Genomic DNA, 83,082 nt, shown 5'->3' with positions numbered 1-83,082 from the left:
TTGATGTCGCGAGGATCGTGAACTTGGCGGAAAATCGAGATGAGAGCCTGCATGGGAGCCTCCCCGAATCGAGAAGCCTCATGAATGAATCCTTCTCTACCTCCCGCGCAATGCCCTTATACTCATCTGCGATTCCCCTGCCCCCCCCCCCCACCCCTCCCCGCCATTCACTGCGTTCATGGGGGGAGGGGAGAAGAAGGCCGAGCGTCTTTCCTTTCGCTCCCCATCCTCATTGAGATCCTGGGGGGAGGGGATGCGCGACGTGGAAGGGGCGGAGGAAGAGGACGTGCCGGACGCCCCCGCCCCCGGCTTTTCTTGCCGGCCCGGCGGGCCCATATAGTCGCGGCATGCCGCACGCCCCCGACCAGCCGCAGCCCCCCAAAAAGCCGCGCGCCTCTGAGAAGCCGCGCGCCCGCAGCCGGGCGGCGCGCCCGCCGGCGCCGGCGATGGACCCGTCGCTCGCCGCGCTGCTCAATCCCGGCATCAAGGACGGCACCGCCGGCCACGGCGCCATGACGGGTTATGGCGAACCCGCCGGCACCACGCACGACGACAGCCAGCCCGAAGGCTTCGCCGAGGCGCCGCAGGCGTCCCTCGACGGCGAGCCTTATGGCGTCGGCGCCAGCGCCGAGGCGCTGGAGCGGCTGATCCGCCAGGGCAACCCGATCCACGCCACCCAGCTGTGGACACCGCACCGGCCGCCGCGGCCGCCAAAGAGCGAGGGCGGCCGCAAGTTCGTTCTCAAGGCGCCGTTCGAGCCGCAGGGCGACCAGCCCACCGCCATCCGCGAGCTGGTGGCGGGCATCGCAGCCGGCGACCGCGACCAGGTGCTGCTCGGCGTCACCGGCTCCGGCAAGACCTTCACCATGGCCAAGGTGATCGAGGCCACCCAGCGCCCGGCGCTGATTCTGGCGCCCAACAAGACGCTGGCGGCGCAGCTCTACGGCGAGTTCCGCAGCTTCTTCCCCGACAACGCGGTGGAGTACTTCGTCTCCTACTACGACTACTACCAGCCCGAAGCCTACGTGCCGCGCACCGACACCTATATCGAGAAGGATTCCTCGATCAACGAGCAGATCGACCGCATGCGCCACGCCGCGACGCGGGCGCTCTTGGAGCGCGACGACGTGATCATCGTCGCCTCGGTGTCGTGCATCTACGGCATCGGCTCGGTCGAGACCTATACGGCGATGACCTTCTCGATCAATGTCGGCGACCGGCTCGACCAGCGCCAGATCATTGCCGATCTGGTGGCGCTGCAGTACAAGCGCAGCCAGCTCGATTTCGCCCGCGGCATGTTCCGCGTGCGCGGCGACACCATCGAGCTGTTCCCGGCCCACTATGAGGACCGGGCTTGGCGCATCTCGCTGTTCGGCGACGAGGTCGAGCGCATCGACGAGTTCGATCCCTTGACCGGCGAGACCAAGAGCGCGCTCGGCTTCGTCAAGGTCTACGCCAATTCGCACTATGTGACGCCCAAGCCGACGCTGCAGCAGGCGGTGGCCTCGATCAAGGCGGAGCTCAAGGTCCGGCTCGGCGAGCTCAACGCCACCGGCCGGCTGGTCGAGGCGCAGCGGCTGGAGCAGCGCACCGTCTTCGACCTCGAAATGCTGCAGGCCACCGGCGTCTGCCCGGGCATCGAGAACTATTCGCGCTACCTCACCGGGCGAAGGCCCGGCGAGCCGCCGCCGACGCTGTTCGAATACATCCCCGACGACGCGCTGGTGTTCATCGACGAAAGCCACGTCACCGTGCCGCAGATCGGCGGCATGTATCGCGGCGACTTCCGGCGCAAGGCGACGCTGGCCGAGTACGGCTTCCGCCTGCCCTCCTGCCTCGACAACCGGCCGCTGCGCTTCGAGGAGTGGGACGCCATGCGGCCGCAGACGGTGGCCGTGTCGGCGACGCCGGGCAATTGGGAGATGGAGCGCACCGCCGGCGTGTTCGTCGAGCAGGTGATCCGCCCCACCGGCCTGATCGATCCGCCGGTGGAGGTGCGCCCGGTGCGCACCCAGGTCGACGATCTTCTCGGCGAGGCGCGGGCGATGGCGCGCGCCGGCTATCGCACGCTGGTCACCGTGCTGACCAAGCGCATGGCCGAGGATCTCACCGAATACCTGCACGAGCAAAGCGTGCGCGTGCGCTACATGCACTCCGACATCGACACCATCGAGCGCATCGAGATCATCCGCGATTTGCGGCTCGGCGCCTTCGACGTGCTGGTCGGCATCAATCTGCTGCGCGAGGGGCTCGACATTCCCGAGTGCGCGCTGGTGGCCATTCTCGACGCCGACAAGGAAGGTTTTTTGCGCAGCGAAACATCCCTTGTTCAGACCATCGGCCGCGCCGCGCGCAATGTCGACGGCAAGGTGATCCTGTACGCCGACCGCATCACCGGCTCGATGCAGCGGGCGATGGCCGAGACCAGCCGCCGCCGCGACAAGCAGCTTAGCTGGAACGCCGCCAACGGCATCACGCCGGAGAGCGTGAAGAAGGGCATCGCCGACATCCTCGACTCGGTCTACGAGCGCGACCATGTGCGCGTCGATGCCGGCGCGGCGGCGGCCGCCGCCACCATCGGCCACAATTTCGAGGCGGTGATCGGCGACCTCGAGACCCGCATGCGGGCGGCGGCCGGCGACCTCGATTTCGAGACGGCGGCGATGCTGCGCGACGAGATCAAGCGGCTCAAGACCGCCGAACTGGCGGTGGTGGACGACCCGACCGCCAAGCGCCCGGCGCTCGCCGGCGCGGCGGCGTCCGGACGCGGTCCCCGCAAGCCGACGCTGGACGAGATGGGGCCGCACAATCGCGACCTGCCGCTTCCGCCGGACGACTTCCGGCCGGGCAAGAAGCCGGGGTTCAAGGGCAAGCCGGGCGGGCGGCGGATGCGGACGTAGGGCGGATCAGCCGAAGGCGTGATCCGCCGATGGCGCCGCCGGGAAATGGCGGCATACGCTTCGCTATGCCGCCCTACGGGCTACGCGGCATCCTCGGCGGGTTCGGGTGTCGCCGGCTCTCTGGCGCTCGGAATTGCCCTCAGCAAGTGACAAAGCTCGGCGATCTGGGAATGAAGATCGTCGAGCACGATGTCCCGGGTTGCATAGGACGTGATGCGAAGCGGGATCGCCGCATTGCCTTCCAGATCGAATGCCCTCACCGGATTCGATGACAGCCAAGGAGCAATCGCGTTGAGGACCGCTGCCGCGCGCCCATATTCCGTCGGTGCGAAAGTGATCCATAGAGGGCCGATGCCGTAGCGGGCCCAGAGCTGGTGATCGATGCCGACCCATGCGCCGGCCCCGCCGATCCGAAGGTAGCGGCCGGCACCGTACCACTTGTGAGCGGGCAGGAGCCCCTTCCTGTCCGCGATCCCGGCTGCGAGCGCACGCTCACAGGCCTGTTGCACCAGATCCGCCAGCCCGATCAGCCTTCGTGGCACTTCGGTGCTCGTCAGTTCTTCCAACGTCGCGGGCACGTAGCCTGTCGAGTCCATGTGCTCGCAAAGGCCGCGCAACTGCCCCACGTCCGAGACAGTGTCGGCTTCTCCGGATGCGCGCGCTTCTGCTTCGATGCGATCGAGGAGTGCTTGCCAGGATGTCACCGCAAGGGTCCGATTTCCGACCTGTCCGGACAGCGCATTCGCGTGACGGATACTTGGTGGCGGCAGATGTAGCCCCGCTCGTGCGGCCGAAACCACGAGATCCGGCCATATCGAATGCACGCGCCTCGGCGGGACCACGAAGAGCAGCAGGCTCGGCTCGTCGTTGGGGAGCCTCTCAAGGTAGGCGGCAGGCTGGTTCGGCGTCAGGCCTGCCCAGAATTTGTTCTCGATGAGCAGTATGGCCCTGCCGCAATGATCGAAGCCGGCAAGATCCGGTATCGCTTGGTCCTGCCCCACGCACTGAGTCCTGAAGGAGCGGATCTCTGATAACTTAGCATTCAGGATCGTCGAGATTTCGTTCAGTGCCCGCCGTGCTGCCGGCGATTGGACGAGCATGTAAGCTAGGGCTTCGGTCGCAAGGTTCTCGGCTCCTGACGAGAAACGCGCCGCCAAGTGGCCGAACATTGAACTCATGCCTTCGCTCCGATCTCGAATCATTTCTGGATTACGGGTTCCGGTGAGACAGTGCACCAAATTTCGCTCTCGCGGCGGGCGGTTCAGCCCACGTAGGGCGGATCAGCCGAAGGCGTGATCCGCCGATGGCGGCGCCAACGGGCGGCGGCATACGCTTCGCTATGCCGCCCTACGCGCTACCCGCCTGCCCCTTACGCCGCCTCTTCCCGCGTCGGGCGGATCAGCACCGCGGCGGAGATGCCGAGCCCGGCGTGCAGGCGGCGGATCATCTCGATCGACAGGCTGCGCTTGCGGTTCAGCACCTCGGCGACGCGGGCGCGCGAGCCGATCATCGGCTCCAGATCCTTGCGGCTGAGGCCCTGCTGCTCCAGCCGGAACAGGATCGCGTCGATCGGGTCCGGCGGGTCCATCGGGAAGCGCGCGGCCTCGTAGGCGTCGATCAGCGTCGCCAGCACGTCGAGCCGGTCGCCGGCCGGCGTGCCGCTCTCGGCGCCCCACAAGCGTTCGATCTCGGCGAGGGCCGCCGCGTGATCGGCGTCCGTGCGGATCGGCTTGACGTCACCCGTCATGGTCGACCTCCTTCACGTCGATCCTGTCATAGGCTGCGTGGCTGCCGATCCACTTGATCCAGACGATCCCTTTGGCGAAGTCCACCGCGCACACCAGACGATAGGCGTTGCCCTTGATATTGAAGACGATGCGGTCCGCACGCATGATGCTGGCGCTGGCATAGTGGGCCTTGATATCGGCAGAGCGGACCCAGCGGGCCTTGGAAGCTTCGTCGAACCAGGCATCGAGGGCCGCCTTCACCGCGGGCTGATCGGCATGGCCCGCCAGACTCTCGACGAATTCACGCAGCGTCCGGCGTGCAATGATCCGCATGCCGCAATCATGCATGATCCCATTTTGGGATCAAGGGCGATCGAGAACCGTCGCGAGAAGCGCGTAGGGCGGATCAGCCGAAGGCGTGATCCGCCCTCGCCACGCCAGCGGGCGGCGGCATACGCTTCGCTATGCCGCCCTACGGGCTACGCTGTTTCAATACTACCGCCAGGATCCCTTTGCCGAGAGGGTCTTGGCCACATCCTCGGCCCTGGCCGGGGCTTTCAGGGAACGGACGTTTCCGGCGGCATGGAGCTTGCCGCGCCAGGGATCGAAGACCGGCACCCCGGCTTCGACGAAATGCAGGGTATCGCGCGACACCACGACCAGGTCTTCAAGGGCGGCGATCGCCGCGATGAACAGGTCGGGCTGGCCGAAGGTGTGGCCGCGCTTCTGGCCGTCGACCACCATCGTCTTCCAGCGGACGATGACGTCTTCGGTCACCGGCAGGATGCGGCCGGCGAACAGCGGCCGGATGGTGCGGTCGAGCCAGAGATTGAGGTCGGTCCGCTTCGACGGGGCGTCGAGCTGCTCGATGCCGTAGCGGATCTCGCCGAAGGTGATTTCGGTCACATAGAGAAGCTCGCCGGGCTGGGCCGCGACAAACGCCAGCACGCCCGAATCGGCCCGCGCCTTTCGCAACTCGGAAATGACGTTGGTGTCGAGCAGCCAGCCTCTCACAGCTCGACGTCTCGGACGGGGGCGTCGAATGACCGCCGCTCGAACTCGACCTCGGCGAGGGGCGAGGCCTGCAGAGCCCGGACGATGTCATGGCCCGTGACGGGGCGCTGCATCCGGTCGAACTCGGCGGCGCTGACGACCACCACGGCGTCGCGGCCGTGCAGGGTCACCCGCTGGGGGCCATGTTCCTGGGCTTCGCGCACCACCTCGCTCAGCCGTGCCTTCGCGTCCTGAAGGCGCCAGCGGTTGCTGGGTGGCGGCGTCCGCCCGCCGGCCTTGGAGCCGGCCTTGGCGCGTGCCGACGTCTTGGAGCGCCTTGAAGGCTTGGCGCCTGCCGGCTGGGTCATGACCCCACTTTCTAGTCGTTACGACCAGATTTTGCCGCAAGGCTGCCGTTGGCGGCAAGGCAATTTTCGCTCCTTGCCAAGGGGCGGATCCGCCAGCGCGTAGGGCGGATCAGCCGAAGGCTCGGCGCAAAAAAGAGCGGAATAGGCTGCGCCTATTCCGCTCTTGCTGCATGTTAGAGCGTGATCCGATCTGACTGCATCAGATCGGACGCTCCAAGTTTATAGTTTGTCGCATATTCTTTCGTGCAACCGGTATCCACTTGTGCGGAAAATGCTCTAATTAACGGGAAACGAGGGGCGGTTCAGGGAACCTAACCATTGGGGATGACAATGAATTTGTTTTTGACTATCGCGGCCTACATCATTGCGGGTGGAGTAGCCTTCGCTGATGGCTTTTTGGTATTTCCTCAAGAAACCAAATCTCTTTCGGGCGCGGTGAAGTGTAATGGAAAGGTCACCCGTACCGATGGTATGCCGGACCTCTGGGGATGCATCGCGCCCGGAGCGGAAGTTGTTAAGCTCTTTGTCAACGAAGCCAAACCGGGGCGCGTTGATAATGTAAAGCTGATGTGGAACGACTGGACGAAAGATATTGGGTATGGTGTTCACACTGACAGAGCTATTGCGGAAACGTGGGCTGTGGTCGTTGCGAAAAGATATGCTCCTAGTCAGGTCACAGAAGTTCTGGACGCATTTCGGGGTGAACGAAACACGTTGATAGAGAGTTCCAGCTTCAGGATTTCATACAAATATTCCAAAGGCCCGGCCATTGATGAGCGGCTGCTCATTGTCACTGAGAAGCAGTAGCCCGCGTTGAGCGGATCAGCCGAAGGCATGATCGGCCGATGGCGGCGGCGCCCGCGTGCGGCGGCATACGCTGCGCCATGCCGCCCTACGGGCTTTTCCTGATGACGGTCCCGGATCGCGGGCCTGCGGCCCTTGCCCGGGACGACGGGGACCGGACCTCAGCCGCCGCTCACACCGCCGACTGCACCCACTGCACCAGCTTGGCCTTCGGCGCGGCGCCGACCTGACGCGAGGCCAGTTCGCCGTTCTTGAACAGCATCAAGGTCGGGATCGACATCACGCCGTACTTTGCCGCGGTGGCCGGGTTCTCGTCGACGTTCAGCTTCACGATCCGCAGCTTGCCGCCCATCTCGGCGGCGATCTCGTCGAGAACCGGGGCGATCATGCGGCACGGGCCGCACCATTCCGCCCAAAAGTCGACAAGCACGGCGTCGGTCGCCTGCAGCACATCCTGGTCGAAACTCGCGTCGGTCACCTTGGCGACGGCCATGATCGGTCCTTTCAATCGAAGGCGGGGCAGTGATTACGTGAAACTAGGGACCGGCCGGGAGAGCGTCAAGGCGAGCCCGGCGCGATGCCGAGGCGCGCCAGCGCCGCCTCCAGCAGCGCGTCGGGCACCGGCACGACGGCGGGTCCGCCGGTGAACACCAGCCAGCCGGTCACCGGCCGACCGGGAAACAGCTCGGCCAGCAGGGCGCGATAGAGCGCAAGCTGGCGCAGGTGGGCGGGCGCCACCGCCTCGGCGCTCTCCGGCACCGTCGCGCCGGTCTTGAAGTCGGCAAACAGAATTGCGTCCTCGCCGATCCACAGCCGGTCGATGCGGCCGCTGACCGTCTCCGCCATCCCGGCGACGTCGACCGTGCCGGCGATCGGCACCTCGGCGCGGCTGCCGGGGCCGAACAGGCGGGCGAGCCGGGGATCGGCGATCAGCGCCAGCGTGTCGGCGAGCGGCGCCGCCGCTTCATCGAGGCCGGCGCGGGATGCGATGGCGGCAGCCGCCGCCGGGCGGCCGGCTGGATCGATATCCGGCAAAACTTCGAGCAGGCGGTGGACGAGGAGGCCGCGGGCGACGGCGGCTTCGTCCTGCGGCGGGCCGCGGCGCGACGGGCTGAGCCGCCCCGGCCGGGCGAGCGGGCCGGGCGCCGGCCGGTCGAGCCAATCGGGGCGCGCGGGCGGCGCGGGCGCGGCTGCTTCCCCAGCGGCAGCCGCCTCCGGCTGCGGCCAGCGGCTCCAGCGCCACACCGTGCCGTCCCAGCCGTCGGCCGGCTCCCTGGTTGCGGCATCCTCCAGCGCAGCCTTCACCAGATCGTGCCAGCAGCCCTCCGGCTGCTTGGCCTTGCCGCGGGCGCCGGCCACCACCAGCACGTCGGCGGCGCGGGTCAGCGCCACATAAAGCAGGCGGCGGTATTCGTCCGCGGCCTCGGCGCGCATCGCCGCGCGCGCCGCTGCCGCCGCCGCGGGCTCGCCGGCCTTCACCGGCACCCACACCAGCGGGCGCGGCGCCCCCTCCGGCGCGCCCTCCAATCCTCCTGGACGGGCGAGCGGCAACAGGCGCGGATCCTTGGCGCCCTCCGGCCGGGCCACCGTGTCGGCGAGGATCACCACCGGCGCCTCCAGGCCCTTGGCGCCGTGCACCGTCATCACCCGCACGGCGGCGGACGCCACCTCCATGTCGCGCTTGATCTCGGCGCCGGCAGCGCGCACCCGCGCCAGAAAGCCGGCCAGCGCCGGCACGCCCACCGCCTCGTCGCCCAGCGCCAGCGCCAGGAACTCGTCGAGCGGGTCGGCGGCCTCGGGCCCGAGCCGCGCCAGCATCGCCCGCCGGCCGCCGTCGCGGCCGAGCACGCGGGCGTAGAAATCGAACGGCCGCAGCGCGCGGGCCTCAAGACGCCAGCGGGCGAGCCGGGCCGCCGCGGCGCGCGCTTTCAGGTCGGCGCTGTCATCCAGCGCCGCCGCCAGCGTGCCGGAGCGCGGGTTGGCCAGCGGCACCAGCTCGTCGTCGGTGAAGCCGAACAGCGGGCTTTTCAGCACGCAGGCCAGCGCGAGGTCGTCATGGGCGGTGAGCAGCGCGTCGCCCAGCGCCATCAGGTCCATCACCGCGATGTGCTCGATGAGCACCAGCCGGTCGGCGCCGGCCACCGGCAGGCCGCGGTCCTTCAGCGCCTTCAGCACCGCCTCGAACAGCACGCCGCGCCGGCGCACCAGGATCAGGACGTCGCCGGGCCGGATCGGCGTGCCGTCGGCCTTCCTGCGGGCGCCGCCGGTCCAGGCGGCGACGCTGGCGGCGATATTGCGGGCGAGCCGCACCTGCGGGCTCGCCTCGGTCGCGGCGTCGAGCGGCAGGTCCCACGCCTCGCCGGCCTCGGCCGCCGTGTCCGGCTCAAGCAGCGGCCACAGCTCGACCACCCCCGGCACCCCCGCCCGCACCGACTGGTGGACCAGCGCCGCATCGTCGGCGATCGACAGCCCGGCGCGGGCCGCGGCGTTGGCGAACACGGTGTCCACCGCGTCGAGCACCGGCTGGGCGGAGCGGAACGACACGTCGAGCCGCACGGCGGTGAGCCCGCCTTCGCCGGCCGCGCGGGTGAAGTGACGCTGCATGGCGCCGAACATCGCCGGCGCCGCCCCCTGGAAGCCGTAGATCGACTGCTTGGCGTCGCCGACCGCGAACACCGTGCGCGGCCGCTCGCTGGCTCCTTTGCCGGCAAAGAACTCCGCCGCCAGTGCCTCGATGATCGCCCACTGCGCCGCCGAGGTGTCCTGCGCCTCGTCGACCAGCACATGGTCGATGCCGCGGTCGAGCTTGTAGAGCACCCAGCTTGCGCCGACCGTGTGCAGCAGGTCGCGGGTGCGGGTGACCATGTCCTCGAAATCGAGCAAGGCCCGGCGCGCCTTGGCCGCCTCATAGCGGGCGATCACCGCGGCGGCGAGCACGAGCAGCGCGGCGCTGCGCTCGCTGGCCACGGCGGCACGGCGGCGGTCGAGCAGCGCCACCAGCCGGTCGCGCTCGGCCGTCAGCGCCTGGGCAAACGCCGGATGGCCGTCGCGGATGCGCTTCGACGGAAACACCTTGTCGCTGCGCGGCTCGTCCTTGTCGGTCAGGAACACCCGCAGATAGGAGGCGAGCGCCGCCTCGCCGTTCTCGGCCGCGGCGGCGGCATCCAGATAGCCGGCTAACTGTTGATCCTTGACACCGCCTGCCGTGAACAGCGCCGCCAGCGCCGGCCAGTCGCCGCGGGCGATCCGCGGGCTTGCCAGCATCGCGGCCTCGATCGCGGCCACGCTCTCGCCGGGCTGGAGGCCGAGGGCGGCGGCGATCTCGGCCACCGCGCCCTTGATGCCGCCGGCCGAGGCCAGCCATTCGGCGATGGCGTGGCGGCTCTTCACCGCCTCGTCGAGCGCCGCCTTCAGCCCGTCGTCGGAGGCGGCGGCGATCGCGCTCTCCAGCGCCCGGCCGAGCTCGCCGTCGATGTCGGCTGCGGCCTCGACCATCACCCGGGCGCGGGCCTCGGCCAGAAGCTCGTCGGCCTGGCGCTCGTCGAGCACCGAGAAGCCGGCCGGCACCCCGGCCTCGAACGGGAACTGGTGCAGCACCCGGTCGCAGAAGGCGTGGATGGTCTGCACCTTGAGCCCGCCCGGCGTCTCCAGCGCCTCGGCGAACAGCCGCCGCGCCCGCGCCCGGCGCCCGGCATCGGGTACGCCGCCGTCGGTCTCGACGATGAGCCGGTCGAGCTCGGCGTCGGGCGCCGTGGCGAACTTCGCCAGATCCTTCAGCACGCGGTTGGCCATGTTGGCGGCGGCGGCCTTGGTATAAGTGAGGCACAGAAGCCGGCCCGGCGGCACGCCGCGCAGCAGGAGCCGCACCACCCGGCGCGCCAGCACATGCGTCTTGCCCGAGCCGGCATTGGCATCGACCCAGGCCGAGCGGGCGGGATCGGAGGCCGCCGTCTGGTCGAGCCGGGTCTTGTCGGGGATGACGAAGCCGCTCACGCCTCGCCCTCCTCGGTGCCGCCACCGCCGGTCGCCGACCATTCGGCGACGCGGGCGAGGTGGTCGTAGTCGCCGTGGCGGCCGGCAAATTTCGGGCGCACGTGCGCGACATAGCCCTGGGCGGGATCAAGGAAGCGCGCCACCAGCCGGGCGAGCCCGGCCATCGCCTGCGGCGCGAGATCGGCGAGCGCCCCATCCTGCGGCTTGACCGGCAGCCACGCGCCCGGCGGCGTGCCGCCCGACACCCGCACATAGACCATCGCCTCGACCGGCGTGCCGGCGGCGATGTCGGCGAAGCCGCCGCCGGTGACCATCGCCGCCTCCAGCGGCAATTGCGGCGCGAGGCCGGAGGCGACCTGCGGGTTCGAGGGCGGCTGGCCGGTCTTGTAGTCGATCACCACCGCGCCGGTGGCGGTGAGGTCGACGCGATCGGCGCGGCCGGTCAGCGTGAAGGCCGTGCCGGGCACGCCATAGCGGCCGGAAATCTCGACGAGGCTCGTCACCGGCGCCTCGGCGCGGCGCGCGCTCTCCTCGGCCACCAGCCAGCGCGCCACCCGCTCGAAGCGCGGCCACCACACCGCCCGAAGCTCGGGGAAGCCGTCGATGCGGGCGAAGGCATCGCGCCCGAACGCGAGCAGCCGCGCCAGGGCGTCGGGCGGCAGGTCCGCGGGATAGGCCTTGAGAAAGGCGGCCAGCGCCTCGTGCACGATGGTGCCGCGGGCGGGGGCGGCGACGTCGGCCTCCAGCGGATCGAGCGGGCGCAGCTTCAGCACGTGGCGGGCGAAGATGGTGTAGGGGTCGCGCACCCAGTCCTCGATCTCGGTCACCGAGAGCTGGTTCGGCCGCAGCGCCAGCGGCGGCGCCGGCATCGGCCGGGCCACCGGCCGCGCGGGCGGCGCGGCATCGACCAGCCGGGCCAGCGCCAATAGCCGCTCGCCGCCCGCCTCGACGTCCTTCCAGGCCGCGCCCGAGACGGCGGCGAGGCGCTGCAGGAAGCGCGCCGGCACGGTGGGCGCGCCGCCGGCCTTGCGGGCCCGCGTCAGCACCACCTCCGGCGCGCCGAACGCCTGCACGAAATCGTGGGCGCCGAGGCCGATGCGCCGCTCAGGCAGGTCGAGCCCCAAGGCCCGCCGCATCGGCCGGCTGAGCCAGGGATCGTTGGAGGTGTCGGGCGGCCAGCGGCCCTCGTCGAGGCCGGCGATCACCACCCGGTCGAGCGGCACCATGCGGGCTTCGAGCGGCCCGAGGATGCGCACCCGCGCGGTCTCGTCGAACGGCGTGCGCACGGCGATGCCGCGCATCAGCGCCGGAACCGCTTCTGCATAGTCGGCTAAAGATATCGGCGCGGCGTCGTCGGCGGCCTCCAGCAGCGCCGCGAACAGATCCGCCAGCGCCTCGGCGTCGTCGCTCATGAGCCCCGCCGCGCCGTCCGGCCCCAAGGTCATGGCCTCGATCGCCGCGCGGTGGGCATCGATGAGCCCGCGAAGCGGCTGCACCGTTCCGCCGCCCAGTGCCAGGAACGCACCGAGGGCGGCCCCAAGCCGCGCCACCAGCGCCTCGGCCCGGTCGAACAGCCAGGGCGCGAGGTTGCGCCGCCGGGCCTCGGGCGAGGTGCGCATCTCGGCCAGCGCCAGCCGCAAACCACCCACCCCGGCGCCGGGGCGGGGGCCGCGCAGCACCGCGACCTCCAGCGCCTCGCGCTCCCTCGCGAAGGCCGGCGCCGGCAGGCCGAACGCCACCGCCGGCTGGTTGAGCAGCGCCATCAGCCGCACCGGCGCGAGGTCGGCCGCCACCGCCTCGGCGACGAGGCGGGCGAGCAGGCCGGCCGGGGTGTCGGCGAGCGGCACGCCGGCCGAGTCGTCCACCGCGATGCCCCAGCGGGTGAGGTCGGCGGCGACGCGGCGCGCCAGGGCGCGGTCGGGGGTGATCAGCGCGGCGTGGCGGCCCGGCGTCTCCAGCACCTCGCGCAGCGCCAGGGCAGCCGCCAGCGCCTCCTCCTGCGGCTCGGCGGCGACCGCCAGCGACACGTTCGCCAGTGCCGCCGCCGGGTCGAGCCCGGCCTCCGGCACCGCCCACTGCTCGGTGGTGGCGGCCGGGCGCAGCGCCCGCGACACCAGCCGCTCGCGGCCGGGTGCTGCGGGCGCGCAGAGGGATTCCACCGCATCGCGGCCGATGCCGATGGCGGCAAGCGTCTGGGCGAGGCCGAACTGCGGATGGGTCGGCAGCGGCTCGCCGTCGTCCGCCGGATCGAGCAGGCGCCAGGCGGCGTCGTCGAGAACCGTATCGAGGCCCGGCAGCACCACCGCGCCCAAAGGATGGCGGGCGACGGCGGCGATGAGATCGCGGGTCGCCGGGATCGAGCCGGTCGAGCCGGCGACGATCACCGGGCCGGGGGCGCCGGCGGCGATCCGCGCGGCTTCGCGCGCCGCCAAAAGGTCGCGGCGCGCCGCCGGGTCGATCCGGCCGCGCTCGGCCAGGATCGCCGGCCACAGATCCTGCGCCACCGCCTTGAGGAAGCGCACGGAAATCTGCCAGTAGCGGTCGAGCTCCTCGGGCACCAGCCCGTCGAGCCGCAACCACGGCACGCGGCCGGTGGCCATGCGGTCGATCAGGCGGGCAAGCTCGTCGGCCAGCGCCAGCGCCGCGGCCGGCGCGGTCGCCAGCCCTGCTGTGCCGTCGAGCCGCAGCTCCGGGCTGGCGGCGAGCGTGGCGACGAGGCGGGCCAGCAGCAGGCGGCGGGCGAGCGGCGCGATCGCCTCCGGCAGGTCGGGCGCACCCTCTTCGGCCGCGCCGAAATCGATCTCGTCCTCGCCGACCTCGCCGAGCGGCACCAGCCGCGGCAAGAGCGTGGCGCGGCCGCCGCGCGCCTCCAGCAGCGCCGATTCGGCCAGCCGGCAGGCACGCCGCGTGGGCAGATAGAGCGTGGCGCGGGCGAGCGACGCCGGATCGCCGGCATCGGGAAAGCCTCGCACCAGCCGGCCCTCCAGCAGGGCGGCGGCGAAGGTGGCGAGAAACGGCGCACCGGCGGGAATGGTGAAGACGCGCGGGCTCACGGCAGGGGTCGCCACGTCACGACGCGGCGCGGCGGCGGCCGGCGATCGCCGCCTCGGCCAGCGCGATGGCCGGCGGCGTGCCGACATGCAGCCACAGCCCGTCGAGCACGCGGCCGTGCAGGCGGCCCTGCGCCAGCGCTGCATCGAAGATGCGGTTGAGCGAGAACGGCCCGCTTGGGGCATCGGCGAACAGGCGCGCCTCCATCAGGCAGCAGCCGGCATAGACGAAGGGGGCTGTGGGCGCGCCGCCGCGCCGCGCCAGCCGGCCGTCCGGCTGCAGGAAGAAGTCGCCCGCGCCCTCGAAGCCGACCGCGGCCTCGCGCGGCACCACCAGCATCAGGATGTCGGTGGTTGAGGGATCGAACGCGTCCGCCAGCGCCCGCAGATTGGTGCCGGCCTCATCGACCCAGAAGGAATCGGCGTTGGTGACGAAGAAGCGCTGGCCGAGATGCGGCAGCGCCCTGGCGACGCCGCCGCCGGAGTCGAGCAGCTCGGCGCGCTCGTCCGACACGACGACGCGCGGCCGGCGGCGGCGCGTCAGGTGCGCCTCCATGCGGTCGGCGAGATGATGGACATTGACCACCGCACGCTCCACCGCGGCCTCCGCCAGGCGGTCGAGCACGTGGTCGATCAAAGTGCGACCCGCGACCTCGATCAGCGGCTTGGGCGTGGTGAGGGTGAGCGGGCGCATGCGCAGGCCAAGGCCCGCCGCCAGCACCATCGCCGATGTCGGCAGGGCCACGGTCATCGCGCCGCACCGCCGGGGAGATCGTCGAGCGGAACATGCGCGGCGTACCACGCCTTGAGCGGCGCCAGATGCGGATGGGCGAGGCAGCGCCCGAGATAGCGCGCCACCCGCGGCATGTGGGCGAGATAGAGCGGCTTGCCGTCGCGCTTGGCGAGGCGGGCGAAGATGCCGAGAATCTTGGTGGCGCGCTGGGCGCCCAGCACCGCATAGTCGCGGGCGAAGCGCTTGGCGTCGAAGGCGGGATCGACGCCACGGCGCTGCGCGACGTAATGGCCGAGCAGCGCAAGCTCGACATCCTCGGCCACGTCGACGCGGGCATCCTGGGCGAGCGAGGCGACGTCATAGGCGGCGGGGCCGATCACCGCATCCTGGAAATCGATGAGGCCGACCCGCGCCAAGCCCTCGCGGTCCTCAAGCCAGATCAGGTTGGGCGAGTGGACGTCGCGCAGCACCCAGGTTGCCTCGTCGTTCTTTGCGCCGTTGGTCGTCGCCGCGTTGGTCGTCGCCGCGTGGTCCGGTGCATCGCTGGTCGCTGCCCCGTTGTCCGCGCCGATGACCGCGCCGAGCGCCTCGCGCCACAGGGCCGCGAACGCCTCGCGCAGGCCGGGCTCCGCAACCACGCCGCGAAACGGCAGGTACCAGTCGACGAGCAGCTCGACCTCGATCAGGAAGGCGTCGAAATCGTAGCGCGGCAGGATGTGGTCGACGCGCACCGCCACCGGCACGCAGGGCGGCAGCGGCGTGGCGTGCAGCGCCGCCAGAAGCTCGATGGCGGCGCGGTAGCGCGCGACGATCGGCCGTGGCGGCGTGCCCTCCACGAGTCGCCCATCGCCCAGATCCTCGACGATGAGCAGGCCCCGCGCCAGATCGGCGGCCAGGATGTCGGGCGCCGACAGGCCGCGCTCGCGCAAGGCGTGCGCCATGGCGACGAACGGCGTCACGGTCTCGGCGAGGTGGGCGATGCGGCTGTAGGGCAGGCCGCCCCGCACCGGCGGCCCGTCCGGCCGGGCGGGCGCATCCATCAGCACGGCGTGGCGGCCGGGCTCGCTCAGCCGCTCAAAGCGCCGGCTCGACGCGTCGCCGGCCAGCGGCCGGCGCACCGCATCGCCCCAGCCCGCGGCATGGAGAAAGACGCGGATCTCGCGCACGCGCTTCAGCCGCGCCGCAAAGGCGCCGTGCCCGACGAGGCGGGCGTGGCGCGCGTCGGGGCCGCGGCTCGGCGCCAGCGCCATCACGATCTCCAGCCGGTCGGCGGGAAAGAGGGCAGCGGCGCGCTCGGGCCATTCGACGAGGACGGCGGCGCCTTCGCGCGCCTCGTCGAAGCCGATCTCCTCCAGCTCGTCGGCGCTGCGCACGCGGTAGAGATCGGCGTGCACCACCGGCACCGGCAGGTGGTCGTAGAGCTGCATCAGCGTGTAGGTCGGGCTTGGAACCTCCAGCGTCTCGTCGCCGGCCAGCGTGCGGATCACCGCGCGCGCCAGGGTCGACTTGCCGGCGCCGAGATCGCCGGCGAGCGTCACCAGATCGCCGGGACGCAGCATGGCCGCCAGGTCGCGCGCCAGCCTGAGCGTCGCGCGCTCGTCGGGCAGTTCCACATCCCAGGCGGACCCGGCGGGCGCATCCGTCATCTGCCGCCTACTCCGCGGCCATTGCGTGCTTGACCGGAAAGCGCACCGTCACCGCGGTGCCGCGGCCGGGCGCACTCTCGATGCGCACCTCGCCGCCATGCAGCGCCACCAGCGAGCGCACGATCGACAGGCCGAGTCCGGCGCCGCGATGCTGGCTGTCGCCATTGGCATAGGACTCGAACCGCTCGAACACCTTGTCCTTCAGCTCCTCGGGAATGCCCGGCCCCTCGTCGGCGACGCGGAACACCACGGCGTCGGCCTCGATGCGTACCGACAGCGCGACGGTGCCGCCTTGCGGCGAGAAGCCCACGGCGTTGGAGAGCAGATTGTAGAGCACCTGCCGCACCCGCCGTCCGTCGGCCTGCATGGTGCCGACGCCGTGCGGCAGGTCGAGCACCAGCTTGAGGCCCTTCTCGGCGATGCGGTCCTGCACGCCTTCGCTCGCCGCGCGCATGGTCTCGCGGATGTCGATCTCGGAAGGCTCGATGGTCATCGCCCCGGCGTCGATGGTGGCGAGATCGAGAATGTCGTCGATGATGGCGAGCAGCGCGGCGCTGGAACCGGTGATGTGGCCGACATAATCGTGCTGCTTGGCGTTGAGCGGCCCGATCGCCGGATCGCCCAGGAGCTGGGCGAAGCCGATGATGTTGGTGAGCGGCGTGCGCAGCTCGTAGGAGACGTGGTGGATGAAGCGCGTCTTCAGCGCGTCGGCCTGTTCGAGCGCCTCGTTCTTCTCGGTCAGCACGCGCTCGACCGACACCGAGTCGGTCACGTCGCGGAAGGTCACCAAGGTCGAGCCGTCCGGCAGCTTGGCGGCGGTGGCGTCGAGCACGCTGCCGTCGGCGCGCTCGATGCGGCGCGCCACCGGCTCGTGGCGGCCGCCGATGGCGGTGACGGTGGCGCGCAGCACCGACCAGACGTTCTCGTTGCACATCGCCTGGCACCAGGCGGCGATGACCTCGATGTGCGGGCGCGCCGCCAGCGAATCGGGCGACAGCCGCCACAGGCGGGTGAAGGACGGGTTGTGCAGCTTGAGCCGTCCGTCCGAGCCGAACACCGCCACCGCCTCGGCGAGATTGTCGAGCGTCTCGCGGTGCAGGCCGGAGAGCTGGTTGATGCGGCTCTGCAGGTCGATGCGCTCGGTGATGTCGTCGAACAGATAGGTCAGGCCGCCATCGGGGCTGGGGTTGGTGACGACGCGCAGCATGCGCCCGCCCGGCAGGTGCCAGCCCTGCTCCTGCGGCTCGATGGCGTGATAGGCGGTGAGGAAATTGTCGCGCCATTTGCGAAAGTCGGCCTGCTCGGGCAGCTTGCGCTCGGCGCGCAGACGATCGAGCACGTCGGCGTCGGCGGGGTGCTCGTCGAGGAAGGCGCGGTCGAGGCCGAACAGGCGCTGATAGGCGGGATTGTAGAACACCAGCCGCTTCGACGCGTCGAAGATGGCGACGCCGGTGGCGAGGCTGTCGAGAATGCGGCGGTGGGCGGTGATGGTCTGCTGCAGGCCGCTGCGCACCTGCTCGGCCTCGGTGGCATCGAGCGCGATGCCGGCGCCGACGCCGCTGCGGTTGACGATCTCCACCACGTCGAGCTGGCGCCGCTCGCCGGCGACGATGGCCGCGAGGCGCTTCTCGAACCGGCCGTGCTTGGCGCAGGCCTGGGCGGCGGCCTGCCGGTCGGCACGGTCGAGCAGCTCGATGTTGCGTCCGACCGCCGCCTCCGCCGTGCCGGCATCGACGGCGGCGGCATAGGCGGCGTTGGCCCAGGTCAGGCGGCCTGTGGCATCGCGCACCCACATCGGCACCTGCAGGCTCTCGACCAGGCTGCGCAGGATCGTCGCGTCGCGCTCGGCGCGGCGCAGCCGCTCGGCGAGATCCGCCGCCTCGCCGCGCGCGCCGGTGGCCTCGCGCAGGCGCAGCACCGCGCAGCCGCCGATGGCGCGGCCTTCCGCCTCGATGTGGCGGCCGGCGTGGGTGGCCAGCATCATGGTGAAGGCTTCGCCGCGCTCGCGCAGCCGCTCGACCGCGGTCTCCAGCGCGCCCGCCCGCTCCGCCCCGAGCCAGGCGCCGAACGCCAGCACGCGCAACGGCTGGGCGGCGCCGACAATCTCGATGTCGCCGGCGATCTCGGGATCGGCGCCGCCGCCCCACACCGCGATGACCTGGCGGTCGAGCTGCAGCAGCGTGCGGATGCGGTCGGTCTCGGCGCGCAGCGTGGCGAGCTGGGCGCGGGTGGCGGCGCGCTCCCGCAAGGTACGCCGGTGCAGACGCAGATACTGCATCGCCAGCAGGATGGCGAACAGCGACACGCCGCAGGTGAACGCCGCGGCGAGCATCTGGTGCGGGCCGAGCTGGGCGACCAACGCCGAGGCCTGCTCGCGCAGCGTGTCGGCACGCGCGGCCCCCGGCGCGCCGGCCGACAGCGAGACGGCCGCCACGGCTGCCGCTCCCGACAGCAGGCGACGGCATCCGCGCGCGGTCCGACCTCGTTCCGCCATCCGCATCACCTCGGGGAAATCGTGCTACGCCAGCGATCAAGCGGGATCGCGTGGACCGGAAGCTGATCCGGCCCGCGCCCTCCCGCAAGATGAACTGCCGGCAGGATGCCCGCTCCCGCCGCGGAGCGCGAGAATCCTGCCTGTCGAGGCCTCGCCTCGAATCGCAGTCACTGTAACCCCGAGGGGACTCCCCGCAGAAGGGGAAATTCAACCGCCGGCCGGCGTTCAGCGACCGGCGGCGCGGATGGGATCGATGAGATCAGAGCCCGTCGAACAGCGCCGTCGACAGATAGCGCTCGGCGAAGGAGGGGATGATCACGACGATGGTCTTGCCGGCAAGCTCCGGGTGGGCGCCGACCTCAAGCGCGGCGGCCACCGCCGCGCCCGACGAGATGCCGACCGGAATGCCCTCGTAGCGCGCCAGGGCGCGGGCGGTGTCGAACGCGGTCTGGTTGCCGACGGTGACCACCTCGTCGATCAGGCCGCGGTCGAGCACGTCGGGCACGAAGCCGGCGCCGATGCCCTGGATCTTGTGCGGCCCCGGCTGGCCGCCGGACAGCACCGGCGAATCCTCCGGCTCGACGGCGACGATGCGGATGCCGGGCTTGCGCGCCTTCAGCACCTGGCCGACGCCGGTAATTGTGCCGCCGGTGCCGACGCCGGCGACCACCACGTCGACCTTGCCGCCGGTGTCGTTCCAGATCTCCTCGGCGGTGGTGCGGCGGTGGATGTCCGGGTTCGCCGGGTTCTTGAACTGCTGGGGAATGATGGCGCGCGGCAGCTCCTTCACCAGCTCCTCGGCGCGGGCGAGCGCGCCCTTCATGCCCTTGGCGGCCTCGGTGAGCACCAGCTCGGCGCCGAGCAGCGCCAGCATCTTGCGGCGCTCGATCGACATCGATTCCGGCATCACCAGAATGAGGCGATAGCCGCGCGCGGCGGCGACGAACGCCAAAGCGATGCCGGTGTTGCCCGACGTCGGCTCGACCAGCACGGTGTCGGGGGTGAGGATGCCCTGCTCCTCCAGCGCGTCGATCATCGCCACGCCGATGCGGTCCTTCACGGAGGAGATCGGGTTGAAGAATTCGAGCTTGGCCAGGATGTCGGCCTTCACGCCCTTGATCTGGGGCAGGCGGTTGAGCCGAACCAGCGGCGTGTCGCCGATGGTGTCGGTGATGGAGTCATAGACGCGCCCCCGGCCGGGGGTGCGGCCGGGCTCGGAATGCCCGTGCGTGGCGTGCTGCCGTGCTGCCTGGACCATGATGTCCTCCCTGATGGCGCGCAATATACGTCTTGGTTCTGGTTTTAGATAAATAACCTTATTGTGACTGTATTATCTGCCGCCGTCCCCGTGCCGCCCGGCCGCCGCGCGGGGGCCCGGCCGAAACGAAACTCCGGGCTCCGGGCCGGAGTTTCGTATGATGCGCCGAAGTGATTCACGCGCGACGGAGGACGGGATGGCGGGGCGAAAGATGGCGGGACGAAATCTCGCGGGCGGCATCGGGCGCAAGGCGGCGCGGGTTGCGGCACTGGCCGGGCTCGCGGCCGGCCTCGCCTGCGGTCTTGCCGTGGCGCCGGCTGCGGCCGGCGCCGTGCCGTGCCGCACCTCGGGCAGCTTCGAGAGCTGGCTGGAGGGGGTGAAGGCCGAGGCGCGGGCCGCGGGCGTGCCCGGTTCCGCCATCGAGGCCGGGCTCGCCGGCGTCGCCTACGACCCGGCGATCATCCGCCGCGACCAGGGCCAGGGCGTGTTCCAGCAGACGCTCCTCACCTTCGCCGGCCGCATGGTGTCGAACGACCGCATGGTGCGCGGCAAGAAGTATCTGGCGCAGTATTCGGGCGTGCTGTCGCGCATCGAGGCGACCTATGGCGTGCCGGGCGAGGTGCTGGTGGCGTTCTGGGGGCTCGAGACCGATTTCGGTTCGGACATGGGCAAGTACCACGCCCCCACGGCGGTTGCGACGCTGGCTTATGACTGCCGGCGGGCCGACTATTTCCGCCCCGAGCTGATCGATCTCTTGCGCATCGTCGCGCGCGGCGACCTCAAGCCGTCCGAGATGTTCGGCGACTGGGCGGGCGAGCTCGGCCACCTGATGTTCACGCCGACCGACCTCTACCGCTACGCCGCCGATGGCGACGGCGACGGCCGCATCAACGTCATGCGCTCGGTGCCCGACGCCTTCGCCACCGGCGCCAACTTCCTGCGCGGGCTGGGCTGGCGGCGCGGCGAGCCGTGGCTGGAGGAGGTGTCGGTGCCGGCCGACATGGACTGGTCGCAGGCCGACCTCGACACCATGCTGCCGCGCGCGGCGTGGTCGCGCATGGGGGTGAGAACGCCCGCAGGCGGGGCGCTGGCGGCGGGCGGGCCGTCCGCGGCGCTGCTGCTGCCGATGGGGCGGAACGGCCCGGCCTTCCTCGCCTACCCCAACTTCAAGGCCTATCTCGGCTGGAACAAGGCGATGGTCTATTCCACCACCGCCGCCTATTACGCCACGCGTCTCGACGGCGCGCCGGCGATGTCGCGCGGCCGCGCCAAAGTGACCCCGCTCACCACCGAGCAGATGCGTCACCTGCAGGGCCTGCTGCGCAGCGCCGGCTTCACCCGCGACGCGCCGGACGGCCGCTTCGGCAAGAGCACCCGCGCCGCGGTGCGCGCGGCGCAGATGCAGCTCGGCCTGCCCGCCGACGGCTATCCCACGCCCGAGCTGCTGGCGGCGCTGGAGGGCCGGCGGTAGAGCATCCGCTGGGAGGGAACCCTCTTCTTTCCCTCTCCCCTTGCGGGAGAGGGTGGCGAGACCGAGCAAAGCGAGGTCGCGCCGGGTGAGGGGTATGTACCAGTGAACGCTGGAGGATTTACCCCTCACCCGCCTCGCGATCTATCGATCGCTCGCCACCCTCTCCCGCAAGGGGAGAGGGAAGAAGGCGCCGGGTGAGCGCAGATCGTTTCATACCAGCGGCCGCAACCCGGGCCGTTGGTTCCGGTCGCGGATTTTCGCTAAATCTCTGATTTCGGATAAGAAAATCCACGAGAGTCAACGGCCCCACGCGTCAGCGTTTGGGGCCGTTGGCATCACAGCGCGCGCGGGCGCGCGGACCCCTCGTCGCCGGCCGGCGGTGCCAGCACCGAGATCAGCGCCCGCTTGATCGCCGCCTGGCGCTGGGCGCTGGTGATCGGCGCGCCGGTGAGGTCGGTGACGTAGAACACGTCCACCACCTTCTCGCCGAAGGTGACGATGTGGGCCGAGCCGATGTTGAGGTTGAGCCGCGACAACGTGGTGGTGAGGTCGTGCAGCAGGCCCGGCCGATCGAGGCCGGTGACCTCGATCACCGTGAAGCGGTTGGACCACTGATTGTTGAGCGTCACCTCGGGGGGGACGTCGAACGCCTTCTGGCGCGTCTTGGGCGTGGCGCGGCGCACCATCGCCGCGGTGAGCGGCACGTCGCCGGTCAGCGCCTTCTCGATGGCGTCGCACACCCGCCCGACCCGGCGGGTCTCGTCGGTCTCGTCCGGGAACTCGCGCGAGATGGCGATGGTGTCGAGCGCCAGCCCGTCGGTGGTGGTGTAGATCTGGGCATCGACGATGTTGGCGCCACTGGCGGCGCAGGCACCGGCGATCACCGACAGAAGCCGCGGATGATCGACCGCCAGCACCGTCACCTCGACCACGCCGGGCCGGCCGGCGAGGTCGAACCTGGTGGCCGGCAGCCGGCCGGCGGCCTCCGACTCCCGCAGGAAGCGGGCGTGCGACAGCTTGTGAGGCAGATCGACCTTGAGCCAGTAGGGCGGATAGTGGCGGGCGATATAGGCCTCGATCTCCGCCGTGGTCCATTCGGGCAGCGCCTCGCGGAACAGATCCTGGGCGGCGGCGACGCGCTGGGTGCGGTTGACCTCGGAGAAGCCGCCGGTCAGCACCGGCTCGGTCTCGTAGTAGAGCGTGCGCAGCAGCTGGGCCTTCCAGGAATTCCACACGCCCGGCCCCACCGCATGGATGTCGGCGGTGGTGAGCACGGTGAGCATCTTCAGCCGCTCCAGGCTCTGCACCACCCCGGCGAAGGTCTCGACGGTCTTGCGGTCGGACAGATCGCGCGACTGGGCGATGGTGGACATCGTCAGATGGTGCTCGACCAGCCAGGCCACGGTGTCGGTCTCGGCCGGGGTGAGGCCGAGGCGCGGGCAGAAGCGCCGCGCCACCCGCGCGCCGAGGATCGAGTGGTCCTCGGTGCGGCCCTTGGCGATGTCGTGCAGGAACAGCGCGATATAGAGCAGGTCGCGGTTCTGGATGCCGCTGAACAATTCGTTTGCGAGGCCGAGCGCGGGATCGGTGCCGCGCTCGATGGTCGAGAGCACGCCGATGCAGCGGATCAGATGCTCGTCCACCGTATAGTGGTGGTACATCGAGAACTGCATCAGCGCGACGATGCGGCCGAATTCCGGCACGAACTTGCCGAGCAGCCCCACCTCGTCCATCCGCCGCAGCACGGTCTCGGGGTCGTTCTTCGACACCAGGATGTCGCGGAAGAGGCGATTGGCCTCATCGTTGGCGCGCAGCGCGTCATCGACCAGCCTGAGCTGGCGGGTGATCAGCCGCATCGGATCGGGGTGGAAGGCGAGGTCGTGATGGTCGGCGAGCCAGAACAGCCGGATCAGATTGACCGGGTCGCGCTCGAACACCGCATCGTCGACGATGCTGATGCGATTGTGGTCGACGACGAAATCGCCGTTCTCGCCGAGGCTCTTGCGGCGCCGGGGGATCAGCCGCTGGACGAAGCGGTTGAGCACCGGCAGCGACTTCGCCTCGTTCTCCTCAAGCTGCGAGCAGACGATGCGGGTGAGGTCGCCGACGTCCTTGGCGATCAGGAAGTAGTGCTTCATGAAGCGCTCGACGTCGCGCTGGCCGGGATGCTCGGTGTAGCCGAGCCTGAGCGCCATCTCGCGCTGGACGTCGAAGGACAGCCGCTCCTCCGCCCGGCCGGTGAGGAAGTGCAGGTGGCAGCGCACCGACCACAGGAAATCCTCGGCGCGGCGGAAGGTGGCGTACTCGGCCTTGGAGAACACGCCCTGCTGCAGCAGCCCGGCCGGCTCGCGCACGCGATAGACGTATTTGGCGATCCAGAACAGCGTGTGCAGATCGCGCAGGCCGCCCTTGCCGTCCTTGACGTTGGGCTCGACCAGATAGCGCGAGGCGCCCACCCGGCGGTGGCGCTCGTCGCGCTCGGCGAGCTTGGCGGCGACGTAGTCGGAGGCGGTGCCGGACACCACCTCGCGGTCGAAGCGGGCGATCAGATCGTCATAGAGCGCGCGGTCGCCGCAGATGAAGCGGGCCTCCAGCACCGCCGTGCGGATGGTGAGGTCGGCCTTGGCCTGGCGGATGCACTCGTCGATCGAGCGGGTGGCGTGGCCGACCTTCTGGCCGATGTCCCACAGCGTGTAGAGGATGGATTCGGCGATGCTCTCGCCCCAGGCGGTCTGCTTGTAGGGCAGGAGGAACAGCAGGTCGATATCGGAGCCCGGCGCCAGGAGGCCGCGGCCGTAGCCGCCGGTGGCCACCACCGCCATGTGCTCGGAGGTCGAATGCTCGTCCGAGCCGTAGAGGGCCGCGCCGACATGCTCGTAGAGCGCCTGAATCAGGCCGTCTTCCAGGTCGCTGAGGCGGGCGGCGCAGGCGCGGCCCTCGCCGTCCTCGGTCAGCCAGAGCTCCGCCTGACGGCGGCCGTCGGCCAAAAGCTGCTTGGCGCGCTGAACCACCGCCATCTTGAGCGCGGCGGGATCGCCGCGGAGGCGGGTGGCGATGGCGTCGAGATCGGCGGCGAACGCCGCCTCGTCGAAGATCGCCTCGAACGGGCGTGGACGCTGAACACGGCTGCGGGCTGGGCTTCGCGGCATGATGGCAAGGGGATAGCGGACCTCAGTCGCGCTGTCATCCGGAGATACCGGGGCGTCACGAGGGGCCGCGGGCCGCGGTCTTGAGACGGTAAAGCGCCTCCAGCGCCGCCTTCGGCGTCATGTCGTCGGGGTCGAGCGCCGCCAAAAGCTCGGCCACCGGGTCGGGGGCCGCTTTCGCCTCGGGCTCTGCGGATTTCGGCCGCACCGCGGCGAACAGCGGCAGATCGTCGGCGAGGCGGTGGATGGGGGCGCCGCGGTCGCCCTTCTCCAGCTCGGCCAGCACGGTCTTGGCCCGTGCCACCACGGAAGGAGGCAGGCCGGCGAGCTTGGCCACCTGGATGCCGTAGGAGCGGTCGGCGACGCCTTCGGCCACCTCGTGCAGGAAGATCACCTCGCCGTGCCACTCCTTCACCCGCACCGTGGCATTGGTGAGCCGCGTCAGCCGCGCCGACAGCGCGGTCAGCTCGTGGAAGTGGGTGGCGAACAGCGCCCGGCAGCGATTGGTCTCGTGCAGGTGCTCCAGGCTCGCCCAGGCGATGGAGAGGCCGTCGAAGGTCGCCGTGCCGCGGCCGATCTCGTCGAGGATCACCAGCGCGCGCGGGCCCGACTGGTTGAGGATGGCGGCGGTTTCCACCATCTCGACCATGAAGGTCGAGCGGCCGCGGGCGAGGTCGTCGGCGGCGCCGACCCGCGAGAACAATCGGTCGATGACGCCGACATGGGCGCGCTTCGCCGGCACGAAGGCGCCCACTTGCGCCAGCACCGCGATCAGCGCGTTCTGGCGGAGAAACGTGGATTTGCCGGCCATGTTGGGACCGGTGACCAGCCAGATGCGGCCGGCCTCGCCGGCCGGCGTCGGCGGCGACAGGTCGCAGTCATTGGCGACGAACGGCCCGCCGCCGCGGCGCAGCGCCTGCTCGACCACCGGATGGCGGCCGCCCTCGACACGGAACGCCAGCGACGAATCCACCACCGGCCGCGTCCAGTCCTCGGCGGCGGCCAGCGTGGCGAGCGCAGCCGTCACGTCGAGCACGGCGAGCGCCCGCGCCGCCGCCTTGATGGCGTCGCCCTCGGCCTGCACCCGCGCCACCAGCCGCTCGAAGATCGCAAGCTCGATCGCCAGCGCGCGCTCGGCGGCGGTGGCGATCCGCGATTCAAGCTCGCTCAACTCGACGGTGGAGAAGCGCAGCGCCCCGGCCAGCGTCTGGCGGTGCATGAAGGTGGCGTTGAAGGGCGGCCCGAGCAGCTTGTCGCCATGCTGGGCCGCCACCTCGACGACGTAGCCGAGCTGGGCGTTGTGGCGCACCTTCAGCGACTTGACGCCGGTCTCCTCGGCATAGCGCGCCTGGGTTTCAGCGATCACCTTGCGCGAATCCTCCGACAGCCGCCTCAAGCCGTCGAGGTCGGGATCGTAGCCTGGGCGCACGAAGCCGCCGTCGCGTTTCAGCAGCGGCAGTTCGTCGGCGAGCGCCGCCATGATCGCGGCGGCAAGCGCGGGATCGGGCGCGGCGAGGTCGCGCACGGCTGCCGCGATCTCGGCCGGCGGCGCGGCGGCCGCGACCTGCTCGGCCAGCTCGGCCGCCACCGTGAGACCGCGGGCGAGGGCCGCGAGATCGCGCGGGCCGCCGCGACCGAGCGCGAGGCGGGCCAGAGCGCGCTCGATGTCGGGCGCGCTCTCCAGCGCCCCCCGCAGCTTCAGGCGCAAATCGCCATCGGCCACCGCCCAGCCCACCGCGTCGAGCCTGGCATTGATGGCGGCGGGATCGGCCAAGGGGCTGGAGAGGCGGTCGGCCAGCAGGCGGGCGCCGGCGGCGGTCACCGTGCGGTCGATGGCGGCGATCAGGCTGCCCTGGCGGGCGCCCGACAGCGCGCGCAGGAGTTCGAGATTGACGCGGGTCGCCGCGTCGATCGCCATGGTCTCGGCGAGCGCCTCGCGCTGCGGCGGGGCGAGCGGCGGGCGCTGTCCGAGCTGGGTGCGCTCGACATAGGTGGCGATGGCGGCGGCCGCCGTCAGCTCCAGCCGCGAGAACGCGCCGAACGCCTCGGGCGTGGCGACGCCGAAGAAGGCCGAAAGCCGCCGCTCGGCGGTCATGGCGTCGAAGGCGTCGCGGCCGAGCGGGGTCACCGCGCGCTGTTCGCGCCAGAAGGCGGCAAGCTCGGCGTCGGAATAGAGCGCGTCGGACAGCACGATCTCGCCGGGATCGAGCCTCGCGACCTCGGCCGAGAGCCGGCCCGCGCCGACCTCGGCGACGTGAAAGGCGCCGGTGGAGATGTCGGCCCAGGCGAGGCCGTAGCTCGCCGCGTCGCCCGACGACGGCCGGGCGCGGGCGACCGCCAGGAGCCAGTTGTTGCGGCGGGAATCGAGAAGCTGCTCCTCGGTGATGGTGCCGGGGGTGACGAGGCGGATGACGTCGCGCTTGACCACCGACTTCGATCCGCGCTTGCGCGCCTCGGCCGGATCCTCGGTCTGCTCGCACACCGCGACGCGGAAGCCTTGGGCGATCAGCCGCTGCAGATAGTCGCCGGCGCGCTCGACCGGCACGCCGGCCATCGGGATGTCGGCGCCCTTGTGCTTGCCGCGCTTGGTCAGCGCGATGCCGAGCGCGCGCGAGGCGATTTCCGCGTCCTCGAAGAACATTTCGTAGAAATCGCCCATCCGGTAGAACAACAAGCAGTCCGGATTGGCGGCCTTGATCTCGATATACTGCGCCATCAGCGGCGTGACGCGCTCGTCCGCCGCCTCCGCGCCGCCGCTCTCCTCAGCTTTGGTCATGGCCGGACGCTAGCAGAGGGCCGGGCGGGTTTCACCCGAGCGGGGCCGGGCGGCTGTGGGTAAGACCAATGGGTGAGCGCGATTGTCGAGCCCGTGCCATTGCCGCCGCGGCTTTGCGGCCCAAAACCTAGCCACGCCCGGAATGCCGCTGCGCCTTCGCTTGAGGGAGAGGAACGAACCTCCTACGGTGCCGGCCCATTTCGCCAATATTCCCCCAGGTTCGCGATTCGCGGTCCCGCCACGATTCGCCCCCAAGATTCGCCAGGAATTTTCTTATGCCGCCCAAGACCAGCAAGCGCCGTCCGCGCCCCACTTTCACCGACCAGGAGGCGCTGCACTTCCACCAGATGGGGCGGCCCGGCAAGCTTGAGATCACCCCGACCAAGCCGATGGCCACCCAGCTCGATTTGTCGCTGGCCTATTCGCCGGGCGTGGCGGTGCCGGTGCTGGCGATCGCCGAGGATCCGGCGCGCGCCTACGACTACACTGCCCGCGGCAACATGGTGGCGGTGATCACCAACGGCACCGCCATCCTGGGCCTCGGCAATCTCGGCGCGCTGGCGTCGAAGCCGGTGATGGAGGGCAAGGCGGTGCTGTTCAAGCGCTTCGCCGACGTCGACGCCATCGACATCGAGGTCGACACCGAGGATCCGGACGAGTTCATCAATGCCGTGAAGTATCTCGGCCCCTCCTTCGGCGGCATCAATTTGGAGGACATCAAGGCACCGGAGTGCTTCATCATCGAGCAGAAGCTCAAGGAGCTGATGGACATCCCGGTGTTCCACGACGACCAGCACGGCACCGCGATCATCGCCAATGCCGGGCTGATCAACGCGCTGCACCTGACCAAGCGCGACATCAAGACCACCAGGCTCGTGGTCAATGGCGCGGGCGCGGCGGCCATCGCCTGCGTCGAGGTGCTGAAGGCGCTGGGCTTCGCCGCCGACAACGTCATCATGTGCGACACCAAGGGGGTGATCTTCCAGGGGCGCACCGCCGGCATGAACCAGTGGAAGTCGGCCCACGCCGCCAACACCGAGGCGCGCACGCTGGCCGAGGCGCTGGTCGGCGCCGACGTGTTCTTCGGCCTGTCGGTGAAGGGCGCGCTGACGCCGGAGATGGTGGCGTCGATGGCGCCGAACCCGATCATCTTCGCCATGGCCAATCCCGACCCGGAGATCACGCCGGAGGAGGTGGCCGCGGTGCGCTCCGACGCCATCGTCGCCACCGGCCGCTCGGACTATCCCAACCAGGTCAACAACGTCCTGGGCTTTCCCTACATCTTCCGCGGCGCGCTCGACGTGCGGGCCTCGACCATCAACATGGAGATGAAGCTGGCGGCGGTGAAGGCGCTGGCCGATCTCGCCCGCGAGGACGTTCCCGACGAGGTCGCCGCCGCCTATGGCGAGCGGCCGATCTTCGGCCCCGACTACATCATCCCGGTGCCGTTCGACCCGCGGCTGATCCACGCCGTGCCGACCGCGGTGGCCAAGGCGGCGATGGCGACCGGCGTCGCCCGCCGGCCGATCGTCGACATGGAGGCCTACCGCCAGCAGCTCCAGCAGCGGCGCGATCCCGTCGCCGGCGTGCTGCACCGGGTGTTCGAGCGGCTGCGCCGGCGGCCCCGCCGCGTGGTGTTCGCCGAGGGCGAGGAGCAGCAGGTGATCCGCGCCGCGGCGAGCTTCGTCACCCAGCGGCTCGGCACCGCCGTGCTGGTCGGCCGCGAGGACAAGATCAACGCGGCAATCAAGGAGATCGGGCTCGAACTGCCGGAGGGCATCGAGATCACCAATGCCGGGCTCTCCCCGCGCAGCGGCGCCTACGCCCAGCACCTCTATGAGCGGCTGCAGCGGCGCGGCTACCTGCTGCGCGACTGCCAGCGCATGATCAACAACGACCGCAACCACTTCGCCACCTCGATGGTGGCGCTGGGCGATGCCGATGCCATGGTGTCGGGCGTCACCCGCAATTTCTCGGTGGTGCTGGACTATGTGCGCCAGGTGATCGATCCCAAGCCGGGGGCGCGGCTGATCGGCCTGTCGATGGTGCTGGCGCGCGGCCGCAATTTGCTGGTCGCCGACACCGCGGTGACCGAGATGCCGACCGCCAAGGATCTCGCCGAGATCGCGGTGCAGGCCGCCGCCGCCGCCCGCCGGCTCGGCACCGAGCCGCGCGTCGCGCTGCTGGCGTTCTCCACCTTCGGCCACCCGCGCGGCGAACGCTCGGCGCAGGTGATCGAGGCGGTGAAGCTGCTCGACTCCTGGGGCGTCGACTTCGAGTATGACGGCGAGATGAGCGCGGAGATCGCGCTCAACCGCACCCTGATGGCGACCTATCCGTTCTGCCGCCTGTCGGGCCCGGCCAACGTGCTGGTGGCGCCGGCGATCCACTCCGCCGCCATCTCGACCCGCATGCTGCAGGAGCTGGGCGGCGCCACGGTGATCGGCCCGCTGCTGGTGGGGCTGGAGAAGTCGGTGCAGATCGTGCCGCTGTCGGCGAAAGACACCGACATCGTCAACATGGCCGCACTCGCCGCCTACAATATCGGCGGGTGAGAAAGCCGGCTGCGGCGACGGCGGCGAAGGCCGCCGGTCGCCCCAACCGGATGTCGTCTCACACCAACGGCCGCGAACGCGGACCGTTGGTTCCGGTCGTGGATTTTCGCGAAATCTCTGATTTCGGATGAGAAAATCCGCGAGAGTCGACGGCCCCACGCGTCAGCGTTTGGGGCCGTTGGCATCACACGGCTTCCGGGTGATCGGGTCGGCCTTTTCCTTCCCTCTCCCCTTGCGGGAGAGGGTGGCGAGGCCGGGCATAGCGAGGTCGAGCCGGGTGAGAGGTCTCTTCAAGCTCGCTCGATTTCACCCCTCACCCGCCTCGCGATCTGACAATCGCTCGGCACCCTCTCCCGCAAGGGGAGAGGGAAGCGGCGGCTCCCGGCCCGCCGTTGTTCCGAGCCGATCAGCCGGAAACGACCTCGCCGGATTCCGTCTCAGGCCGCCCGCGTCCTGGCCCGCTCCGGGAACAGCGCAGCAAGTCCCTCGGCCGAGGCCGGGGCGATGCCGCGCTCGGTGATCAGGCCGGTGATGAGCCGCGCCGGGGTGACGTCGAAGCCGGGATTGGCGACACCCGAGCCGTTCGGCGTCAGTTGCACCTCGACAATGCGGCCATCCGCCGTGCGCCCCGAAATATGGCTCACCTCGGTGCCCGCGCGCTCCTCGATCGGGATCGCCCTGCCGTCGGTGAGCGTCCAGTCGATGGTCGAGGACGGCAGCGCCACATAGAACGGCACGCCGCAATCGTGCGCCGCCAGCGCCTTGAGATAGGTGCCGATCTTGTTGCAGACGTCGCCGGTGCGGGTGGTGCGGTCGGTGCCGACGATCGCCAGGTCGACCTGGCCATGCTGCATCAAATGGCCGCCGGCATTGTCGGCGATCACCGTGTGCGGCACGCCGGCGTGGTTCAGCTCCCAGGCGGTGAGGAAGGCGCCCTGGTTGCGCGGGCGGGTCTCGTCCACCCACACATGGAGCGGGATGCCGGCCTGGAACGCCTGATAGATCGGCGCGGTGGCGGTGCCCCAGTCGACGGTGGCGAGCCAGCCGGCATTGCAGTGGGTGAGGATGTTGACCGTCCGGCCCGGCTTCTTCGACGCGATTTCCTTGATCAGCTCGGCGCCGAAGCGGCCGAGCGCGGCATTGATGGCGACGTCCTCCTCGGCGATGGCGTCGGCCTCGGCGAACGCCCGCTCGGCGCGCGCCTCCGGCAGCAGCGCGCAGACCGAATCGACCACCCGCCCCAGCGCCCAGCGCAGATTGATCGCGGTCGGCCGCGTCTCGGCCAGGGCGCGGTGGGCGCGCTCCAGGCCGATGTCGGTGGGATCCTCGTCGAGGCCCAGCGCCAGCCCGTAGGCGGCGGCCGCCCCGATCAGCGGCGCGCCGCGCACCTGCATGGTGCGGATCGCCACCGCCGCATCCTGGAGCGAGGCGAGCGTCAGGGTCTCGAAACTGTGGGGCAGGCAGGTCTGGTCGATGATCCCGACCCCGCCCGCTTGGTCGCGCCAGATGGTGCGCCAGGGTTTGCCGTCGATCTGCATGGCGTCACCATAGCCTCCCCGCGCGCTGCCCGCTATGGTGGCGCCGCGGTGCCGGACTAGGATCGAATGGCGATTTGCAGCAAGATGGTGCCGCGCCCGGCGCGCATGGTGCTTCACGCCATGGCGGCGCGGCGTGTCGTACAACGAGGCCGACGATGCGGGATCGGCAGGCGCGCGCCCTGGCGCAGCTTCCGTGTTCGCGTTCGCGCCTCCTTCCAGGGCCGGTCGGTGAGATGGTGACGCTCGATTTCGAAGCAGAATACGACAATCGCGCCCGGGTTCCGGAGCATGCCGAAATTGTGGCCGCGTGGGAGCGTGATGCCGCCGCCTACCGCACCGGCCACGGCCGGGCCCAGCTCGGGCTGAAATACGGCCCCTCGCCGCGCCAGACGCTGGATCTGTTCCGGCCGGCGGTCGATTCGGTGGGCGCCGCGGTGCTGTTCCTGCATGGCGGCGGCTGGCAGTCGCATGGGGCGGCCGACTTCAGCCACCTCGCCGGCGGGGTCAATGCCCGCGGCCTGGCGTTCGCGGTCGCCGGCTACGACCTGTGCCCGGAGGTCACCGTGCTCAACATCATCGGCCAGGTGCGCGCCGCGGCGATCGCGCTGCACCGGCGAATCGGCCGGGCGGTGGTGGTGGCCGGGCACGGCTCGGGCGGCCATCTCGCCGCCTGCCTGGTGGCGACCGACTGGAACTCCATCGATTCGACGCTGCCGCCCGATCTGGTCTCGGCCGGCGTGGCGCTGTCGGGCGTGTTCGACCTGCGGCCGCTGGTCTCCACCAGCATCAATGCCAAGCTGCGGCTCGACGAGAACGAGGCGCACCGCCTGTCGCCGGTCAACTGGCAGGTCGCCGCCGGGCGCACCTTCGATGCCTGGGTGGGCGAGGACGAGAGCAGCGAATACCACCGCCAGACCCGCGAGCTGGTCGCCGCGTGGTCGGAGCGCGAGGTCGAGGTGCAGACCGTGGTGGTGCCGGGCGCCAACCATTTCAGCATCCTGGCGCCGCTCGCCGATCCCGACAGCGCCCTCACCCATCGGCTGGTCGAGATGGCGCGCGGCACGCGGCTGACCCGGGTGCCGGCCTAAACACCGAACGCCGGCCTCGTCAGGCCGGATTCGATCAGACAGGAGAGGGGTCACATGGGATTTCTGTCAGAGGTGGGCGCCATCTTCGGGTTCGGCCCGAAGCCCGAGACGATCGAGCGCGAGGCGCTGAAGGCCGAGCTCGACGCCGGCACGGTGGCGCTGGTCGACGTGCGCGAGGTCGGCGAATTCGAATCCGGCCACGTGCCCGGCGCGATCAACGTGCCGCTGACCCGGTTCGCGCTCGACCATCTGCCGAAAGACGGGCGCACCGTGGTGCTGATGTGCCGCTCGGGCGCCCGCGCCCGCATGGCCTTCATCCGCGCCATGGCCGCCGGCCGCCCCGGCCTCAAGGTCTACAATGGCAGCATGCTGGACTGGTCGGCCGCCGGCGAGGACATCGTGCGCGGCCACGGCTGAGGCGGCGGCCGGCCACGCACGCTCAGGCGGCGGCGTGGCGGTTGGCGCTGGCGCCGAAGTGCTCGATGTAGCGCGGGCTGATGGCGGTGCGCGGCAGGATGATCAGCACGTCGGTGGTGCCGAACTGGCTGTCGACCACCGCGCCGTCGCCGACATAGCCGCCGAGCCGCAGATAGCCCTTGACCAGCGGCGGCAGCTCGTGGAGCGCCGCCTTGGCGTCGATCGCCTCCTTGGGCATGCGGTTCATCTCGACATAGCGCTGCGGCAGGGCGCTGGCCCGCCACTCCTCCGGCGCCCGGGCGTGGTGGTGCAGGAAGGACAGTTGCAGCGCCAGCGCGTCGGGATCGGTGCCCTCCAGCGAGGCGCAGCCGATCAGCGCGTCGATATCGTGGCGCAGCACATAGGCCCAGATGCCGTGCCACAGAAGCTCCACCGTGCGCTTGTTGCGGTAGGGCTTGAGCACGCAGGAGCGGCCGAGCTCCAGGAAATTGAGGGTGCTGTGGCGGCGCATCAGGCTGCCGATGTCGAACTCGGCCGCGGAATAGAAGCCGCCATGGCGGAGGGCGACGCACTGGCGCAGCAGCCGGTAGGTGCCCACCACCTTCGGCTGCTGGCGGCCGAGCACATTGGTGGTGGCGTCGTGGTCCAGCACCAGGAGGTGGTCGCAGATCGCGTCGAAGCCGTCGACATCGCGCCGCGCCAGCTTGGTGGCGGCGTCGGGGATCGCCGACATCTCGTCGTAGAACACCTTGTAGCGCAGCTTCTGGGCCTGGCGGACATCGGCCGAATTGCGCGCCAGCCGCACCTCCAGCGGGCCGATGCGGCCGAGCGTGGCGGCGCCGGACGGCTGCTGGCGGGAGTCGCGGTGGCGTATGCCGCTATAGGCCCGCAGCAACGGGATGAACCCGGCGCTGGCCTGATGCAGAGGCAGGAACTTCGCCATGAGCGCCTTGGGGCCAAGGGGGGCGAGCCGGCTCGCCCCAAATCGTTGCGCCCCAACCCCCTGCGCGCGCTTCGGCATGACGTCTCCCCACCCGGCATTTCGCGACGGCAGCCGTGGACGTGCCGACCTTTTTCGATCAGCCATTGTTGATCGCCCGCCCCGACACGCAATCGGGCGAATCACGGCGAACCGTCACTGAAGCATCTCAATACGACGGTTAGAACATAGGTGTCGGACAGTTCCGTGACAACCGGGCGGGGTGCGGCCGGCCGCCTCCACCCCCACCCGCCCGAGCTTGCGCTCGGGCTCCCTCCCCCGCTTCGCGGAGGAGGGACAAGAGCCGGAACTGTCGCGCTCTTCTTTCCCTCCCCGATCTTCGGGGAGGGTGGCGCCGAAGGCGCCGGGTGGGGTTAACTCAGTCGAACCACGCGCCCGGAGGTGCCCGTCCGATCCCGAGGGACTCAGACGGAAACCGTATCACGCCACTTCGGCGGGCCGGGCGCCGCCGGCGTCCGCCAGCACGCTCTTCAGCCCGTCGGCGTCGAGCGGCTTGGTGAGGAAGCCGTCCATGCCGGCGCTTTCGGCCTCGCGCCGGTCCTCGGCGAAGGCGTTGGCGGTGAGCGCGATGATCGGCACATGCCCCGCCTCGCCAAGCGCCCGGATGCGGCGCGCCGCCTCCAGCCCGTCGAGGCGCGGCAGCTGCACGTCCATCAGCACCAGGTCGAACGGCGCCCCGACGCGATGCGCCTCGGCCACCGCCGCCACCGCCGCCTCGCCGTCGCCCACCACCTCGACCCGGTGGCCGAGCTTGGTCAGCATGACCCGCGCCAGGAAGGCGTTGATGTCGTTGTCCTCGGCCACCAGCACCGACAGCCGGACCTCCGGCTCCGGCGGCGCGAGCCCGGGCAGGGCATCGGCCGGCTGGATCGCCGGGGCCGCCACGCTCGGCAGGCCCGGCCGCAGGCGCTCGGCCAGCGAGGCCGGCCGCACCGGCTTGACCAGATAGACGTCGTAGCCCGCCTGCTGCAGGCTGGCGAGGTCGTCCCGCTCGGCCGGGCTCACCAGCACGATGCGGCGGCCGGCCCAGGGGCGCGCGGCGGCGCCCAGCGCCATCGCCGCCTCCAGCCCGATGCCGCGGTCGACGATCACCGCATCCCAGGTGCGTTCCCGCAGCACCAGGCCGGCGGTCATGGCGTCGGGCGCCAGGGTGGACGCGGCACCCCACGCGGCAAGGCGGGTGCGCAGGATCGGCCCCAGCACCGGCGACTCGCTGATCACCAGGCAGGTCTGGCCGGTGAGGTCGGGCCACGCCGCCGGATCGGCCTCGGCCAGCGCCGGCAGCGCCAGCGCGAACGAGAAGATGGACCCCCGGCCGGCCTCGCTCTCCAGCGCGATCGAGCCGCCCATGCCGCGCACGATGCGCTCGGCGATGGCGAGGCCGAGCCCGGCGCCGCCGTGCCGGCGGGTGGCGGTGACGTCGGCCTGCTCGAACTCGGCGAAGATGCGGGCGCGGTCCTGCGGCGCGACGCCGGGGCCGGTGTCGGCGATCCTGAACGCCAGCCTGCCGCCCTCGGCGGGCGCCACCGCCACGCTCACCCCGCCGGCCTCGGTGAACTTCACGGCATTGCCGATCAGATTGAGCAGCACCTGGCGCAGGCGGGCCGGGTCGCCCAGCACGCGGCGCGGCAGGGCGTCGTCGAGGTCGGCGACCAGCTCGATCTCCTTGGCCTGGGCGCGCGGCGCCAGAAGCTCGACGATCTCCGCCACCAGCCGGCCGGGGTCGAAGGCGGTCTCCTGCAGGTCGAGCCGGCCGGCCTCGATCTTGGAGAAGTCGAGGATCTCCTCGATCAGGCCGAGCAGCGCCTCGCCGGAGGTCTTCACCGCCGCGGTGTAGCTGCGCTGCTCCGGCGTCAGCGCGGTGTCGAGCAGGAGGTCGGCCATGCCGAGGATGCCGTTGAGCGGCGTGCGCACCTCGTGGCTGACGATGGCGAGGAACCGGCTCTTGGCGCGGCTCGCGGCCTCCGCGCGCTCGCGGGCGTCGGCGAGCTGGGCGAGGATGAGCTCGGGCGCGGCGGGCGCGGTCTCGCCGGATCGGCTCTGGCCCGCTTGGGTCTCGCCGGTCTGGGTCTCGCCGGATTGGGTCTCGCCGGATTGGGCGGCGTGCTCGGCGAGCGCCAGCCGCTGGGTCAGGCCGGCGATGGTCTGCGCCTGGACCGCCGCGCGGCGCCTCAGCGCGGCGCGGGACACCGCCAGCGCGCCGATCACCAGCAGCAGCGCCAGGGCCAGGAGCGCCGCCACGCCGGTCAGGGCATAGGCGGCATCGGGCGTGTCGAGCATGGCAGACCTCGGGCGTTCTAGATTTCCCATAACGGTGACGGAGGAAGCTTGCCCGGAGGTGTCGAGGCGGCAGGCCGGCCCCGCTTCGGCGGGCCAACATGGCGCGATGGTTAGGGCGCGGTAAACGGCCGGCGGGATGGGGCTCAACAGAACTGTCCGGGCCAACTCCGACCCCTCCCCACCGCTCGCGCAGCGCGCGGGGGGAGGGGAGATAAGGGGCGCTCCCGGCCAGCGGCCGTTCCGATGGGCTCAGTCGGAAACCCGATTACGCCGCCTGCGCCGCGCGGTCGGCCGCAGCCCGGTAGGACAGCGCCTCGGCCAGATGCCGGCGGCCCACCGTCTCGGCGCCGTCGAGATCGGCAATGGTGCGGGCCACCTTCAGCACCCGGTGATAGCCGCGGGCGGTGAGCCGCAGGTTTTCCGCCGCCTCGCGCAGCAGCGCCAGCCCCGCGGCATCCGGGCGGGTGATCTCGTCGAGCAGCGGGCCGGCCGCCTCGGCATTGGTGAGGAGGTGCGGCTGGCCGAGCGCGGCGAAGCGCTCCGCCTGCCGCGCCCGCGCGGCCGCGACGCGCGCCGCCACCTCCTTGCTGCCCTCGGAGGGGGCGGGCTGCACCAGGTCGGCGGCGGTGACCGCCGCCACCTGGATGGTGAGGTCGATGCGGTCGAGCAGCGGGCCCGACAGCCGGCTCTGGTAGTCGGCCTTGCAGCGCGCGTTGGGACCGCGCCGGCAGGTGTAGCCCGGCGTATCGGCCTCGCCGCAGCGGCACGGGTTCATCGCCGCCACCAGCATGAAGCGGGCGGGGTAGGTGACGCGGTGGTTGGCGCGGGCGATCACCACCTCGCCGGTCTCGATCGGCTGGCGCAGCGAATCGAGCACCTGCGGCTGGAACTCCGGCAATTCGTCGAGGAACAGCACGCCCTTGTGGGCGAGCGACACCTCGCCGGGCCGGGCCCTGAGGCCACCGCCGACCAGCGCCGCCATCGAGGCCGAGTGGTGCGGCGCGCGGAACGGCCGCCGGTCGGTCAGCGCGCCGCCCGAAAGCTCGCCGGCGACGCTCATCACCATCGACACGTCGAGCAGCTCGGCCGGCGTCAGCGGCGGCAGGATCGAGGGCAGGCGGGCCGCCAGCATCGATTTTCCGGCGCCGGGCGGGCCGACCATCAACAGGTTGTGGCCGCCGGCCGCGGCGATCTCCAGCGCCCGCTTGGCGCTCTCCTGGCCCTTGATGTCGGCGAGATCCGGCAGCGGCGTGGTGGGCGAGACCACCTGCGGGCGGGGCCGCGCCAGCACCTGCGTGCCCTTGAAGTGATTGGCGAGCTGGATCAGCGAGGCGGGCGCCAGGATCTCCATGTCCGGGCTGGCCCACGCCGCCTCCGGGCCGCAGGCGCCGGGGCAGATCAGGCCGCGGCCGCTCGCATTGGCGGCGATCGCCGCCGGCAGCACGCCGGAGACCTGGGCGATGCGGCCGTCGAGCGCCAATTCCCCCACCACCGAGAAGCCGTCGAGCGCATCGGACGGAATCGCGCCGATCGCCGCCATCAGGGCCAGCGCGATCGGCAGGTCGTAGTGCGAGCCCTCCTTGGGCAGGTCGGCCGGGGCGAGGTTGACGGTGATGCGGCGCGCCGGCAAAGCGAGGCCCGAGGCGATCAGCGCCGCACGCACCCGCTCGCGCGCCTCCGACACCGCCTTGTCGGCAAGGCCGACGACGTTGAACGCCGGCAGCCCCGGCGCCACCTGGACCTGGACGTCGACCGGCACCGCCTCAACGCCCTGGAACGCCACCGTCGCCGCACGCTGGACCATGCCCGCCCCCGCATTCGCGCAACAGTAGCGCGCGGTTGTCGGCCCGCGCAAGAACAATGACGGAACATCGCCGGCGACGCGGCGATCGGTCGAATTATTGCCGGCTTTGCGTGGCCTATTTTATGGCTTCGCCCACGGCACGTTCTGACGGTACGGTAGAGGCGCGTTTCCGTGATTCCGACGGGATCGCGCGGAAACCGTATCCGGCGAGGCAGGGGGAAACCGGCATGGTCAGACCAAGCCTTGCGGCGGCCAGTTTGCTGGTCGCAGCAGTGCATATCGGGCAGGCGGCCGAGCTGCCGCAACGCCCGGCGGCCCAAAACGCCCAGTCGATCCAGGACGCCCAGTCGATCCAGTCAACCCAAGAAGCCCGAAGCCACCAGGACGAGCCGGCGATCACCGGCCGCGCCACCGGGTGGACGTTCCAGGGCAGCAGCGGCGCCGGCTACGACCTCCAGTTCGGCGCGCTGATGGTCGGCGTCGAGGGCGACACCAGCTTCGACGCGGCGGGCGGCGGCCCCGAGTCCGGCCGCAGCATCTGGGACGGACAGACCTATCGCAGCGCGTTCGGCGGCGGCTGGAGCTCGCTGCGCGGCCGCGCCGGCCAGGATCTCGGCGGCGTCCTGTTCTACGGCACCGGCGGCTTCGCCCTCGACCAGGGCAGCGGCGACGTGCTGGCGGTGGCGCGTACCGGCTGGGTCGCGGGCGGCGGCGCGGAGACGGCGCTCGCCGGCAACGTCTCGGCGCGCATCGAGTATCTGCGCCTGGATTTCGGCAGCTTCCGCGATGTCGGCGCCGGCTCCGAGCCCTCCACCTACAAGAGCGGGGTGGACCTGCTGCGCGTCGGCCTCAACTATAAATTCTGATACGGTTTCCGGCTGATCAAGCCGGAGAACCGTATTCCGATCGCCGAAAATCCCGTTATCGAACAAGGGGTTTTCGGCGAGACTGTTTCCGGTATCCCGAAGGGATCAACCGGAAACCGTATGAGATCTTTTGGCCTCGATGGCGTCCCAGATGCGCCGGGCGAGGTCCGGCCCGCCCAGCGACCGGATGGCGCGGATTCCCGTTGGAGACGTCACGTTGATCTCGGTGAGGAAGCCGTCGATCACGTCGATGCCGACGAACACTAGGCCGCGCGCCTTCAGCGCCGGGCCGATGGTGGCGCAGATCTCGCGCTCGCGCGCCGTCAGCTCGGTCGCCGCCGCCGCCCCGCCGCGCACCATGTTGGAGCGGATGTCGTCGGGCTGCGGCACGCGGTTGACGGCGCCCGCCGCCTCGCCATCGACCAGGATGATGCGCTTGTCGCCCGCCGCCACCTGCGGCAGGAAGGCCTGCGTCACCCACGGCTCGCGGAAGGTGGCGGCGAACATGTCGTAGAACGAGCCGAAATTGGGGTCGCGCACGCCGAGGCGGAACACCGCGGCGCCGCCATGGCCGTAGAGCGGCTTCATCACCACCTCGCCGTGGCGGGCGCGGAAGGCAGCGATCTCGTCGCGGTCGCGGCTGATCAGGGTCGGCGGCATCAGCTCGGGAAACTCGGTGACGAACATCTTCTCGGGCGCGTTGCGCACCGAGGCCGGGTCGTTGACCACCAGCGTCGCCGGGTGGATGCGCTCCAGAAGGTGCGTCGCGCTGATATAAGCGAGGTCGAAGGGCGGATCCTGGCGCATCAATATGACGTCGAGGGTCGAAAGCTCGATGCGCTCCGCCGCGCCGAGCGTGACATGGTCGCCCGCGACGTCGCGCACCGCGAGCTTCTGCACCGTGGCGAACACCCGGCCGTCGACCAGCGCCAGCCGGTCGGGCGTATAGTAATGGAGTGCATGGCCGCGGGCCTGCGCCTCCAGGAGCAGCGCGAAGGTGGAATCGCCGCGGATGCTGATCCGCTCGATCGGGTCCATCTGCACGGCGACGCGTAGGCTCATCGTCTCATCCATCACAATCGAAGGCGGCGGGGATATGCCGCGGCAGAGCGTGCGGCGCCACCAGCACCACGTCGAAGCGCACGTTCAGCCGGGCGTGGTCGGGCCGGCGCGCCAGCCACAGCGCGGCGGCGGTGGCGATGCGCCGGCGCTGACGGACATCGAGCGCATAGGCGGCATCGTCGAGGTGGCGGCGCGCCTTCACCTCGACGAAGATCAGCGTCGAGCGGTCGCGCGCCACGATGTCGACCTCGCCGCAGGACGAGCGCCAGCGCCGCGCGAGAATGCAAAACCCCTTGCTGACCAGCAGCACCGCGGCGACGCTCTCGGCCGACAGGCCGAAGCGGTGGGCGATCTGCCGTTCCGGCGAGGGCTGGCGCGCCGCCTCGGTGGACGGCAAGACGGGTTCGGAGTCGGGCGCGGGCTCCACCGCCACAGCCGGGGGGCCGGCCGGCATCTGCGCGCGCTTGGCCTGTTCGCGCTCGGCGGCGATCTTCGCCTTGATGTCGCCGGGCTTGACCAGCGTGCGCGGCGGGCGGACCGGTCGGTGCTCAGCCATCCTTGTGCCCCTTGGTGAGATCGAGCGCCCGCTGGTAGACCGTGCGCCGCGGCAGGCCGAACGCGGCCGCCACCTCGGCCGCCGCGTCCTTGAGCGAGGCTCCGGCCAGCGCCGCCGCAAGCGCCGAATCGATGTCGGCTTCGGCCGGCGCCGCCGCCGGCAAAGGCGGGCCGACCACCACCACGATCTCGCCCCTGGGCTCCAGGCCCACGGTGGCGGCGGCGAGTTCCGCCAGCGTGCCGCGGCGGACCTCCTCGTGCAGCTTGGTCAGCTCCCGGCACACCGCCGCCGGCCGGGCGCCGCCCAGCGCTGTCGCCATGTCGGCCAGGCTGTCGGCGAGGCGCGGGCCGGTCTCGAACATCACCAGGCTCGCCGGCACCGCGGCAAGCTCGGAAAGCCGCGCCAGCCGGCCAACCTGCTTCGGCGGCAGGAAGCCCTCGAACAGGAAGCGGTCGGTCGGCAGGCCCGACACCACCATCGCCGCCAGGAGCGCCGAGGGCCCCGGCACCGCCTCGACGTGGACGCCCGCAGCGATCGCCTCGCGCACCAGCCGGAAGCCGGGGTCGGAGACCAAAGGCGTGCCGGCGTCCGAGATCAGCGCCACGGAGGCGCCCTCGGCGAGGCGCCCCAGGAGGCGCGGGCGCATCTCGGCGGCGTTGTGCTCGTGATAGGGCAAGAGCGGCACGCGGAGCCCATAGCGCGCGAGCAGCCGGCTGCTCACCCGCGTATCCTCGCAGGCGATCACGTCCGCCCCCGCCAGCGTCTCCAGCGCCCGCAGCGTGATGTCGCCGAGATTGCCGATCGGCGTCGCCACCACGTGCAGGCCGGCCCGCGCCGGGGGGGCGGCAAGCCGCGCGCCCGCGATCAGGTACGACCGGTCGTCGCGGCCGCCCGCCTCGGCGCCGCCGGTCCGATGCCGCTTGTCCACAGGCCCCGTCACCTTTACGGATGTCTCCCAGGCGTCGTTTTGACAGAAATCTGTGGCGATCGCACCCTGAGAACGGGAATCGCCAATTGCGGAGCAGTGGGAATGCGCACGCCGAAGCGCGCTGAGGACGGAACGCTATCGCGCCGCACCGCGCTGCGGCTGGCCGGCCTGGGCGCGGGCATCGGGGTGTCGGCCACGCTCGGCGGCTGCCAGAGCGCCAACATGTTCGGCGATGCGCCGCCGGCCGGGCCGGCCGAGAGCAAGCCGTCGATGTCGATCGGCACCGGCTCGGTGCGGGTCGGGCTGATCCTGCCGCTGACGGCGAGCGGCAATGCCGGTTCCGCGGCGCAGTCGCTCAAGAACGCCGCCGAGCTGGCGATCGCCGAATTCAATGCGCCCGACATCTCGCTGATCGTCAAGGATGACGGCGGCTCGGCCCAGGGTGGCCAGCAGGCCGCCGAACAGGCGATCTCGGAAGGCTGCGAGATCATCCTCGGCCCGCTGTTCGCGGTGGCGGTGCGCCCGGCCGGCCAGATCGCCCGCCAGCGCGGGGTGCCGGTGATCGCGTTTTCCACCGACGCCCAGGTCGCCTCGCGCGGCGTCCATCTTCTGAGCTTCCTGCCGGCCTCCGACGTCGACCGCATCGTCGGCTACGCCGCCGAGCAGCGCCGCAAGTCGTTCGCGGCCCTGCTGCCGGACACCGCCTACGGCCAGGTGGTGGAGGCCGAGTTCCAGCAGGCGGTGGCCAAGAACAATGGCCGGGTGCTCGGGCTCGCCCGCTACGCCGCCGGCAACCCGGCCGCGGCGGTGGCCCAGGTCAGCGCCGTGGCCCGGCAGGCCGACTGCATGTTTGTGCCCGACGGCCACACCGCGGCGGCGGCGGTGGTCACCCAGTTGCGCGCCACCGGCCTCGACACCAGCCGCACGGTGCTGATCGGCACCGGCCTGTGGGACGACCCGGCGGTCCACCGCAACCCGGCATTCAACGGCGCCTGGTACGCCGCGCCCGACAATACCGGCTTCCGCGGCTTCGCCCAGCGCTACCGCGCCAAGTTCGGATCCGAGCCGGTGCGCACCGCCTCGCTGTCCTACGACGCGGTGTCGCTGGTGGCGGCGCTGGTGAAGACGCAAGGGGCGCAGCGCTTCTCGGAGGGCGTGCTGACCAACCCGTCCGGCTTCTCGGGCATCGACGGCATCTTCCGCTTCAAGTCGGACGGCACATCCGAGCGCGGTCTGGCCGTGCACCAGATCGGCAACGGCGCCGCGCGCATCATCTCGCCCTCGCCGCGCTCGTTCACCACGGCGTAATCGCATCAGGCGCAGGGGCGAGAATCTTACTTCCCTCTCCCCTTGCGGGAGAGGGTGGCGAGACCGAGCGTTAGCGAGGTTGAGCCGGGTGAGGGGTATGTACCGGTGAACGCTGGAAGATTTACCCCTCACCCGCCTCGTGATCTTCGATCGCTCGGCACCCTCTCCCGCAAGGGGAGAGGGGAAGAAAGGGCGAGCCGATCAGCCGGAAATCCTGCCAAACGAATCGGGATTACGCCGCGAGGTCGGCCACCACCGCGTCGAGAATGGGAAAGCCGGCCGGCGTGACGCGCAGGCGGTCGCCGGTCCGCTCGATGAAGCCGAAGCCGGTGAGGTCGGCGATGCGCGCGGGGTCGAGGCTGCGGCCGGACATCGCCGCGAAGCGCTCGAGGTCGATGCCCTCGGCAAGGCGGAGCCCCATCAGCAGGAACTCGTCGCCGATCTCGTCGCGGCTCAGCGCCTCGTCGGTGACGGCGCCGCTCTGCCCGGCCTCGATCCGCTTAAGCCACGCCGCCGGATCGCGCTCGGCGGCGAGCGCCCGGCGGCGGCCGTCGATAATGAGCCGGCTGTGGGCGCCGGGGCCGATGCCGGCATATTCGCCCGAGCGCCAATAGATCAAATTGTGGCGGCTCTCGGCGCCGGGCCGGGCGTGGTTGGAGACCTCGTAGGCCGGCAGGCCCGCCTCACCGGTCAGCACCTGGGTCAGGTCGAACAGCGCGCGCGCAAGCTCCGGATCGGGCGTGGCGAGCCGGCCCGCCGCCTGAAGCGCGAAGAACGGCGTGCCCTCCTCAATGGTGAGCTGGTAGGCCGACAGGTGCTCGGTGCCGAAGGACAGCGCACGGGTCAGCTCCGCCTGCCAGTCCGCCACCGTCTGGCCGGGGCGGGCATAGATCAGGTCGAACGACACGCGCGCGAAGGTGCTCTGCGCCACGTCGAGCGCCGCCAGCGCCTCGGCGGCGCTGTGCATGCGGCCGAGCGCCTTGAGGTCGGCGTCGTTCAGCGCCTGCACGCCGAGCGAGACGCGGGTGACGCCGGCATCGCGATAGCCCCGGAAACGCTCGGCCTCCACCGAGGTCGGGTTGGCCTCGATGGTGATCTCGACGTCGTCGGCGAGCGACCACTGCTCGGCGACCGCCTCCAGCACCGCCGCCACGGTGGCCGGCTGCATCAGCGAGGGCGTGCCGCCGCCAAGGAAGATCGAGCGCACGGTGCGCCGGCCGATGCGCTGGGCGGTGGCGGCAATCTCGCGGGTGACGGCGCGGGCGTAGCCGGCTTCGTCGACGCCCGGCGGGCGGACGAAGCTGTTGAAGTCGCAATAGGGGCATTTGGCCAGGCAGAACGGCCAATGCACATAGACGCCGAAGCCGGGATCCGCGTCATCGTCGCACAAGACACGTCTCCGCCAGTTTCACAAACGCCCGGGCGCGATGCGACAGGCCGCGCCCGGCGTCCCAGTCGACGCCGTGCTTCTCCTGCGCGCTCATCTCGCCGAATGTCCGCGCCTCGCCCTCGGGACGAAAGATCGGATCATACCCGAAGCCGAGATCGCCGCGCGGCGGCCAGACGATGGCGCCGTCGATCGTGCCCTCGACCGTCTCGACATGGCCGTCCGGCCAGGCGAGGCACAGCGCCGCGACGAAGCGGGCGATGCGCTGGCCGGGCGCCACCGCGCCGCGGGCGGCGAGTTCCGCCTCGACGCGCGCCATCGCCGGCAGGAAATCCTTACCCGCATTGGCCCAGCGGGCGGAAAAGACGCCCGGCGCGCCGTGCAGCGCCCACACCGCGAGCCCCGAATCGTCGGCCAGCGCCGGCAGGCCGGAGGCCAGCGCCGCGGCGGCGGCCTTGATGCGGGCGTTCTCGGCAAACGTGGTGCCGGTCTCGTCGGGCTCGGGCAGGCCCAGCTCGCCGGCCGAGACCGGCTCGACGCGGAAGGGAGCCAGAAGCTCGCGGATCTCGCGCAGCTTGCCGGGATTGTGGGTGGCGACGACGAGCTTGCCGCCTTCCAGCCGGCGCGCCATCAGCCGACCGCCAGCTTCTGCAGCGCGACCAGCTCGCCCACGCCCTTGCGGGCCAGCGCCAGCATGGCCATCAGGTCGGCCTCGCTGAACGGATCCTTCTCGGCCGTGCCCTGGATCTCGACCAGGCCGCCTTCGCCGGTCAGCACGAAATTGGCGTCGGTGTGGGCGTTGGAGTCCTCGTCATAGTCGAGGTCGAGCACCGCCAGGCCGCCATGGATGCCGCAGGACACCGCCGCCACGTGGTCCTTCAGCGGGATGCGCGGGATCATGTTGCGCGCCTTCATCCAGGCGAAGCAGTCATGGAGCGCCACCCAGGCGCCGGTGATGGCGGCGGTGCGGGTGCCGCCATCGGCCTGCAGCACGTCGCAGTCGACGGTGACCTGGCGCTCGCCCATCGCCGGCAGGTCGACGACGGCCCGCAGCGCCCGGCCGACCAGGCGCTGGATCTCCTGGGTGCGGCCGGACGGCCGCCCGGTCGAGGATTCGCGGCGCGTGCGCTCGTGGGTGGCGCGCGGCAGCATGCCGTATTCGGCGGTGATCCAGCCGCGGCCCTGGCCCTTCAGCCACGGCGGCAGCTTGTCTTCGAGCGTTGCGGAAACCAAGACGTGCGTCTCGCCGAACTTCACGAGGCACGAGCCCTCGGCGTAGCGGGCGACGCCGCGCTCCAGGGAGACCGCGCGCATCTGGTCGGGGGCGCGGTGGGACGGACGCATGGGCTCTCTCCTGAAGACGGGGTTCGATCCGGCTCTTGCCTGACACGGGTCGGGCCGTTCTATGCGGCGGAGTCTGCCCGGGCAAGCTGGCTCAGCATCAGCGCCGCCGCGCGGCGCGGGCTTTGCGGTCGGCGCGCGGCGCGGGCTTGCGGCCGGCGTCCTGCGGCAACAGATTAGGGAGCGAGGAGAATCCCACCGTGCCGCTTGAATACCCCGCCGTCGTGCCGCCCGTCGCGCTGGCCCAGCTCGACCAGCGCTCGCGCGAGATCTTCAAGCAGATCGTCGAGAGCTATCTCGCCACCGGCGAGCCGGTCGGCTCGCGCAACATCGCCCGCCTGATCACCACGCCGCTGTCGCCGGCCTCGGTGCGCAACGTCATGGCCGACCTGGAGCAGGCCGGCCTGATCTACGCCCCGCACATCTCCGCCGGCCGGCTGCCGACCGAGGGGGGCCTGCGCTTCTTCGTCGATGCGCTGCTCGAAGTGGGGGACCTGCCGGCCTCCGAGCGCGCCTCGATCGAGGCCCAGGTGGCAGGCGAAGGCCGCACCATGTCCGGCATCCTGGCCGAGGCCTCGACGCTGCTGTCGGGCCTGTCGCGCGGGGCGGGCGTGGTGCTGGTCGCCAAGACCGACCCGCGCATCAAGCACATCGAGTTCGTCGGGCTCGACCCCGGCAAGGCGCTGCTGGTGCTGGTGTCGGACGACGGCCAGGTGGAAAACCGCGTGGTGCCGCTGCCGGCCGGCCTGCCGGCCTCGGCGCTGGTCGAGGCGTCGAACTTCCTCTCCGCCCGCATCCGCGGCCGCACCCTGGCCGAGGCGCGCGCCGAGCTTGCCGGCGCGCTCAAGGCCAGCCAGGCGGAGCTCGACCAGTTGACGCAGCGTCTGGTGCAGGCGGGCCTCGCCTCCTGGTCGGGCGGCGCGGTCGGCGAGCGCCAGCTCATCGTCCGCGGCCAGGCCAACCTGCTGGAGGATCTCAAGGCGCTGGAGGATCTGGAGCGCATCCGCACGCTGTTCGACGACCTGGAGACCAAGCGCGGCGTCATCGACCTGCTGAACCGCGCCGAGGCCGCCGAGGGCGTGCGCATCTTCATCGGCTCGGAAAACAATCTGTTCTCGCTGTCGGGCTCCTCCACCATCGCCGCGCCCTACCGCGACGCCGAGGGCCGAATCCTCGGCGTGCTGGGGGTGATCGGCCCGACCCGGCTGAACTATGCCCGCATCATCCCGATGGTCGACTACACGGCGAAAGTGGTGAGCCGCCTGCTCGGGGCGCCGCCGCGCGATCCCGCCTCGGCTTGATTTTTCGCGCCTTCCCGCCGATATCCGGCTCGACTTTCCCGACATGCAAGGCAGGATCGCCGTCATGACGACGTCCGGACACCCCTTGAATCCCGACCAGGCACCCGAGACCGCCGACGCCGCGCAGGACAACGCCGCCCAGCCGAACCCGGCAGAGGCGGCGGCCGCCTCGCCCGTCGCCGACGCCTCGGCGCTGGCGGCCGAGGCCGCCGACCTGCGCGACAAGCTCTTGCGCACGCTGGCCGAGATGGAAAACCTGCGCCGGCGCACCGAGCGCGAGGTCGCCGACGCCAAGAGCTACGCCATCGCCGCCTTCGCCCGCGACGTGCTCAACGTCGCCGACAATATGGAGCGGGCGCTGGCCGCCGTGCCGGCGGACGCCGTGGCGCACGATCCGGCGCTCAAGGCGCTGGTCGAGGGCGTGCAGCTCACCGAGCGCGAGCTGGCCAAGGCGCTGGACAAGCACGGCGTGCGCCGCGTCGAGGCGGCCGGCGGCCGGTTCGACCCCAATCTGCACCAGGCGATGTTCGAGATTCCCAACCCCGACGTGCCGACCGGCACGGTGGTGCAGGTGGTGCAGGCCGGCTACGTGCTGGGCGAGCGCATCCTGCGCCCGGCGCTGGTCGGCGTCGCCAAGGGCGGGCCGAAGCAGGCCCCCGCCACCCCGGCCGAGGACGGCGGCGGCGCCAATTCGTGAGCGCTGACAAAGGTTCAGGGTGATCGGCTCGGCGTCTTCCCTCTCCCCATGCGGGAGAGGGTGGCGAGACCGAGTGAAACGAGGTCGAGCCGGGTGAGGGGTAAGTGCGGACGAGCGTTTGAAGATTCACCCCTCACCCGCCTCGCGATCCTTGATCGCTCGGCACCCTCTCCCGCAAGGGGAGAGGGAAGGAAGAGGACGGCGCGGATCAGCGCGGGGCGCGCTTGGCGAGGATGCGCTGCAGGGTGCGGCGGTGCATGTTGAGGCGGCGCGCGGTCTCCGAGACGTTGCGGCCGCACAGCTCGTAGACGCGCTGGATGTGCTCCCAGCGCACCCGGTCGGCCGACATCGGGTTTTCCGGCGGCTCCGGCTTGCGGCTGGCATTGGCCAGCAGCGCGGCGGCGACGTCGTCGGCGTCGGCGGGCTTGGCCAGATAGTCGATGGCGCCGGCCTTCACCGCGTTGACCGCGGTGGCGATGTTGCCGTAGCCGGTCAGCACGATGCCGTGGGCGTCGGGGCGCTTCTCCTTCAGCTTGGCGATGACGTCGAGGCCGTTGCCGTCGCCGAGACGCATGTCGACCACCGCGAAGGCCGGCGCGCCGTGATCGAGGAAGGCCAGCCCGTCGGCCACCGATTCGGCGGTGGAGACCGAAAAGCCCCGCGCCTCCATCGCCCGCGCCAGACGCTGCAGGAACGCCTTGTCATCGTCGACGATGAGCAGCGACTTGTCGTCGGGCAGCGTGGTCTGGGGTACCTCGCCCGCGCTTGCGTCGGTCATACTCTTCCGCTCCCCGGATCAAGGCCTTCGGGCGGGTTCCGGGGGACCGCCTCGTGATCCCCGCAAACCGCGTCATTCGGTTTCCGGTTGATCCCTTCGGGATACCGGAAACGGGCTCGCCGAAAATCCCTTGTTCGATGATAGGATTTTCGGCGATCGGCATGCGGTTCTCCGGCCTTGCAGGCCGCAAACCGCATAACTCAAGATATATCCTGCGTTTCGCTCGGCAAGGCCGCCGCGGCCTCGTCCAGCGCCGCGCGCAGCCAGCCGATGCGCACGATGGCGCCGTGCTCGGGCGGCACGCGGTTGGCGATGGTGAGCATGGCGCCCGAGCGCTCCAGGAGCGTCTTGGCGATGAAGAAGCCGAGGCCGAGGCCCGACTGGTCGCCGGCCGCGGCCTTGCGCCGGTCCAGCGAGCGGGCGGTGACGTAGGGCTCGCCGAGCTTGCCCAGCAGGTCGGGCGCGAAGCCCGGACCGTCGTCGACCACCGTCACCACCACGTCGCGCGGCGTCCAGCGGATGGAGATCACCACCTCGCGCTCGGCATAGTCGACGGCGTTCTCGATGATGTTGCCGAGCCCGTAGAGCAGGCCGGGATTGCGCAGCAGCACCGGCTCGCTCGACCGGTCGGCGAGGCGCTCGATGCGCACGCTGACGCCGATCAGCCGGTGGGGCGCGGCCACCTCCTCCAGCAGGAGCGAGATCGGCATGCGGTCGAACGGCGCCTCGTCGGTGCCGAGCGAGGTGAGCTTGCGCAGGATGTCGCGGCAGCGGTTGCTCTGCTCGCGCAGCAGCCGGATGTCGTCGGCCTGGGGGCTGTCCGGCGGCAGCTCGCGCTCCAGCTCCTTGGCCACCGTGGCGATGGTGGCCAGCGGCGTGCCGAGCTCGTGCGCCGCCGCCGCCGCCAGCCCGTCGAGGGCGGACAGATGCTGCTCGCGGGCCAGCACCAGCTCGGCCGCGGTGAGCGCGTCGGTGAGCTGGCGGGTCTCCTCGGCCACCTGCCAGCCATAGACGCCGACGAACGACATGCCGAGCAGGATCGCCAGCCACACGCCGGCCTGGTAGAGCGGCGGCAGCCGCAGCGGGCTGTCCGGCGCCCAGGGCAGCGGCTGGTGCACCGCCGCCACCACCAGGCCGCAGGCCAGCGCCAGGAGGCCGAGATAGACGGTGGTGGAGGGCGGCAGCGCGCTGGCCGAGATCAGGACGGGGCCGAGAAACAGCAGCGCGAACGGGTTCTCCAGCCCGCCGCTGAGATAGAGCAGCAGCGCGAGCTGGACGATGTCGAAGGCGAGGATGGCCGCCGCCTCCTTGTTGGTGAGGCGGTGGGCGTTGGGATATTTCAGGCGCAGCGCGATGTTGAGCCAGATCGAGATGCCGACCGCCGCCAGCGCCCAGCCCACCGGCAGCGGATAGCCGAAGCCGTGATAGACCACGACGATGACCATGGCCTGGCCGGCCACCGCCAGCCAGCGCAAGGTGAGCAGCGTATCGAGGCGCAGGCTGCGCCGTTCCATGCGTTGGGTGCTGGCGAGAAGCTTCGGCATGGCCCCACTATATCGGCGGGGCCGGGCCGCGCGAATCCAAATTGCGCCGGCTCCAAATTGCGCCGGCGCGCGCCGCCTCGCCTGCCCGGCCGATCTCGTATAGGCTCACTTGGCCCTGACCCGCCCGCTCATGACCGCCCCAGCCCCAGCCCCGTCCCCAGCCGTCGCGGCCATCGCCGCCCGCGACCTCGTCAAGCGCTACCGCGCCACGCTGGCGGTGGGCGGCATCAGCTTCGACATCGCGGCCGGCTCGGTGACCGGGCTCCTCGGCGGCAACGGCGCCGGCAAGACCACCACCATCGCCATGATCATGGGGCTGGTGCGCCCTTCGGCCGGCCGCGTCGCGGTGCTCGGCGCCGACATGGCGCATGAGCGCCACCGGGTGCTGCACCGGATGAATTTCGAAAGCCCCTATGTGGACATGCCGCACCGGCTGACCGTGCAGCAGAATCTCTCGGTGTTCGCCCGCCTCTACGGCGTGGCGGACGTCGCGGGGCAGATCGCCCGGCTGGCGGAGGGCCTCGACCTCGCCGGGCTGCTCGACCGCCCGTGCGGCAAGCTCTCGGCCGGCCAGAAGACGCGGGTGGCGCTGGCCAAGGCGCTGATCAACGACCCCGAGGTGCTGCTGCTCGACGAGCCGACCGCCTCGCTCGACCCCGACACCGCCGACTGGATCCGCTCGCGCCTGCAGGACTATTGCCGGCAGCGCGGCGCCACCATCCTGCTCGCCTCGCACAATATGGGCGAGGTGGAGCGGCTGTGCGACCGGGTGATCATGATGAAGGGCGGCCTCATCGTCGACGACGACACGCCCGCGCGCCTGCTCGCCCGCTACGGCCGCAGCACGCTGGAGGAGGTGTTCCTCGACGTCGCCCGCGGCCGCGGCGCGGCTGGCGCGGAGGCCGGGGCATGAGCGGGGCGGCGGTGCTGTTCTCGCCGCGGCGCGTCGGCGCCATGGTGCTGCGCTACTGGTACCTGCTGCGCTCGTCCTGGCCGCGGCTGTTGGAGCTCGTCTACTGGCCGGCGGTGCAGCTTCTCACCTGGGGCTTCATCCAGCTCTATGTGGCCGACAACGCCACCTTCTTCGCCCGCGCCGGCGGCGCCTTCATCGGCGCGGTGCTGCTGTGGGACATCCTGATGCGCGGCCAGCTCGGCTTCTCGGTGTCGTTCCTGGAGGAGATGTGGGCGCGCAACATGGGCAACCTGCTCATGAGCCCGCTCACCACCGCCGAGTTCGTGGCGAGCCTGATGATCATGAGCATCGTGCGGCTGGCCATCGGCATGGTGCCGGTCAGCGTGATGGCGATCTTCTTCTTCGACTTCAACATCTACGCCATGGGCTTCGCGCTGGCGGCGTTCTTCGCCAATCTGATTCTCACCAGCTGGTCGGTGGGGCTCGTGGTGTCCGGCCTCGTGCTGCGCAACGGCCTGGGCGCCGAGGGGCTGGCCTGGACCATCATGTTCCTGTTCATGCCCTTGGCCTGCGTCTACTACCCGGTCGCCGTGCTGCCGGACTGGCTGCAGCACGTGGCCTGGCTGCTGCCGCCGACCTATGTCTTCGAAGGCATGCGGACGCTGGTGATCGACCATGTCTTCCGCGCCGACCTGATGGCGCGGGCGCTGCTGGTCAACGCCGTGCTGTTCGCGGCCGCAGCATGGGCGTTTTCGCGGCTCGTCGAGTCCGCCCGCGACCAAGGGTCGCTGATCTCCGCCGGCGAATGACGCCTTCCTGGGCGAAAGGCGGATTGTCTTATTTGTAACAATCCGACTAAGCTGAAGGCCTCGGTTGATCGCGGCCGTCCCGGCGTATCTCGATACCGTCGCGACGCAGGATTTTCCGAGCTTTTTTGGCTGACCGTTTTGCAGTGCAGCACGTTGGCCGGAACCGCTCGTTCTCGGACAGGTTGATGACGCAACGTCGATGAAACCGGCCAAGACGGCGCGCCCTGCGGACCGGCCGGCCAGGACAGGAAGGTGGATCCCGTGCCGTACTATCATTGGTTCGAGCTGACGCACGCGGCGCTGTCACCCTACCGGGCCGCGGCCGACGTCGCCCGCGTCTACTTCAAGAGCCCGATGAACCCGCTGTCGAGCACCCCGGTCGGCAAGACCATCGCCGCCTCGTGCGAGATGTTCGAGCGGATGACCCGCCGCTACGGCAAGCCGGAATGGGGCCTCGACACCACCATGGTCGATGGCGAGCCGGTGCCGGTGCGCATCCAATCGGTGTGGGAGCGGCCGTTCTGCCGGCTTCTGCATTTCGAGCGCGAATTCGCCGACGTCGAGCGCCGCGACCCGAAGGTGCTGCTGGTGGCGCCGATGTCCGGCCATTATGCGACGCTGCTGCGCGGCACGGTCGAGACGCTGCTGCCCAACCACGACATCTACATCACCGACTGGGAGGACGCCCGGGTGGTGCCGCTCGCCGCCGGCACGTTCGACCTCGACGACTATATCGACTACGTCATCGAGATGCTGCACGCGCTGGGCGGCGACACCCACGTCATCGCCGTCTGCCAGCCCTCGGTGCCGGCGTTCGCCGCGGTGTCGCGGATGGAGGCGGCGAACGACCCCGACGTGCCGCTGTCGATGATCCTGATGGGCGGGCCGATCGACACCCGCTCCAACCCCACCGCGGTCAACAAGCTGGCCCACGACAAGGATATCGGCTGGTTCAAGCGCAACGTCATCACCCAGGTGCCGTTCCCGCACGCCGGCTTCATGCGCCAAGTCTATCCCGGCTTTCTGCAGGTCAGCGGCTTCATGACGATGAATCTCGATCGCCATGTCGACGCGCACCGCGAGCTGTACATGCACATGGTGCGCGGCGACGGCGACAGCGCCGCCAAGCACAAGGAATTCTACGACGAATACATGGCGGTGATGGACCTGACCGCCGAGTTCTACCTGCAGACGGTGGAGACGGTGTTCATCAAGCACGCGCTGCCGCTCGGCACCATGACCCATCGCGGCATCCCGGTCGACCCGTCCAAGATCCGCAACGTCGCGCTGATGACGGTCGAGGGCGAGAAGGACGACATCACCGGCGGCGGCCAGACCGAGGCGGCCCACCGGCTGGCCAGCGAGCTCGCGGCCGACAAGCGCCAGCATTACGTCCAGCCGGGCGTCGGCCACTACGGCGTGTTCAACGGCTCGCGCTTCCGCAAGGAGATCGCGCCGCGCATCGCCGCCTTCATGCGGGCGAACGAGCGCCGGGACGAGGCGGCCGCGACCAAATCCGCCGCGAGCAAGTCCGTCGAGGGCAAGTCCGTCGAGAGCAAGTCCGCGGCGATCAAATCGCCCTCGCAGCAGCTCATCGAGACCTTCGGCACCAAGGGCATCGACATCCGGCCCGGCGCCGAGCCGGAGGGCAGCGCGGCCGAGGGCGGGGCGGCCGAGGCCGGCGCGGCGCGGCGGGCCTTCCTCAGCGCCCCGCAGGGCACGCCCGACGACCTGACCCGCATCTCCGGCGTCGGGCCGCGGCTGTCGCAGCTCCTGAACGAGGCCGGGGTGTGGCACTTCTGGCAGCTCGCGGGCTTCACCGACGCCGAGCTGAAGGAACTCGACGCCCGGCTGCCCCACTACAAGGGCCGGGCGGCGCGCGACAAATGGGTGGCCCAGGCCTCGCGGCTGGCGGACAAGCAGACCGTGCCCGCCGCCGCCGGCTGAGCTCTGTCCGGCCACCGCGAACGTCTGGCCACCGCGACCGACGAAGGATGCCCGCACGAGCTGCGGGCATTTTTCGTTTCGTCTCCCTTCGATCGCAGGCCCGGCCGGCGAGTCGACCCCACGGCCAACCCCACGTCATCGCGGCGGCAGATCGCGTTTGTGGACCTCCGTCAGGATATAGTTCGGCGTGACGGAGCCTGATTGCGGCCGGTCGCGCCGGGGATTCGTGTTCTCGCCGCCAGAAATTCCGGCCTCGACTTCAGAGGGACGGCGATCCTGTTTCCCTGATCGCGCGAAGACCGAAGGAATTCCGGACTCCGGGTTCGATCAGAGATTTCCGGTGGGATCGCATCCTGATTAACGAACTGATCTCCTGGAATTCGTATGATCGGGGGCGATGACGATTCGCCGCCGTTCCGCCCCGTCCCCGACCATCCCGACGCTCGTCCTGCGTCATGCCGGCGAGAGCGTCATCGTCGCGGTCCGGCGCTCGGCCCGCGCCCAGCGCTACACGCTGCGGCTGCGGGCTGCCGAGCGCGATGCCGTGCTGACCGTGCCCAAGCGCGGCTCGCTGGCCGAGGCCGCGGTGTTCGCCGAGCGTCACGCCGCCTGGCTTATGGCGCGGCTGAGCCGGCTGCCGCCGCAGGTGGCGTTCGTCGACGGGGCGAGCGTGCCGCTGCGCGGCGCATATCACCGCATCGAACACCGGCCGGGCGCGCGCGGCACCGCCTGGACCGAGGACGGCGCGGACGGCACGCCGCGGCTGGTGGTGGCCGGCGAGGCGCCGCATGTGGCCCGCCGGGTGCACGATTTCCTGGTGCGGCAGGCGCGCGCCGACCTGACCGAGGCCAGCACCCGCCACGCCGCCGCCGTCGGCCGCGAGATCGCCCGCATCACCATCCGCGACGTCCGCTCGCGCTGGGGCTCGTGCTCCGCCTCGGGCCGGCTGTCCTTCTCCTGGCGGATCGTCATGGCCCCGCCCTGGGTGATCGACTATCTGGCGGCGCATGAGGTGGCGCACCTCGTCCATCTCGACCATTCGGACCGGTTCTGGGCGCTGGTCGCCGAGCTTTGCCCGGACTACGGCGCCGCCCGCCAGTGGCTGCGCCGGCACGGCGCGGAGCTCCACCGCTATGGGCGATGACCCTCAGCCCGCCGCCAGCAGCGCCCGCAGGCCCTCGCGATAGGTGGGATGGCGCAACGGGTAGCCGAGGTCCCGGCGCAGCCGCGCATTCTTCACCCGCTTCGATTCGCCCCAGAACGAGCGGGCCATCGGCGATAGCGTCGGCCACGCCGCCTCCCAGTCCTGCTCGGGCGGCGGCGGCACGCCGAGAAGTTCGGCGGCAAAGGCGGTGACGTCCTGCGGCGGCGCCGGCTCGTCGTCGGTGACGTTGAGCGGACCCGTCACATCGGGTCGCGCGAGGCTTGCCGCCACCGCCCCGGCGATGTCGTCGACATGGATGCGGTTGAACACCTGGCCGGGCTTGACGATGCGCTTGGCGGTGCCGGAGCGCACCTGCTCCAGCGCGTTCTGGCCGGGGCCGTAGATGCCCGACAGCCGCATCATCACCACCGGCACGCCGCGCACAGCCCCGAAGCCGGCCCAGGCGCCCTCGACCGCGAGCCGCGCCGCCGAGCGCGGCGAGACCGGCCGGCAGGGGGAGGTTTCGTCGACCCAGCCGCCGCCGGCATCGCCATAGACGCCGACGGTCGAAAGATAGCCGACCCAGGCGAGGCGGCGGGCCGCATCGAGGTCTGTGCGGTGGCAGGCGAGCAGCGGATCGGCGCCGTCGGCGGCGGGCGGCGCCGAGACCAGCAGCGCATCGGCGCCGTGCAGCGCCGCAGCGAGCCGATCCGACGCCGCAGTGCCGTCGAACGCCAGGGCTTCGACCGCTACGCTGCCGACGCCCGACGCGTTGAGACCGGCGGCGCGGGCCGGATCGCGCACCGTCACGACGATGCGGTCGAAGCGCGGGGCCACCTCCTCGACGGCGCGGGTGGCGGAATAGCCGAGACCGATGACGACCAGCGTGGCCATGGGTTTCCTCAAGTCCTTGCGATATAATGCCATTCGGCGCGGACGCCGTCGTCGGGCTCGGCCGCCGCACGCGCCGTCGCCTCTGCCATCGCCGCGGCGGGATCGAGCCGGCCGAGCGCCCAGGCGGCGGCGCCCCGCACCAGCGGCTCGGCATCGTCGAGCCGCCGCCGCACCTCGGCCGCAAGCGCCAGTTCGCCGGAATTACCGATTGCGATCAAGACGTTGCGCACGAAGCGCACCCGCCCGATGCGCTTGACCGGGCTTTTGGCGAACAGCGCCCGGAACGCCGCATCATCGAGCCGGACGAGCTCGGCGAGCGGCGGCGCCTTCAATTCCGCGCGGGCGGCCAGGCGCAACGCGCGGCCCTCCACCGCGAACTTGTTCCACGGGCAGGCGGCGAGGCATTCGTCGCAGCCATAGATGCGGTTGCCGATCGCGGCGCGGAATTCGCGCGGGATCGGCCCCTTGTTCTCGATGGTCAGATACGAGATGCAGCGGCGCGCGTCGAGCTGGTAGGGCCGCGGGAAAGCCGCGGTGGGGCAGGCCTTTAGGCAGGCTTGGCAGGAGCCGCAATGGTCGCGCTCGGGCGCATCGGCCGGCAGCTTCAGCGTGGTGAAGATGGCGCCGAGGAACAGCCAGGAGCCGAAGTCGCGGGCCACCAGATTGGTGTGCTTGCCCTGCCAGCCGAGGCCGGCGGCGGCGGCCAGCGGTTTTTCCATCACCGGCGCGGTGTCGACGAACACCTTGACGTCGCCGCCGGCGCTGGCGACCAGCCACTGCGCCAGCCGCTTCTGCGCCCCCTTGATGACGTCGTGATAGTCGTCGCCCTGGGCATAGACCGAGATGGCGCCGCGCTCAGGCCGCGCGGTGGCGGCGCGCGGATCCTCGGCCGGTCCGTAATTGACGCCGAGCATGATCACCGAGGCAACGTCGGGCCAGACGAGGCGCGGCGCCGGTCGGCGGTTGGCGGTGGCCGCCATCCACGCCATCGTGCCGTGGAAGCCGGCTTTGAGCCAGGCGGCGAGGCGCGCGCCGGCCTCGGGCGCGGCGTCCGGCCCGGCGATGCGCACCAGGTCGAAGCCCTCGGCACGGGCGCGGGCAATCAGTGCCGCCTTCAGCGCGTCGGCGGTCAGAAATCGAGGTCGGCGTAGCTCGGAGAGGCCGGCATGCCGGCCATCGCGTCGGCCAGGATCGGACGGAACGAGGGCCGCGATTTCATCTTGGCGTACCACTGCTTTGCCGCCTCGTCCTCGTGCCAGGGCACGTCCCCGAGATAGTCGACGCTGGAGAGCTGCGCCGCCGCCGCGATGTCGGCATAGGTCAGCCGCTCGCCGGCCAGCCAGTTCCGGCCGCGCAGCAGCCAGCCGATATATTGCAGATGATACTTGATGTTGGCCTTCGCCGCGCGGATCGCCGTCATGTCCGGCGGGCCGCCGCCCTGGGCCAGCGTCATCATGCGCTTGTCGATGCGCTCGCCGACCAGCGGCCCGGCCACTTCGTGATAGAACTTGTCGAAGAACCACGCCATCAGCCGGCGCACCTCAATGCGCTCGTCGATCTCCACCGGCAGCAGCCGCCGGTCGCCCAGCGTCTCGCCGATAGCCTCGTCGAGATATTCGGCCACCAGCGCGACGCCGGGCACGGCGCGTCCGTCATCGTCCCGCAGCACCGGCAGCGTGCCGGCCGGGTTGAGGATCAGGAACGCCTCGCGCCGATCCCAGGGACGTTCCTCGATCAGGCGGGCGTCCACGCCATATTCGCCCAGGGCAAGCCGGACGAAACGCGACAGCGGACAAAACGGCAGATGGAAAAGTTCGGGCATGACCTCGGATTGCCGAGCAATGAGGCGGCGGGAGGGCCGATGTCATAGCCCGCCGGACCGGCTGCCGGCAACCGGCATGGCCGAACAGGTGTTGTCGAAACGGCTTGGCGCGGCTGCAAATTCGGCTTCGAAGGCCGGCGCTTCAGAGCTTCCGCAACGCCACTTCCTCGATGAGGTGGTTGGCGCCCTTCTTCAGGATCAGGTCGGCGCGCTGGCGGGTGGGCAGGATGTTCTCGTGCAGATTGGTGAGGTTGATCCGCCGCCAGATCGTCAGCGCGGTGGCGGTCGCCTCGTCGTCGGAAAGGTCGGCGTAGCGTCGGAAATAGGATTGCGGATCGCGGAAGGCGGTCGAGCGCAGCGCCAGGAACCGGTCGATGTACCAGCGCTCCAGCACGTCCTCGTCAGCGTCGATATAGACCGAGAAGTCGAAGTAATCGGAGACGAAGGGAATCGCCTTGCCGTCCCTGGGCAGCATCTCGCCGGTCTGCAGCACGTTGAGACCCTCGACGATCAGCACATCCGGCCGGTCGATCTCGGTATAGGCGCCCGGCACGATGTCATAGACGAGGTGCGAATAGATCGGCGCCCGCACCGGATTGCGGCCGGCCTTGACGTCCGACAGGAAGCGCAGCAGCGCCGGCATGTCGTAGGAATCGGGGAAGCCCTTGCGCTCCATCAGCCCCTCGGCCTCCAGCACCGCATTGGGGTAGAGGAAGCCGTCGGTGGTGATGAGGTCGACCTTGGGCGCCGGGCTCATGCGCGCCAGCAGCGCCTGCAGCACGCGGGCGGTGGTCGACTTGCCGACCGCCACCGAGCCGCCGATGCCGATGACGTAGGGCATCTTGGCATCCTCGATGGCCAGGAAGCGCTGCTGGGCGCGGAACAGCTTCTGGGTGGCCGAGACGTAGAGGCCGAGCAGGCGGGAGACGGGGAGGTAGATCATCTCCACCTCCTTGACCGACAGCCGGTCATTGACCGACTGCAGCTTCGCCACCTCCGCCTTCGTCAGCGTCATCGGCGCATCGGCGCGCAGCTTGGCCCATTCGGACCGCGTGAAGATGCGATAGGGCGACAGGCCGTCGTCAACCCGGGTGTCCATTCAGCGCGTCCCGTTTCTGGTCCCTTTGGAAATCCGGAAGATTTGTCTCGCTCCCGGAGCGTACGGGGTCTGGACGATCACCGCGTGACCCCGGCACCAAGTTCGCCGGCCCCAAAGAAGGGGATATCCGGCGGCCGGCCCGCGAAATCCGGCCCTGGGGCCGGAGTTCCTCTCACTCCTTCGTGCGGGACGCCTTTTCGGCGAGGCCCGATCGTCCGGTCCGCTTGGCCAGTTCCGCCTCGACCTCGGCGAGGGACACCTCGCGCGCCGCCAGCAGGACGGCAAGATGATACAAGAGATCGGCGGTCTCGGCGATCACGCGCTCACGCGGACCGGCCACCGCGGCCAGCGCCAATTCGACGCCCTCCTCGCCGAGCTTCTTGGCCACCTCGTCCATGCCCTTCGCCAGCAGCTTGGCGGTATAGGACTGGGCGGGATCGGCGCGGCCGCGCTCGGCCACGATATGCGTGAGGTCTTCAAGGCTGACGCGCGCCGTCATGTCCGCCATCCCGTCCCCGCTCATCGCCGCCTCACGGATCGAGCCGCACCGGCAGCCCGGCCTCGGCCATCTTGGTCTTGACCTCGCGGATGGTCAGCTCGCCGAAATGGAACAGCGAGGCGGCGAGCACGGCCGAGGCATGGCCGTCGCGAACCGCATCGACGAAATGCTGCGGCGCGCCGGCGCCGCCCGAGGCGATCACCGGCACGTGGACGCGGTCGGCCACCGCGCGGGTCAACGCCACGTCGAAGCCGGCCTTGGTGCCGTCGCAATCCATCGAGGTGAGCAGGATCTCGCCGGCACCGAGGCTCACCACCTCCTCGGCATAGTCGAGGGCGTCGAGCCCGGTCGGGTTGCGGCCGCCATGGGTGAAGATCTCCCATTTCGGCGGCGCGCCGGGCGGAGACACCCGCTTGGCGTCGATGGCGACGACGATGCACTGGTCGCCGAACTTCTCGGCCGCCTCGCGCACGAAGTCGCGGCGGTGCACCGCGGCGGTGTTGATCGACACCTTGTCGGCCCCGGCAAGCAGCAGCGTGCGGATGTCCTCCACCGCGCGCACCCCGCCGCCCACGGTGAGCGGCATGAAGCAGGCCTCGGCGGTGCGCTGGACCACGTCGAGCAGGATGCCGCGCTTCTCGTGGCTGGCGGTGATGTCGAGAAAGGTCAGCTCGTCGGCGCCGGCCGCGTCATAGGCGATGGCGCAGGCCACGGGGTCGCCCGCGTCGCGCAGATCGACGAACTGGACGCCCTTGACGACGCGGCCGTCCTTGACGTCAAGGCAGGGGATGACTCGGACCTTGAACACCTGGATCCTCGGGTCTGGACCGCTCGGCCGGCCGGCGGCGAACCGCCACCGGACGTCGAGACATGCACTAGCACGGCACGCCCCGCCGCGGCCATTCGTCCAAAGCGGGGGAGGCGGTCACGCCGCGGCCGTCACGCCGACCAGCGCCAACGCCTGCGCCGGATCGAGCCGGCCGTCATAGAGCGCGCGCCCGGCGATCGCCCCTTTGATGCCGGCGCCTTCGTCGGAGAGCAGGCGGTGCACGTCGTCGAGCGAGGCGAGCCCGCCCGAGGCGATGACCGGGATCGAGATCGCCCGCGCCAGCGCCGCGGTGGCGCCGATGTTCAGCCCCTTCAGCAGGCCGTCGCGGCCGATGTCGGTGTAGATGATGGCGGCGACGCCGGCATCCTCGAAGCGCCTGGCGGTGTCGAGCACCGTGGCGTCCGAATCCTCGGCCCAGCCCTCGACTGCGATGAAGCCGTCCTTGGCGTCGAGGCCGACGGCGATCCGGCCGGGGAAGGCGCGCGCGGCCTCGCGCACCAGCTCGGGATCCTTGATCGCGGCGGTGCCGATCACCACGCGGGCGACGCCGCGCTCCAGCCAGGCCTCGATGGTGGCCATGTTGCGGATGCCGCCGCCGAGCTGCACCGGGATCTGGATGCTCTCCAGGATGGCGCCCACCGCCGCGGCATTGACCGGCCGGCCGGCGAAGGCGCCATCGAGATCGACGACGTGCACCCAGGAGAAGCCGGCCTCGGCGAAGGCTCTCGCCTGGGCGGCCGGATCGGCGTTGAACACGGTGGCGCGGGCCATGTCGCCCTGTTCGAGGCGGACGCACTGGCCGGCTTTGAGGTCGATGGCAGGATACAGGATCACGGAGACCAGCTTAGGAAGTTGGCGAGCAGAGCGAGGCCGAGGCGCTGGCTCTTCTCGGGGTGGAACTGGGTGCCGGCCATGGAGTCCCTGGCGACGATCGCGGTGACCGGGCCGCCATAATCGGCGGTGGCGACGAGATCGGCCGGGTCGGCCGGCGTCAGATGATAGCTGTGCACGAAATAGGCGTGCAGGCCGGACGGGCCGGTGGGGATGCCGGCGAGCAGCGGGTGGGCGCGCCGCACCTCCAGCGTGTTCCAGCCCATGTGCGGGATCTTGAGCGCCGGATCTGTGGGCTGGATGCGGTCGACCTCGCCCGCGATCCAGCCGAGGCCGGGGGTGACCTGATATTCGCGCCCGCGCTCGGCCATCAGCTGCATGCCGACGCAGATGCCGAGGAACGGCCGGCCGCGGCGGCGGACGGTGTCCTCCAGCGCTTCGATCATGCCGGGAATGGCGTCGAGCCCGGCGCGGCAGTCGGCGAACGCGCCGACGCCCGGCAGCACCACCCGGTCGGCCCGGCGCACCGCCTCGGGGTCGGCGGTGACCACCACATCCTGGTCGAGCCCCGCCTCCTGGGCGGCACGCTCCACCGCCTTCCTGGCCGAGTGCAGATTGCCCGAGCCGTAATCGACGATCGCGACGCTCATCGCGCCACCATGGCGGCGGTGCCGATGACGCCGGCCGTGGCCGGGCGCGCCGCCTGCGGCGGTGAGGCCGCGCCAGGCCAGCCGGCGAAGAAGCGCCGCTCGGCCTCGTCCAGGGTCGGCGCCGAGATCACGGCGACCGGCTTGAAGCCGCGCCGCCCCAGCGTCCAGCGGCGCAGGCCAGCCGCCTCCAACCCGAGGATGACGCTCATCGCCGCGCCGGCCACCATCCCCCAGGCCGGCAGGTCGGCGGCCTGGAAGGCGACGGTGACCAGCGTGAGGATGACGACATAGAACACCAGCGCCAGCCAAAGCCGCCGCGCCGCCAGCCAGATCAGCGGAACCAGCAGGGCCGCCCAGGACAGCCCGTCCCGGACGAACACGATGCGGTCGGCCTGATCGAGCGGGCCGCGGCCGCGCGGCGGGGGCTCGTGAACCGTCCAGAGTGCCATGGTCTTTCTCTCAGCGCCTGAGATGCAACGATCGGAACTCAATCCCCGAGCCGCCCCTTGGTCGAGGGAATGGCGCCGCCCAGCGACGGGTCCGACGCCACCGCCGCCTTCAGCGCTCGCGCCAGCGCCTTGAAGCAGCTCTCGGCAATGTGATGGGCGTTGTCGCCATAGAGCGTCTCGACGTGCAGCGTCAGGGCGGCGTGGGTGGCGAAGGCCTGGAAGAACTCCCGCACCAACTCGGTGTCGAAGCTGCCGATCTTGGGCGTCGGGAAGGTGGTGCGCCACACCAGCATCGGCCGGCCGGAAATGTCGATGACCACCCGCGTCAGCGCCTCGTCCATCGGCAGGTGCACGTCGGCGTAGCGGCCGATGCCGGCCATGTCGCCCAGCGCCTTCTTCACCGCCTGGCCCAGCGCGATGCCGACATCCTCGACCGTGTGGTGGTCGTCGATGTGCAGGTCGCCCTCGGCGGCGATGGTGAGATTGATGCGGCCGTGGCGGGCCACCTGGTCGAGCATGTGGTCGAGGAAGCCGACGCCGGTCGCGATCTGCGACGCGCCGGTGCCGTCGAGGTCCAGCTCGATCCTGATCCTGGTTTCGCGCGTCGTGCGCTCGATCACGGCGGTGCGCATGCTCCCGGCCCAACGCTCCGGTTCAACTGTCAAATCGCGCTGTGTCTAGCAGGCCGGGCCGGCGTGCGCCACTGCGCGGACATGGGCCCGGTTTGCAGCGCTCCTCCGGCATGCCTACATAGGCACCGAAACGTTGGAGCCTCCCTCCCGAAAGCATAGAGACGATGAGCGAACACAACGCCGTGCCGGTGTGGCACGGCACCACCATCCTGACCGTCCGCAAGGCCGGGATGGTGGCCGTCGGCGGCGACGGCCAGGTCAGCCTGGGCCAGACCGTGATCAAGGCGAACGCCAAGAAGGTGCGCCGCATCGGCAAGGGTGACGTGATCGGCGGCTTTGCCGGCGCCACCGCCGACGCCTTCACCTTGTTCGAGCGGCTGGAGGCCAAGCTCGACCAGTATCCCGGCCAGCTCGTGCGGGCCTGCGTCGAGCTGGCCAAGGACTGGCGCACCGACCGCTATCTGCGCCGGCTGGAGGCGATGATGATCGTCGCCGACCGCGAGGCGACGCTGGTGCTGTCGGGCACCGGCGACGTGCTGGAGCCCGAGAACGGCGTCATGGGTATCGGCTCGGGCGGCAATTACGCGCTGGCCGCGGCCCGCGCCTTGGTCGACACCGAGCTTTCGGCCGAGGCGATCGTGCGGAAGTCGCTTGGCATCGCCGCCGACATTTGCGTCTATACCAATCGCGAGATCGTGGTGGAGACTCTCGATGGCGCTCGCTGATCCCCGGCCCGATCCGCTGATGAAGGCCACCTTCTCGCCGCGCGAGATCGTCTCCGAGCTCGACCGCTTCATCGTCGGCCAGAAGGACGCCAAGCGGGCGGTGGCGATCGCGCTGCGCAACCGCTGGCGGCGCCTGCAGCTCGACGACAAGCTGCGCGAGGAGGTTCTGCCCAAGAACATCCTGATGATCGGCCCCACCGGCGTCGGCAAGACCGAGATCGCCCGCCGCCTCGCGCGCCTCGCCGGTGCGCCGTTCCTCAAGGTGGAGGCGACCAAGTTCACCGAGGTCGGCTATGTCGGCCGCGACGTCGAGCAGATCGTGCGCGATCTTCTGGAGGTCGGCATCGCCCTGGTGCGCGAGGAGAAGCGCAAGGCGGTGCAGGCGCGCGCCCACCTCGCCGCCGAGGACCGGGTGCTCGACGCGCTGGTCGGCCCCACCGCCACGCCCTCGACACGCGAGTCGTTCCGCCGCCGGCTGCGCAGCGGCGAACTCAACGACAAGGAGATCGAGATCGAGGTGCAGAGCGGCTCAAGCGGCATGCCGATGTTCGAGATCCCCGGAATGCCCGGCGCCCAGATGGGCGCGGTGTCGCTGAACGACATTTTCTCGCGGATGACCGGCCGCACCCGCACCCGCCGCACCACCGTGGCCGATGCCTACGCGCCGCTGATCACTGAGGAATCCGACAAGATGCTCGACCAGGACACCATCGTGCAGGAGGCGATCCGCCAGGTCGAGAACAACGGCATCGTCTTCCTCGACGAGATCGACAAGATCTGCGCCCGCGAGGGCGCGCGCGTCGGCGACGTGTCGCGCGAGGGCGTGCAGCGCGATCTGCTGCCGCTGATCGAGGGCACCACGGTGTCGACCAAGCACGGCGCGGTGAAGACCGACCATATCCTGTTCGTCGCCTCCGGCGCCTTCCACGTCGCCAAGCCCTCGGACCTCCTGCCCGAGCTGCAGGGCCGCCTGCCGATCCGCGTCGAGCTCGACGCGCTGACGCGCGAGGATCTGAAGCGCATCCTCACCGAGCCGGAAGCCTCGCTGATCAAGCAGACGGTTGCGCTGCTGGCGACCGAGGGCGTGACGCTGGTGTTCACCCCCGACGCCATCGACGCGATCGCCGATGCCGCCGTCAGCGTCAATTCGGCGGTCGAGAACATCGGCGCTCGGCGGCTGCAGACGGTGGTCGAGCGGGTGCTGGACGAGATCAGCTTCTCGGCGCCGGACCGTTCGGGCGAGACGGTGACGATCGACGCGCCCTATGTGCAGGCCGCGGTGGGGGATCTGGCCAAGAACGCCGACCTGTCGCGGTTCATCCTCTGATGCGGTTTCCGGATGATCCCTCCAGGATCCCGGAAACCGGGATCCCGGAAACGGCCTCGCCGAAAATCCTTTGTTCGCGAAGGGATTTTCGACGACCGGAATACGGTCGTCCGGCTTGATCAGCCGGAAACCGTATGAGCCGTCCGGCCCGCGATTGACAGGACGGGCGCCGGCGTGTTGAACCGCCGCCGGACGCCTGCCCCTTCGGGATACCTGCTCTCACGCCTGATGCGGTTCCGGCTATCGGCTCGGCTTCTTCCTTCCCTCTCGCAAGGGGAGAGGGAAAAGCGCGGCTCACGGCCGATGGGCCTCCCGAGCTGATTGAGTGGACAACGCCATGGCTGCCGAAACGAGATCGCCCGCGGCAACGCGCCGGACCTTCGCCATCATCTCGCACCCGGACGCCGGCAAGACCACGCTGACCGAGAAGCTCCTCTTGTTCGGCGGCGCCATCCAGATGGCCGGCCACGTGCGCGCCCGCGGCCAGAACCGCCGCACCCGCTCCGACTGGCTGGAGATCGAGCGTTCCCGCGGCATCTCGGTCTCATCCTCGGTGATGACGTTCGAGCGCGACGGCATCACCTTCAACCTGCTCGACACGCCCGGCCACGCCGACTTCTCCGAGGACACCTACCGCACGCTCTCGGCGGTCGACGCCGCGGTGATGGTGATCGACGCCGCCAAGGGCATCGAGAGCCAGACCCGCAAGCTGTTCGAGGTCTGCCGGCTGCGCGACATCCCGATCGTCACCTTCATCAACAAGATCGACCGCGAGGGCCAGGATCCGCTGGCACTGCTCGACGAGATCTCGTCCGGCCTCGCGCTCGACCTGACGCTGTGGACCTGGCCGATCGGCATGGGCGTCGACTTCCGCGGGCTCTACGACATCCGCGGCAAGCGGCTGATGATGCCGAGGGAGGTGCGCACCGACCCGTGCGGCCGCAGCGTGGCGCTGCACGACATGGGCGCCATCGCCGACCTGCCGGAGGTCGAGGGCCGGATCGCCGAGCCGGCGCTGGAGGAGCTGGCGCTGTGCCTGGAGGATCTGCCCAAGTTCGACCACGCGTCGTTCCTGGAAGGCCATTTGTCGCCGGTGATCTTCGGCAGCGCACTGCGGGACTTCGGCGTCGGCGAGCTCTTGGACTTCCTGGCGCAGTATGGCCCGGGCGCTCTGCCGCGCGCCGCCAATGTGCGAAACGTCGAGCCGGACGAGCCGGCCGTCAGCGGCTTCGTCTTCAAGGTCCAGGCCAATATGGACCGCAACCACCGCGACCGCGTGGCCTTCGTGCGGCTGTGCTCGGGCCGCTTCAAGGCCGGCATGAAGCTGTTCCATGTGCGCGAGAAGCGTCAGGTCGCCATCAACGCGCCGATGTTCTTCTTCGCCCAGCAGCGCGAGACCGCCGACGAGGCTTACCCCGGCGACATCATCGGCATCCCCAACCACGGCCTGCTCAGGGTCGGCGACACGCTGACCGAGGGCGAGGCGTTCCATTTCGAGGGCATCCCGAACTTTGCGCCCGAGGTGCTGCGCCGGGTGATCTTCTCCGACTCGCTGCGCGCCAAGCAGCTCCACAAGGCACTGTCCGACATGGCCGAGGAGGGGGTCGCCCAGATCTTCCGGCCGGTGAACGGTGCCTGGCCGATCCTGGGGGCGGTCGGCACGCTGCAGCTCGAAGTGCTGGCCTCGCGGCTCGACCAGGAATACGGCCTGCCGATCAAGCTGGAGAACGCGCCCTACGAGATGGCGCGCTGGGTGAAGAGCGAGAAGCCGGAGGAGCTCAAGCGCTTCGTCGAGGCCAACCGCTCCAGCATCGCCGAGGACAAGGACGAGGCGCTGACCTTCCTGGCCAAGAACGCCTGGACGCTCAACCGCACCATGGAGGAGTGGCCGGACATCCGCTTCCTCGCCGTGCGCGAGCGGAACTGAGCGAAACTCTTACGGTTTCCGGCGGAATATGGTCTTCCAGCCCTGCAGGCCGGAAACCGTATCAACCCCGCCGCCGCACCCGGACATAGAGCGCGCCCTCGCCGCCATGGACGGCGTGGGCGGTCTCGAACCCCACCACCAGCGGCCGAAGCTCGGCCGATCCCAGCCACAGCGGCACTTCGCGGCGCAGCACCCCGCGCTCGTGACCGAAATGGGTCACGGCGCCGGGCGCGCCCTTGCCGGTGATCACCAGCACGATGCGGGCGCCGTGCGCCTGCGCCTGGACCAGGAATCGCAGCAGCCGGTCGTGCGCCTCGCGGCGGGTGAGCCCGTGCAGGTCGATGCGGGCGTCGATCTCGACCACGCCGCGCACCAGCCGCAGCCGGGTGCGCCGTTCCAGCGGCGCCAAGGGCGGGGCGGGCTTGCGGGCCGGTTCGGGAGCGGGGGATGCCTTGGGGGCCGCCCGGCCGGGCCGGGACGCCGGATGCACGGCGGGCTGGCCGGTGTCCGGCACCTCGGCGGCGGCCTTCGACTCGATGTCCGGCTCGACGGCCGGCCGGCGTCGCGGCTTGCGGCCGCGCAACGGCTTGATGTCGCGAGTGACGTGCTCCCACAGCGCGCGCTCGTCGTCGGTGAGCGGCCCGCGGGGGCGCCGCGGGCTCATCGGGCCGGCGGCCCGTCCACGGCCGGCTCGACCCCGCGCGGAAGCAGCATGACGAAGCGGCCGGCGTGGCGGATGCGCCCGGCGACGGCCGCGGCCTCCTTGCCGGCGCCGAAATAGATGTCGGCGCGCGCCGGCCCGACGATGGCCGTGCCGGTGTCCTGGGCGATCATCAGCCGGCGGAACGGCTCGGCGGCACCGGGGGCCGACAACGGCAAGGCAGCCTCGATCCAGAACGGCGTGCCATAGACGTGCAGCGCACGGTCGACGGCGATCGAGCGGCCCGGCGTCAGCGGCAGGCCCTGGGCGCCGATGGCGTGCTCCTCGGGCGCCAAGTCGGCCTCGCGGAAGAAGACGTAGGAGCGGTTCATCCGCATCAAGGCCCGGCCGTCTTGCGGATTGGCCTCGATATAGGCGCGGATGCGGTCGAGCGTCATGTCCTCCTTCGCCACGATGCCGCGGGCGATCAGGATGCGGCCGACCGGGGTGTAGTCGTGGCCGTTGCGGGCGGCGAAGGCGTAGCGCCTCAGCCGGCCATCGGGCAGCCGCACCTGGGCCGAGCCCTGGATCTGGCAGAAGAAGGCATCGACCGGATCCTTCAGCCACACCAGCGCATAGCGGCGGGCGTCGACCGCCCCGTCCTCGATCGCCGCGCGATCGAGCCACGGTTCAGCCGGGCGGCCGTCGCTGCGGCCGGCGAGCAGGCGCGTCAGCTCGGCCGGCACGGCGAGCAGCGGCGTCGCATAGACCGCGGACGGCTGGAGCGCGCCCTCGACGATCGGCTCGTAATAGCCGGTGAGGAAGCCTTCGCCACCGGCCGGGCGGATGCGCCAGGGCTGGAAGTTGTCCTCGAAGAAGCGCCGCGCGCTCGCGGCGTCGGCCGCCGGGTGGGCGAGCGCGCGGGCGCACGCCGCCTTGAGGCCCTGGCTGACCGGCTGCGCCGCGCGGCTCGGAGCCTTGGCTTTGGTCACCGCCCGGCAACTGGCGAGGAAGGTGCGGAAGGCCGCCAGATGATCGTCGCTGCCCCAGCCTTCGAGGCCGGCGAACGCCACCGGCTCCAGCGTCGCCCCGGCGAGGCGGACGGCGGCAGGCGGCGCGGCCATGGCCGACCCCGGTGCCACCACGGCACCGAGCGTCAGGGCTCCACTCAAGGCTCCAAGCAACGACAGCAGCGCGGCCACGGCGGGGGTTCCGGCATCGCCGCTGAGGTCAGGCGGCCTCGGTGGCGATGAGCTTCCAGTTCGGATCGCGCGAGGTCAGGTCGCGCGCGAAGGTCCAGATGTCGGTGACGTCGGTGACCTGATCGGGATTGCCGTCGACCACCGCGCCGGCCTTGTCGCGGGTCACCGTCACGAGCTGCGACACGAAGCGGACGGTGACGTGGACGATGCGGTCCTTGAGCTCGGCGCCGACCACCTCGGCCTTGTCGATCGACACGAAACGCGACTCGACCGTCTCGCCGCGCGCCTCGCGGTCGGCGATGGCGGCGATGAAGCCGTCATAGACGTCCTTGGCGAGCAGGTCGCGCAGCGTGCGCCGGTCGCCATTGGCGAACGCGGTGACGATCATCTCGTAGGCCGCCCGCGCGCCGCCCAGGAAGTGCTGCACGTCGAAGCTGCGGTCGGCGGTTAGGATGTCGTCGAGGCCGCGTTCCAGCGCCGAGCCGGGCTCGGCGACGCCGGCCCAGCGGCCGGGCGGCAGCGGCTCATCCTCGCGGCGCTCGGTGCCGGGCACGCGCCGGGGCAACGGCACCACGTTCTCGCCGGTCTGCGTCCTCGCATCGCGGGCCACCTCGCCCGGCGGCCGCTCGTGCCCGGTCTTCTGGCCCAGCACGCTGCGCAGCCGCAGGAAGATGAACAGGGCGAGCGCCAGGAAAATGATCGTGTAGATGTCCAACACTGTCTCTGCCTCATCGGCGGGGGCGTGACCTCTGGATGAACTCCCGACGCGCGGGAGCCGGCATCCGGCACCCCTATGTCGAAGGACGTTCGGTCCCAGACTCGATACAGATTCGATCTCGATACAGGCTCGATGATCTCGGTACAGACTCGATAATGCGTCCTCTGACCCACTCCGGATGTCCGCGGCTGCGAACGTCCGGATCGGACCCCAGGCACGCGCGCGGCGCACACTGCCGACTGCCGCGTGATCCCCATCTATGCCGGAATCAGCGGCAATCCAGACGTCGCCCGATCCCTTTTGCCACATGTCGCAAGGGATGGGCGAGATGGATCGGCGAGATCAGTTGGCGAGCCGCAGACCCAACCTTGGCCGAAACGTCTGAACTGAAGAGCGGAATCTCGGCAAGCGAAATATGAAATTCCGGTGACGGCGCCGGATTTCGTATCAATCTAAACGATGTCTGCCGGTGCGCCAATGATCGGCGGCCGTTATGCTTGCCGCCAGGGGCTTCGTCATGGTAGCGACCAGCGCAACGGCGGGGCTGTCCGTCGCGACCGAACGGAGTTCATTATGAATACCACGGCGAACGGGGCTCCGACGGAGTCGAAGGCACCGGGCCTGAACGTGCTTGCGCAGTTCATCAAGGATTTCTCGTTCGAGAATCCCAATGCGCCGCAGTCGCTGGTGCCTCCTCCGCAGCCGCCCTCCATCAATGTGCAGATCAACGTGACGGCAAATCCGTTGAGCGCCACGGACTACAATGTCGACCTCAAGATCGAGGGCACGGCCCAGCACGAGAACACCGTGCTGTTCTCCTTCGATCTGAGCTATGGCGGGGTGTTCCGCGTCCACAACATCGCGCCGGAAGCGGTGCACCCGGTGGTGCTGATCGAATGCCCGCGGCTGCTGTTCCCGTTCGCGCGGCAGATCATTGCCGAGGCGGTGCGCAATGGCGGCTTCCCGCCGCTTCTGCTGGAGCCGGTCGATTTCGCCGCGCTCTACCGCCAGCGCCTCGCCGAGCTGCAGGCGGCCTCGCCGACCCCGCCGGCCGCCTGAGCGCCGCGGCAGCAACCTGTCGGAAATTTCCAATGGCCGGGACAAGTCCCGGCCATTGGCGTTTCAGCCTGCCTTCTCGTCCTTCGGCGCGGCCGGCACCACCGTCGCCGTGTCGGAGAGATCCTCCTCATAGAGGCGCCAGATGGCGTGCTCGCCCAGCGTCGCCACGAACGCATGGTGCGCCTCGACCTCGGCGCCGGTGAGACGCGGCGGCAGCGGCGCCGGGCGGGTGCGCACCCCGGCGGGGTCGCGCCGCAGCGTGCCGGTGCGCGCCACGTCCAGCACCAGATTGGCCTGCCGCGCCCCCACCAGCTCGACATAGACCTCCGCCAGCAGCTCGGCGTCGAGCAGCGCGCCGTGCTTGATGCGGTTCGAATTGTCGATGCCGAAGCGGGTGCACAGCGCATCCAGCGTGTTGGAGGCGCCGGGAAACTTGCGCCGCGCCAGCATCACGGTGTCGACCACCCGCTCGCGGCCGATCGGCGGCCGGCCGAGCCGCTTCAGCTCGGCGTCGAGGAAGCCCAGGTCGAAGGAGGCGTTGTGCGCCACCAGATGGGCGTCGGCGACGAAGTCGAGAAAGCCGTCGGCGACCTCGGCGAAGCGCGGCTTGTCGCGCAGGAACGCGGTCGTCAGGCCATGGATCTCGACCGCGCCCTGCGGCACCTCGCGCTCGGGATTGATGAAGGTGTGAAACGTGCGTCCGGTCGGCCAGCGGTTCTCCAGCTCGACGCAGCCGATCTCGACCAGCCGGTCGCCGCTCAGCGGGTCGAGCCCGGTGGTCTCGGTATCGAAGACGATCTCGCGCAATCCGGTCTCCGCCTCAGTTTCCGCCGGCCATCAGGCTGGCGGACCGCAGGATGCCGTGCACCTGGCTGCGGGCGGCGGCAAAGCCGCGGCTGGTATCGACCAGGAAATGCGCGCGCCGCCGCTTCTCGGCATCCGGCATCTGCTTGGACAGGATGGCGGCGAATTTCGCCTCCGTCATCCCCTCGCGGCCCATCACCCGGTCGCGCTGCACAGCTTCGGGCGCGGTGACCACCACCACCGCGTCGACGCGGGCCTCGCCGCCGGTCTCGAACAGCAGCGGGATGTCGAGCACGGCGATGCGGCGGCCGGCCTGGCGCGCCTGGGCGAGGAACGCCTCGGCATCGGCGCGCACCAGCGGGTGGACGATGCGTTCGAGATCGGCCAGCGCCACCGGATTGTCGAGCACGCGGGCGGCCAGCGCCGCGCGGTCGACGCCAGCCGCCGAAGTGGTGCCGGGAAAGCGCGCCTCGATCGCCGGCACGGCGGCCTCGCGATAGAGCCGGTGGACGGCGGCATCGGCATCGTGCACCGGCACCCCGGCCTCGACGAACATGGCGGCGGTCGCCGACTTGCCCATGCCGATCGAGCCGGTGAGGCCGAGCACGATCATCGCTCCGCCTCCGCGGTGGCGGCGTCCGGCGCGATCTTTGCCCGGATGTCGGCCTCGATCAGCGCCCGCAAGTCCGCCGTCACCAGCGGCGTCACCCCGAACCAGCGCTGAAAGCCCGGCACCGCCTGGTGCAGCAGCATGCCGAGCCCATCGGTGGCGGCGTGGCCGCGGGCGCGGGCCGCCGCGAGAAGCTCGGTCTCCAGCGGCACATAGACGATGTCGGCCACCGCGGCATGCGCGGGGAGCGGATCGAGATCGATGCCGAGGCGCGGCTGGCCGGCCATGCCGAGCGAGGTGGTGTTGACCAGGAGGTCGGCACCAGCGAGCAGCGCCGGCAGGTTCTCCCATCCGGCGGGCTTCACCCGGGGGCCGAGGACGGAGGCAAGCTGTTCGGCGCGCTCAAGCGAGCGATTCACCACGCTGACGCGATCGATTCGGCGCTGCAATAATCCATGGACGATGCCGCGCGCCGCGCCGCCGGCGCCCAGCACTACGGCGTGGCCGGTGCGGCCGTCCCAGCCGGGCAGGCGGGCGTCGAGATCGGCGAGAAAGCCCACGACGTCGGTATTGGCGCCGCGAAGCCGGCCATTGTCGATCCACACGGTGTTGACGGCGCCGAGTGCACGGGCGGCGTCGTCGGCGTCATCGACGGTGGCGAACGCGGCTTCCTTGTGCGGCAGGGTGACATTGGCGCCGACATAGCCGTGAGCGGCCAGATTGCGCAGGAAGGCCGGAAAGTCGGCGGGCGCCACATCCTCGCGGCCATAGCTGCCGGCGAGGCCATGCTGCTCGAGCCAATAGCCATGGATCAGCGGCGAGCGGCTGTGCGCCACCGGATGGCCGATGATGCAGGCGCGCGGTTCCATGGTCAGCCCTCCAGTGCGCCGTGCTGGCGCAGCGCCGCCAGCACGGCCAGGAGCGGCAGGCCGAGAATGGTGGCGTGATCGCCGGCGATCCGCTCGAACAGATGAATGCCAAGACCCTCCAGCCGATAGCCGCCGACCGTTTCGGTGACGGAGGAACCGGCCGCGGCGAGATAGAGATCAAGGAATCGGTCGTCGAACCGCCGCATGACGAGTTCCGCCCGGTCGGCTCCCTGCCACAGCACGCGGCCATCCTGCGCCAGCGCCGCCGCGCTGTGGAGATGATGAGTGTTCCCGCGCAAAAACCCAAGGATCTCGCGGGCTTCGGCGACAGTCGCGGCCTTGTGGATAAGATCGGGGCCGAAGCTCATGGTCTGGTCGGCGCCGAGCACCAGCCGGCCGGGCGCCTTGGCCGCGGCGGCGAGCGCCTTGGCGGCGGCCAGATCCAGCGCGAGCGCCGCGCCGTCCGATCCCGCGACCGCGCGCTCGTCGACATCGGCCGGCGCAATCTCGATCGGGATGCCGGCGCTCTGCAGCAGGTCGCGGCGCGCCGCGCTGCGCGACGCAAGAATCAGAGGCTCGGTCAGCCGCCACAGCGCCATCGGTTCATTCGTGCCCGATCTGCTCGCGCCGCCGGTCATTGATCAGCGAGACGATGGCGGCCGCCGTCTCCTCGATCGACCGCCGGGTGACGTCGATCAGCGGCCAGTTGAAGCGGCAGGCGAGCTTCTTGGTAAAGGCCAGCTCCTCGGCGATGACCTGGCGGTCGATATAGGTGTCGCCGGCCTGCGAGGCGTTGAGGCCGAGAATGCGGTTCTGCCGGATCTGCGAGATGCGCTCGGGGCTCGCCACCAGCGCCACGATCAGTGGCCGCGTCAGGGTTTCGAGCTGAGACGGCGGCGGAATGGGCGGGACCAGCGGCACGTTCGCGGTCTTGATGCCGCGATTGGCGAGATAGATCGCCGTCGGCGTCTTGGAAGTGCGCGAGATGCCCACCAGCACGACGTCGGCCTCGTCGAGATCGTCGACGATCTGGCCATCGTCATGCATCATGGTGAAGTTCATCGCATCGATGCGCTTGAAATAGTGGGCATCCAGCGTGTGCTGGGCGCCAACCCGCGAGGCGGTCTCGGCGCCGAGATAGGATTGGAACAGGCTGAGCACCGGCTGCAGCACCGACATGCAGGGAATGCCGAAATCCCGGCACTTCTCTTCCAGCCGGTTCGACAAGTCCCGGTCGACCAGCGTGTAGAGCACGATGCCGGGTGCCGTTTCGATCTCGGCGATCGCCCGGTCGAGCTGCTTGGAGGTGCGCACCAGCGGATAGACGTGCTCGACCGGCGAGAACGGCGCATAGCGCGCCGAGGCGGCGCGGCCGACGGTGATCAGCGTCTCGCCGGTGGCGTCCGACACCAGGTGAAGATGGAAGTAGCTTTCCTGCGGCTCGTCGATCGGCACGGGGGACCACCTGTGGACAGATGGGGAGAAGGCCACGGCCAAGCGGCCGGCGCAAGCGGGCGGCGGGATAAAGCCTGAGATTGCTCCACAGGCCAGCCCGCGGGAGACGCGACGGCGGGGGCTGTGAACCGCGGCGGCACGCTAAGGCGGCACGCTAAGGCATTATCCGGTGGCGCCAAGGGCTTGCCCGCCAGCATGAGGCATGCGAACGAGGGCTTCCATCCGATGGCCCGCTGTGGACGGACTGTTGATCGCGACGTATGAGTCCAAACACCCCCCCAAACTGACTCAACAGACTCTTCTAAAAGGATATTTGTTTTGAGTGAGCCCGTGGGACGAACCGCCAAGACCCTGATGCGCGTGCTGTCCGGAGAGCGGATCTGGCCGCCGCCGATGTGGCTGATGCGGCAGGCCGGACGCTATCTGCCGGAGTATCGCGCGACGCGCGACAAGGCCGGTTCCTTCCTGTCGCTCTGCTACAATGCCGAGCTTGCCACTGAAGTGACCCTGCAGCCGATCCGCCGCTTCGGCTTCGACGCCGCCATCCTGTTCTCCGACATCCTGGTGGTGCCGCACGCGCTCGGCCAGTCGGTGCGCTTCGAGGCCGGCGAGGGGCCGCGGCTCGACCCGGTCGCGACCGCCCAGGCGTTCGCCGGCATTCGCGAAGAGATCGACCTGCAGCTCCTGGCACCCGTGCTGGAGACGGTGGAGCGGGTCGCCGCGGCGCTGCCGGCGCAGACGACGTTTCTCGGCTTCTGCGGCGCGCCCTGGACGGTGGCGACCTACATGGTGGCCGGCCAGGGCACGGAGGACCAGGGGCCGGCGCGCCAGCTCGCCTACACCGATCCGGCGCTGTTCGGCGCGATCATCGACCGGCTGGTCCGGGCGTCGATCACCTATCTGGTGGCGCAACTCAAGCGCGGTGTCGATGCGGTGCAGGTGTTCGACACCTGGGCCGGCATCCTGCCGGACGCCGAGTTCGACCGCTGGGTGATCGCGCCGACCAAGGCGATCGTCGACGGTGTGCGGGCCGAGGTGCCGGGGGCGCGAATCATCGGGTTTCCGCGTGGCGCCGGCGCCCGCCTGCAGCGCTACGCCGCCGGGACCGGGGTCGACGGTGTCGGGCTCGACTGGACGGCCGACGGCGCCTATGTCCGCTCCGAGGTGCAGACCAGGGTGGCCGTGCAGGGCAATGTCGATCCGCTGGTGCTGATCGCCGGCGGCGAGGCGCTCGACCGTGCGGTGGACGCCGCAATCGCGGCCTATGGCCACGGCCCGTGGATCTTCAATCTCGGCCACGGCATCACGCCCAACGCGCCGATTGCGCATGTCGAGCGGATGATCGCCCGAGTACGCGCCAGCACGGGACCGGTGTGATGGCGGCGATGTCGACGGCAAAGGTGGTGCAGCGGGCGGTGATGGCGCTGGTCATCACCGCCGCCCTGGCGGCAATGCTGGTCTATGGCGCGAGCCCGACCGCGGTGTTGTGGCTGAAGTCGCTGCACATCATGGCGGTGATGGCCTGGATGGCCGGCATGTTCTATCTGCCGCGGCTGTTCGTCTATCACACCACCGTGCCGGTCGGCTCGCAGGCTTCCGAAACGTTCAAGGTGATGGAGCGCAAGCTTCTGCGCTACATCATGAACCCGGCGATGGTGGTGAGCTGGGCAGTCGGCCTGTGGCTGGCCTGGGACATCTATCGCTTCGAGGGCGGCTGGCTGTGGGCCAAGATCGTCGCGGTGGTGCTGCTGTCGACGGCGCACGGCTATTTCGCGATGGGCGTGCGGCACTTCGCCGAGGACCGCAACACCCGCTCGGAGCGGCATTGGCGGATCGTCAACGAGGTTCCGACCCTTCTGATGATCGCCATCGTGATCTTCGTGGTGGTCAAAGGCTTCTGACGGCTTTTGCTGCGGGCGGTATGACAGGGCTTGCGCCGCCCGCGGCAATCGCTTACATCGCTTGCGTTCTCCTAACGTAGGCGGGCGCGAGAGCCGAATCGGCCGGCGTCTCTTCAAGCCGGCGACGCGCCATGTCGACGAGCCCACGGCCGAACGGCCGTCCCGGCTCGCTTCCAAGACCTACGATTTTTCCTTCCCCTGCCGACAGACACCGATTGTGCGGTCTGTCAGGATTTCTCGCAATGCGCGAAGTGAAACTTCAGGATCTGAAGTCCAAGACTCCCATTGAACTCCTGGCATTTGCCGAGGAGATGCAGGTCGAGAACGCGAGCACCATGCGCAAGCAGGAGCAGATGTTCGCGATTCTCAAGCAGCTTGCGTCCCGCGACATCGACATCATCGGCGAAGGCGTGGTCGAGGTTCTGTCCGATGGCTTCGGGTTCCTGCGCTCGCCCGACGCCAATTATCTGCCCGGCCCCGACGACATCTACGTCTCGCCCTCGCAGATCCGCAAATTCTCGCTGCGCACCGGCGACACCGTCGAGGGCCGCATCCGCAGCCCCAAGGAGGGCGAGCGCTATTTCGCCCTGCTCCAGGTCAACACCATCAATTTCGAGGACCCGGAGAAGACCCGCCACAAGGTCAATTTCGACAATCTGACGCCGCTCTATCCCGACGAGCGGTTCAAGATGGAGGTCGACAACCCGACCACCAAGGATCTGTCGCCGCGGGTCATCGACATCGTGGCGCCGCTCGGCAAGGGCCAGCGTGCGCTGATCGTCGCGCCGCCGCGCACCGGCAAGACGGTGCTGCTGCAGAACATCGCCCACTCGATCACCACGAATCACCCCGAGTGCTACCTCATCGTGCTTTTGATCGACGAGCGGCCGGAGGAAGTCACCGACATGCAGCGCTCGGTGAAGGGCGAGGTGATCTCCTCGACCTTCGACGAGCCGGCCTCCCGCCACGTCCAGGTCGCCGAGATGGTGATCGAGAAGGCCAAGCGGCTGGTCGAGCACTCCCGCGACGTGGTGATCCTGCTCGATTCGATCACCCGCCTGGGCCGCGCCTACAACACGGTGGTGCCGTCCTCCGGCAAGGTGCTGACCGGCGGCGTCGACGCCAACGCCCTGCAGCGGCCCAAGCGCTTCTTCGGCGCCGCCCGCAACATCGAGGAAGGCGGCTCGCTGACCATCATCGCCACGGCGCTGATCGATACCGGCAGCCGCATGGACGAGGTGATCTTCGAAGAGTTCAAGGGCACCGGCAATTCGGAAATCATCCTCGACCGCAAGGTGGCCGACAAGCGCACCTTCCCGTCGATGGACATCACGCGCTCCGGCACCCGCAAGGAAGAGCTCTTGGTGCCCAGCGACGTGCTGAAGAAGATGTACGTGCTGCGGCGCATCCTGACGCCGATGGGCACGGTCGACGCCATCGAGTTCCTGATCGACAAGCTGCGCCAGACCAAGAGCAACCAGGAATTCTTCGATTCGATGAATACCTGAGCCGGGCTCGGCCACCGATCCGGACGGAGGAAGAACGGGCGGCTTTGCCGCCCGTTTGCGTTTCGGGCCTCGTGGTTTCGGGGCACGTGTCGGTCACAGCAGGGCTGCGGCCGTGGGACGTGCCGCCGCCGCGGCGAGGTGCTCCGGCAGCGTCACCGGCAGCGAGCAGCGCTGGCCGGCGCAGACCAGCGCCACCGTCGCACCGTTCGCGGCGAGGGCGCGGGCGGGATGGCCGGCCGGCAGGGTCGCAGCCTCCGGCGCGCGCAGAACGATTCGGCTGAGAAACGGCAACCGGAGCGCGGCGGCGGCGAAGGCCGCGTTATCCGGCCCGACGCAGACGATCTCCGCACCAGACAGGCGCAGATCGATGGCGCCGAGCAGCGCGGCGTGGGCGAACAGGTTGGCGGCGGCGAGCGGGCTCAAGGTCGCGATCAGCCGGTCGGCCCGTTCACGATAGCCATCCTCGCCGGTCAGCACGGCAAGCCGGATCAGGTTCTGGGCGATGATGCCCTGCGCGTTGGGCGTGGCGTCGTCCTCGCTCGGGCGCAGCCGCAGCACCACGGCTTCGGCATCGTCGGCGGCCAGGAAATAGGAGCCGTCGGGCGCGAGGTGATGATCGTCGAGCGCCGCCTGCCAGGCGCGCGCCCGGTCGAGATAGGCGGGCTCGCCGGTCGCCTCGTTGAGCGCCGCTGCTGCCTTGATCATCATCGCATGGTCGGACGCGAAGCCCGGGAGCGTGAGGCGGCCGGCGCGCCAGGCGTGTCCGAGCCGGTTGCCGCGGCTCATGGTGCCGGCGACGAATTCGAAGGCTCGGGCCGCACGGTCGATCCAGCCCGGCTCGCCGAGCAACGCGCCGGCATCGGCCAATGCTGCGATCATCAGGCCGTTCCAATCGGCGAGGATCTTGTCGTCGAGGCCGGGACGCGGCCGGCGGCTCCGGACATCAAGGAGCGTGGCGCGCAGCGATTCGAGTCGGATCCGGTTCGACTCCGACAGATCCGGCGCGTCGAGCTGGTGCAGGACGTTGGTGCCCTCCCAGTTTCCGGCCGCGGTGACGCCATAGGCGGCGGCAAATACCGCGGCGTCGCCGGCGCCGAGGTGGTCGATGATCTCTTCCAGCGTCCAGGTGTAGAATTTGCCCTCGGCGCCCTCCGAATCGGCATCCAGGCTCGCGGCGAACGCACCCTCCGGCGTGGTCATCTCGCGATCGAGCCAGGCGACGATCCCAGTTGCGCGGTCGCGATAGAGCGGGTTGCCGGTGCGGGCGTGCGCGAGCGCCAGCAGCGCCAAAAGCTGGGCGTTGTCGTAGAGCATCTTCTCGAAATGCGGCACGTGCCAGCGCGCGTCGACCGAATAGCGGGCGAAGCCGCCGCCGAGATGGTCCCAGATGCCGCCCTGCGACATGCGGGTCAGCGTGGTCTCGACGGCGGCGAAGAACGTCTCGTCGCCGGTGCGCAGGCCGGCACGCCAGAGAAGTTCGAGCACCGGGGCTTGCGGGAACTTCGGTGCCGTGTGCGGGCCGCCGAGGACGGGATCGAACAGCCCGGCGATCTGGCGGGCGACGTCGTCGAGCTCGCGGCGGCCGAGATCGACGGCCTCGGTGGCGGCGCGGCGGGTGAGCAGCGCGCGGCCGATGGCGGCGGCATTGCCGGCGACGCGCTCGGGCTCGTCCTGAAACACGCGGGCGATCTCGCGGCAGACCTCGACGAAGGACGGCCGGCCGTAGCGCGCGACCTTGGGAAAATAGGTGCCGCCCCACACGGGGGCGCCGCCGGGGGTGAGGAACATGGTCAGCGGCCAGCCGCCCGGCTCGCCCAGCGCATGCAGCGCCGACATATAGAGGTGGTCGACGTCGGGGCGCTCCTCGCGATCGACCTTGATGTTGACGAACAGCGCGTTCATCACCGCGGCGGTCGCGGGGTCCTCGAAGCTCTCGTGTGCCATCACGTGGCACCAGTGGCAGGCGGCGTAGCCGACCGACAGCAGGACCGGCCGGCCGGTGCGCTGGGCCTCCGCCAGCGCCTCCGGCCCCCACGCCCACCACTGGACCGGATTGTCCTTGTGCTGGAGAAGGTAGGGGCTGGTTTCGCGGGCGAGGCGGTTTGAGGGCATTGCGGGCGCGTCCTTCCGTGTCGGTGTCGTCCGGTCGGGGGTGCCCGAGAGCGGCGGGCGCCGGGTGAAGCGACCCCATGTCAAATGGTCCGGCCGCGGCGTCCGGACAGGGCTGAGAGCGGAAATCGCCGTTCGATGCGCCTTCGGGCCGGGCCTTTCGGATGCCGGACGCGATGTCGCCGAAAACTCCTTGATCCGGGAAGGCTTTTTCGGCGACAGGACTTCGGCTTGAAGGTCTGATCGGCCGAGACCGAACGAGGAACGGATGCGCGGAGCGGGCACCATCTTCGCCCTGTCGTCGGGCCGGCCGCCGGCCGGCGTGGCGGTGGTGCGCGTGTCGGGGGCGGGGGCGCGATTCGCGCTCGAAGCCCTGGCCGGGGTGGTAGGGGCGCCGCGCCGGATGCGGCTGGCGACGCTGCGCGACCCCGCGACCTTCGAGCCGCTCGACCGGGCGCTGACGGTGTTTTTTCCCGGCCCCGCCAGTGCGACGGGCGAGGATATTGCGGAATTCCACCTGCATGGCGGGCTAGCGGTGGTGGCGGACGTGCTCGCCGCGTTGGGCCGCCTCCAAGGCCTGCGGCTGGCCGAGCCCGGCGACTTCACCCGCCGGGCCTTCGCCAATGGGGTCATGGACCTGGCGGCGGTGGAGGGGCTGGCCGACCTGATCGGGGCCGCGACCAGCGGCCAACGCCGGCAGGCGCTGGCGCAGGCGTCGGGCGCGCTGGGGGCGGCGGTGGCGGGCTGGCGCGAGCGGCTGATCGGGATCGCCGCTTTGGTCGAGGCGTCGATCGACTTTTCGGACGAAGGCGACGTGCCGGCGGACCTCGTTGCGACGGCGCGGACGGCGCTTGCGGCGCTGGATCGCGACGTTGCGGCGGCGTTGGACGGCGCTCGGCGGGGCGAGCGGATGCGCAGCGGCCTGGTGGTGGTGATCGCCGGCCCGCCCAATGCCGGCAAGTCGAGTCTGCTGAACGCGCTGGCGCGCCGCGAGGTGGCGATCGTGTCGGCGCTGCCGGGGACGACGCGCGACGCGATCGAGGTGCACCTCGACCTTGACGGCCTGCCGGTGACGGTGATCGACACGGCGGGCTTGCGCGAGGGCGCCGATCCGGTGGAGAAGGAGGGCATCCGCCGGGCGCACGCGCGCATGGCGCTGGCCGACCTGGTGCTGTGGCTGGAACCGGCGGACGAACCGGCCACGCCGCCGCCCGCCGGCGCGGCGCCGGTGTGGCGGGTCGGCACCAAGCGCGATCTCGCCGGGGGCGGGCCGTCCGATTCGGACTCGAAACGGGATGGCGTGCGGCACCGGGTCTCGACCCGAAGCGGGGCGGGGCTCGACGCGCTGGTGGCCGACATCGCGGCGGCCGCGGCCGAGATGGTCGGCGGCGAGCCGCCCTTGGTGACGCGGGCGCGGCAGGCCCAGGCGTTGGACGTGGCGCTGGCGGCGCTGCGCGATGCCGGGGGGCGGCCGGACGCGGCGCCGGAGCTGATGGCCGAGGATTTGCGGCGGGCGGCGCGGGCGCTCGGCGAGGTGGTCGGGATGGTCGACGTCGAGGACGTGCTGGATGCGATCTTCAGGCAGTTCTGCGTCGGCAAGTAGCGACGGGTTTCACGTGAAACGCGGCGACACTCCCGGCGTTTCACGTGAAACGCCGAGAGCCGCGATGCCCGGAAGTATGAACGGACAGTCGGACGGCGCATGACCAGGACCGAGAGTTTCGACGTCATCGTGGTGGGTGGCGGCCACGCCGGCTGCGACGCGGCGGCCGCCGCGGCGCGCCTCGGCGCGCGCACGGCGCTGGTCACCCACCGCTTCGCCACCATTGGCGCGATGAGCTGCAATCCGGCGATCGGCGGGCTCGGCAAGGGCCATCTGGTGCGCGAGATCGATGCGCTCGACGGGCTGATGGGGCGGGTCGCCGACCTCGGCGGCATCCAGTTCCGGGTGCTGAACCGGCGCAAGGGGCCGGCGGTGCGCGGCCCGCGCGCCCAGGCCGACCGCAAGCTCTATGCGGCGGCGATGCAGGCAGCGATTCGGGCCCAGAACGATCTGACGGTCATCGAGGCCGAGATCGACGATCTGGTGGTGGCGGACGGCCGGGTGACGGCGGCGGTCACCGGCGATGGCCGCGTGCTGCAGGCCGGGGCGGTGGTGCTGACCACCGGCACCTTCCTGAACGGGCTGATCCATATCGGCGAGACCCAGATCCCGGCCGGGCGGGTCGGCGAGCCGCCGGCGCTCGGCCTGTCGCGGACGCTGGCGCGGATCGGCCTGACGCTCGCCCGGCTCAAGACCGGCACGCCGCCGCGGCTCGACGGCCGCACCATCGACTGGGCGAGCCTGGAGATGCAGTCGGGCGACGACCCGCCCGAGCCGTTCTCGGTCCTGACCGCGCATCTGCCCAATCCGCAGGTGCAATGCGGCATCACTCGCACCACCGAGGCAACGCACGCGGCGATCCGCGCCAACCTTGCGCGCTCGCCGATGTATTCCGGCCAGATCGAGAGCCGCGGGCCGCGCTACTGCCCGTCGATCGAGGACAAGGTGGTGCGGTTCGGCGACCGCGACGGCCACCAGATCTTCCTGGAACCCGAGGGGCTCGACGATCCGACCGTCTATCCCAACGGCATCTCGACCTCGCTGCCGGAGGACGTGCAGCGCGCCGTGGTGGCGTCGATCCCGGGTCTTGAGCGCGCCGTCATCCTGCGGCCCGGCTATGCCATCGAATACGACCATATCGATCCGCGCGAGCTTGAGCCGACGCTGGAGACCAAGCGGGTGGAAGGGCTGTTCCTGGCCGGGCAGATCAACGGCACCACCGGCTATGAGGAGGCGGCGGCGCAGGGGCTGATCGCCGGGCTGAATGCGGCGCGGCGGGCGGGTGGCGCGGCGGGCGTGGTGTTCGACCGGGCCGAGGCCTATCTCGGCGTGATGGTCGACGATCTGGTGACGCGCGGCGTCACCGAGCCCTACCGCATGTTCACCTCGCGCGCCGAGTACCGGCTGACGCTGCGCGCCGACAATGCCGACCAGCGGCTGACCGGGCGGGGGATCGCACTGGGCTGCGTCGGGGCGGCGCGGGCGCGCCACGCCACGGCCAAGCGGGCGGCGCTCGACGCGGCGACGGCGCTCGCCCGGTCGCTGACCGTGACGCCGGACGAGGCGGACCGATTCGGACTCGTTTTGAATCGGGACGGCAAGCGGCGCTCGGCGTTCGAGTTGCTGTCCTATCCGGACGTCGAATTCGAGGCGGTCGCCCGCATCTGGCCGGAGCTTGCGGCGCTCGACCCGCCGATCGCCCGCCAGCTCGAAATCGACGCCACCTATGCCGTCTATCTCGACCGGCAGGCCTCGGACATCGCCGCATTCCGACGCGACGAGGCGCTGACGCTGCCGGCGGACCTGGATTATGCCGGCATTGCCGGCCTGTCGGTGGAGCTGCGCCAGCGGTTGGCGCGGGTGCGGCCGCACACGGTGGGGCAGGCGGGGCGGATCGAGGGCATGACGCCGGCGGCGCTGGCGCTGCTGTGCGTGCGGGCACGCCGCGAGGGCGGTGGACGGACCGGTGGACCGGCGGTGGACAACGGGCCGCAGGCCGGGGGACAGGCTGTGGACGGGTTGTGAACGAGTCGGATCCGCAATGACCCGGCCGTGTTGCGCGCGGTTGGCGCAAGCCTCTGATGGGGCGTCGAAATCAACGACATTTCCGTCGTCGCCGGGCGCGTGCCGGCGGTCCCGAGATGCTTTCCGGCCTTTGCCGCCCTCTTTGCCGTCGCCGTGGCCGGCCTCGTGACGGTCTCATCGAGATCGCCGGGACAAGCCCACGGCTGTCCGGCACGGATTGTGCTTATGCGGCGGGCCTCGGTTGGTGGCGCGCGCGGCGGCGGGCGTGGGCCG

The 83,082-nt window shown here is 70.5% G+C and carries 68 protein-coding genes; 23 read left to right on the top strand and 45 right to left on the bottom strand.

Annotation, left to right across the window (positions count from 1 at the left end; all coding sequences use genetic code 11):
- Positions 1–347: 347 nt before the first annotated feature.
- Positions 348–2,900, top strand: coding sequence for an excinuclease ABC subunit UvrB (gene uvrB, locus F1193_RS10535; protein ID WP_150097640.1), 2,553 nt, complete (start codon positions 348–350; stop codon positions 2,898–2,900).
- Positions 2,901–2,980: 80 nt separating this feature from the next.
- Here the strand turns inward: uvrB and F1193_RS10530 are convergent, their stop codons facing one another.
- The 5 genes from F1193_RS10530 to F1193_RS17645 form a co-directional block, all read right to left on the bottom strand.
- A complete protein-coding gene (locus F1193_RS10530) occupies positions 2,981–4,078 on the bottom strand; it encodes a PD-(D/E)XK nuclease family protein (RefSeq protein WP_150097639.1) in 1,098 nt (365 codons plus the stop codon).
- Positions 4,079–4,269: 191 nt separating this feature from the next.
- Positions 4,270–4,647: a helix-turn-helix domain-containing protein gene (locus tag F1193_RS10525; protein ID WP_150097638.1), complete on the bottom strand. Its 378-nt coding sequence runs from the start codon at positions 4,645–4,647 to the stop codon at positions 4,270–4,272.
- On the bottom strand, positions 4,637–4,960 hold the full coding sequence (locus F1193_RS10520) for a type II toxin-antitoxin system HigB family toxin (RefSeq protein WP_150097637.1): 324 nt from the start codon (positions 4,958–4,960) through the stop codon (positions 4,637–4,639). Before F1193_RS10520 ends, F1193_RS10525 begins: the two co-directional genes overlap by 11 nt.
- Positions 4,961–5,122: 162 nt before the next feature.
- Complete coding sequence (locus tag F1193_RS10515; protein ID WP_150097636.1) at positions 5,123–5,641, bottom strand: type II toxin-antitoxin system VapC family toxin; 519 nt, start codon at positions 5,639–5,641, stop codon at positions 5,123–5,125.
- Positions 5,638–5,988 carry a type II toxin-antitoxin system Phd/YefM family antitoxin gene (locus F1193_RS17645; protein ID WP_150097635.1) on the bottom strand — a complete coding sequence of 117 codons (351 nt, stop codon included), beginning with the start codon at positions 5,986–5,988 and terminating at the stop codon, positions 5,638–5,640. Before F1193_RS17645 ends, F1193_RS10515 begins: the two co-directional genes overlap by 4 nt.
- Positions 5,989–6,318: 330 nt before the next feature.
- Here F1193_RS17645 and F1193_RS10505 point away from each other — a divergent pair, with 330 nt between their 5' ends.
- Positions 6,319–6,795 (top strand): hypothetical protein, encoded by a 477-nt coding sequence (locus F1193_RS10505; RefSeq protein ID WP_150097634.1) that lies wholly within the window; start codon positions 6,319–6,321, stop codon positions 6,793–6,795.
- 169 nt (positions 6,796–6,964) lie between these two features.
- Here the strand turns inward: F1193_RS10505 and trxA are convergent, their stop codons facing one another.
- The 7 genes from trxA to cysK form a co-directional block, all read right to left on the bottom strand.
- Entirely contained in the window at positions 6,965–7,285 is a 321-nt protein-coding gene (trxA, locus tag F1193_RS10500) for a thioredoxin TrxA (protein ID WP_126401595.1), read from the bottom strand.
- 65 nt (positions 7,286–7,350) lie between these two features.
- Entirely contained in the window at positions 7,351–10,785 is a 3,435-nt protein-coding gene (gene addA / locus F1193_RS10495) for a double-strand break repair helicase AddA (RefSeq protein ID WP_246164294.1), read from the bottom strand.
- A complete protein-coding gene (gene addB / locus F1193_RS10490) occupies positions 10,782–13,838 on the bottom strand; it encodes a double-strand break repair protein AddB (protein WP_246164292.1) in 3,057 nt (1,018 codons plus the stop codon). The genes addA and addB overlap by 4 nt, the downstream gene beginning before the upstream one ends.
- A 16-nt stretch (positions 13,839–13,854) precedes the next feature.
- Positions 13,855–14,586 (bottom strand): nucleotidyltransferase family protein, encoded by a 732-nt coding sequence (locus F1193_RS10485; protein ID WP_150097631.1) that lies wholly within the window; start codon positions 14,584–14,586, stop codon positions 13,855–13,857.
- The gene (gene tsaE / locus F1193_RS10480; protein ID WP_150097630.1) at positions 14,583–16,214 is read right to left on the bottom strand and encodes a tRNA (adenosine(37)-N6)-threonylcarbamoyltransferase complex ATPase subunit type 1 TsaE; all 1,632 of its coding nucleotides are present in this window, start codon (positions 16,212–16,214) and stop codon (positions 14,583–14,585) included. The genes F1193_RS10485 and tsaE overlap by 4 nt, the downstream gene beginning before the upstream one ends.
- Positions 16,215–16,221: 7 nt before the next feature.
- Complete coding sequence (locus tag F1193_RS10475) at positions 16,222–18,648, bottom strand: sensor histidine kinase (RefSeq protein ID WP_246164290.1); 2,427 nt, start codon at positions 18,646–18,648, stop codon at positions 16,222–16,224.
- 319 nt (positions 18,649–18,967) lie between these two features.
- Positions 18,968–19,966, bottom strand: coding sequence for a cysteine synthase A (gene cysK / locus F1193_RS10470; protein ID WP_150097628.1), 999 nt, complete (start codon positions 19,964–19,966; stop codon positions 18,968–18,970).
- A 196-nt stretch (positions 19,967–20,162) separates the two neighbouring features.
- Here cysK and F1193_RS10465 point away from each other — a divergent pair, with 196 nt between their 5' ends.
- Positions 20,163–21,437 carry a lytic murein transglycosylase gene (locus F1193_RS10465; protein WP_246164289.1) on the top strand — a complete coding sequence of 425 codons (1,275 nt, stop codon included), beginning with the start codon at positions 20,163–20,165 and terminating at the stop codon, positions 21,435–21,437.
- Between the two features lie 335 nt (positions 21,438–21,772).
- Here the strand turns inward: F1193_RS10465 and F1193_RS10460 are convergent, their stop codons facing one another.
- Positions 21,773–24,586 (bottom strand): [protein-PII] uridylyltransferase, encoded by a 2,814-nt coding sequence (locus F1193_RS10460; protein ID WP_150097627.1) that lies wholly within the window; start codon positions 24,584–24,586, stop codon positions 21,773–21,775.
- Between the two features lie 55 nt (positions 24,587–24,641).
- Positions 24,642–27,359: a DNA mismatch repair protein MutS gene (gene mutS, locus F1193_RS10455; RefSeq protein WP_150097626.1), complete on the bottom strand. Its 2,718-nt coding sequence runs from the start codon at positions 27,357–27,359 to the stop codon at positions 24,642–24,644.
- A 275-nt stretch (positions 27,360–27,634) separates the two neighbouring features.
- Between mutS and F1193_RS10450 the strand changes: the two genes are divergently transcribed.
- Positions 27,635–29,914: an NADP-dependent malic enzyme gene (locus tag F1193_RS10450; protein ID WP_150097625.1), complete on the top strand. Its 2,280-nt coding sequence runs from the start codon at positions 27,635–27,637 to the stop codon at positions 29,912–29,914.
- Positions 29,915–30,351: 437 nt separating this feature from the next.
- On the opposite strand, the gene mtnA is transcribed toward F1193_RS10450, so the two are convergent.
- Positions 30,352–31,452 (bottom strand): S-methyl-5-thioribose-1-phosphate isomerase, encoded by a 1,101-nt coding sequence (gene mtnA / locus F1193_RS10445; RefSeq protein WP_150097624.1) that lies wholly within the window; start codon positions 31,450–31,452, stop codon positions 30,352–30,354.
- Positions 31,453–31,685: 233 nt separating this feature from the next.
- On the opposite strand from mtnA, the gene F1193_RS10440 reads away from it, so the two are divergent.
- Positions 31,686–32,540 (top strand): alpha/beta hydrolase, encoded by an 855-nt coding sequence (locus F1193_RS10440; RefSeq protein WP_150097623.1) that lies wholly within the window; start codon positions 31,686–31,688, stop codon positions 32,538–32,540.
- Positions 32,541–32,594: 54 nt separating this feature from the next.
- Positions 32,595–32,957, top strand: coding sequence for a rhodanese-like domain-containing protein (locus F1193_RS10435; RefSeq protein WP_150097622.1), 363 nt, complete (start codon positions 32,595–32,597; stop codon positions 32,955–32,957).
- 22 nt (positions 32,958–32,979) lie between these two features.
- On the opposite strand, the gene olsB is transcribed toward F1193_RS10435, so the two are convergent.
- The 3 genes from olsB to F1193_RS10420 form a co-directional block, all read right to left on the bottom strand.
- Positions 32,980–33,978, bottom strand: a complete 999-nt coding sequence (gene olsB / locus F1193_RS10430) for a l-ornithine N(alpha)-acyltransferase (protein WP_246164287.1) — start codon at positions 33,976–33,978, stop codon at positions 32,980–32,982.
- Positions 33,979–34,377: 399 nt separating this feature from the next.
- Positions 34,378–36,237 carry a response regulator gene (locus F1193_RS10425; RefSeq protein WP_170263521.1) on the bottom strand — a complete coding sequence of 620 codons (1,860 nt, stop codon included), beginning with the start codon at positions 36,235–36,237 and terminating at the stop codon, positions 34,378–34,380.
- A 265-nt stretch (positions 36,238–36,502) separates the two neighbouring features.
- A complete protein-coding gene (locus F1193_RS10420) occupies positions 36,503–38,041 on the bottom strand; it encodes a YifB family Mg chelatase-like AAA ATPase (protein ID WP_150097620.1) in 1,539 nt (512 codons plus the stop codon).
- A gap of 227 nt (positions 38,042–38,268) precedes the next feature.
- Here F1193_RS10420 and F1193_RS10415 point away from each other — a divergent pair, with 227 nt between their 5' ends.
- Complete coding sequence (locus F1193_RS10415; RefSeq protein WP_170263519.1) at positions 38,269–38,907, top strand: outer membrane protein; 639 nt, start codon at positions 38,269–38,271, stop codon at positions 38,905–38,907.
- Positions 38,908–39,012: 105 nt separating this feature from the next.
- Here the strand turns inward: F1193_RS10415 and gshB are convergent, their stop codons facing one another.
- Genes gshB through rsmI form a run of 3 tightly spaced genes read right to left on the bottom strand, consistent with a single transcriptional unit; the run spans position 39,013 to position 41,465 of the window.
- A complete protein-coding gene (gshB, locus tag F1193_RS10410) occupies positions 39,013–39,969 on the bottom strand; it encodes a glutathione synthase (RefSeq protein WP_150097618.1) in 957 nt (318 codons plus the stop codon).
- A gap of 4 nt (positions 39,970–39,973) precedes the next feature.
- Positions 39,974–40,525 (bottom strand): YraN family protein, encoded by a 552-nt coding sequence (locus F1193_RS10405; RefSeq protein ID WP_342781805.1) that lies wholly within the window; start codon positions 40,523–40,525, stop codon positions 39,974–39,976.
- A complete protein-coding gene (gene rsmI, locus F1193_RS10400) occupies positions 40,518–41,465 on the bottom strand; it encodes a 16S rRNA (cytidine(1402)-2'-O)-methyltransferase (RefSeq protein ID WP_425457230.1) in 948 nt (315 codons plus the stop codon). The genes F1193_RS10405 and rsmI overlap by 8 nt, the downstream gene beginning before the upstream one ends.
- 90 nt (positions 41,466–41,555) lie before the next feature.
- Between rsmI and F1193_RS10395 the strand changes: the two genes are divergently transcribed.
- Positions 41,556–42,761, top strand: coding sequence for a penicillin-binding protein activator (locus F1193_RS10395; protein WP_150097617.1), 1,206 nt, complete (start codon positions 41,556–41,558; stop codon positions 42,759–42,761).
- A gap of 232 nt (positions 42,762–42,993) precedes the next feature.
- On the opposite strand, the gene hemW is transcribed toward F1193_RS10395, so the two are convergent.
- Genes hemW through rph form a run of 3 tightly spaced genes read right to left on the bottom strand, consistent with a single transcriptional unit; the run spans position 42,994 to position 45,492 of the window.
- Complete coding sequence (hemW, locus tag F1193_RS10390; RefSeq protein WP_150097616.1) at positions 42,994–44,151, bottom strand: radical SAM family heme chaperone HemW; 1,158 nt, start codon at positions 44,149–44,151, stop codon at positions 42,994–42,996.
- Entirely contained in the window at positions 44,138–44,779 is a 642-nt protein-coding gene (gene rdgB / locus F1193_RS10385; RefSeq protein ID WP_150097615.1) for an RdgB/HAM1 family non-canonical purine NTP pyrophosphatase, read from the bottom strand. The genes hemW and rdgB overlap by 14 nt, the downstream gene beginning before the upstream one ends.
- Positions 44,779–45,492: a ribonuclease PH gene (gene rph / locus F1193_RS10380; RefSeq protein WP_150097614.1), complete on the bottom strand. Its 714-nt coding sequence runs from the start codon at positions 45,490–45,492 to the stop codon at positions 44,779–44,781. Before rph ends, rdgB begins: the two co-directional genes overlap by 1 nt.
- A 197-nt stretch (positions 45,493–45,689) precedes the next feature.
- On the opposite strand from rph, the gene hrcA reads away from it, so the two are divergent.
- Together hrcA and grpE are read left to right on the top strand one after the other, a co-directional pair.
- The gene (gene hrcA, locus F1193_RS10375; RefSeq protein ID WP_150097613.1) at positions 45,690–46,790 is read left to right on the top strand and encodes a heat-inducible transcriptional repressor HrcA; all 1,101 of its coding nucleotides are present in this window, start codon (positions 45,690–45,692) and stop codon (positions 46,788–46,790) included.
- A gap of 64 nt (positions 46,791–46,854) precedes the next feature.
- Positions 46,855–47,487, top strand: a complete 633-nt coding sequence (gene grpE, locus F1193_RS10370; protein ID WP_150097612.1) for a nucleotide exchange factor GrpE — start codon at positions 46,855–46,857, stop codon at positions 47,485–47,487.
- Between the two features lie 208 nt (positions 47,488–47,695).
- Here grpE and F1193_RS10365 read toward each other — a convergent pair whose 3' ends face one another.
- Together F1193_RS10365 and F1193_RS10360 are read right to left on the bottom strand one after the other, a co-directional pair.
- Entirely contained in the window at positions 47,696–48,265 is a 570-nt protein-coding gene (locus F1193_RS10365; protein WP_150097611.1) for an ActR/PrrA/RegA family redox response regulator transcription factor, read from the bottom strand.
- Positions 48,266–48,465: 200 nt separating this feature from the next.
- A complete protein-coding gene (locus tag F1193_RS10360; protein WP_150097610.1) occupies positions 48,466–49,809 on the bottom strand; it encodes an ActS/PrrB/RegB family redox-sensitive histidine kinase in 1,344 nt (447 codons plus the stop codon).
- A 130-nt stretch (positions 49,810–49,939) separates the two neighbouring features.
- Here F1193_RS10360 and F1193_RS10355 point away from each other — a divergent pair, with 130 nt between their 5' ends.
- The 4 genes from F1193_RS10355 to F1193_RS10340 all read left to right on the top strand — a co-directional run bounded on the left by F1193_RS10355 (position 49,940) and on the right by F1193_RS10340 (position 54,622).
- Positions 49,940–50,722 (top strand): ABC transporter ATP-binding protein, encoded by a 783-nt coding sequence (locus F1193_RS10355; protein ID WP_150097609.1) that lies wholly within the window; start codon positions 49,940–49,942, stop codon positions 50,720–50,722.
- Entirely contained in the window at positions 50,719–51,531 is an 813-nt protein-coding gene (locus F1193_RS10350; protein ID WP_150097608.1) for an ABC transporter permease, read from the top strand. Before F1193_RS10355 ends, F1193_RS10350 begins: the two co-directional genes overlap by 4 nt.
- Positions 51,532–51,783: 252 nt before the next feature.
- The gene (gene phaZ, locus F1193_RS10345; RefSeq protein ID WP_210247348.1) at positions 51,784–53,478 is read left to right on the top strand and encodes a polyhydroxyalkanoate depolymerase; all 1,695 of its coding nucleotides are present in this window, start codon (positions 51,784–51,786) and stop codon (positions 53,476–53,478) included.
- 397 nt (positions 53,479–53,875) lie between these two features.
- The gene (locus tag F1193_RS10340; RefSeq protein ID WP_150097607.1) at positions 53,876–54,622 is read left to right on the top strand and encodes a M48 family metallopeptidase; all 747 of its coding nucleotides are present in this window, start codon (positions 53,876–53,878) and stop codon (positions 54,620–54,622) included.
- A gap of 3 nt (positions 54,623–54,625) precedes the next feature.
- Here F1193_RS10340 and F1193_RS10335 read toward each other — a convergent pair whose 3' ends face one another.
- The 10 genes from F1193_RS10335 to hisB form a co-directional block, all read right to left on the bottom strand.
- The gene (locus F1193_RS10335; protein ID WP_150097606.1) at positions 54,626–55,516 is read right to left on the bottom strand and encodes an SDR family oxidoreductase; all 891 of its coding nucleotides are present in this window, start codon (positions 55,514–55,516) and stop codon (positions 54,626–54,628) included.
- Between the two features lie 8 nt (positions 55,517–55,524).
- Entirely contained in the window at positions 55,525–56,649 is a 1,125-nt protein-coding gene (gene queG, locus F1193_RS10330; RefSeq protein WP_425457231.1) for a tRNA epoxyqueuosine(34) reductase QueG, read from the bottom strand.
- Positions 56,646–57,338 (bottom strand): glutathione S-transferase family protein, encoded by a 693-nt coding sequence (locus F1193_RS10325; RefSeq protein ID WP_150097605.1) that lies wholly within the window; start codon positions 57,336–57,338, stop codon positions 56,646–56,648. Before F1193_RS10325 ends, queG begins: the two co-directional genes overlap by 4 nt.
- Positions 57,339–57,480: 142 nt before the next feature.
- Positions 57,481–58,437, bottom strand: a complete 957-nt coding sequence (gene coaA / locus F1193_RS10320) for a type I pantothenate kinase (protein ID WP_150097604.1) — start codon at positions 58,435–58,437, stop codon at positions 57,481–57,483.
- A 172-nt stretch (positions 58,438–58,609) separates the two neighbouring features.
- Positions 58,610–58,936 (bottom strand): phosphoribosyl-ATP diphosphatase, encoded by a 327-nt coding sequence (locus F1193_RS10315; protein ID WP_150097603.1) that lies wholly within the window; start codon positions 58,934–58,936, stop codon positions 58,610–58,612.
- Positions 58,937–58,967: 31 nt separating this feature from the next.
- Positions 58,968–59,744, bottom strand: a complete 777-nt coding sequence (gene hisF, locus F1193_RS10310; protein ID WP_150097602.1) for an imidazole glycerol phosphate synthase subunit HisF — start codon at positions 59,742–59,744, stop codon at positions 58,968–58,970.
- A gap of 117 nt (positions 59,745–59,861) precedes the next feature.
- Complete coding sequence (gene hisA, locus F1193_RS10305; protein WP_210247349.1) at positions 59,862–60,608, bottom strand: 1-(5-phosphoribosyl)-5-[(5-phosphoribosylamino)methylideneamino]imidazole-4-carboxamide isomerase; 747 nt, start codon at positions 60,606–60,608, stop codon at positions 59,862–59,864.
- A complete protein-coding gene (gene hisH, locus F1193_RS10300; protein ID WP_150097600.1) occupies positions 60,596–61,246 on the bottom strand; it encodes an imidazole glycerol phosphate synthase subunit HisH in 651 nt (216 codons plus the stop codon). The genes hisA and hisH overlap by 13 nt, the downstream gene beginning before the upstream one ends.
- On the bottom strand, positions 61,243–61,695 hold the full coding sequence (locus F1193_RS10295; protein WP_150097599.1) for a DUF2628 domain-containing protein: 453 nt from the start codon (positions 61,693–61,695) through the stop codon (positions 61,243–61,245). Before F1193_RS10295 ends, hisH begins: the two co-directional genes overlap by 4 nt.
- A 38-nt stretch (positions 61,696–61,733) precedes the next feature.
- Positions 61,734–62,327 (bottom strand): imidazoleglycerol-phosphate dehydratase HisB, encoded by a 594-nt coding sequence (gene hisB / locus F1193_RS10290; protein WP_150097598.1) that lies wholly within the window; start codon positions 62,325–62,327, stop codon positions 61,734–61,736.
- A 164-nt stretch (positions 62,328–62,491) separates the two neighbouring features.
- On the opposite strand from hisB, the gene hslV reads away from it, so the two are divergent.
- The 3 genes from hslV (at position 62,492) to F1193_RS10275 (ending at position 66,306) form a co-directional block, all read left to right on the top strand.
- Complete coding sequence (gene hslV / locus F1193_RS10285) at positions 62,492–63,052, top strand: ATP-dependent protease subunit HslV (RefSeq protein ID WP_150097597.1); 561 nt, start codon at positions 62,492–62,494, stop codon at positions 63,050–63,052.
- Between the two features lie 19 nt (positions 63,053–63,071).
- Positions 63,072–64,379, top strand: coding sequence for an ATP-dependent protease ATPase subunit HslU (gene hslU / locus F1193_RS10280; protein WP_150097643.1), 1,308 nt, complete (start codon positions 63,072–63,074; stop codon positions 64,377–64,379).
- A 337-nt stretch (positions 64,380–64,716) separates the two neighbouring features.
- The gene (locus F1193_RS10275) at positions 64,717–66,306 is read left to right on the top strand and encodes a peptide chain release factor 3 (RefSeq protein ID WP_150097596.1); all 1,590 of its coding nucleotides are present in this window, start codon (positions 64,717–64,719) and stop codon (positions 66,304–66,306) included.
- Positions 66,307–66,367: 61 nt separating this feature from the next.
- On the opposite strand, the gene F1193_RS10270 is transcribed toward F1193_RS10275, so the two are convergent.
- From F1193_RS10270 to F1193_RS10260, 3 genes are all read right to left on the bottom strand, one after another.
- A complete protein-coding gene (locus F1193_RS10270; RefSeq protein ID WP_150097595.1) occupies positions 66,368–66,970 on the bottom strand; it encodes a Smr/MutS family protein in 603 nt (200 codons plus the stop codon).
- Entirely contained in the window at positions 66,967–68,070 is a 1,104-nt protein-coding gene (gene mltA, locus F1193_RS10265) for a murein transglycosylase A (RefSeq protein WP_150097594.1), read from the bottom strand. Before mltA ends, F1193_RS10270 begins: the two co-directional genes overlap by 4 nt.
- A 106-nt stretch (positions 68,071–68,176) precedes the next feature.
- On the bottom strand, positions 68,177–68,863 hold the full coding sequence (locus tag F1193_RS10260; protein WP_150097593.1) for a Tim44/TimA family putative adaptor protein: 687 nt from the start codon (positions 68,861–68,863) through the stop codon (positions 68,177–68,179).
- A 576-nt stretch (positions 68,864–69,439) separates the two neighbouring features.
- On the opposite strand from F1193_RS10260, the gene secB reads away from it, so the two are divergent.
- Positions 69,440–69,925 (top strand): protein-export chaperone SecB, encoded by a 486-nt coding sequence (secB, locus tag F1193_RS10255; protein WP_150097592.1) that lies wholly within the window; start codon positions 69,440–69,442, stop codon positions 69,923–69,925.
- 63 nt (positions 69,926–69,988) lie between these two features.
- On the opposite strand, the gene dnaQ is transcribed toward secB, so the two are convergent.
- Genes dnaQ through F1193_RS10230 form a run of 5 tightly spaced genes read right to left on the bottom strand, consistent with a single transcriptional unit; the run spans position 69,989 to position 73,657 of the window.
- Positions 69,989–70,732: a DNA polymerase III subunit epsilon gene (gene dnaQ / locus F1193_RS10250; protein WP_150097591.1), complete on the bottom strand. Its 744-nt coding sequence runs from the start codon at positions 70,730–70,732 to the stop codon at positions 69,989–69,991.
- 13 nt (positions 70,733–70,745) lie between these two features.
- On the bottom strand, positions 70,746–71,342 hold the full coding sequence (coaE, locus tag F1193_RS10245) for a dephospho-CoA kinase (protein WP_150097590.1): 597 nt from the start codon (positions 71,340–71,342) through the stop codon (positions 70,746–70,748).
- Positions 71,339–72,208 (bottom strand): shikimate dehydrogenase, encoded by an 870-nt coding sequence (locus tag F1193_RS10240; protein WP_150097589.1) that lies wholly within the window; start codon positions 72,206–72,208, stop codon positions 71,339–71,341. Before F1193_RS10240 ends, coaE begins: the two co-directional genes overlap by 4 nt.
- A 2-nt stretch (positions 72,209–72,210) precedes the next feature.
- Positions 72,211–72,807 carry a Maf family protein gene (locus tag F1193_RS10235; protein WP_150097642.1) on the bottom strand — a complete coding sequence of 199 codons (597 nt, stop codon included), beginning with the start codon at positions 72,805–72,807 and terminating at the stop codon, positions 72,211–72,213.
- A 4-nt stretch (positions 72,808–72,811) separates the two neighbouring features.
- Positions 72,812–73,657, bottom strand: a complete 846-nt coding sequence (locus F1193_RS10230) for a pyruvate, water dikinase regulatory protein (RefSeq protein ID WP_246164296.1) — start codon at positions 73,655–73,657, stop codon at positions 72,812–72,814.
- Positions 73,658–74,017: 360 nt separating this feature from the next.
- On the opposite strand from F1193_RS10230, the gene hemE reads away from it, so the two are divergent.
- From hemE to rho, 3 genes are all read left to right on the top strand, one after another.
- A complete protein-coding gene (gene hemE / locus F1193_RS10225) occupies positions 74,018–75,040 on the top strand; it encodes a uroporphyrinogen decarboxylase (protein ID WP_150097641.1) in 1,023 nt (340 codons plus the stop codon).
- Positions 75,040–75,564 (top strand): protoporphyrinogen oxidase HemJ, encoded by a 525-nt coding sequence (gene hemJ / locus F1193_RS10220; RefSeq protein WP_150097587.1) that lies wholly within the window; start codon positions 75,040–75,042, stop codon positions 75,562–75,564. Before hemE ends, hemJ begins: the two co-directional genes overlap by 1 nt.
- 242 nt (positions 75,565–75,806) lie before the next feature.
- Entirely contained in the window at positions 75,807–77,072 is a 1,266-nt protein-coding gene (gene rho, locus F1193_RS10215; protein ID WP_150097586.1) for a transcription termination factor Rho, read from the top strand.
- Between the two features lie 93 nt (positions 77,073–77,165).
- On the opposite strand, the gene F1193_RS10210 is transcribed toward rho, so the two are convergent.
- A complete protein-coding gene (locus tag F1193_RS10210) occupies positions 77,166–79,184 on the bottom strand; it encodes a thioredoxin domain-containing protein (RefSeq protein WP_150097585.1) in 2,019 nt (672 codons plus the stop codon).
- 265 nt (positions 79,185–79,449) lie between these two features.
- Between F1193_RS10210 and mnmE the strand changes: the two genes are divergently transcribed.
- Positions 79,450–80,784 carry a tRNA uridine-5-carboxymethylaminomethyl(34) synthesis GTPase MnmE gene (mnmE, locus tag F1193_RS10205; RefSeq protein WP_150097584.1) on the top strand — a complete coding sequence of 445 codons (1,335 nt, stop codon included), beginning with the start codon at positions 79,450–79,452 and terminating at the stop codon, positions 80,782–80,784.
- Between the two features lie 99 nt (positions 80,785–80,883).
- Entirely contained in the window at positions 80,884–82,809 is a 1,926-nt protein-coding gene (gene mnmG / locus F1193_RS10200; protein ID WP_150097583.1) for a tRNA uridine-5-carboxymethylaminomethyl(34) synthesis enzyme MnmG, read from the top strand.
- Positions 82,810–83,082: the final 273 nt, after the last annotated feature.

The organism is Blastochloris sulfoviridis, assembly GCF_008630065.1.
Taxonomy (GTDB): domain Bacteria; phylum Pseudomonadota; class Alphaproteobacteria; order Rhizobiales; family Xanthobacteraceae; genus Blastochloris; species Blastochloris sulfoviridis.
The sequence above is the reverse complement of the archived record's forward strand: the minus strand, read 5'-3'. Positions and strand labels throughout refer to the sequence as shown.

Coding starts and splice junctions, on each gene's coding strand:
- uvrB (WP_150097640.1), top strand. CDS start 348: ATGCCGCACGCCCCCGACCAGCCGCAGCCCCCCAAAAAGCCGCGCGCC.
- F1193_RS10530 (WP_150097639.1), bottom strand. CDS start 4,078: ATGAGTTCAATGTTCGGCCACTTGGCGGCGCGTTTCTCGTCAGGAGCC.
- F1193_RS10525 (WP_150097638.1), bottom strand. CDS start 4,647: ATGACGGGTGACGTCAAGCCGATCCGCACGGACGCCGATCACGCGGCG.
- F1193_RS10520 (WP_150097637.1), bottom strand. CDS start 4,960: ATGCGGATCATTGCACGCCGGACGCTGCGTGAATTCGTCGAGAGTCTG.
- F1193_RS17645 (WP_150097635.1), bottom strand. CDS start 5,988: ATGACCCAGCCGGCAGGCGCCAAGCCTTCAAGGCGCTCCAAGACGTCG.
- F1193_RS10505 (WP_150097634.1), top strand. CDS start 6,319: ATGAATTTGTTTTTGACTATCGCGGCCTACATCATTGCGGGTGGAGTA.
- trxA (WP_126401595.1), bottom strand. CDS start 7,285: ATGGCCGTCGCCAAGGTGACCGACGCGAGTTTCGACCAGGATGTGCTG.
- F1193_RS10485 (WP_150097631.1), bottom strand. CDS start 14,586: ATGACCGTGGCCCTGCCGACATCGGCGATGGTGCTGGCGGCGGGCCTT.
- tsaE (WP_150097630.1), bottom strand. CDS start 16,214: ATGACGGATGCGCCCGCCGGGTCCGCCTGGGATGTGGAACTGCCCGAC.
- cysK (WP_150097628.1), bottom strand. CDS start 19,966: ATGGTCCAGGCAGCACGGCAGCACGCCACGCACGGGCATTCCGAGCCC.
- F1193_RS10465 (WP_246164289.1), top strand. CDS start 20,163: ATGGCGGGGCGAAAGATGGCGGGACGAAATCTCGCGGGCGGCATCGGG.
- F1193_RS10460 (WP_150097627.1), bottom strand. CDS start 24,586: ATGCCGCGAAGCCCAGCCCGCAGCCGTGTTCAGCGTCCACGCCCGTTC.
- mutS (WP_150097626.1), bottom strand. CDS start 27,359: ATGACCAAAGCTGAGGAGAGCGGCGGCGCGGAGGCGGCGGACGAGCGC.
- F1193_RS10450 (WP_150097625.1), top strand. CDS start 27,635: ATGCCGCCCAAGACCAGCAAGCGCCGTCCGCGCCCCACTTTCACCGAC.
- mtnA (WP_150097624.1), bottom strand. CDS start 31,452: ATGCAGATCGACGGCAAACCCTGGCGCACCATCTGGCGCGACCAAGCG.
- F1193_RS10440 (WP_150097623.1), top strand. CDS start 31,686: ATGGTGACGCTCGATTTCGAAGCAGAATACGACAATCGCGCCCGGGTT.
- F1193_RS10435 (WP_150097622.1), top strand. CDS start 32,595: ATGGGATTTCTGTCAGAGGTGGGCGCCATCTTCGGGTTCGGCCCGAAG.
- olsB (WP_246164287.1), bottom strand. CDS start 33,978: ATGCCGAAGCGCGCGCAGGGGGTTGGGGCGCAACGATTTGGGGCGAGC.
- F1193_RS10425 (WP_170263521.1), bottom strand. CDS start 36,237: ATGCTCGACACGCCCGATGCCGCCTATGCCCTGACCGGCGTGGCGGCG.
- F1193_RS10420 (WP_150097620.1), bottom strand. CDS start 38,041: ATGGTCCAGCGTGCGGCGACGGTGGCGTTCCAGGGCGTTGAGGCGGTG.
- F1193_RS10415 (WP_170263519.1), top strand. CDS start 38,269: ATGGTCAGACCAAGCCTTGCGGCGGCCAGTTTGCTGGTCGCAGCAGTG.
- gshB (WP_150097618.1), bottom strand. CDS start 39,969: ATGAGCCTACGCGTCGCCGTGCAGATGGACCCGATCGAGCGGATCAGC.
- F1193_RS10405 (WP_342781805.1), bottom strand. CDS start 40,525: ATGGCTGAGCACCGACCGGTCCGCCCGCCGCGCACGCTGGTCAAGCCC.
- F1193_RS10395 (WP_150097617.1), top strand. CDS start 41,556: ATGCGCACGCCGAAGCGCGCTGAGGACGGAACGCTATCGCGCCGCACC.
- rdgB (WP_150097615.1), bottom strand. CDS start 44,779: ATGGCGCGCCGGCTGGAAGGCGGCAAGCTCGTCGTCGCCACCCACAAT.
- rph (WP_150097614.1), bottom strand. CDS start 45,492: ATGCGTCCGTCCCACCGCGCCCCCGACCAGATGCGCGCGGTCTCCCTG.
- grpE (WP_150097612.1), top strand. CDS start 46,855: ATGACGACGTCCGGACACCCCTTGAATCCCGACCAGGCACCCGAGACC.
- F1193_RS10365 (WP_150097611.1), bottom strand. CDS start 48,265: ATGACCGACGCAAGCGCGGGCGAGGTACCCCAGACCACGCTGCCCGAC.
- F1193_RS10360 (WP_150097610.1), bottom strand. CDS start 49,809: ATGCCGAAGCTTCTCGCCAGCACCCAACGCATGGAACGGCGCAGCCTG.
- F1193_RS10355 (WP_150097609.1), top strand. CDS start 49,940: ATGACCGCCCCAGCCCCAGCCCCGTCCCCAGCCGTCGCGGCCATCGCC.
- F1193_RS10350 (WP_150097608.1), top strand. CDS start 50,719: ATGAGCGGGGCGGCGGTGCTGTTCTCGCCGCGGCGCGTCGGCGCCATG.
- F1193_RS10340 (WP_150097607.1), top strand. CDS start 53,876: ATGACGATTCGCCGCCGTTCCGCCCCGTCCCCGACCATCCCGACGCTC.
- F1193_RS10335 (WP_150097606.1), bottom strand. CDS start 55,516: ATGGCCACGCTGGTCGTCATCGGTCTCGGCTATTCCGCCACCCGCGCC.
- F1193_RS10325 (WP_150097605.1), bottom strand. CDS start 57,338: ATGCCCGAACTTTTCCATCTGCCGTTTTGTCCGCTGTCGCGTTTCGTC.
- coaA (WP_150097604.1), bottom strand. CDS start 58,437: ATGGACACCCGGGTTGACGACGGCCTGTCGCCCTATCGCATCTTCACG.
- F1193_RS10315 (WP_150097603.1), bottom strand. CDS start 58,936: ATGACGGCGCGCGTCAGCCTTGAAGACCTCACGCATATCGTGGCCGAG.
- hisH (WP_150097600.1), bottom strand. CDS start 61,246: ATGAGCGTCGCGATCGTCGATTACGGCTCGGGCAATCTGCACTCGGCC.
- F1193_RS10295 (WP_150097599.1), bottom strand. CDS start 61,695: ATGGCACTCTGGACGGTTCACGAGCCCCCGCCGCGCGGCCGCGGCCCG.
- hisB (WP_150097598.1), bottom strand. CDS start 62,327: ATGCGCACCGCCGTGATCGAGCGCACGACGCGCGAAACCAGGATCAGG.
- hslV (WP_150097597.1), top strand. CDS start 62,492: ATGAGCGAACACAACGCCGTGCCGGTGTGGCACGGCACCACCATCCTG.
- hslU (WP_150097643.1), top strand. CDS start 63,072: ATGAAGGCCACCTTCTCGCCGCGCGAGATCGTCTCCGAGCTCGACCGC.
- F1193_RS10275 (WP_150097596.1), top strand. CDS start 64,717: ATGGCTGCCGAAACGAGATCGCCCGCGGCAACGCGCCGGACCTTCGCC.
- F1193_RS10270 (WP_150097595.1), bottom strand. CDS start 66,970: ATGAGCCCGCGGCGCCCCCGCGGGCCGCTCACCGACGACGAGCGCGCG.
- mltA (WP_150097594.1), bottom strand. CDS start 68,070: ATGGCCGCGCCGCCTGCCGCCGTCCGCCTCGCCGGGGCGACGCTGGAG.
- secB (WP_150097592.1), top strand. CDS start 69,440: ATGAATACCACGGCGAACGGGGCTCCGACGGAGTCGAAGGCACCGGGC.
- coaE (WP_150097590.1), bottom strand. CDS start 71,342: ATGATCGTGCTCGGCCTCACCGGCTCGATCGGCATGGGCAAGTCGGCG.
- F1193_RS10240 (WP_150097589.1), bottom strand. CDS start 72,208: ATGGAACCGCGCGCCTGCATCATCGGCCATCCGGTGGCGCACAGCCGC.
- F1193_RS10235 (WP_150097642.1), bottom strand. CDS start 72,807: ATGGCGCTGTGGCGGCTGACCGAGCCTCTGATTCTTGCGTCGCGCAGC.
- hemE (WP_150097641.1), top strand. CDS start 74,018: ATGCGCGTGCTGTCCGGAGAGCGGATCTGGCCGCCGCCGATGTGGCTG.
- hemJ (WP_150097587.1), top strand. CDS start 75,040: ATGGCGGCGATGTCGACGGCAAAGGTGGTGCAGCGGGCGGTGATGGCG.
- rho (WP_150097586.1), top strand. CDS start 75,807: ATGCGCGAAGTGAAACTTCAGGATCTGAAGTCCAAGACTCCCATTGAA.
- F1193_RS10210 (WP_150097585.1), bottom strand. CDS start 79,184: ATGCCCTCAAACCGCCTCGCCCGCGAAACCAGCCCCTACCTTCTCCAG.
- mnmE (WP_150097584.1), top strand. CDS start 79,450: ATGCGCGGAGCGGGCACCATCTTCGCCCTGTCGTCGGGCCGGCCGCCG.
- mnmG (WP_150097583.1), top strand. CDS start 80,884: ATGACCAGGACCGAGAGTTTCGACGTCATCGTGGTGGGTGGCGGCCAC.